The sequence below is a fragment of the Mycobacterium sp. NTMscope_Eco_3 genome, from assembly GCF_976985685.1.
Genome location: NZ_CDRJYZ010000001.1, coordinates 5,925,772 through 6,037,562 on the forward strand (window position 1 = coordinate 5,925,772; position 111,791 = coordinate 6,037,562).

Genomic DNA, 111,791 nt, shown 5'->3' on the forward strand with positions numbered 1-111,791 from the left:
TCCCTATCCCGCACCCTGGACCGACGCGACGAGGCGCTGCAAAGCCTACTGGCGCATGCGAAGTCGGTCACGGGCGTGTTGTCCCAGCGCGCCGAGCAGGTCAACAAGCTGGTCGATGACGGTAACGAGTTGTTCGCCGCCCTCGACGAACGCCGCCGGGCCCTGGGCCAGCTGATCTCGGGCATCCAGGATCTCTCGGCGCAGATTTCCGGCTTCGTCGCCGACAACCGCCGGGAATTCGGGCCCGCGCTGAACAAGCTCAACGATGTGCTGTCCAACCTCAATGAGCGCCGCGACTACATCACCGAGGCCCTCAAGCGGTTGCCCACCTACGCCACCGAGCTGGGCGAGGTCGTCGGGTCGGGCCCCGGCTTCAACGTGAACGTCTACGGTGTCATCCCGGCGCCGCTGCTCGCGACGATGTTCGACTTCTTCTATCAGCCCGGCAAGATGCCGGCCAGCCTCGCCGACTACCTGCGCGGGCTGATCCAGGAACGCTGGATCATCAGGCCGAAGTCACCATGATGCAGCGGATCCTCGGCAGCCGTGGGCTGCGCTACGCCACCATCATCGCGCTGGTCGCGGTGTTGGTGGGCGGCGTGTGTGTGCTGTCGTCGCAAGCGAATAACCGCAAGATCGTCGGCTACTTCGCCTCGGCGGTCGGTTTGTACCCCGGCGACCAGGTGCGCATCCTGGGTGTCCCGGTCGGCACCATCGACACGATCGAGCCGCGGCCGTCCGACGTCAAGATCACCATGTCGGTGTCCAAGGACGTCAAGGTCCCCAAGGACGCCAAGGCGATCATCATGTCGCCAAACCTGGTGGCGGCCAGGTTCATCCAGTTGACGCCGGCGTACACCGGCGGGCCGGAGATGGCCGACGGCGCCACCATCGGGCCGGGCCGCACCGCGGTCCCGGTGGAATGGGACGAGGTCAAGGAGTCGCTGACCCAGCTCGCCGTCCAACTCGGCCCGACCGCCGGATCGATGCAGGGCCCATTGGGCGCCGCGATCAACCAGGCCGCCGACACCTTCGACGGCAAGGGCCAGTCGTTCCACAGCGCCTTGCGCGAGCTCTCGCAAGCCGCTGGGCGGCTGGGGGATTCGCGCGGCGACATCTTCGGCACGGTGAAGAACCTGCAGGTGGTGGTCAACGCCCTCTCGTCCAGTAACGAACAGATCGTCCAATTCGCCGGCAACGTCGCGTCGGTGTCGCAGGTGCTCGCCGACAGTTCGCGCCATCTCGACAGCACGCTGGGCACCCTCAACACCGCGCTGTCGGACATCCGTGGGTTCCTCCACGAAAACAACTCGACCATCATCGACACGGTCAACAACCTCAACGATTTCGCGAAGACGTTGAGCGACCAGAGCGACAACATCGAGCAGGTGCTGCACGTGGCGGGCCCGGGTATCGCCAATTTCTACAACATCTACGACCCCGCGCAGGGCACGCTGAACGGCCTCTTGTCGATACCGGAATTCGCCAATCCCGTGCAGTTCATCTGCGGTGGATCCTTCGAGACCGCGGCCGGGCCGAGGGCGCCGGACTACTTCAAGCGCGCCGAGCTCTGTCGTGAGCGGCTGGGGCCGGTGCTGCGCCGGCTCACGGTGAACTACCCGCCGCTGATGTTCCACCCGCTCAACACGATCACGGCGTACAAGGGTCAGATCATCTACGACACCCCGCAAACCCAGGCCAAGGCGGCGACCCCGGTCCCGGAGCTGACCTGGGTCCCGGCCAAGGGCGCCCAGACGCCGGCCTCCCAGAACCCGGCGGATCTGCAGGCGCTGCTCGTCCCGACGGCCCCGCAGGCCGGCCCGGCACCCGGCCCCGCGCCGGCCGGTGCCGCACCCGCCCCCGGTCCCGCTCCCGGAAGCGCGTTCGGCCCGCGGCCGGGACCCGCTCCCGGTCAACCGGCGCCTAACGGGCCGGCGGCCGGCTTGGGCGGTGGCGGATGAACCGAATGTGGTTGCGCGCCAGCGGGTTGGCGGCGGGCAGCGTGCTGCTGGCCGGCTGCCAATTCAACGGCCTGAACTCGTTGGCGATGCCGGGCACCGCCGGCCATGGCAGTGGTGCCTACTCGGTGACCGTCGAGCTGCCCGATGTGGCGACGCTGCCGCAGAACTCACCGGTCATGGTGGACGACGTCACCGTCGGAAGTGTTGCCGGTATTGCCGCCGAACAGCGGTCCGACGGATCGTTTTATGCGGCAGTGAAATTGGCGCTGAACAAGAACGTCGTGCTGCCCGCCAACTCGACCGCGACGGTCGCCCAGACGTCGCTGCTCGGTTCGATGCACATCGACCTGGCTCGGCCGAAGGACAAGCCGGCCGTCGGCCGGCTGACCGACGGGTCCAAAATCACGGAGGCCAACACCGGTCGCTATCCCACCACCGAAGAGGTGCTCTCGGCGCTCGGCGTTGTGGTGAACAAGGGCAATGTCGGTGCGCTGGAAGAGATCACCGACGAGACCTACCGGGCCGTCGCGGGCCGGCAGGACCAGTTCGTGGACCTGGTGCCGAGGCTGGCGGAATTGACCTCGGGGCTCAACCGTCAGGTCAACGACATCATCGATGCGGTCGACGGATTGAACCGATTCTCGGGAGCATTGGCGCGCGACAAGGACAACCTGGGCCGGGCGCTGGACACGCTGCCCGAGGCGATTCGCGTGCTCAACAAGAACCGCGACCACATCGTGGAGGCCTTCGGCGCGCTGCACAAACTGGCCAACGTCACCTCGCACGTGCTGGCAAAGACCAAGGTGGACTTCGCCGCCGACATGAAGGACCTGTACTCGGCCGTGAAGGCCCTCAATGACAACCGGAGGAATTTCGTCACCTCGCTACAGCTGTTGCTGACGTTTCCGTTCCCCAACTTCGGGATCAAGCAGGCGGTGCGGGGTGACTACCTCAACGTGTTCACCACCTTCGACCTCACCCTGCGCCGCATTGGTGAAACGTTCTTCACCACCGCTTATTTCGACCCGAACATGGCTCACATGGACGAAATCCTCAATCCGCCGGACTTCTTGACCGGCGAATTGGCCAACCTGTCCGGTCAGGCCGCGGATCCGTTCAAGATTCCGCCCGGCACGGCTTCGGGACAGTAGGGGCGGGCGCAGATGCACGACAGACTGACCAAGATCCAGCTGGCGATCTTCGCCGTGATCACGGCGATCACCTTGACCGTGATGGCGATCTTCTACCTGCGGCTGCCCGCGACGTTCGGCATCGGAACCTACGGCGTGAGCGCTGATTTCGTTGCCGGCGGCGGCCTGTACAAGAACGCCAATGTCACCTACCGCGGAGTTGCCGTCGGCCGCGTCGAGTCGGTGGGCCTGAGCCCCAACGGCGTCATCGCCCAGATGCGGCTGAACAGCGAGACCGCCATCCCGTCGAACGTCACCGCCACCGTCAAGAGCGTGTCGGCGGTCGGCGAGCAGTACATCGACCTGGTGCCCCCGAGCGCAGCGGCATCGAGCAAGTTGACCAACGGATCTCGCATCGAGCGGCAGAACACCCGCATCGGCCAGGACGTCGCCAACCTGTTGAAGCGGGCGGAGACACTGGTCAACAGCCTGGGTGACACCCGGCTGCGTGAGCTGTTGCACGAGACGTTCATTGCGGCCAACGGCTCGGGCCCCGAGCTCGCGCGGCTCTTCGAGTCGGCCCGGCTGCTGGTGGACGAGGCCAACGCCAACTATCCGCAAGTCTCGCAGCTGATCGACCAGGCCGGCCCCTTCCTGCAGGCCCAGATCCGCGCCGGCGGGGACATCAAGTCGCTGTCGGACGGGTTGGCGCGGTTCACCTCCGAGGTCCGTCAGGCCGACCCGCAGCTGCGCGACACCCTGGCCACGGCCCCCGGGGCCACCGACGAGGCCAGCACCGCGTTCTCCGGCATCCGCCCCGCCTTCCCGGCCCTGGCCGCCAGCCTGGCCAACCTCGGACGGGTGGGCGTGATCTACAACAAGTCGATCGAACAGCTGCTGGTGGTCCTGCCGGCGTTGTTCGCGGCCATCACCACCGCCGCGGGCGGCGGGCCGCAGGACGAAGGCGCCAAGCTGGACTTCAAGCTCGACCTCAACGACCCGCCGCCGTGCGCCGTCGGCTTCCTGCCCCCGCCGTTGATGCGCACACCGGCCGATGAGACGGTGCGCGAACTTCCGAGGGACATGTACTGCAAGACCGCCCAGAACGATCCCAGCACCGTGCGCGGCGCCCGCAACTATCCCTGCCAGGAGTTTCCCGGAAAACGCGCCCCCACGATTCAGCTCTGCCGCGACCCGAAGGGCTACGTGCCGATCGGCCGCAACCCGTGGCGCGGCCCGCCAGTGCCCTACGACACCCCGATGACCAACGGGCTGAACGTGTTGCCGCCCAACCACTTCCCGTATATCCCACCGGACGCGGAACCCGATCCCGGGACACCGATCGTCGGGCCGCCGCCCCCGGGCGTGGTGCCCGGGCCGGGGCCGTTGCCCAACAAGCAGCCTGCCTTCGCCCCGCCGCCACCCAACGACAACGGGCCGCCGCCGCCGTTCACGTCGTGGCAGCCACCGGGGGTGCCGCCGGTGCCGCCGCAGCTTCCGTATCCGAAGTGGCTGCCCCCGCCGGCACCGCCGCTGGGGATCAACCCGCCGCCGTCGGCCCCCGGACCGGAGAAGCCGTGGGGCCCGCCGCCCGGGGGACAGCCACAGGCCAGCGGGCCGGCCTACGCCACCTATGACGAGAAGACCGGCGCGTTTGTCGATCCGGCAGGCGGCACTGGTATCTTCGCCGCCGGCGCCACCGGAACCTCCGGCGCCGAGAATTGGGTGGACCTCATGCTTGATCCAAGGCCGATGTAATGGACCGTGTAATGGACCCTGTCGTGGCAGACGAACAAACAACCAAGCCGCGAGCTCGTCGTCGAGCCTCGCGCGCGGCGGGTCCCGCCAAGAGTGAGTCGACCCGGGACGTCACGGTCCAGACCGAGGGCCCGGCCGCGCCGAAGCGGCCGGCGAAACCCAAGGCCCTCAAGTCCATCAAGCCGCCACCGCGGCGCCAGCCGCACCGCGCCCTGGTGGCGTGGATCTCATTCGCGGCGGCGCTGGTGGCGGTGGGGACGTTGGCCGGATGCGTGGCCCTCTTGATCGTCCAGCACCGCCACGCCACCGCGGCGCAGGCGCGCGACCAACGTTTCGTCGACACCGCGACGCAGACCGTGGTCAACATGTTCAGCTACAAGCAGGACAACATCGACGAGAGCGTCAACCGGTTCGTCAACGGGACCAGTGGCCCGCTGCGCGGCATGCTCAGCGCCAACAACAACGTCGAAAACCTCAAAGGCCTGTTCCGCTCCACCAACGCGACATCCGAAGCCGTCGTCAACGGCGCCGCGCTGGAAGGCATTGACACCGTTACCGATAACGCGTCGGTGTTGGTGTCGGTTCGCGTCACTGTCGCCGACATCGACGGGGTCAACAAGCCGTCCATGCCCTACCGGTTGCGTGTCATCGTGCACGAGGACGACTCCGGGCGGATGAGCGGCTACGACCTGAAGTATCCCGACGGGGGTAATTGATGCGATGGCGGCGTTGGCTGCTCATCGTCGCGGGTTGCCTTCTGGCCGTGGCGTTCGTCGGGTTGTCCGCGGTGGCCGGCTGGATGTACTGGGATCGGGTCGAGGTCCGCGGTGAGCAGGCGGCGCGCGCCGTGTTGCCCGGCTTGGCGGCCAAGGAAATACCCGAGGTCTTCGCCTACGACTACCAAACCGTCGAACGCAGCCTGTCGGCCGCCTACCCGCTGTTGACCCCCGACTATCGCGCGGAGTTCCAGAAGAGCGCCAACACGCAGATCATCCCGGAAGCCAAGAAGCGCGAAGTGGTGGTGCAGGCCAACGTCGTGGGCGTGGGAGTCATGTCCGCCCAACGCAATTCGGCGTCGGTGATGGTCTACATGAACCGGACGGTCACCGATAAGTCACGCCAGCCGTTGTATGACGGCAGCCGGTTGCGGGTCGACTTCAAGAAGATCGGCAAGCAATGGCTGATCGGCTACATCACGCCGATCTAGCTCAGTAGCACATCGCAATGCCGTTGCAGTACAACGGGTAACGCTCGATGGGGCTGGGCGGCGGCCCGGTCATCGCCAGCGAGAATGGTTGCTTTTTCATCTCCGGCTGCAGCCCGCACACCGCCCCGTGCAGCGTGGTGTGGGTGCCGCTCATCGTTTCGTCGCTGAACGCGAAGGTTTCGGTGGACGGCGCGGTGCCTCCGCCCGGGCAGGCCACGCCGTTGTCCTTTTGAACCTTGAAAGTCCACAGCATGCTGGACATGCGCGCCCGGCCGCTGAAGTTCTGCAGCTTGTCGGCGGCGCTGATCTGCTCGGACGTCGAACTCACGATGTTCAGCGCGCAGTTCATCGCAAATACGATCGGGTCGGAATAGTCGTTCATGTTCCGGGTCCCGGACGGCTGGTCGCAGAGTGCGGAGATCGTCCAGGTGACCCCGGAAACGCCCGCCTCGTTGTAGGCGTAGGTGCCGTCCGCGGGCGGCCCGAGCGCTTTGGCCGGTTCGCCGGATTGCAACGCGATTCCCGTTGCGACGGCCGTGAAGATCGCGGCACCCGCGGCCAGACCGTGACGGAGCTTCATGTGACTCTTTCTCCTTCGCGTGCGACGCTGCACCCGAGTATCACAGCGTTGGCGCGCCAACACCATGGGTTCTCGGCGCATCCGGGCTAATCGGCGCCATGGGGCCGCGCCTCGGCGAGCGCGTCGAGGAATGACCGCGCCCAGCGATCAACGTCATGGGCGAGCACCTGGCGGCGCAGGGACCGCATGCGCCGCCGTCCTTCCTCGACGGACTGGTCGAGTGCGGCCTCGATGGCGTCCTTGACCCCCTCGAGGTCGTGCGGGTTGACCAGGTACGCCTGCCGCAGTTCGGCGGCGGCGCCGGTGAATTCGGACAGCACGAGCGCACCGCCGAGATCACTGCGGCAGGCGACGTACTCCTTGGCGACCAGGTTCATCCCGTCGCGCAGCGGGGTGACCAGCATGACGTCGGCGGCCACGAAGAACGCGATGAGTTCGTCGCGGGGGACCGGCCGGTGCAGGTAGTGCACCATCGGATGCCCGACTTCGCCGTATTCACCGTTGATGTGGCCGACCTGGCGTTCGATGTCGTTGCGCAGCTGCTGGTAGCTGTCCACCCGCTCGCGGCTCGGTGTCGCCAGCTGGATCAGCACCGTGTCGTCGCGCTTGGCCCGCCCTTCGGCCAGCAGCTCCGAAAACGCCTTCAGCCGAACGTCGATGCCCTTGGTGTAGTCGAGCCGGTCGACGCCGAGCAGCACCTTGCGGGGGTTGCCGAGCTCGGCACGAATTTCCTTGGCGCGGCGCCTGATAGCGCGGTGCCGGGCCGTCTTGTCGAGTGCGCCGGAGTCGATGGAGATGGGAAAGGCGCCCACCCGGACGACGCGGGACTCGAGCTCGACCTCGCCGTACCGCGACCGCACCCCGACCGCCCCGCGCGAGGTGTTGGCTCCGGTCAGCCGCCGGGAGAGGAACAGGAAATTCTGCGCGCCGCCGGGCAGGTGGAATCCGACGAGGTCGGCGCCCAGCAGGCCCTCGACGATCTCGGTCCGCCACGGCATCTGCATGAACAGCTCCACCGGCGGGAAGGGGATGTGCAGGAAGAAGCCGATGGTCAGGTCGGGCCGCATCTCGCGCAGCATCGCCGGGACCAGTTGCAGCTGATAGTCCTGCACCCACACGGTCGCGCCGCGCGCGGCGGCACGCGAGGTCGCTTCGGCGAAGCGGCGGTTGACGACGACGTAGCGATCCCACCATTCGCGGTGGTAGAGCGGCTTGACGATGACGTCGTGATACAGCGGCCACAGCGTGGCGTTCGAGAAGCCCTCGTAGTACTCGGCGACGTCGTCCGCGCTCAGCTTGACCGGCCGCAGTTCCAGGTCCTCCTGGACGATCGGCTCGTCTTCGTGGTCGACGTCCTCGTCGACGACGCCGGGCCAGCCCACCCACGCGCCGCGCCGGCGCCGCAGTAGCGGCTCGAGGGCGGTGACCAGTCCCCCGGGGCTGCGTTTCCAGGCCGTGCTGCCGTCAGGAAGCACCTCCCGGTCTACCGGCAGCCGGTTGGCGACGACGACGAAGTCGGATTTCCCGAATTTGGCTGCCTTGGAGCTTCGCCCTCCCCCGGGAGCCATTTACGCGTCGAGTTTCGCCGGCCCAATACCCAGCATGGACAGAAAAACCCGGCATTCGTCGGCGTCGTTGGCGTACGCCGCGACGACCCGCCTGGCCTGGCTCGCAGTGCTGTCCGCCACCGGCTCGACGTCGCCGATTTCGCCAGGATCAGATTTCGTAGGCATGACTTAACTGTAGGCGACGCGCGCGATCGGCCGCAGCCCGTCTCACCAGCTAACGGGCGTCGGACGCATTTATGGCTGGTTTGCAGGGATTCGCCGCGCCGCTCGCGAAGACACGATCGGCCGGGGCGTGCCCCTGCCAGGGGTTCGCGGCGCGTCCCCCCAGCGCGGCCCCGGTTACACACTGGCCGTAATCTGTAAACAATTCGAGCTGACAACAAGCGAGGTGGGCCAATGACTCTCTCCGAGCAAGCCGGCGCGCAGGCGGGCAACGCCAGCGCCGAGGAGCTGGTGACCTACGAAACTCTCGACGAGGGCCGCATCGCGCGCATCTGGCTCAACCGGGCCGACGCCCACAACGCGCAGAACCGCGGCCTGCTGGTGCAGCTCGACGAGGCATTCCTGCGCGCGGAGGCCGACGACACCGTCCGGGTGATCATCCTGGCCGCCCGCGGCAAAAACTTCTCCGCCGGTCATGACCTCGGCTCGGAGCTGGCGCTGGCCGAGCGGGCGCCGGGTGCGGGGCAGCATCCGACGTTTCGGATCAATGGCGCCACCCGCGATCCGGTCGCGGAGAAGACCTACCTGCAGGAGTGGCATTACTTCTTCCAAAACACTTGCCGCTGGCGCGATCTGCGCAAGATCACGATCGCCCAGGTCCAGGGCAACGCGATCTCGGCGGGCCTGATGCTGATCTGGGCGTGTGACCTGATCGTCGCCGCCGACAACGCCAAGTTCAGCGATGTGGTCGGCGTGCGGATGGGCATGCCCGGGGTCGAATATTACGCCCACCCTTGGGAATTCGGCCCGCGCAAGGCCAAAGAGCTGCTGCTGACCGGTGATGCGCTGGACGCCGACGAGGCCTACCGGCTGGGCATGGTGTCCAAGGTGTTCCCGGTCGACGAATTAGCCGACAAGACACTGGAATTCGCGCGCCGCATCGCGGAGCGGCCCACGATGGCGGCCATGCTGATCAAGGATTCGGTCAACGCCGCCTCCGACGCGATGGGCTTCACCGAGGCGTTGCGGCACGCGTTCCACATCCACGAGTTGGGCCACGCGCACTGGGCGGCCCACAACGAGAACAGGTATCCGATCGGCCTGCCGCCCGACGTCGAGGACTGGCGCAACGCCAAGCCGACGAAGCTGGCGCGCCGCGATACCCCGTAGCGCCGCGCGCCAGAGCGCCTAACGAGACCGGGGGTAGCGATATTCCCCCCGAGGGGACATGCTTCTATAGCTAAAACTTGTTCCAGTTTGAAAGGGCCTCGCGTGCAGCTTGCTTTCCAAGACCGGACATACCTGATCACCGGCGGCGGTAGCGGGATCGGCAAGGGCGTGGCGGCCGGGCTGGTCGCGGCCGGCGCCTCGGTCATGATCGTCGGCCGCAATGCCGATCGACTCGCCGGGGCCGTCAAGGAGATCGAAACCCTGCCCGGCGGCGGCTCCATTCGTTACGAGCCCGCCGACGTCACCAACGAGGACGAGGTGGCCCGCGCGGTCGACGCGGCGACGGCCTGGCACGGGCGGCTGCACGGCGCGGTGCATTGCGCGGGTGGCTCGCTGACCGTGGGGCCGATCACCCACACCGACTCGGAGGCGTGGCGAAACACCGTCGACCTCAACGTCAACGGCACCATGTACGTGCTCAAGCATGTGGGGCGCGAGCTCGTGCGCGGCGGTGGCGGCTCGTTCATCGGGATCTCATCGATCGCGGCCAGCAACACCCACCGGTGGTTCGGGCCGTACGGGGTCACCAAGTCGGCGATCGACCACATGATGATGCTGGCCGCCGACGAACTCGGCCCGTCGTGGGTGCGGGTGAACAGCATCCGACCGGGCCTGATCCGCACCGATCTGGTCGACGCGAGCGTGATCCAGTCACCGGAGATCAGCGGCGACTACGCGCTGTGCACCCCGCTGCCGCGGGTCGGTGAGGTCGAAGACGTGGCCAACCTGGCGATGTTCCTGCTCAGCGACGCGGCCGCCTGGATCACCGGCCAGTGCATCAACGTCGACGGGGGACACATTCTGCGTCGCGGTCCGGATTACTCCTCGATGATGGTGCAGATGTACGGCGAGGACGCGCTGCGCGGGGTGGTGGCACCCTAATCGTCGCCGCGCCTAGCGAACGGGAGAAGTGATGAAGCGACTCGAGGGCAGGCGGATCCTGGTGACCGGCGCCGCGTCGGGCATCGGGCAGGCGACCGCGCTGCGCTTGCTCGACGAGGGCGCCGCGGTGGCGGCCGCCGACGTGGCAGCCGACGGCCTGGACACGACGAGGGCCCGCGCCCAGCAAGCCGGCACCGCCGACCGGCTCACCACCCTGCCGATGGACGTCGGCAGCGAGGAGTCGGTGATCGACGGCGTACGCCTGGCCGTCGGGCGGCTGGGCGGCCTTGATTCGCTGGTCAATGCCGCCGGCATATTGCGGGCCGCCCACACCCGCGAGACCAGCCTCGAACTGTGGAACCAGATCGTCGGCGTGAACCTGACCGGGACCTTTCTGGTGGTGCGTGAAGCGCTCGACACCCTGTTGGCGAACCCGCGCAGCGCGATCGTGAACTTCAGCTCCACGTCGGCCTCGTTCGCCCATCCCTACATGGCCGCCTACGCCGCGAGCAAGGGCGGCATCCAGGCCTTCACCCACTCGTTGGCGCTCGAATTCGCGCGCGAGGGCCTGCGTGCGGTGTGCGTGGCGCCCGGCAGCATAAAATCCGGGATCACCGACGCCACCGGCGGATACATTCCGAAAGACGCTGACTGGTCGCTGTTTTCGCGGCTGATGCCGGTCCTGCCGACCACGACGGAGTCCAGCGGCACCGGGATGGCCGGACCCGACGCGGTGGCCGGGGTGATCGCCATGCTGGTGTCCGACGACGGGGCCTGGATCACGGGCACCGAGATCCGCATGGACGGCGGCACGCATGCCTGATGGCGGCGACCCGCTGCGCCCGGCTTCGCCGCGCTTGCGATCGCCGCTGCGCTTGATGGCGGCGACCCGCTGCGCCCGGCTTCGCCGCGCTTGCGATCGCCGCACGCCTGATGGCGGCTAGTTGACGCAGGGCACGCCGCCGCCGTCGATCGGCTTTCCCTGATCGGGCGTCGGGTAGGTCGTGGTGGTGCCGTTGTAGTAGTAGGACTTGGCCTTGGTCGACGTGGTGGTGCTGGTGCTCGTGACGTCGTCCATCTGCGTCTCGTCCGGTGTGGGGATCGAGAAGTTGGTATCCACCGTCACCCGGATGTGGCCGGGTTGGACGCCGGGGCTGGGCTGTTTGGGCGCGTCGAGGCCCAGCAGGTTGGCCACGTTGCTCGCATCGGTCTGCGCGCCGGCGCCGTACTCGATCGAGCTGGTGGTCGGCTCGCCGGACTCGCGGTCGCGGACCTGGCCCGGGGTGTAGCCCTTCTTCTTCAGCGCGCGCGAGACCTCGGTGGCGAGCCCGCTCATGCTGCCCGAGTTGACCACGTCGACGACCGTGGACGGATTGGGCTTGACGGCCGTCGTGGTGGTCGCGGTCGACGGTGCGTCGGTGCCGATCGCCGCCGCCACCTCTGCCTTGATCGCGGTCGGGTCGACGATGTTGACGTCCTGGCCATCGATGTTGTCGTAGCGCACCACCGGCAGCGTCCGGAATTCCAGGTTGCCGCCGGCGAGCCCGCCGAGCCGTTGGATCATCTCGTCATTCCAGCCGGACGAGAGCACCACGTCCTTGCGCGCCACCGCCATCAGGTTCTTGAGCTTGTCGATGTTGGTGAACGTGCCGGCGGCCTGCAGCTCCTGCATGACCGACGAGATGAACGCCTGCTGGCGGTGGGTGCGGTCCAGGTCGCCGTTGTCCAGGCCGTGCCGCTGCCGGACGAACGACAGGGCCTCGGAAGCGTCCAGTCGCTGGCGGCCGGCCGGGAAGTCGGCGCCGGAATACGAGTCGTAGACGGCGTGGTTCAGGCACACCTCGACGCCGCCCAGCGTCTGCGCCAGATCGTAGAAACCGGCCAGGTTGACCTCGGCGAAATAGTCGATCGGGACGCCGGTCAGGCTGCGCACCGCGCGCAGGGTCGCCGCCCGGCCCGCTTCGCGGCCCTTGGTCTCGAGCTCTTTCTGACTGCTCGTCCCCTGGTTGGCCAGCTTTTGCGCGACGTACTGTTTGGTCAGCCCGTAGGCCTCTTTGATCTTGATGTGGTTGTATCCCGGGACCCCGGTGAAGGGCACCCAGTCGTCGCGCGGGATCGAGAAGGCGACCACTTTGTTGTCGGCGCTGACGTGCACGAGGATCAGCGTGTTGGTGTTGTAGCCGCCGTCGTCGGAATCGCCCGCGTGCAGATGCTTGAGGATCGAATACGGCAGGTCGTTGCCGTCCTGATCCTTCCGCGAGTCCAGGCCGATCAGCAGGATGTTCATGTTGTCGCCGCTGGACCGCGGGTCGTCGGGCTGCAGTGCGTTGGAAACGGTGATGCCACCCAGCGCGCCGTGCGCCACGTAATACCCGGCGCCGGTCAACCCGACCGCCGCCACGGAAACCAGTGCGCCCAAGGTGCGCGTCAGCCCTTTACGGAATCGAGAGGGTTGACGGACGGCTCGATGGCGGCGATGGGCGCCGCCCGAGCGGGCCATCACAAACCTCTGCCCACACCCAGCGCATCACCGGACCCCGCAACGGCGGTTAGCGGCGATGTCGCTTCGAGCATGGTGACAAGTATGCGTTAGCTTGCTGTGAAGGCCCCAATCGAGAGCGCCCGTCGACGGCCGTCGCGAGCGAGTTCGGCGGGCCCGGTCGGCGCGATTCGCGGCCACGATCGCCGCTCTACCAGGCTGTTTTGGTCGGGCGGTGCGGGGGAGTGGCCGCGCTGATCGCCGGCGGGCCTCGAGCGGGAGAGCGATCGAGCCGAACTCGTTACCGCACGGATACCTCGTAGCGGACCGGCATCGACCGGGACGGGCCAGCAAACCGTCGCCGTCAGCAGTACAGGTACTCGATGCGCCATCGGCCATCGACGTAGTCGGCGCGATACTGGCCGCCGAGCGCCGGGTTGGCATCGTGGATGAGGCCGGAGCCGCCCACCCCGGGCGTGAAGCCCGGGGGATCCCACGCGATGGACACCGGGTTGGGCGGCATGGTCGGTGTGCATCCGACTTGTTTCTTGACGTAGCCGTCGATGATCGCGCGCTCGGCGGCGGCCTGGTCACCGCCGTCGGGCGCGGGGGCGTTGGGGCACAGCGCATTTGCGCCACAGGGGTGTTGCCCCACGGCGGCGCGGGCCACGTGCGTCGGCGTACTCACGGTCAGCATCGCCGCCGCGAGCATTCCGGCGGCCGCCGTGGTCCCGGCAATTCTGCGGATGCGCATGTTGTCTCCCAGCCGTGCTAGCGGGCTTTGACCAGGTCCTCACCCGCGGAGTAAAAGAGCGTGATGTTGGTGCCGGTGACGATTTCGGCGAGATAGACACCCGCGGGTTCGACCTCGTAGTAGTAGTGGGCATTGCCCTTGGTATCCAGTGTCGACGCGCACGGGTAGCCCGGCGCCCCGCATCGCTGTTTGATCGGTATCGCGAAAACGGCGAGCAACACGACGACGGCGATTCCGATGCTCAGCGGGACTTTCTTCACTGCCGACCTCGTTTGCGCCAGATCTACCACCGTTGGAGTGTAAGCGGCCGATCCCGCCGCGGCACCTGCGACGCCGCGGGCCCTTCTTCCTAGGCCGACGGCGTTTGGGGGCCCGGGTGCCGCGGGTACGCGGATGTGAGCCGATCGAAGGGCTGAGCATGAGCGATACGGACCTCAGGCCGCTTTCGGCGGAGCGGCCAGGCAATTCAGAGCCGCGGGAGCCGGGGACACCGGACGAGAAACCGGAGCGGCTCACGCCGACCGAAACGCCCGAACGGCTCACGCCGACAGAACCGCCGGAGCGGTTGACGCCATCGGAACCGTCCGAGCGTCACGCCCCGGAATAACGAACGCGACCGAGCAGGATCGGAGGACGGATATGCGTGCCGAGGAAGGCGACGAATCGGTCAAGGACTACGCGAAAGAAGGCCGGGAAACCCTGGGCCGCATCAAGGCTTCCCAACACGCGGGCGGCCGCCTGGGTGACATCGCCCGACGGTTCGCCAGTCTCTGGCGGGGGCAGCGCGGCCAGCCGGGCGGCCAGCAGGGCACCGAGCGGCCGGCATAAAACTGATTGCGGCAGGGGCTAATTCGTGGCCGGAGCCGGATGTCGGTGAGCCCATGGGTGCGCCTCTTCGAGTTGGGCGGCCAACTGCAGGAGGCCGCCGTCGGCGCCCAACTTCCCCACGAATTGCACACCCAGCGGAAGGCCACCCTGTGTCCAATGCAGGGGGACGCTGATCGCGGGGCGCCCGGTGAGGTTCGCCAACTGCGTGTAGGGCACCCAGCCCAGGCTCTCCTGGATGAGTTCGTCGAGAATTCCGCTGAGCCCCATGAGTTTTCCCGCACGGAGCCTGCTGATCACTCGGGCCGCGCGCTGCAACACCGCCGACGTCGTGGTGGCGCCCACCTCCAGGGGAGGGGTGGCCAGGGTGGGGGTCAGGAAGTAGTCGTAGGCGCCGTGGAACTTGGCCAGAGACTGGATGTAGTCGTTCCTGTTTTCCAGTGCGGACATGACCGCGAGGACACCCCCGGATCGGCCGAGTTCACTGACGGCCAAACTATCGGCCTCAAAGTCGCTGTCGCGGGCGCCGGTTCGCCGCTTGATGTCGGCGACCTGGTGGTGGAGCTGCGCGAACCAGATGGTCAGAAAGTCACGGCCCAGCGCGGCATCATCGTACGGCGGGGCGACCTCCTCGACCTGATGGCCCAGTTCGCCCAGCAGCACGGCGGTCTTCTCGACCGCGGCGACGGCCTCCGGGCTCGGCCGCGGGTTGATGGCCGAGCGCGCCGAGTATCCGATTCTCAGCGCTTCCGGACGACGTTGGATGAGTTCGCTGAATGGCTTGTCGGGCAATGCAACCCGGTAGGCCCCATCGGGTTGCTGTCCGACGATCGCGTCGTAGAGCGCGGCACTGTCGCGCACAGTGCGCGACACCACCCCCTGGGTCGCCATCCCCAACAGCATCTCGCCGGTCTGCGGGCCGTAGGGCGCCAAGCCCCGGCTGGGCTTGAGGCCGACGAGTCCGTTGCAGGCGGCGGGGATTCGGATCGACCCGCCGCCGTCGTTGGCCCCGGCGGCCGCAACGATGCCGGCTGCCACCGCTGCCGCGGATCCGCCTGACGAGCCGCCGGGCGTGTGCTTCGTGTTCCACGGGTTGCGGGCGGGACCCCAGTAGTCGGGTTCCGTCACGCCCTTGGCCCCGAATTCGGGAGTATTGGTCATCCCGAAGATCACCAGGCCCGCGTCCAGAAACCGCTGCGTGACCAGCGCGTGCCGGTCGGCCACCTCGTTGGCCAGCGACCGTGACCCGCACGACGTGGGAAAGCCGCGGTACTCCTGGCCGAGGTCTTTGAGCAGGAATGGGACACCGGCGAACGGCCCGCTCAGGTTCGGGTCTGCGGCTTGGGCGTCGGCGACATGGTCGAGACGGCGGACGATGGCGTTCAACCGCGGGTTCACGGCGTCCGCTCGTTGCCGCGCCAACGCGAGGAGTTCGGCCGGAGTGACCTGCTTGCGCGCGACCAGCTCGGCCAGGGCGGTCGCGTCCAGCGACATGTACTCGTCGAGGTGCATGTCTTCTCCTTCGCTCCGGTCCGTCCCGTGCGGCACCGACCTGACCTCCCCTAAATTGACGCCGCTGCACGCTATCGACGTCAAGCGAATGCGGGCACCGGCTCGGGGCGCCTTAGTATCACCTGGTGCCCACGGCAGCTGAACCGTTTACGATCCGGGGTCCCGGCGGGGTCCAGATCGTCGCCGACCGCCTCGGGGATCCTCACGCCCGCGCCGTGGTGTTCTTGCACGGCGGCGGGCAGACCCGCCGTTCCTGGGGCAAGGCCGCTGCCGCGGTCGCCGCGCGCGGGTGGCAGGCCGTCACCGTCGACCTGCGCGGCCATGGCGAATCGGACTGGTCCGGTGACGGCGACTATCGCGTCGTCAGTTTCGCCGGCGACGTCCAAGAGGTGCTGCGCACGCTGCCGCCGCGACCCGTGCTGGTCGGTGCCTCGTTGGGCGGGTTCACGTCGATGCTGCTCGCGGGGGAGCTGTCCCCGGGCATCGCGAGTGCGGTCGTGTTGGTGGACATCGTCCCGAACATGGACCAGTCCGGGGCGAACCGGATACATGCGTTCATGGCCGAGCGGGTGGAATCGGGGTTCGGCTCACTCGACGAAGTCGCCGACGCGATCGCCGAGTACAACCCGCATCGGCCGCGACCAACCGATCTGGATGGCCTGACCACCAACCTGCGTCGCCGCGGCGACCGCTGGTATTGGCACTGGGATCCCCAGTTCATCAGCGGCACTGCGGCATTCCCACCGTTCGAGGTCACCGATGCCGATCGGATGCACGCGGCCGTGGAGGCGATCCTGCGCGGCGGGGTGCCGATGCTGCTCGTCCGCGGGCAGATGAGCGACCTCGTCAGCCAGGAGCGCGCCGACGAATTCCTGGCGCGTTTTCCCCAAGTCGAATTCACCGATGTCCGCGGTGCGGGACACATGGTCGCCGGCGACCGCAACGACATCTTCGCCGGCGCCGTGCTGGAATTCCTTGCGCGGCACGTCGACGCCGGATGAACCGCCCACACGGAACCCGCTGGCCGCCAGCGTATCTGAGACGGGTGGCGCTGCTACTATCTGCCGGGCACAAGCGGAGGGGGTCGGAGTGAGCATGCCGTGGTTGCGGAGGCTGGGACTCGTCGGGGCCCTCATGGTGGCTGGGACGGCGATGGCGAAAACCGCTGCGGCAGCGCCGCCCCCGGCCCTGCCATCGCCGCCCCCGGCGCCGGGCATGGGGGTCGATCATGAATCCGGCAGGTGCACAGCGGGATTCGCGGCACAGGGTGCCGACGGCAGCTACTACCTGATGACCAGCGGCCACTGCGACGCGCATGACGGTTCGGAGTGGACGTATGGCAACGATGCCCCGCTCGGCAGAATCTCGGCCAGCGAGCATGAGGGCGCCAAGCGGGACGCCGCGATCATCCGCCTCGAGCCGAGTGTCGGCATGCCGGTGGGCGACGTGGGTGGCAGATATCAGGTACGGGATGTGTTGAGCCGCACGCAGATTCAGCCCGGTATGCCGTTCTGCAAGATCGGCGCGGTGACGGGCGAGACGTGCGGCGCGATCAAGGGCATCGATGGTGACGTGGTCGAAGCCAGCGTGTTCAGCCTCGACGGCGACAGCGGCAGTCCCGGCTTCGTGATGAACCCGGACGGCACCGTGAGCGCGGTCGGTCTGTTGATGTCCTCGCCCGACGGAGACGACTACACGACCTACTTCATGCTGATCAATCCGCTGCTGGACAGGTGGGGCCTACGGGTTCTCCCGTGAGAAGCGTTTGCAGATCTCGGGTATCGGGTATGCGGGCGACCGGCCTCGAACTCCGAGAGCCAGCGGAACCAGCGGCACGAAGGGGACAGTAGTGAAGCGTGGGATCGTAGTCGGCGTTGCCGGTGTGGCCCTGGTGATCGCGGCCGGCGCCGGTTGTTCGAGCAACAAATCCGGTACGGGATCGTCCGGCTCGTCTACGCCGGCGGCAGCAGGTCCGCTAGTGATCGTCGACGGTCAGAACCAGAATGTCAGCGGGCAGGTCACGTGCACCGCTGCGGGTGACAACACCAACATCGGCGTCGGCGACCCGACCGCCGGGCTCGGCGCCGTAGTCAGCAACGGCAATCCGCCGCTGGTCCATTCGGTCGGCCTGGGCACCGTCAACGGTGTCGCGCTCGGGTTCTCCGACGCCGCCCCCAACCAGGGCGGCAGTGCGGGGGCCGCGGTCAACGGCAAGACGTGGGCGATCAAGGGCACCGCTACGGGTGTCGACATGAGCAATCCGCAGCAACCGCAGCAGGTAACCAAGTCATTCGAGTTGGACGTCACCTGCCCGTAGCGCAGGCCATCGACACCCTAGGGGGACGCAGCTATGTCTATGAAACGTGTCGTCAGCGCTGCCGCGGTGGCCGCCGGCCTGAGCATCTCGGCGGCGACTCTGAACGCCGGATCGGCCTACTCCGCGCCACTTGATCCGCCACCGCCCTGCCCGGGCTGCCACGGCGGCGGTGGCGGCGGTGGCGGCGGTGGCAACCCCGGCGGACCGGGTGGGCAGCCGGGCGGCGGCGGTGGTGGCCCCGGCGGTCAGCAGGGCGGGGGCAATACCCCGCCGCAGGGCGGCCAGAACAGTCCACCGCAGGGCGGGCAGAACAGCCCGCCGGCGCAAGGCGGCCAGAACGGTCCGCCGGCGCAGGGCGGGCAGAACGGTCCGCCGGCGCAGGGCGGGCAGAACAGTCCGCCGGCGCAGGGCGGGCAGAACAGTCCGCCCCCGCAGGGCGGACCGACGAACGCGCCGCCCCAGGGGGGCCAGAACACGCCGCAGCCGAATGAGCACGGCCAACCCCCGGCCCAGCCCGGGCAGAACGCGCCCCCCGGCCAGGACAACCAAAACCCGCCCCAGCCGGGGCAGAACACCCCGCCGAACGAGCCTGGTCAGAATCCGCCGCCGCAGGGTGGGCAGACTAATGCCCCGGCGAACACCCAGAACCCGCCGCCGAACGAGCGGCAGCGGTATGCGTCGCTCAACCCGCCGAGCACTCAGCCGCCGCACCCGCCGTACGTTCCGCCGCGCGGGGTGTATGCCAGCGGCAATGCGGAGATCGGCGGACCAGTGGGTCTCGACACGGGCTTCAGCGTCGTGGGCCACGGGGCGCCCCCGCCGCCGCGCCAGCACGGCTACGGCTGGAACGACGGCCCGGCCCCTGGCCACCCGCCGCCGCACTGGGAGGGCCCGCCGCCTCCGGGTGGCTGGAACGGTCCGCCGCCTCCGGGTGGCTGGAACCGGCCGTGGGCCGGCCCGCCGCGTGACGTGGCTGTGGCCCGGGCCGACTTCGGACCGTTCAACTACAACACCTTTACCGTCATCCCGGTCTTCAACTGGCAGTACGGCGGTTGGGGTTACTGGTTCTTCGGTGTCTGGGTGCCGCTGTACTGATCGCGCACTACTGCGGGTGGGTCGCCACGTAGTCCGCGGCCGGGATCGGTGAGGAGGCCTCGTAGCCGATGGGCAGCAAGACGTCGCCGGCCGTCGTGCGGCAATAGACGTCCCACCGGTAGTACGCCGCGAAGGTAGCGGGATCGGCCGCGATCAGCGCCGCGTACTGGTCGACCGCGCGCACGTATTCGCTCGCGTGGTTGTAGCCATAGATGGCGCGATTTCGATCGTTGGCAAAGCCGTTGGCGGCCAGGTAGCGGCCCGCCGCCAGGATGCTGTCGCGGGGCGAGTGGATGTCGCCGCCCTGGCCGTAACCCGCGAATGTCGACGGCAAGAACTGCATGGGGCCCTGCGCGCCGGCGGTGCTCGCGCCCACGATGCTGCCGAAACGCGACTCGATGAAGTTGATCGCGGCCAGGTAATTCCAGCCGACGCCCGACTCGGATTCCGCCTGGTGGTAGTCGTTGAGCAGTTCGTCGGCCGGGGCCGGCGGCTCGATGCGCCACGCCGGCAGGGTGTCTCGCACCGGGGTCAGCGCGATGAGTTGCCGGCGCGCGTCGACGTTGCGGTCGTAGACATCGGCCAGCTCCGCCGGGATGCGCGGGCGCGTCGTCGCATCCCATTCGGGATGGCGAGCGATGGCGCGGTACGCCGCCTGCTCGCGGTGCGCCGCCGCCGTCAGCGCCGGCTCCGGAGTCCCCGGGTCACGCAGCGCGCGCTCGTCGGCGACGAGGTCATCGGCCAGCTGCACGGGGTCCGACGCCAGGGGCGGCTGCGCGCCGCCGGGCGTCCCCGCGTCCGCGGGCACCACCCGTTTCGGCGGCGCCAGCGGTGCGGCCGGGGTCGCCGGGGTGGCGCGGGTCGCCTCCACCGAACGCGACGCAGAACAACCGGCGAGCGCCAACATGACCGCGGCCAGGACGAGCGGCGCGGCGCGTCGGTTACGGCCCACACTGATCACGTCCGTCCATCGCTTCGATCCGTACGGCTCCGGTTGGTTGGCTCACACCGAGTCTTGCGCATCGAAGCGCGTGACATCAATGCCGATGAAGCACAGGGACTTGTAACAACGTCGTTGCACTCTCAAACTGGTTGATATGCGCGACCGCGAGACGATCGACTCAGAATTGCGGCGCATCGCCCTTGGGCGCCGATCGATCCGCGAGCAGGGTGGTCAGCCGTCGTCCCAAGAGGTCGACGAACTGCTCGACGAGCTCCTGGCCCACAGCATGGGGACGCCTCTGGTGAACGCGCCTGATGCGGGCGAGACCCAGGGGGTCGCCGACGCCCCGCCACGGCGCAACACGACCCGCATCATGCTCCTGCGGCGTAGCGGTCTGCTGCGCCGGCTGGGCCTGGTGGCGGCGTTGCCGCTGTCGCTGGTGGCCATCGCCGCCGCGGTGATGGCCATATTCGCCGTCCGCCACCAGGATTCAGCGGCGCAACCGACGGAAACCCCGGCGCCGGCCGCGCCACCACCCAGTCACATAGCGCCACCCACAGCAGTCCCGCGGATTGGCGTCGCCGACACGGCGTTCATCGCCGCGTTGAAGCACGAGGGCGTGCCGATTCCCAGCCAGGATTACGTGATGGCCCAAGGGCACGCGGTCTGCGACTTCCTGGGGCACCAACACAACTTTTCCGACGCGGTCGCATTCGTGCAGCGGTCGTCGATCTGGGACGCCGACCAAAGTTCCCATGTCACCGCGGGGGCCATCGTCGCCTACTGCCCTCAGTCCCTACCTACTGCGCCGGACGACACGCAGCCGGCCTATCAGGATGCTCTCTCCGATCTGCAGGCCATCGAAGGACAACTGCGCGACATCCAGGGCGATCTGGATAACCTTCCGGGCCACCCGTGAGCCCGGTGGGCCGCGGGCCCGTCTCGTGTCTGAAACCCCTGTCCTGCAAGCAGTTACCGCTCAGCGGCGAGCAGCGAATGCGGCCGTGACACTGCTATTGCTGGTTCTCAAAGTCGCGTTGATCGCCTTCGTCGTAGGCGGCACCATGGCCCTGATCACCCGCGGGGTCAAGCGTTCACGGGCGAATAGATTGGATCCACGGTGGAAGGGACACAGTGGGCAACCCGGGTGCGAGGCGTCCGCTTTGGGCGCCATGCCCAACACACCGCTTCCCGAATGGGCCTACTGGGACGACGAGGATGACGACGACCACGGCAGGGCGCGTTGACGCGCACCTCCGCCGGCTCGAGTCGACGCGTAGCTCGTACGGCATCACGCCTGCCGTAGAATCGTCCTGGCTTGTCGGGCCAGCCCGGCCGCGTTAGCTCAGTTGGTAGAGCGTCGCTCTTGTAAAGCGGATGTCGAGAGTTCGAGTCTCTCACGCGGCTCCATCCCTGTCGGTACTGAGGGATAGCGTCGCCTTGTGTCAATGACCTGTCTCGGGTGCGGAGTCGATTTCGAAGGACGTCGCCGAAAGGTGTTCTGCGCCAACGCATGCCAACAGTCACACCGCCGACGCTTGCTCTTGGAGGCCTGGCTCGACACCGGAGTTTGCGGGCGCACGTCCTACCAGGGCCACTACGTCCGCGACTACCTCTATGAGCAGCAGGGCGGCTGTTGTGCGATCTGCGGTATCGAGGACAAGTGGAACGGCGTAAGGCTGGCGCTAATCGTCGACCACATCAATGGAGACGCAAGCAATAATCGTCGGGAGAATCTCCGGCTCATTTGCCCCAACTGTGACAGCCAGCTGCCGACGTACAAGGCGAGGAATCGCGGTAGCGGTCGCTACTACCGGCGACAGCGCTACGCCGACGGCCAGTCCTATTGACGCCCCGGCCGCCTGAGCATCCAACGAACGTCCTACCCGGCTCTACCCTGAGCTAAGCAGGCGGGGTAAAACCGGACCCAGCCTAATCGGTCACTGGTCGCTGTCGATCACGCGTGCTGAGCGCACCGCCCGCGACGAGGGGCGCCGGCGTCCCGGCAGCGGGATCCGGTCGGCGATGTTGCTCAGCGGATTGACCACCATGGTGAGCGCGATAACGGCGTCTTGCAGGGTGGCGATGGCGGGCTCGAGCGCCTCCATGCCGGGGGTGAGCCGCGCCAGGGTGTCGGCGACGTCGGCGAGCTGGTCGAGCGGTCCGTGCTTCGCCGTCAGCTTGTCGACCAGGCCGCCTTCGCTGAGCAGCCGGTCGGCCAGCCCGTCCTCGGCCAGCAGTCGTTCGATCAGACCCTCCTCGGCGACCAGCTGATCGGCCAGCCCACCGGGCTGCAGCGTGCGCTGCAAGGCGCCGCCCTCGGCGGTCAGGCGGTCGAGCAGACCGCCCTCCGCGGTCAGCATGTCGACCACCCCGCCCGGGCGCAGCAAGCGGTCGAGCGGACCGTCCGGGGCCACCGCCCGACCCAGCGGGGCATCGTCGTCGAGCAGCCTGGCCAGCCGGTTGGCGCGCACGAGCGCGTCGTCGATCCCCAGCATGGACGTCATCGCGTTCGTGCCGGCGGATCCGTTCTCGCCCAAGGCCCGCTTCGCCACGCCGACGGCCGCGCTTGCCACGCCCAGGCCCGCGTCCGCCGCGGCCAGCCCGACCCGCGCGGGAGCGGTCGCGGCCGACACGATGCTTTTGGCGAGGTTCATTCCTCGAGTCTATTCGCGACGCGGCCTGCGAAGAGCCGATCCGTCCCAAGGCAATGCGGTGATGTTTGGCAGACTACTTACAGACGGTTGACACTGAGCTTTCAGGAATCACACAATCTTTCCATAGGTAACTTCAAGTAAGGGACAGAAGCACCTGATGACATCGCCAACTCCCAGTGACACCAAACCCGAGGCCCGCGTCCTCGTGGTCGACGACGAGGCCAACATCGTCGAACTGCTTTCGGTGAGTTTGAAGTTCCAGGGATTCGAGGTCTATACGGCGACCAACGGCGCCCAGGCGCTGGACCGGGCGCGTGAAGCGCGTCCCGACGCCGTCATCCTCGACGTGATGATGCCCGGCATGGACGGATTCGGGGTGCTGCGACGGTTGCGCGCCGACGGCATCGACGCCCCCGCATTGTTCCTGACGGCGCGGGATTCCTTGCAGGACAAGATCGCCGGTCTGACGCTGGGCGGCGACGACTATGTGACGAAGCCGTTCAGCCTGGAGGAGGTCGTCGCGCGGTTGCGGGTCATCCTGCGGCGCGCCGGCAAGGGCGGGGCCGAACCACGCAGCGCCCGACTGACTTTCGCCGATATCGAACTCGACGAAGAAACGCACGAGGTGTGGAAGGCCGGTCAACCGGTGTCGCTGTCGCCGACGGAATTCACGCTGCTGCGTTACTTTGTGATCAACGCGGGCACGGTGTTGAGCAAACCGAAGATCCTCGACCACGTGTGGCGCTACGACTTCGGAGGTGATGTCAATGTCGTCGAGTCCTACGTGTCGTACCTGCGCCGCAAGATCGACACCGGCGAGAAGCGGCTGCTGCACACCCTGCGCGGGGTGGGCTATGTGTTACGGGAACCGCGCTGAGCACGTGCTCAGCCAACGGCGGTAGCGAAGAATTGGGAGATGGTCACTAAGCCTCGACGTGGATTGCCGCTCCGGGTAGGGCTCGTCGCCGCCACCCTGGTGCTGGTCGCCTGCGGTCTCGCCGTTTCCGGTGTCGCAGTGACGTCGATCCTGCGGCACAGCCTGGTCAGCCGCATCGACCAGACGCTGCTCGACGCGTCGCGCGGGTGGGCGCAGGCCCCGCGGCGGCAGTCGCCCCCGCCCTACGAGGGTCCCGACCCCGGCCGGCCCCCGTCCAAGTTCTACGTGCGCGGCGTCAGCACCGATGGCACTCCGTTCACCGCCATCAACGACCGCAACGCCGAGCCGGCCCTGCCGGCCAACAACGACGTCGGTCCCAATCCGACGACGCTGCCCTCGGTGAACGGGTCGAGCATCCACTGGCGGGCCGTATCCGTGCGCGGTCCGCACGGGCTGACGACCGTGGCGATCGACCTGTCCGACCTCCAGCACACGGTCAGCTCGCTGGTCTGGCTGCAGTTCGGCATCGGGGTGGCGGTGCTGGTCTTGGTCGGGATCGCCGGCTTCGCGGTGGTGCAGCGCAGCCTGCGGCCGCTGGCCGAAGTCGAACGGACGGCCGCGGCCATCGCCTCCGGCCAGTTGGATCGCCGTGTCCCAGAACGTGATCCACGAACCGAGGTGGGCCGGCTTTCACTTGCGCTCAACGGAATGCTCGCGCAGATTCAGCAAGCGCTCGCTTCCTCGGAATCCTCGGCCGAGAAGGCCCGCGGCTCCGAGGACCGGATGCGGCGCTTCATCACCGACGCCAGCCACGAGCTGCGGACCCCGCTGACCACCATCCGCGGTTTCGCGGAACTGTATCGCCAGGGCGCCACCCGCGACGTCGCCATGTTGTTGTCGCGGATCGAGAGCGAGGCATCCCGGATGGGCCTGCTGGTGGACGACTTGCTGTTGCTGGCCCGCCTCGACGTGCAACGGCCGCTCGAGCACAACCGGGTGGACCTACTGGCGCTGGCCAGCGATGCCGTGCATGATGCGCAGGCGATCGATCCCCGGCGATCCATCACGATGAAGGTCCTCGACGGTCCCGGCACGCCGGAGGTGCTCGGCGATGAACCACGAATCAGGCAGGTGCTGAGCAACCTGATCGCCAACGCCTTGCAGCACACCCCGGAGAGCGCCGACGTGACGGTGCGGGTCGGCACCGACGGCGATGACGCGGTCCTCGAAGTGGCGGACAAGGGCCCCGGCATGAGCGAGCAGGACGCGTCGCGGGTGTTCGAGCGGTTCTATCGCACGGACTCGTCGCGGGCGCGGGCCAGCGGCGGTACCGGTCTCGGTCTGTCCATCGTCGAGTCGCTGGTGCGGGCGCACGGCGGTGTCGTCAGCGTGACCACCGCTCCGGGCGAGGGCTGCTGCTTCCGGGTGACGTTGCCGCGCATCAGTGACGTCCATGCGCAGCACGCGGTTCACGTTAACTGAGCCAGGGCCGCCTTGATCTTGGCCTGGGCCTCGTCCAGTGATTCCGGTGAGGGGTTGCGGTCCACGTTGGCGAAGCCGAAGTCGCTGAGGCTGCGGGTGGGGAAGACGTGCACGTGCAGGTGGGGCACCTCCAAGCCGGCGATGATCAGGCCGGACCGTTCGGTTCTGAAGGCCTTGCACACGGCCTTGCCGATCAACTGACTCACGGTCATCACCCGGGCGAAGGCCGCGCCATCGACGTCCTGCCAATTGTCGATCTCCTCGCGCGGCACGACGAGGGTGTGCCCCTGGGTCATGGGCTCGATCGTCAGGAACGCGACGACGTCGTCGTCCTCATAGACAAAGCGGCCGGGCAGTTCACGGTTGATGATCTTGGTGAAGATCGACGCCATGGGCACTCACTCCTCCTTGCCGAACTGCATCATCTCGAGGTTCCAGTAGCCACGCATGTTGGTGATCAGCCCGGCGTCGTTGACCTTATAGGTGAACACCCCGCGCACCGAGCTGGTGAGGCCGCCCTCGAACTTGCTGTTGAGCACCAAGATGTGGGCGATCTCGTCGGGCGAACTCGACGGGAAGGTCTCCTCGCAGGTGATGGAGAGCTGATTGGCCGCGATGTTGGTGTCGAAGAACGCGCCGACCGCCTCCTTGCCGCGGACACCGGTGCCGTCGGGGTTGGTGACGGACTTGCCGATCGGGTCCTCGATGACGACGTCATCGGACATCAGCGCCAGCCAACCCGCCCGGTCGTGCGCCTGCACGCACCGCCACGAGGACTGCGACGCGGCCAGGGCCGGCGATGCCTGGGATTCTTGAGCTGCTGCGGCTTCGGTCATTTCTTCTCCTGTCACTGGTGTGCGCACACCGTTCGTTCGTGCGCCGATTGCGTTGGGGCGCAAGGAAGGAGCTCGACGGCGACTCGTCCGTCGCGGAGTTGAGCACGAGGTCGCGCACCGTCATGGCGCCGGTTCGTCCCGGCGCCATGACGGTGGCGGAAAGCCGGTCACTTAAAAGACGCGGCTGATGACGGGTGATTTACCGGTCGGCGTCGGTGTAGCGGATGACGCCGCGAATGTTCTTGCCGTCCAGCATGTCCTGGTAGCCGTCGTTGATCTGTTCGAGACGGTATTGGCGGGTGATCATGTCGTCCAGGTTCAGCTTGCCGGCCTTGTACATCGACAGCAGCTGCGGGATGTCGTACTGCGGGTTACCGCCACCGAAGATGGTGCCCTGCAGGTTCTTCTGCATCAGTGTCAGCATCGCCAGGTTGAGGTTGACGTTGGTGTCCAGCAGGCTGCCGATGGCGGTCAGCACGCAGGTCCCGCCCTTTTGGGTGATGTTGAGGTAGTTGTCGACGTCGGCGCCCTGCAGCTCACCGACGGTGACGACGACCTTGTGGGCCATCAGGCCGTAGGTGACCTCGGCCATGCCCGCCATCGCGGCCATGATGTCGGGGTAGACGTGGGTGGCGCCGAACTTCAGCGCCTGGTCGCGCTTCCACTCCACCGGGTCGATCGCGAAGATGTAGCGCGCGCCGGCGTTGACCGCGCCCTGCAGCGCCGCCATGCCGACCCCGCCGACGCCGACGATGGCGACGTCCTGGCCCGGCCGGATGTCCGCGGTGCGGACCGACGAACCGTAACCGGTGGTGACGCCGCAGCCGACCAGCGCGGCGACCTCGAAGGGGACCGACTCATCGATCTTCACCACCGAGCTGCGGTGTACGACCATGTAGGGGGAGAACGTTCCCAGCAGCGTCATGGGGAAGACGTTCTGGCCGCGCGCCTGGATGCGGAAGGTCCCGTCGGACACCGCGGCGCCGCCCAGCAGGCCGGCTCCCAGGTCGCACAGGTTGCGCATGCCCGCCTGACAGGTCGGACATTGCCCGCAGGACGGGATGAACGACAGCACCACGTGGTCACCGGGGGCGATGTCTTCCACACCCGGGCCGACCTCGGTGACGATGCCCGCGCCCTCGTGACCGCCCAGCACCGGGAAACCGGCCATCGGGATACCCCCGGTGACCAGGTGATGGTCGGAGTGGCACATGCCCGCCGCTTCCATCTGGATCTTGACCTCATGCGCTTGCGGGTCGCCGATCTCGATTTCCTCGATGGACCAGGGCTGGTTGAACTCCCAGATCAGTGCGCCTTTTGTCTTCACGATGGTCCTGACCCCATTTCGCCTTTGAATTGATCAGCGCTGACCGGCCCCTTCATGCCGGCCAGCTAGGTGACGGGTGCCACAGGCACCCTTGTCGCGTCAGCATAGCGCGTGCAACAAATCAAATGCTTGGTTGGCTCCCCGCCAGTGGTTCGGTCACCAGATGGGGACCGGTGCCTCGCCAAGCGGGTAGTAACCCGGCAGCTTTTCGCCGGCGAGGCTGCGCTCGATGCGCTTCTGCATGCCGTCGCTCAGGTCCCCGGACTCGATGAGCTTGCCGAACATGTACGCGACGTGGCCGAAGTCGAAGAAGTCCCGCTGCCACTCGATCAGCCGGTCGCTGTTGAGGCGGAACCAGCTGCCGCCGATGCCGTAGATCTCGTCCTGGGTGCCGTCGGCCTTGTTGACGATCTGTTTCCAGAAGCCGACGATCTCGCCCTGCTTCTCGTCGATGAGCACCTTCTGGTACTCGTACACCCAGTTCTCCAGGCCTTCCATCTCCAAACCCAAAGCGATGTCACGGATCTCGTCGACGCCCACGCACATCACGTCTTCCTTGGGGCCGATGTTCCAGCCGTAGGTGGCGTCTTTCGTGTAGAAGTCCGCCAATGGCCGCCAGTCACCGGCCTTTTCGCAGTCCTTGTTGGCCTGCAGCCAGCGGTCGACCCATGCCTCGAGATCTTCGCGCGAGTGTGACGCCATCTCAGTCTTCTTTCTCTCTGATGAACAGTGCTTGCGTTGGGCACATATCGACCGCGCGCTCGACTTCGTCGCGGGCGTCTTCGGGCGGTTCGGGGTCGATGATCTCGACCTTGCCCCGCTTGGGCACCCGGAAGTAGTCGGGCGCCTCGAGTTCGCACATGGCGTGGCCCTGACACAAATCCAGATCGGCTTCGATTCTGAATCCGCTCGGTGTTTCCCGGCCCATGGGCCTCACTCCTTACGCATTGCGCTTGCGGTAGCGGACCTTCGCCGGCCGGGCCAGCTGCACAACCATCTTCGAGTGGTCGTTGTGATAGCTGTCCGCTGGTTGCGCCATCTCGAAGTCGTACTCGCGCAGGAGAACCGAGAAGATCGCCTTGATCTGCATCTGGGCGAACGCGGCGCCGACGCAGCGGTGGCGTCCCGCGCCGAACGGAATCCAGGTCCACCGGTTGACGATGTCGGCCTGCTCGGGCTTGTTGTAGCGGTCGGGCTTGAACGCGTCGGGGTCGGGGAAGTCCTCGGCAATCCGGTTGGAGATCGCCGGGGACGCCGCGACGTAGTCGCCGTTGTGAATCGGGAAGCCCTCGACCTCGAATTCGCCCTTGGCGACCCGCATCAGGATGATCAGCGGCGGGTGCAGCCGCAGGGTCTCCTTGACCACGTTGTCCAGCTTCGGAATCGAGCGCAGCGCATGGAAACTCACCTCCTGGCCGTCGGCGTAGAGCTCCTCGAGCTCGGCCAGCACCTCGGCGTACACCTCGGGATGGCGGATCAACTCGATCAACGTCCACGCCGAGGTCCCGGAGCTGGTGTGGTGCCCGGCGAACATCAGCGAGATGAACATCCCGGTGACCTCGTCCGCGGAGAACCGCGGATTGCCGTCCTCGTCCCTGATCGACACCAGCACGTCGAGCATGTCGCGGTCGGCCTTGTCCTTGGGCGGATTGGCCAGCCGCTGGTCCATGATCTCCTGAACCAGCGCAACGAGTTTGACGCGGGCCTCGTCGCGGCGCCGGAAACTCTCGATCGGCAGGTACGGATCGACGTAGCACAGCGGATCGGTGCCGCGCTCCAGCTCGTGGTAGTACTCGGCGAACCGGTGGTCGAGCTGCTCGCGGAACTTCAGCCCGATCAGGCAGGCCGTCGAGGTGTAGATCGTCAGCTCGGCGAAGAAGTCGAGCAGCTCGATCTCGCCCTCGTCGCCCCAGTCGGCGATCATCTTCTTGACTTCGCCCTCGATGGTGCTGGCGTGACCCTTCATCTGCTCGCCGCGCAGCGCCGAGTTGTGCAACATCTCCTTGCGCCGCTCGGGGCTCGCGTCGAACACCACGCCCTTGCCGAAGATCGGCGTCATGAAGGGGTAGGCCTCGGCCTGATCCAGGTCTTCGTCGGCGGAGCGGAAGAAGAACTCGTTGGCGCCCGCGCCGGACAACAGGATGACGTGCTTTCCGGCCAGCTGGAACCAGCCGACGTCGCCGCACTCGTCACGGACGCGTTTCATCAAACCGATTGGGTCGGTGCGGAATTCCTCGAGGTGGCCGTGCTCTTCTTCACCGCCGGAAACCCGGGGCACGATCGCGGTGGTCGTCATTGTCCTGGCATCCCCTCTTCGCCGAGTGCGAGCTTCTGGCGTTCTTTGTTGTCGGTCAACGGGGCTTCGGGCTGAAGTTCCATGTTCGCGATGAAACCGCCCCGCGGCGTCTCCGCTACGAACGTGATCGCCCGCGCGAGATCGGCGGCCCGCAGGAAGTAGTCGTGGCGGGCCTGCCCCCACTTGGCCCAGTCTTCGAGTGCGGGGCCGATCTTTTCGGCGGGCAGGCTCCAGCCCATCGACGTCTTCGTCGGGCCGGGATGCACGATCGAGGCCCGCACGCCCGTGCCCTCGAGCTCCATCTGGAAGTTGGTGACCATCGCGACCAGAGCGGCCTTGGCCGCACCGTAGGCGCCCATGTGCGGGCGCTGGCGCAGGGCCACGTCGGAGCCGACGAAGATCAGGTCGCCCCGCTGCCGCTCCAGCATGCCGGGCAGCACCGCGGCGGCCAGCCGGTTGGCGCCGACGAGGTGGATCTGCAGCTGGGACTCGAATTCGTCGGTGGTGATCTCGGCGAGTTTGCCGAAGTACGTGTCGCCCGCCCCGGCCACCAGCACCTCGACATCACCGAGCGCCTCGACCGACTGTGCCACAAAGGATTTCACCGAATTCGGGTCGGTGACGTCCAGGTGGAACCCGACCGCCTCACCGCCCTCGGCGTTGATCTTGCCGACGATGTCGTCGAGCTTCTCCACCCGGCGTGCGCCCAGGGCGACCGGGAAGCCGTGCGCCGCGAGCTCGATGGCGGTGGCCTCCCCGATACCGGAGGAGGCACCGGCCACGATGGCGGGCCGGCGTTCGGGCAGGGGCTCAAAGCGGGGCATTCAGCGGACCTCCACGCGCATTGGTAGGTGGGCGAATCCGCGGACGTTGCTGGAGTGGACGCGGACGGCGTTGGCCTCGTCCACTTCATAGCCGCGGATTCGCTTGAACAACTCGGTGAGCGCCACCCGGGCTTCCATCCGCGCCAGATGCGCGCCCAGGCAGAAGTGTGCGCCACTACCGAAACTCAATAGCTTGGGCCCGATTTCGCGCCCGATCACATAATCGTCAGGGTTGTCGAAGACCCGCTCGTCACGATGGCCCGAACCGGGCAACAGCAGTAGAACGTCGCCGTCGGGAATGGTGGTGTCGTAGAGGGTGAGCTCGCCGGACACGGTGCGGGCCAGGATCTGGCTGGAGGTGTCGTAGCGCAACGTCTCCTCGACCCACAGCGGCACTCGAGACAGATCGTCGTAGACCGGGGTCAGCTGATCGGGGTTCTTATGACCCCAAAAGGCGGCGTTGGCAAGCAGTTTGGTGGTGGTCTCGTTTCCCGCGATCACCATGAGGAACATGAAGCCGAGCACCTCGTCGTCGGTGAGCCGGTCGCCGTCGATCTCGGCTTCCAGCAGCGCCGACGTCAGATCGTCCGTCAATTGCTCGCGCCGCTCGGCCACCATCTGTTGGTAGTAGACGATGAGGTTGAGGGAGGCCTCGACGGCCTCGGGCGGCACGTCGGTGACGCCCTCGTCGCGGTGCATCACCCCGTCGGCCCACGCCCGCACCTGATCCCGATCCGGCACGGGGACACCCATCAGTTCGGAGATGACGTCCATGGGCAGCTTGCCGGCGAACTCGTCGACATAGTCGACGGTGCCGTTCTTCGCCTTGGCCAGCATGGTGTCGAGGTGCTGCGTCGCGATCTCGGTGACCCGGGGTTCGAGCTCGCGAATCCGGCGCGGGGTGAAGCCCTTTGAGACCAGCGTGCGCAGACGCAGGTGGGCCGGATCGTCCATCGCGAGAAAGCTCATCGTCTTACTGGCGTGCGGGCCGCGCGACGCCGGATCCAGCGAGACGCCGTACTTGTTGGACAGCGTCGTGCTGTTGCGGAATCCCTGCAGCACATCCTGATGCCGCGACAGCGCCCAGAACTTCAGTTCCTCATTGCGATACAGCGGGGCGTCGTCGCGAAGACGCTTGTAGTACGGGTACGGATCCTCGTGGAAGTCGTAATCGTAGGGATCGAGGACGAGCTCGTGGTCGCCAACATGGACGGTCATCGCTTAGGTTCCTGCCTCTGTCTCTTGGCTTGTGTCTGCGGCGCCGGTCAGGATCAGCCGGACCACGTAGGCCAGCCGGTCGGCGATCTCGCGGTAGCTGAATTCGCCACTGCCGCCTTGGACCAGCGCACCGAAAAACGACATCTCCAACGCGGAAACGGTAGTGGGATCGGCGTTGGGGCCCATCGCGGATGTGATCCGGCGGTGGATCTCCACGCCGATGCGGTCGCGCGCGGCACGCACCGCGGGGTCCGCTCCGCCGCTGAGCAAGGCCGTCGTGCAGGCGGCGCTGACCTCGGGTTCGTCGGCGACCACCAGGGCCAGATGACGCAGCACCTGTTCCACCCTGGTGGGCATCGGGTCGTTCACGTCGGTGAAGTAGGGAACCTGCCGCACCAGGTCCAGGTAGACCTCGGCGATCAGGTGATTCTTCGAGGAGAAGTAGGTGTAGGCGGTGGCCGGTGCGACCTTGGCGCGGGCCGCTACCGCGCGCACGGTCAGATCGGCGTAGGACTTTTCACGCAACGTTTCGATGCCGGCGGCCAGCACTTTCCGGAAGGTCTCCTCTTGACGCCGATTGCGCGGCGTCTGACCGGTCTGGCGGTCGGCGTCGGAGGTGATCGCCAGGGCATCGCTGGACACATGTCCAAGCTAGTGGATGGTGTCGGCACGAAGCAAGTCCGATTCGTCAACATTGTGCTTAATCAGCCATTTTATGGCGATTCCGCGTGTCTACCGGGATCGGCTCTTGCACCGCCGCTGACCAGAAGACTATGGTTCGATCGGACGATATCGGACAACTGTCCACTAGATTGGCGTGCCGGTGCGGCCGCGCACAGACAGGAGCGGGACATGGCCTTGTTGGCCGACGGCGTGAGCGAACTCTTTATCGACGGCAAGATGTCGGCCGGCAGCGCCGGCACGTTTCCCACGGTCAATCCGGCGACCGAGGAAGTGCTCGGGGTCGCCGCCAACGCCGACGCCGCCGACATGGACCGCGCGATCGATGCCGCGCGGCGCGCCTTCGACGAGACGGACTGGTCGCGCGACACCGAGTTGCGGGTGCGTTGCGTGCGGCAACTGCGCGAGGCGATGCAGCAGCACCTCGAAGAATTGCGGGATCTGACCATCGCCGAAGTCGGGGCGCCGCGAATGCTCACCAGCATCGCTCAGCTCGAAGGCCCGGTCAACGACCTGGCGTTTGCCGCCGACACCGCCGAATCCTATGAATACCAACAGGATCTGGGCGAGGCGTCACCGATGGGCATCCCTACCAGGCGCACAATCGCGCGTGAGGCCGTAGGCGTCGTCGGCGCCATCACCCCGTGGAACTTTCCTCACCAGATCAACCTCGCCAAGATCGGGCCGGCCCTGGCCGCCGGAAACACCGTCGTCCTCAAGCCCGCACCCGACACCCCCTGGTGTGCCGCCGTGCTGGGGGAACTCATCGCCGCGCATACCGACTTTCCGCCCGGCGTCCTCAACATCGTCACCTCAGACGACCACGGCGTCGGAGCGTTGCTGTCGAAAGACCCGCGGGTGGACATGGTTTCGTTCACCGGGTCGACGGCGACCGGGCGTAGCGTGATGGCCGACGGCGCAGCGACCATCAAGAAGGTCTTCCTCGAGCTGGGCGGCAAGTCGGCGTTCATCGTCCTCGACGATGCCGACCTCGGCGGCGCGGTGGGCGTGGCGGCGTTCTCGGTGTGCATGCACGCGGGCCAAGGCTGCGCGATCACCACCCGGCTGGTGGTGCCGCGGGCGAAGTACGACGAGGCCGTCTCGATCGCGGCCGCGACGATGGGCGGTATCAAGGCCGGTGACCCCACCGACCCCGGAACCATCTGCGGCCCAGTGATTTCGGCGCGCCAGCGGGACCGCATACAGGGCTACCTCGACTCGGCGATCGCCGAGGGCGGGACGTTCGCCTGCGGAGGCGGGCGGCCGGCCGACCGCGAAGTCGGCTTCTTCATCGAGCCCACGGTGATCGCGGGACTGGGCAACGACGCCCGCTGCGCGCGCGAGGAGATCTTCGGGCCGGTCCTGACGGTGATTCCACACGACGGCGACGACGACGCGGTCCGCATTGCCAACGACTCACCGTACGGACTGTCGGGCACCGTGTTTGGCGCTGACCCGGACAGGGCCGCGCGGGTCGCCGCCCGGGTCCGCGCGGGCACGATCAACGTCAACGGTGGCGTGTGGTACTCGGCCGATGCGCCCTTCGGCGGTTACAAGCAGTCCGGAAACGGACGCGAGATGGGCCTTGCCGGTTTCGAGGAGTACCTGGAAACCAAAACTATTGCGACAGCGATTAACTAAAGGAGCTTGCAAGCATGCGATTCGAGAACAAGGTCGGCATCGTCACCGGGTCCGGGGGCGGCATCGGGCAGGCCTATGCCGAGGCGCTGGCCCGTGAGGGCGCCGCGGTGGTGGTCGCCGACATCAACGCCGAGGCGGCCGAGTCGGTCGCCAAGCAGATCGTGGCCGACGGCGGAACCGCGATCAGCATTCCGGTCGACGTGTCCGACCCGGCGTCGGCCAAGGCGATGGCCGACCGCACGCTGGCCGAATTCGGCGGCATCGACTACCTGGTCAACAACGCCGCGATCTTCGGGGGCATGAAGTTGGACTTCTTGCTCACCATCGACCCCGAGTACTACAAGAAGTTCATGAGCGTGAACCTCGACGGGGCGTTGTGGTGCACGCGCGCGGTGTACAAGAAGATGGCCAAGCGCGGCGGCGGGGCGATCGTCAACCAATCATCCACCGCCGCCTGGCTGTACTCGAACTACTACGGCCTGGCCAAGGTTGGCCTCAACGGCCTGACGCAGCAACTGTCCCGCGAGCTCGGCGGCCAGAAGATCCGGATCAACGCGATCGCGCCGGGCCCCATCGACACCGAGGCGAACCGGACCACCACCCCCCAAGAGATGGTCGCCGACATCGTCAAGGGTCTGCCGCTGTCGCGCATGGGGACACCCGCGGACCTGGTCGGCATGTGCCTGTTCCTGCTGTCCGACGAGGCGTCGTGGATCACCGGGCAGATTTTCAATGTCGACGGTGGACAGATAATCCGGTCATAGCCGCCGGCGACGATGCAGAGCGAAGCGATGAGGAGGAGTGGCGCATGACTGAAGCGCTCAAGCTCGGCTACATCGGGCTGGGCAATATGGGCGCTCCGATGGCCACAAAGATGACCGAATGGCCAGGCGGGGTAACGGTTTTCGACATTCGGACCGAGGCGATGACGCCGTTGGCCGAAAAGGGCGCCGGCCTGGCCGACAGCGTGGCCGACATTGCCGTCGCCGCCGACATCATCCACATCACCGTCCTCAACGACGCTCAGGTGCGCAAGGTGGTTGGCGAGTTGGCGGCGCACGCCAAGCCCGGGACAGTCATCGCGATCCACTCGACCATCAGTGACACCACTGCCGTCGAACTCGCGGCCGAACTCAAACCGCAAGACATCCACATCGTCGACGCGCCCGTGAGCGGCGGGGCCGCCGCGGCGGCCAAAGGCGAACTCGCCACGATGGTGGGCGCCGAGCGCGAGGTCTACGAGAAGATCAAGCCGGCGTTCAAACACTGGGCGGCGATGGTCATCCACGCGGGCGAGCCGGGTGCGGGGACGCGAATGAAGCTGGCCCGCAACATGTTGACGTTCACCTCCTATGCCGCGGCGTGCGAGGCCATGAAGCTCGCCGAGGCGGCCGGGCTGGATCTGCAGGCGTTGGGCCGGGTGGTGCGGCACACCGACGCGCTCACCGGTGGCCCGGGCGCGATCATGGTGCGTGAGGACATGAAAGACCTTGAGCCGGACAACTTCCTGTACCAACCGTTCTTGCACACCCGGGGGCTGGGGGAGAAGGATCTGAGCCTGGCGCTGGCTCTGGGCGAGTCGGTGTCGGTCGATCTGCCGCTCGCGCAGTTGGCCTACGAGCGGTTGGCCGCGGGCCTCGGGGTGCCACACACGGAGAAAGAGGCGTAATGGACGAGCTGCGCAGCAAGGGTCTCGCGAAGATGAACGAGGTCTACGGCTGGGAGATGCCCAACATCGAAGGCGACGCGTACTTCGACCTGACAGTCGATCACCTGTTCGGCAGCATCTGGACCCGTCCGGGATTGTCGATGCGCGACAAGCGCATCATGACACTGACGGCCGTGACCGCGATCGGCAATCGCGACCTGGCCGAGATCCAGATCAACGCCGCGCTCCTCAACGGTGAACTTTCCGAGACCGAACTGAAGGAGATGGCCGTCTTCCTCACCCATTACCTGGGCTTCCCCTTGGGTTCGGCCCTCAACGGCGCGGTGGACGCCGTCGTGGCCAAGCGCAAGAAGGCCGCGGCAAAGGGCGCCGGAGAAGACAAGAAGGCGAACGTCGAGGGTGCGCTGAAGATGCACTCGGGCAATAAGGGCGATTAAGCGTGGCGTGAAGCCTCTTGGGCGAGCTGCACTCTCGAGCTGATAGCCAGTTTGGAGTAGACGTGGCCGAGATGTGCTTGCACGGTGCGCGCCGAAAGAAAGAGGCGCGCGGCGATGTCTTTGTTCGAGAGCCCCTCGCTGACCAGCCTCACTACGTTGAGTTCGGCGGGTGTCAGTGAATCCCAGCCCGTTGCCGGCCGCTTACGTTCGCCGCGACCGCGCTGTGCATAAGCGATCGCTTCGTCGATTGACAGCGACTCACCCTCGGTCCATGCGTCATGGAATTCGCCCTCGCCCATGACCTCCCGCAGTGCCGCCACCGACGCGGCATAGTCGGCGTCATAGATCTTGAAGCGGACCTGGCCGGTGCGGCGGCGAGATTCGGTCGCAGCTCCGAAAAGACGGGCGGCATGTTGGTTGGCGCCGACCCGTACCGCGATTATCGCGAGACACTCGAGCACGTCGGGAACGATCCGTTGACCCTCGAGCCTCTTAGCGCGCGTGAGCGCGTCGTGGGCATCGCGTTCAGCCTGATGTGAATCCCCCTGCGCGATCCCAACGCGCGCGCGTGCGGCCAGCGCCTGCATTTGGTGCAGGCCCGGAGCCACCGACACGGCGGCATCGGCCCAACGGCGGGCCGCGGTCAGATCTCCCCGCGCCAGCGCAACCTCCGCGAGCGGGATTACGTTCACGATTGCCAGTTCGGGCTGGACGCTCAGCAGCCGCCAGGCGGTCTCGCTGGCGCTGGCTGCCGCTTCCACGTCGCCCGCGGCGAGATTCGCGACAGCCAACGCCGCATAGCCAAATCCTTGGTTGAACTCGCCGAGGTCCGCGGCAGCTTCCACGCGCGCTTGCGGCCGCGCACGCATCGCTCGTTTGGCCGGCGTAGGACCGCATATGCCCCAGGGAGACGAGGCTGGACATCTTCCACGTTTCGTCGTGTGCCGCGTCCGATTCGGCCACCAAATCACGGAATTCCGCAATCGCACCGGTGATATCGCCGCCCCACCATTGCGCCAAGGCCACGCACCAGCGGCACATCCGGGAGGTGTACCCGTCACCGACCGCATCGGCGATTGCGCGGCCCTCTTCACCGGCCGCACGAGCCGCTATGGCGTCACCCTTCCCGGTGACTGCTGCGAACGCCTGAAAAGCGAGAATCTGGCTCAGGCTCCAGTCGTCACCCAGCTCGCGAGCCAGTCCCAGCGCCTCATCGAGGTAAGTCTTGGCGGCCTCTGCGTCGTAGGCGGTGAGGAGGCCGCACGCGAGGAGCGCGCGAACCAGTAAGGCGGGGTCATTGAGTTCACGGGCGATGGTCAGCGCCTCTAGGGCCGTGTCCACGCGGTCGTGGATGTTCTGTGCGGCGTCGAGGGCGGCACTGTCCGCCAGGGCCCGCGCGCGAACCGTGACCGGTACTCCACTCAGGTGCGGCTTGCCGCCGGCCAGCGCTGCGTCGAACCAGGCACGTCCTTCACGCACGCGGCCGCGGGTTAACCACAACGGCTGCAACGCCGACGCGAGCTGTATTGCGGTTACGGTTTCGCCGTTTTCCCGGCACCAGGCGAACGCGGCGCGCAGGTTGTCTATCTCGGTTTCGGCTTGCTCCACGCGGTGCTGATGGCCCGACCAGCCGGGCTCGTCGAGCATGGCGGCCATTGCGGAGTAGTGGTCGCGGTGGCGCCCGCGGACGGCGTCGGCTTCGCCGGACTCGCTGAGCTTTTCGAGCGCGTACTGGCGGACCGTCTCCAGCATTCGGTATCGGGTTCCGAGGTCGCCGTCCTCTGCCGCTATGAGCGATTTGTCGATGAGCAGCGTGAGCTGGTCGAGAATCTGATAGCTCTCGACATCGCTGTCACCGCAAACCGCTTGTGCCGCATCGAGGTCGAACCCGCCGTGGAACACCCCCGCCCGGCGGAACAGGACCCGTTCCGGTTCGGTCAACAGCGCGTGCGACCAGTCGACCGACGCCCGCAGCGTCTGCTGGCGGCGAACGGCCGTGCGTGCGCCGCCGGTCAGCAGGCGGAAGCGGTTGTGCAGGCTGTCGAGGATCTGCGTCAGCGACAGCGCGCGAACTCGCGCGGCCGCCAGCTCGATCGCCAAGGGCATGCCGTCCAGGCGCTCGCAGATCTCCGCCACCGCGGCCGAGTTATGCTCAGACACAACGAAATCAGGACGTACCTGGCGCGCGCGATCAGTGAACAATGCGATCGCCTCGTCCGTCAGCGACAAGGACGGCACCCCCCAGGCGACTTCGCCCGGCACCCGGAGCGGTTCACGGCTCGTGGCGAGAATATTCACCGCCGGGCACGCCCCCAGCAACGCAACGGTCAGCGAGGAACATGCCTCGATCAGGTGCTCACAGTTGTCCAAGACGATGAGGATGTGTCGCCCGGCGATCACGTGGGTCAGGGTGTCGATCGTCGAACGCCCCACTTGGTCGGGCAGTCCCAGCGCCCGCGTCACGGCGACCGGTACGACGGCGCGGTCGGTGATCGCTGCCAGATCGACGTACCACACGCCGTCCGCGAAATCGCTATCCATCCGGTCCGCGATCTGCACCGCTAGGCGCGTCTTGCCCACACCGCCCGCGCCGGTCAGCGTCACCAATCGGTTGCCCGCGACGATTTCGCGCACGGTCTTGATTTCGGCGTCGCGGCCGACGAAGCTCGTGAGCTGCACCGGAAGATGCTGCTTTCCAGTGCTTTTCGATGCGCGCAGTGGTGGGAAGTCGTTGCGCACCTCCGGATGGCACAGCTGGGTCACCCGTTCTGGGCGGGGCAAGTCCCGCAACTGGTGGGTGCCCAGATCGAGCAGCCACGCGTCGGCGGGAAGACCGTCGGCCAGCAGGTCACTCGTCGTGGCCGACAGGACCGTCTGGCCCCCGTGGGCGAGGTCGCGCAGCCGTGCGGTGCGGTTGATGGTGGGCCCCACGTAGTTTGCTTCGTCGCGCAATTGCACTTCGCCAGTGTGCAAACCGATCCGCAGGCTGATCGGGGCAAGCGGCGCGAGCTGAAGCCGCAGCGCGAACGCTGCGGCGTCGCTGGCACGGGCGAACGCCACGACGAAGCTGTCGCCCTCGCCCTGCTCCACGGGGCGCACCCCGCCGTGCTGGGCCACCAGATCCGATAGCGTGCGGTCCAGGCGCGCCACCGCGGCACCCATTTCTTCGGGCTGGGTCTGCCATAGCCGCGTCGACCCCTCGACGTCGGCCAGCAGCAACGTCACCGTTCCAGTCGGGAGCTCGCTTACGCCCAAATCACTCCACTTCAGAGGTTCCAGCGGCGGCGTTTCCGCACGTCGATCGGTGGTCTCAGTCATGTTAGCCAGCATGCGGCAATCGCAGGCAGCAAACATCAGCGCAATGGCCTAGAACGCGGCTTCGGCGCCGTGCCCCGGATCTAGGCCGGTTGGCGAATGTTGTTCACCGCGATCCGCCCCATAGTGGGTCCACCGGACTCAAGGAGGTACCAATGGCAAGCCGAACTCTCATCGACGCCCACTTCACCACGGGTGTCCTGCACGGGCACTACGACAGTCGCTTCGAGGACCTCGTCGCCGGGCTGGCCGACGAGGTCAGCACCGGCGGCGAGCTCGGCGCGGCCATAGCCATCGACATCGACATCGACGGCGAACTGGTCGTCGACATCTGGGGCGGACACGCCGACAGGGCGAAAACCCGCGAATGGTCGCAAGACACCATCGTCAATGTCTTTTCGAGCACCAAGAACGTGACCGCGCTGGCCGCGCTGACACTCATCGACCGCGGGCTGCTCGACCCCTTCGCCCCGGTCGCGAAGTACTGGCCCGAGTTCGCCGCCAACGGCAAGGAGCAGGTCGAAGTGCGGCACGTCCTCAGCCACACCTCCGGAGTGTCCGGCTGGGAGATGCCGTTTCGCCTCGAGGACGTCTACGACTGGCAGAAATCCACGTCGCGACTGGCCGCCCAAGCCCCGTGGTGGCAACCCGGCACCGCGTCCGGCTATCACGCCGTGACCAGTGGCCACCTGATTGGCGAGATCGTGCGGCGGATCACCGGAAAGACACTGAAAAACTTCGTGCGTGACGAGATCGCCGAACCGTTGGGTTCCGACTTTCAGATTGGAGCGGTGCCCGAAGACGACGCCCGCATCGCGGAGCTGGTCCCGCCACCACCGCTGGATGTTCCACTCGACGCGGTGCCCCATGACCATCCGATGTACAAGACATTCGCCGCCGTGCCGCCCACTCCGGAATCCGCGCTGGCGGCCGAGACCACGGCGTGGCGCCGCGCGGACATCGGCTCGGCCAATGGTCACGGCAACGCTCGGTCGTTGGTCCGCGCCCTTTCGCCAATCTCGTTGGGTGGCAGCGTCAATGGAACGCGGCTACTGAACCCGGACACCATCGACCTGATCTTTCAAGAACATGCCAACGGGACCGACCTGGTCCTGGCCATGCCGGCGCGGTGGGGCCTGGGGTTCGCGCTGCCCCACCCCGAAGCGGTGCCGGACATGCCCGACGGGAAGGTCTGCTATTGGGGCGGCTGGGGCGGGTCGATGGTGGTCATGAATCCCGACCGCCGTGCCACCTTCGCCTATGTGATGAACAAGATGGGACAGGTCACCTCGGCGGGAACCGAGCGCACCCGCAAGTACACGCGACTCATCTACCAGGCCTTGTAGGAGTCGCTCCTGCGCCCGGCTAGTCTGACCTGTCGTGCGCGTCCTGGTGATTGGTTCCGGTGCCCGTGAGCATGCGTTGCTGCTGGCGCTTCGCAAAGACCCGCAGGTCACGGGGCTGGCGATCGCCCCCGGCAACGCCGGCACCGCCCGGTTGGCCGAGCAGCACGACGTCGATGTCACCGCGGCGGCGGATGTCGTCGCCCTGGCGCGCGAGGTCCGCGCCGACCTGGTGGTCATCGGTCCCGAGGTGCCGCTGGTCCTCGGGGTGGCCGACGCGCTGCGTTCCGCCGGCATCGGGGTGGCCGACGCGCTGCGTTCCGCCGGCATCGTCTGCTTCGGTCCCGGCAAGGACGCCGCCCGCATCGAAGGCTCCAAGGCGTTCGCGAAAGAGGTCATGGCCGCGGCCGGTGTGCGCACCGCGACCACTGAAATCGTCGACAGCCCCGCACTTTTGGACGCAGCGCTGGATCGCTTCGGTCCGCCTGTCGGGGATGCCGCCTGGGTGGTGAAGGACGACCGCCTGGCCGCCGGCAAGGGTGTCGTGGTGACCGCGGATCGCGGTGCGGCGCGAGCGCACGCCGCGGGACTGCTCGAGGCCGGCCACCCGGTGCTGCTGGAGTCGTACCTGGATGGCCCCGAGGTGTCACTGTTCTGCGTCGTCGACGGCGAGACCGTGGTGCCGCTGCTGCCGGCTCAGGACTTCAAGCGCGTCGGCGACGGCGACAACGGACCCAACACCGGCGGCATGGGCGCCTACGCGCCGGTCCCGTGGCTTCCCGACGAGGTCTATCGCGACATTGTCAGCAACATCGTCGAACCCGTTGCGGCCGAGATGGTTGCGCGTGACTGCCCGTTCAGCGGATTGCTGTACGCCGGGCTCGCGATCACCGCAAGCGGGCCGGCCGTGGTCGAATTCAACTGCCGCTTCGGCGATCCCGAGACGCAGGCGGTGCTGGCGCTGCTGGAATCACCGCTCGGGCAGCTCCTGTACGCGGCGGGCAGCGGCACGTTGGCGGAATTCGGCGAGCTGCGCTGGCACGACGGTGCCGCGGTGACGGTGGTGCTGGCGGCGGAGAACTATCCCGGCCGTCCTCGGGTGGGCGACGTCATCGTCGGCTCGGAGGCCGACGGTGTGCTGCACGCCGGAACCTCGCGGCGCGACGACGGCGAAATCGTCTCCTCGGGTGGTCGCGTGCTGTCGGTGGTGGGAACCGGCGCCGACCTCGCGGCCGCGCGGACCAAAGCGTATGACGTGCTTCGTTCGATTCGCCTGCCTGGCAGCCATTTCCGCAGCGACATCGCCCAATCGGCTGCCGAAGGCCAGATCCGCGTCTAGAAAGCGACTAGAACGCAGCCGCTTGCCCGTCGCGGCGCGGATCGCTGGCCGCAAGGTAGCCACCATCGAGTCGCCAGATCGCCTGGCAGCTGCCGAATTGGTTGTAGTCGTCGACGGCAACCAGGTCGTGTCCGCGCTGGCGCAACTCGTCGAGCGTTGCAGCCGGGAAACCTGTTTCGCAGCTGACCTGCATCCCCTCGACCCACCGGAACCGCGGACCGTCACACGCCGCCTGCGGATTCTGTCCGTGGTCGGCGATGCGGACCATCACCTGCACATGTCCCTGCGGCTGCATCATTCCGCCCATCACCCCGAAGCTCATGACCGGGGCCCCGTCCTTGGTCACGAAGGCCGGAATGATGGTGTGGAATGGGCGCTTGTTCGGGCCCACCACGTTCGGATGGCCTTGGCTCGCAGCGAAATTCGCCCCACGGTTTTGCAGCGAGATGCCGGTGCCAGGCACCACCACGCCGGAACCGAATCCCATGTAATTCGACTGGATCATCGACACCATCACCCCTGCGGCGTCGGCCGCGGTCAGATAGACGGTCCCGCCCGTCGGGGCGCCCGCGGACGCGGGCTTCGCCCGTGCCCGGTCGATCAGTGCGGCACGCTGCGCCAGGTACTCCTTGTCCAGCAGGCGTTCCGGCTTCAGCGGCATGTGCTCGATGTCGGCGACGTACGCCTGAGCGTCGGCGAACGCCAGCTTCACCGCCTCGATCTGCATGTGCACGCTGTCGGCGGAATCGGGCGGCAACGACGCCATGTCGAAGTGCTCCAGGATTCCCAGGGCGATCAGCGCGACGATCCCCTGACCGTTGGGCGGAATCTCGTGCACGGTGTAGCCGCGGTAGCCGCCGTCGACCGTGCCCACCCATTCCGAACGGTGAGCCGCGAGGTCACTGGCCCGCATGACACCGCCGTTGGCCGACGCGTGCGCCTCGAGTTTGGCGGCCAGTTCCCCGCGGTAAAACGCCTCGCCGTTGGTGGCGGCGATCGCCTCGAGCGTGGCCGCATGATCGGGCAGGCTGAACCGCTCACCGGGTTTCGGCGCCCGCCCGCCGGGCAGAAACGCCTCGCCGAAACCCGGCTGCCTCTCGAACAGCGGCACCTGGGCCGCCCACTGCTCGGCCACCGTGGGCGAAACCAGAAAGCCGTTGCGGCCGTAGGAGATCGCGGATTCGAAGAGCCGCTCAAACGGCAGCTTACCGAACTTGGCATGCAGTTCGGTCCATGCCGACACCGCGCCCGGCACGGTCACCGAATTCCAACCGAAGAGGGGAACGGGTTCTCCGCCAAAGTATTCCGGGGTCCACCCCGCCGGGGAGCGGCCCGATGCGTTCAGACCGTGCAATTGCTTGCCGTCCCACACGATGGCAAAGGCGTCCGAGCCGATGCCGTTGGAAACCGGCTCCACGATCGTCAGCGTGATGGCCGTGGCGATCGCCGCGTCGACCGCGCTGCCACCCTCGGCGAGCATCCGCAGGCCCGCTTGGGCGGCGAGCGGTTGCGATGTGCACACAACGTTTTCCGCCAGGATGGGCTTGCGGGGCCAGGCGTAGGGGAGGTTCCAGTCGAACGGTGCGCTCATCTCCGCGAGCGTAACGCCACGGCGATTTCCAACGCGATTCTTCGCCGTGGCGTTACGCTCGCGGCCGAAGATCACGCCGTCAGCAGCGGTGCCATCCAGGTCAGCTCGGCCGGCAACTGCGAGCTCCAGAATGCTCCGTCGTGCCCGCCCGGGGAGAAACCGCCCGCCGGCGGATGAGGCAGTTGCGCAATGAACTGCTTTGTCGCGCTGTAAAACGGGTCGCTGTCGCCGCAGTCGATCCGGATGGGGATCGACGCCAGCGCCGGCATCCCGAACACCGAGTTGGCGGCGAAGTCGTCCGGACCGTCGAAAGCTCCCGGTGCTGCCGCGCCCGACGACATCCACAGCGCGGGGCTCACCGCGCAGATCGCGGCGGTGCGTCCGGCCCCCAGCCGGCCGCCGAGCAGCAACGCGCCGTAGCCGCCCATCGACCAGCCCAAAAACGCCACTCGTGAGGTGTCCAGATTCTGGTTGCCCAGCATGGGGATGAGCTCGTCGAGCACCATCGCCCCGCTGTCTTCGCCGGAAGCTCGCTTGTGCCAATAGCTGCCGCCGCCGTCGACCGCGACCACCGCGAACGGCGGCAGTCCGGCGTCGACGGCCTGTGCCAGACCGTGTTCGACCCCGCCGGCCATCACGGTGGACGCGTCGCTGCCCTTGCCGTGCAGCGCGATCACGGGTCGCAGCGGCTTCGTCTGGCCCGGCGGACGTGCGATGGCCCAATTCGTGTTCACCCCGCCACGCGCGGCGGAGACGAAGGAACCGGTCACCATGGTGGGCGCGGCCGCCGCCGGGGGAGCCGGATCGCGAGGTGCGCTCGGTGGCGGCGCCAAAGGCACCTGGGTGCCCGCCGCGGATGTCGGCGCGGCGTGAGATGTCCGAGGCTGTAACAGAATGTCGAGCCCGTAAGCGCCGGCGGCGCCGAGGGCCGCGCCGGCGCCGAGGCCGAGCACGGCGCGGCGGCTCAAGTCGGGCATGCGGGCCATCATGCCATGTTCGATCGGCGGGCCGTTTGGCCGAAATGGCAATGCAGTACCACTTTGACTGGCACGATGGCTACTCGTGACTGCAGCGGTTACTCCGAAAGGAGAACGTCGACGGTACGCGCTCATCAGCGCCGCCGCCGAGCTGCTCGCCGAGGGCGGGTTCGAAGCGGTGCGCCACCGGGCGGTCGCCAGTCGGGCCGGATTGCCGTTGGCGTCCACCACCTATTACTTCTCCTCCCTCGACGATCTGATCGCCCGCGCGGTCGAGCACATCGCGATGATCGAGGTGGCACAGCTTCGGTCGCGGGTCACCGCGTTGTCCCGGCGGCGGCGCGGACCGGAGACCATTGCCGAGGTGCTGGCGGACCTGCTCGTCGGGGACGTGTCCGGCCCGGGACTCACCGAGCAGCTGATCTCGCGCTATGAGCGACACATCGCGTGCACCCGCCTGCCCGCGTTGCAAGAAACCATGCGACGCAGCTTGCGTCAGCGCGCGGAGGCCGTCGCGGAGGCCATCGAGCGTTCCGGCCGCTCGGTGCACATCGAACTGGTGTGCACGCTGATCTGCGCGGTCGACGGGTCGGTGGTGTCGGCCTTGGTGGAGGGCCGGGATCCGCGCGCGGCGGCGCAGGGGGCGGTGGTCGATCTCATCGAGGTGCTCGCCCCCATCGATCAGCGCCCCGTGCAGATCTGATCCGGCAGCGACGGCGTCACAATGCACCCGGTGTCGACGTCGCCGTAGATCGTCACAAGGCCCGGGCAGCGCTGCGCGTACAGCGCCACGTAGGCACAGACGACGGCATCGACCGGATCCTCGGCACGGCGCAGTTCGCTTTTGCGTTGCGCGCCCGCGACGGCCGCCCGCAGCGCGAGCCAGCCTTCGTGGCCGGCGACGCGCAGGGGTATCGGGGCCTGCGCGAGTCGTTCGAGCCCGTCCATCAGCAACAACAGCTCGGATTTGAGCCGGTCGACGCTACGGCCCGGCTTGGCCTTGTACTTCAGGGTCCGCTCCAACCGGAACAGCGCGACCGTCGCCGCATGCGGGTAGACCTCGATGGCCCGACGCGGCGCCGCCGAGCGTGGATCCGGATCGAGGCCCAGCGCCGCGGCCAGGCGCGCGCCGCGCGGGCCGTCGGCGAATTCGGGTTTCCCGGTGTTGCAGGGGTGGGTGCCGGCCTCGAACCTGCGGAAGTCGCGGTTGAGCGCGGTCTCGGCGGGACGCTGACCCGTGGGGTTGTTCACCACCAGCGGCGCGTCGAAGGCGACCAGGCAATCCCCCCGCACGTAGGGCTGCAACGCGGCCAGGATCTCGTCGTCGTCGCGGGCCGCGCCCACGCTCACCAGATCACCACCGGAGTCGACGACGGCGACACCGGTCGGGTTACGGCCCGCCCAGGCGAGGTCGACGCCGGCGAAGTACATCGTCAAAGTGTGCCGCGAGACTGTAGCTACCGACACCGTCACGCGGGAAACGCGTTGCCAGCTGCAGTCTCGCGGTGGCTAAGCTGACCGAGTGAGCATTCCGAACGTGCTGGCCGCACGGTACGCCAGTGCCGAGATGGTCGCGATCTGGTCGCCCGAGGCCAAGATCGTCGCGGAGCGGCGGCTGTGGCTCGCGGTGCTGCGCGCACAGGCGGAGTTGGGCGTCGCGGTGCCGCCCGAAGCGATCGCCGACTACGAGCGGGTGCTCGAGGACGTCGACCTGGCGTCGATCGCGGACCGGGAACGCGTCCTGCGCCATGACGTCAAAGCCCGCATCGAGGAATTCAACGCGCTGGCCGGTCACGAGCATGTGCACAAGGGCATGACCAGTCGCGATCTGACCGAGAACGTGGAGCAGCTGCAGATCCGGCGTTCGCTGGAGCTGGTCTTCGCGCACGGGGTGGCGGTCGCGGCGCGGCTCGCCGAGCGGGCCGTGGCCTATCGCGACCTGGTGATGGCCGGACGCAGCCACAATGTCGCCGCCCAGGCCACCACCCTCGGCAAGAGGTTCGCCTCGGCGGCGCAGGAGACGCTGATCGCGTTGACCAGGCTGCGCGAGCTGATCGACCGCTACCCGTTGCGCGGGATCAAGGGACCGATGGGCACGTCGCAGGACATGCTCGACCTGCTGGACGGCGACACCGCCAAGCTCGCCGAGCTCGAGCGGCGCATCGCCCAATTCTTGGGCTTTGCAACGGTTTTGACCAGTGTCGGGCAGGTGTATCCGAGATCGCTGGACCACGACGTGATTTCGGCGCTGGTGCAGCTGGGCGCGGGACCATCCTCGATGGCGCACACCATCCGGCTGATGGCCGGGCACGAGCTGGTCACCGAGGGATTCGCGCCGGGCCAGGTTGGTTCGTCGGCGATGCCGCACAAGATGAACACCCGCAGCTGCGAACGGGTCAACGGCCTGCAGGTGGTGCTGCGCGGCTACGCCTCGATGGCCGCCGAGCTGGCCGGCGCGCAGTGGAACGAGGGCGACGTGTTCTGCTCGGTGGTGCGGCGAGTGGCGTTGCCGGACAGCTTCTTTGCCATTGACGGGCAGATCGAGACCTTCTTGACGGTGCTCGACGAGTTCGGCGCCTATCCGGCGGTGATCGGTCGCGAGCTGGACCGCTACCTGCCGTTCCTGGCCACCACCAAGGTGTTGATCGCGGCGGTGCGCGCCGGCATGGGCCGCGAGGCCGCGCATCACGTGATCCGCGAACACGCGGTCGCGACGGCGCTGGCCATGCGGGAACGCGGGGCCGAGCCCGATCTGCTGGATCGGCTGGCGGCCGACGAGCGGCTGCCGCTGGACCGGGCGGCCCTGGACGCCGCGCTGGCGGACAAGCAGGCGTTCACGGGCGCCGCCGGTGACCAGGTCGACGAGGTGGCGGCGCTGGTGGACGCGCTGGTGAGCCGCTACCCGGACGCCGCCAAGTACGTCCCGGGTGCGATCCTGTGACCCTGGCCGGCGCACTTTCGGGGATCGATTTCACCGACCTCGACAACTTCGCCGACGGATTCCCGCACGACCTGTTCGCCATCCATCGGCGCGAGGCGCCGGTGTATTGGCACCCGCCGACCGACAACACCCCGGACAACGAGGGCTTCTGGTCGGTCGCCACCTACGCGGAAACGCTTGAGGTTCTCAAGGATCCGGTGACGTACTCGTCGGTCACCGGCGGCGAACGGCCCTACGGCGGCACCCTGTTACAGGACCTGGCGATCGCCGGGCAGGTGCTCAACATGATGGACGACCCGCGGCATTCGCAGATCCGGCGACTGGTCAGCTCCGGGCTGACGCCGCGGATGATCCGTTTGGTGGAAGACGATCTGCGAAGCAGGGCGCGTCGTCTGCTGGACGCGGTGGTGCCGGGTGAGCCGTTCGACTTCCTGGTCGACATCGCCGCCGAGCTGCCGATGCAGATGATCTGCATCCTGCTGGGAGTCCCTGAATCCGAACGGCATTGGTTGTTCGAGGCGATCGAGCCGCAGTTCGACTTCGGTGGTTCGCGCAAGGCTGCGCTTTCACAGCTATCGGTGGAAGAGGCCGGGTCGCGCATGTATGACTACGGTCAGCAATTGATCGCGTCCAAGCGTGAGAACCCGACCGATGACATGTTGTCGGTCGTGGCGAACGCGATGCTCGACGATTCGGAGGGGCGCGACGCGTCGGCCCTTTCCGACCTAGAGCTGTACCTGTTCTTCAGCCTGCTGTTCAGCGCCGGCGCGGAGACCACCCGCAATGCGGTCGCGGGCGGGCTGCTGGCGCTGGCCAACCATCCGTCGCAATTGCGTTCTCTGCGTCGGGATCTGGGCGCGCTGCCCACCGCGGTGGAGGAGATGGTGCGGTGGACCTCACCCTCGCCCTCGAAGCGGCGCACGACCACCCGCGACGTCACGCTGGGCGGCCAGCACATCGAGGCCGGCCAGAAAATCCAGATCTGGGAGGGCTCGGCGAATCGCGACGCCAGTGTGTTCGACAACGCCGACACGTTCGACATCACCCGGAAACCCAACCCGCATCTGGGATTCGGCCAGGGCGTGCACTATTGCCTGGGCGCCAACCTGGCCCGGCTGGAGCTGCGGGTGCTGTTCGAGGAGTTGCTCTCCCGGTTCGGTGCGGTGAAGGTGGTCCGGCCGGTCGAATGGGCCCGCAGCAACCGGCATACCGGCATCCGGCACCTCGTCGTGGAGCTACGCGAAGAACAGTGACGATCCGGTTCGCCGATATCGAGCCCTCACCCGATGTGTTCGCTGCGGTGATGGCGACGGGCATCTTGTCGATCGGTGCGAAAAATCATGGGTACCGGTTGATCAGCGACACGATGGGTGTCATCGCCACCCTGGGTCTGGTCTTGCTGGTCGCCCTCGTCGTCGCGAAGGGCTGCGCCACCGGACACGGGCTGCGCTGGGATCTGAGCGATCCCGACGTCACGCTGCGGATGATCACCTTCGTCGCCGCCTGTGCGGTGATCGACACGCGCCTGTCGTCGAATGTGTGGGTGGCGCGGGTCCTCGGTGCGGTCGGGCTGGCGTCCTGGCTGGTGCTGATCCTGCTCAGCGCGCGAAACATGTTGGCGCATCGCTGGTCCGAGCTGCGCGACCGTGCCCACGGCGCCTGGCAGCTGGGCAGCGTCGGAACATCGGGTCTGGCGATCGTGATCGCCCGGGCGGCCTATCACACCGGTCATCACTGGTGGCTCGCGGTGGCCGTGGCCGCCTGGCTTGCGGCGCTGTGCATATACGGACTGATGACCTGGCTGACCATGTGGCGCGTGGTCAACGAACGACAGGACCGCGACGGCTTCGAACCGGACACCTGGATCCTGATGGGTGGCATGGCGATTGCGACGCTGGCCGGCGACAACATCCACGCCGTGGCTCCCGCCTGGCTGGCCGGCCCGGTGCGCGCGGTCACCATCGTGACCTGGGTGACGGCCACCCTGTGGATACCGCCGCTGATCTACTTCGCCCTGCACCGCATCAGGCGGCATCCCAACATGCTGCGATTTGCCGGCGTGTGGTGGGCGTTCGTGTTTCCGTTGGGCATGTATTCGGCGGCCAGCTTCGCCATGGCGATGGAGATTGGTCAGCGCTGGCTGCTGACCGTTTCGCTGGTGTTCTTCTGGGATGCGTTGGCGGCCTGGCTCATTGTGGTTGCTGCGGGGCTGCTCCTCTTGTCGCGTGCGCTGCTGCTAAACCCCGCGGATCGCGATACCCGCCGAGCGTAGTTCGAGCGCGGCCAGCGCCCCGATGGTGACCGGGTCCTCACGACGCCACCCACCGACCGGATCGGCGCTGACGGCGACCAGCTTGCGGGGCGGGCGATTGGTCAGCGCGCGCAGCGCGAGCAATTGCGCCCCGGCCGGGGTTGCGGCCAATGCGGTCACCGTCAGCTTGCGCCGAAAGAAGCGAATCCGCAGAAACAGCCACGGGATCACCGCGACGAGGATCGGGAGCGCCACGACCGCCATCGCCAGCAGCACCGCGAGCCAGCTCGCCGCGGTGTCCAGATCGTGGCCCGCGCCGGCGATGTCCAGCGCGGCCTGGCTGGCGGAGTTGAGCGGCTTGCTGACCGTGTCGCCCACCACCGGGATGTGCTGGGCGCCGTGGCCGGCGGATGCGAGGTTGCCGGCGATGCCGTCCGCCCCGCTCTCGACCTGTCGGCCGGCGTCGGCGATGGTCGCGATGGCGTCGTAAACCGCCAGGCCGACGAGAAGCCACAGCGCTGTCCACACGACGACGGCGAAGTCGCTGAACAGCTGGGCGGCCAGCCGGCCGGGCCTGGTGGAGTAGGGCAGAAACCGCGGTGTCATAGCCCCGATCCCAGCACAAGCCGCGCCGTCAGGTGCCCGATAGGCTGACCGGATGCCTGCACTGTCCGACTACCAGCATCTGGCCAGCGGCAAGGTCCGTGAGCTGTATCGCGTCGACGACGAACACCTCCTGTTGGTCGCCACCGACCGCATCTCGGCGTACGACTTCGTCCTGGACAGCACCATCCCGGACAAGGGCCGCATCCTGACCGCGATGAGCGTCTTCTTCTTCGGTCTCGTCGACTCCCCCAATCACCTGGCCGGACCACCGGACGACCCACGCATCCCCGACGAGGTCCTGGGCCGGGCGCTGGTGGTGCGGCGTCTGGAGATGTTTCCGGTCGAATGCGTGGCGCGCGGTTACCTGACCGGCTCGGGGCTCCTGGACTACCAGGCGACCGGCAAGGTCTGCGGCATCACCTTGCCCCCGGGACTGGCCGAAGCCAGCCGGTTCGCCGAACCGCTGTTCACCCCCGCGACCAAAGCCGCGTTGGGGGACCACGACGAAAACGTCTCGTTCGCCCGCGTGATCGAGATGGTGGGCGGGGTGCGCGCCAACCAGCTGCGCGACCGCACGTTGCGGATCTACGTTCAGGCCGCCGACCATGCGCTGCGGAAAGGAATCATCATCGCGGACACCAAGTTCGAATTCGGCACCGACCGCGACGGAAACCTGTTGCTGGCCGACGAAATCTTCACCCCGGACTCGTCACGGTACTGGCCGGCCGACGAGTACCAGGTCGGCGTGGTCCAGAACAGTTTCGACAAACAGTTCGTCCGTAACTGGCTCACCAGCCCCGAGTCCGGCTGGGACCGCCACGGCACACAACCCCCGCCGCCGCTCCCGGGCGACATCATCGAAGCGACCCGCGCCCGCTATATCGAGGCCTACGAACGCATTTCCGGCTTGAGCTTCGGCGACTGGATCGGCCCGGCCGCATGACCGAGCCGCACCTCGCCGGGTCCGTACCACCCGTCGCCAAGCGGGTGGACAGCCGGCGCGAACACCACGGTGACGTCTTCATCGACCCCTATGAGTGGCTACGCGAAAAGACGAACCCCGATGTCATCGCCTACCTCGAGGCGGAGAACAGCTACGTCGACGAGATGACCGCCCACCTCGAACCGTTGCGGCAACAGATCTTCGACGAGATCAAGGCGCGCACCAAGGAAACCGACCTGTCGGTACCGACGCGGCAGGGCCAGTGGTGGTACTACGCCCGCACGTTCGAAGGCAAGCAGTACCGCGTCCAGTGCCGTTGTCCGGTACGTGATCCCGATGACTGGGACCCGCCGACCTTGGACGAGAACACCGACATTCCGGGCGAACAGATCTTGCTCGATTCGAACGTCGAGGCCGAGGGGCACGAGTTCTTCTCCCTGGGCGCCGCAACCGTCAGCCTCGACGGACACCTGCTGGCATACTCGGTCGACACGCTCGGCGATGAGCGCTATACGTTGCGGTTCAAGGATTTACGCACCGGCGAGCTTTATCCGGACGAGATCGCCGACATCGGGGCGGGCGCGACCTGGGCCGCCGACAACCGCACCGTGTACTACCTCACCCTGGACGCGGCCCATCGCCCCGACAAGGTATGGCGGTATCGGGTGGGCTCCGGTGAGGAATCGGAGCTGGTGTATCACGAAGCCGACGAAAAGTTCTGGCTCGGCGTGGGACTCACCCGAAGCGAGGCCTACGTCTTCATCGCCTCGGGCTCGTCGATCACCTCCGAATTCCGCTACGCCGACGCCGCCGATCCGCGCGCGCAGTTCACCGTCGTGCTGCCGCGCCGCGAAGGTGTCGAGTATTCGGTCGAGCATGCGGTCGTCGGCGGGCAGGACCGGTTCTTGATCCTGCACAACGACGGGGCGGTCAACTTCACGCTGACCGAGGCGCCGGTCGGCGATCCCACGCAGCAGCGCACGCTCATCCCCCACCGCGACGATGTCCGGCTCGACGGGGTGGACGCCTTCGCCGGCCACCTCGTGGTCAGCTATCGGCGTGAGGCGCTGCCCCGGCTTGCGCTGTGGCGCATCAACTCGGACGGGACATATGCAGAGCCTGAAGAGGTTTCGTTCGACTCCGAACTGATGTCGGCCGGTCCGGCCGGCAACCCGAATTGGGGCGCCCCCAAGCTGCGGATCCGGGCGGGGTCTCTCGTCATTCCGGCGCGGGTCTACGACATCGACTTCGTCACCGGCGAACGCACCCTACTGCGCGAGCAACCCGTGCTCGGGGATTATCGCTCGGAGGATTACGTCGAACGCCGCGATTGGGCGGTCGCCGAGGACGGCGCCCGGATCCCCGTTTCGGTCGTGCACCGCGCAGGAATCGAATTCCCGGCGCCTGCATTGGTTTACGGCTACGGTGCCTACGAGATCTGCACCGATCCGAGTTTTTCCATCGCCCGGTTGTCGCTCTTGGATCGAGGAATGGTGTTCGCGATCGCCCACGTCCGCGGCGGCGGCGAAATGGGCCGGCTGTGGTACGAGCACGGCAAGCTCTTGGAAAAGAAGAACACCTTCACCGACTTCGTCGCGGTGGCAAGGCATCTGGTGGATTCCGGAATCACCCGCCCGCGCCGGCTGGTGGCGTTGGGGGGCAGTGCGGGTGGCCTGTTGATGGGGGCGGTGGCCAACCTGGCGCCGGAACTCTTTGCCGGCATCCTCGCGCAGGTGCCCTTCGTCGACCCGCTGACCACCATCTTGGATTCCTCCTTGCCGCTGACCGTCACCGAGTGGGACGAATGGGGAAACCCGTTGGCGGACAAGGATGTTTATTCCTACATGAAGTCCTATTCCCCGTATGAAAATGTCGAGGCGAAGCCTTATCCGGCGATACTGGCGATGACGTCGCTGAACGACACGCGGGTCTACTACGTGGAACCCGCGAAATGGGTTGCCGCGCTGCGACACGTCAACGCGAATGGGAGCCCCGTCCTGCTGAAGACGCAAATGAACGCCGGGCATGGCGGCGTCAGCGGTCGCTACAAGGGGTGGGAGGAAGCCGCCTTCCAGTATGCGTGGCTGTTGGCCACCGCCGACGGCGACCGTTATGGCGGCCGGGACGGCTAGCTCGAGGATCAGCCGCGGGCCGGGCGCTAGTCGCCGACGGGCGGGGTTGCCAGCTTCCTGGGCAGGAAGGATGCCGGGATGGTGGTGAACGCCACCAACACGACCGCCAGCACGAACACCGTCGCATAGGCGTGCGCCAAGTGGTGCGACACGTGGCCGGCCAGATCGGGCGTAATCGTCTGGCGCGGGAGGGCCGACGGGTCAAGTCCCCGCTTCCCGGCGTCCGGGCGCGCCCCGAGCATCTCGTTGGCCGCCATCAGGGCCTCGTTGCGATTGAACTGATTGGTCAGGATCACCGCCATGAGGGCGGCCCCGATCGACCCGCCTACCTGCTGATTCACACTGATCAACGTCGTCCCCCGGGCCACCTGACGCGGGGTCAGCGACTGCATGAGCGCCGCGGAAAGCGGCGTGGTGGTCAAGCCGGCGCCCAGCCCCATGATCGCGAGCCCGGACACCAAGACCGGCGAGTACTCGGCCTGCGTGGCGACGCCGTAGGTGAAGACCCCCAGACCCGCTGCCATCAGGGGCAGGCCGATCAGCACGATGTTGCCGGGACCGTGCTTGTCCATGAAGGCCCCGCCGATCGGCATGGTCAATACGGCACCGATCCCGATCGGCAGCATGTGCAACCCGGACTGCATCGGCGTCTCGTGGCTGACGATCTGAAAGTAACTCGGGACCAGCAGGCCCACGCCGACCGAGGCGGCCCCGAACACCAGCATCGTCACGTTGACCTGCGTGACCACGGGGTTGCGGAACAGCCGCAGGTCGATGAGGGGGTGATCGGTGCGATACCAGGCGTGCACGATGAACGCGGCGATCAACGCCAGGCCGAGCAGCGCCGGCCCTAGCACATACGGGTCGGTGATCGTGTGCCGCCCCGGGATGGAGCACACCCCGCACAGGAAGATCGCCACGCCGGGTGACAGCAACAGCGCGCCGGTGATGTCGAGGGCCTCCGACGGGGCCGAGCGATCCTTCGCGAACATGATCGCCGCCAGCGCAAACGCGGTCAGTCCGATCGGCAGGTTGATCAGGAAGATCCACTTCCAGCCATAGGCGCCGATCAGCCATCCCCCCAGGATGGGCCCGCCGATCGGGCCGAGAAGGATCGGGATTCCCCCCACCGCCATGAGGCGGCCGACCCGTTTGGGTCCCGCCTCACGCGTCAAGATGACGAAGCTGAGCGGCAGCAGCATGCCGCCGCCAACCCCTTGCACCACGCGAAACAAGATGAGCAGCAATATGTTCGGAGCCACCGCGCACAGCAGCGAGCCCAGGGTGAAGATCAGGACCGACCCCATGAACAACCGTTTGGTGCCGAACCGATCCGCCGCCCATCCGGTGACCGGGATCACGGTCGCAAACGCGAGCATGTAGCCGGCGATGGTCCACGAGACGACGGCCTGACTCGACCCGAATTGATCGATGAAGGTGCGTTGCGCGACGGCGACGACGGTGCTGTCCAGGACGGCCATGATGCAGGCCAGGCCGCAGACTCCGGCGATCCGGAACAGTGCTGCGTCGAGCTTGTCCGGGTAGTCGTCAGAACGCAGCGATGGTCCCGCGGCGGTGGGCAACGGGACACTGAGAGCTGCAGAACGGGTGTTCTCCATGGCGCCGCTGAGCATATCTATACGGCTAGCCCTGCTGAGGCGTTTTCACTCGTATTCGCCGGTATTCCCATGCGTGTAATTCGTGCTGCACAGCAGCGGCGCGGACGGCCATTTAAAGCGAAAAATCGGCCCGGGGTCGACTAGCAGGCGTGATTGTCTTATTCGCCGGCAGTTTCGCTTGCCGGCTTTTTCGGCAGAAACGACGCCGGAATTACCGTGCAAACCACCAGTATGACGGCAATCACGAATACCGCGGTATACGCCTGGGAAAGATCGTGCACCACATTCCCCCAAAAATCTGGCGCAAGCGCCTGCCGGGGCATTGCGGATTGGTCGACCGGCACCCCGTCGACGGCCGCTCGCTGATCCAGGGCGGCAACCTTGTTTGCCGCGACGATGTATTGGCGCCGATTGAACTGATTCGTCAGGACCATCGACATCAGCGCGGTTCCCATCGAGCCGCCCACTTGATGGCTGACGCTCATCAAGGTCGTTCCCCGGGCGATTTGGTGCGGGGCCAGCGCCTGCACCGACGCGACGGACAACGGCATCATGGTGCAGCCCATACCCAGGCCGGTGACCGCCAGCGCCACCAGCAGCACGGGGAGATAGTGGGCCTGCCTGGCCACTCCGAACGCGAAAGCTCCCAGGCCGACCGTGATCAGCGCAATGCCGACCAGCACGATCTTGCCCGGCCCCTGTCTGTCCACCAGCGGTCCGGTCAGCCGCATGGTCAGCATGGCGCCGAGCCCCTGCGGGATCAAGTGCACGCCCGCCTGCATGGGCGATTGGTGCAGCACCTGCTGGAAGTAACTGGGAAGCAGCAGGCCGGCGCCGAAAAATGCGCCGGCGAAGACCAGCATCGTCACGTTGGCGTGGGTCAGCACCGGATTGCGGAAGAGCCGCAGATCTATCAGGGGATGATCGACGCGATGCCAGGCGTGCGCGACGAACCCCGCGATCAACGCCAGTCCGATCGTCGCCGGGATCACCACATGGCGGTCCGCGACGGTGCCGCGGCCCGGGATGGACGACACCGCGAACAGGAACATCGCCAGGCCGGGGGAGAGCAGCAGCACGCCGACGGCGTCGAAGGTTTCCGACCGGGCCGGATGATCCCGCGGGAACACGATCGCCGCGAGGACAATGGTGAGCAGCCCGATCGGCACATTGATCAGGAAGATCCACCGCCAGCTCGACGTGTCGATCAGCCAACCGCCCAGAATCGGGCCGCCGATCGGGGCGAGCAGCATCGGGATGCTCAAGATCGACATCAGGCGGCCGAGCCGCCCGGGGCCTGCCTCACGGGTCAAGATCATGAACCCCAACGGCAGCAGCATGCCGCCACCGACACCCTGCACCACGCGAAAGATGATGAGCTGCAAGATGTTTGCGGCAATCGCGCACAGCAGTGAGCCCAGCATGAATGCCAGCACCGAGCCCATGAACAGCCGCTTGGTGCCGAACCGGTCGGCGGCCCACCCGGTTATCGGGATCACGGTCGCCAAGGCGAGCGTGTAGCCCGTCATCGTCCAGGCCACGACCGCCTGAGAGGACGAGAACTGGTCGATGAACGTGCGCTGCGCGACGCTGACCACCGTCACGTCCAGGATCGCCATCACCGTGGCCAAGATGCACACACCGGAGATCCGCAACAGCGCGGCGTCCAACTTGTCGGGATACTCCCGTTCGTCGGCGCCAGGCTGCCCGGCGGGGGCATGGGGCAGCGGCGCTTTGGCCGCTGCGTAGGAGGCCTCGTCCATCGCGTTGCTTAGCATATCGAACAGTTCGTTTCCGCCGACGTTGCCGGCCCTTTGCTGGACCGCCCCGATACGCCGGTCGCCGAGGTAAGTCATCGCGCTCAGGTGAGCGCATATACGCCTGCTGTCTGCGTGTCCTTCACTATTCCGACACTTGCGGTCGGCAAACTGCTGGTGTGTCTGGAAAATTGATCGTCTCGGTCTCGGGGATTTGCGAACGCACCCTGCCCGACGTGGAGGCGTTCTGCGCGCAAATGGATGCCCGCACTGTTCCGGTGTCGCTACTCGTGGCTCCCCGCCTGTCCGGGGACTACCGGCTCGACAGCGACCCGAAAACCGTTGACTGGCTGACCGCCCGCCGCGCCGGTGGCGACGCGATCGTGCTGCACGGCTACGACGATGCCCTCATCAGGAAGCGTCGCGGTGAGTTCGCGATCTTGCGGGCGCATGAGGCCAATCTGCGATTGACGGCCGCCGACCGGATTCTCGAGCACCTCGGGCTGCGCACCCGATTGTTCGCGTCGCCCAGCTGCGTGGTCTCGCCGGGCGTCGTCAAAGCATTGCCGGCGAACGGATTTCGCATGCTGGCCGATCTGCACGGGATCACCGACCTGGTGCGGCACACCACCGTGCGCGCGCGGGTCCTCGGCATCGGCGAAGGCGTTCTCACCGAGCCGTGGTGGTGTCGCACGGTCGTGCTGTCGGCCGAGCGGATCGCCCGGCGCGACGGTGTGGTGCGGGTGGCCGTCGCCGCTCGTCACCTCCGCAAACCCGGGCCGCTGCAGGCGATGCTGGACGCGGTCGACCTGGCGTTGATGCACAACTGCACACCGACGGTGTACCGCTGGCGTCACGACAAGGCCTTGCTCGATGCCGCCTGACCGATCGACTGCCTGACCTGCTGTCCGGGGGGCACTACCCTGGACCGACATGAGCGATTCTTCGGTTGCGGGGTTCGGCGCTGATGCCATCGTCGTCGGGGCGGGGCTGTCCGGCCTGGTCGCCGCCTGCGAACTGGTGGATCGCGGCTTGCGGGTGCTGATCCTCGACCAGGAGAACAGCGCCAACCTGGGCGGGCAGGCGTTCTGGTCCTTCGGCGGCCTGTTCTTCGTCGACAGCCCCGAGCAGCGCCGGTTGGGAATCCGCGACAGCCACGAGCTTGCGCTGCAGGACTGGCTCGGTACGGCGGCGTTCGACCGCCCCGAGGACTACTGGCCGCGCCAATGGGCGCACGCCTACGTCGATTTCGCCGCCGGGGAGAAGCGCAGCTGGCTGCGTTCCCGGGGGCTCAAGCTTTTCCCGTTGGTGGGCTGGGCCGAGCGCGGCGGGTATGACGCGCAGGGACACGGCAATTCGGTTCCCCGCTTCCACATCACCTGGGGTACCGGGCCCGCGCTCGTCGAGATCTTCGCCCGTCAATTGCGGGATCGCTCCACGGTGCGCTTCGTCCACCGCCATCAGGTCGACGAGTTGATAGTCGAGGGTGACGCGGTGACGGGCGTCCGGGGGACGGTGCTGGAGCCCTCGGCCGCGCCGCGGGGAGTCGCTTCGTCTCGAAAAGCGGTCGGAGAGTTCGAGTTCCGCGCTTCCGCGGTGATCGTGACCAGTGGTGGCATCGGCGGCAACCACGAGCTGGTGCGCAAGAATTGGCCGAAGCGGATGGGCCGCGTGCCCGAGCAATTGCTCAGCGGCGTGCCGGCCCACGTCGACGGCAGGATGATCGGCATCACGCAGCGGGCCGGCGCACGGGTGATCAACCCGGACCGGATGTGGCACTACACCGAGGGCATCACCAATTACGACCCGATCTGGCCGCTGCACGGGATTCGCATCATTCCGGGCCCGTCGTCGCTGTGGCTGGACGCGAACGGCAAGCGGTTGCCGGTCCCGCTCTATCCCGGGTTCGATACCCTCGGCACACTCGAGTACATCACAAAATCCGGGTTCGATTACACCTGGTTCGTGTTGAACGCCAAGATCATTGAGAAGGAGTTCGCGCTTTCCGGTCAGGAGCAGAATCCGGATCTGACCGGACAGAGCGTGCGCGAGCTGCTACGGAACCGGGCGCGCTCCGGGCCGCCGGGACCGGTGCAGGCGTTCGTCGATCGGGGCGTGGACTTCGTCAGTGCCGATTCGTTGCGCGACCTGGTGACCGCGATGAACAAGCTGCCCGACGTGCAACCGCTGGACTACGCCACGGTGGAGGCCGAAGTCACCGCCCGCGACCGGGAGGTCGCCAACAGGTTCAGCAAGGATGGTCAGATCACCGCGATCCGCGCCGCCCGCGGCTATCTGGGCGACCGGCTGGGCCGGGTCGTGGCGCCGCACCGGTTGACCGATCCGAAGGCGGGACCGATGATCGCGGTCAAGCTGCACATCCTGACGAGAAAGACGTTGGGCGGCATCGAAACCGACCTTGCCGCACGGGTGTTGACGTCCGACGGCACGCCGCTCGCCGGGTTGTACGCCGCCGGCGAGGCAGCCGGGTTCGGCGGGGGCGGTGTGCACGGCTATCGCGCGTTGGAGGGCACGTTCTTGGGCGGATGCATCTTCTCGGGCCGCGCGGCCGGCCGCGGCGCCGCCGACGACATCACGTAACCGGCTGCTCGCGCTAGAAGGTGACGGCGTCCTCTTCGGGCAGCACCTGAAAGTCGGTGCTGGTCATCTCGGTGAGCCGGCCGTAGTAGATGCCACGCGCATCCGGGGCGATGATGCCCTGGTGAATGGGGACGGCGCGCGCGGGCGCCACCGCGCGCAGGTAGTCGACCGCTTCGGAAACCTTCATCCACGGGGCCGCCGCCGGGGTGGCTAAAACGTCCACCGGCTCGTCGGGCACGAACAGCGCGTCGCCGGGATGCATCAACCGGGCACGATGCTCGGCATCGCCCACGAGAAACGAAATGTTCTCGATCACAGGGATTTCCGGGTGGATGACGGCGTGCTTGCCGCCCACGGCCCGAACGGTCAGCTCGCCGATCTGCAGTTCGTCACCGACATGCACCTCGCGGCAGGGCGCGCCCAGTTGCGCCGCGGTCTGCGCGTCGGCGTACAGCGCCGCATCCGGGTTACCCTCGAGCAGTGCCGGCAACCGGTTTCCGTCGACGTGGTCGGGGTGCTGATGCGTGATCAAGATGGCGGTTAAGCCGGTGATTCCTTCGAAACCGTGGGCGAAAATACCGGGATCAAACAGCACGCGTGTCTGGTCGAACTCGGCAAGTAGGCACGAATGACCGAAATGCGTCAGTTGCATATCTACGATTGTGCCTTGATGGACAAGCTGCCGCTGCGCGTGATCCTGGCCATGATGCTGGTCGCCGGCAGCTTCGCGGTCGCCCTGGTCGTCGTCGTCCCAGCGCACGGCGAGCCCGAGACCTGCCCCGCCATGTGCGACCGGATCCCGAACACCGCGTGGATCGATCAGCGTGCCGTGCCCCTGGACGCGGTGTACCACTGGCCCGCGCTCGCCGGTCAGGCGGTACAGACGACCGGCTCGGCGCCCGGCCCCCGTTTTCGGTTCGAGGAGCTGTGCGCCACGCCGGCCACCGCCCGGGACCCCCGCGACTCGGCGGTCTCCGCCCGCTCGACGGTTCAACATCCGGACGGCCAGTGGCAGCTGCAGGCCCAAATCCTGCATTGGCGCGGTGATACGGCCCGCGGCGGCGAGATCGCGGCCGCGGCCTTCCGTGGCGCCGTCGCCGCGTTGCGGAGTTGCCAGCAGGGTGCGCCGCAGCAATCGCCGTCGCTGACCAGCGACGAAACCAACCGCGTGGCCGCCGTGATCAGCGGCCCGGTGGTGATGCACACCTACCTCTTCGCGCACCCGTCCAGCAGCACGATCAGCGAGGTCACGCTCTGGTCCTCGGCGCCGCCGCAGGCGCCCTGGCCGACGATGGCGGACGACCCGGTGCTGGGCGCCATGAGCGCGCCGCTGTGCGAGGCCTACATAGCCTCGTGCCCGTGACGGCGAGCTGCGGTTTCGCCGGTAGAGTTGGCGGCGAAACGCCAACTGAGGAGGAGCGCCGGTGGCCCGGGTGATCGTGAGCGTGATGCCCAAAGCGGAGATCCTGGACCCGCAGGGTCAGGCGATAGTCGGCGCGCTGGGCCGCCTCGGCCACCCGGGGATATCGGATGTCCGGCAGGGCAAGAGGTTTGAGCTCGAAGTGGACGACAGCGTGGACGACTCGGCGCTCGCCGAGATCGCGGAATCGCTGTTGGCGAACACCGTGATCGAGGACTGGACGATCAGCCGGGAGACGCCGTGAGCGCACGCATCGGGATCATCACGTTTCCCGGGACGCTCGACGACGTGGACGCCGCCCGCGCGGCGCGGCGCGTCGGTGCGGAGCCGGTCAACCTGTGGCACGCCGACGCCGACCTGAAAAGCGTCGACGCCGTGGTGGTGCCCGGCGGCTTCTCCTACGGCGACTACCTGCGGGCCGGTGCGATCGCCAGGTTCGCCCCGGTGATGACCGAGGTGGTGGACGCGGCGCGGCGCGGCATGCCGGTGTTGGGCATTTGCAACGGTTTTCAGGTGCTCTGCGAGGCAGGCCTACTGCCCGGAGCCCTGACCCGCAACGTGGGTTTGCACTTCATCTGCCGCGACGTGTGGCTGCGGGTGGCGTCGACGTCGACCGCGTGGACGTCGCGTTTCGAACCGGATGCCGATCTGCTGGTGCCGCTGAAGTCCGGCGAGGGCCGCTACGTGGCGCCCGCCGAGGTGCTCGAGGAGCTCGAGGGCGAGGGGCGGGTGGTGTTCCGGTACCACGAGAACGCCAACGGTTCGCTACATGACATCGCCGGCGTCAGCTCCGCCGACGGCCGTGTGGTGGGGCTGATGCCGCATCCCGAGCATGCCATCGAGGCGCTGACCGGGCCCTCCGACGACGGCCTGGGGCTGTTCTATTCGGTGCTGGACGGGGTGCTCGCCGGCTGATCGGAAACGCCTGCGGCGTCACGTAATTCGTCGAAGGCCGCGCTGATGGCGTCCGTCGCTTCGTGCGGGTCGTCGAACGTCTGGTCGTCGGTGAGCACGGCGACGCCGAGCAGGTCGACGTAACTCCACACGGTGATGTTGACCGGGGCCCCGGGCGACAGCACGCCCGTGGAATAGATCTCGCTGACGGCCGCGCCGCCGAAGTGGCCGCGCTCGCGCGGCCCGACCACGCTGGATACGGCGACGTTCATCAGCTTGTTGGGCATGTCGCGCAGACCCAGCCACCGAAATGCGGCGGGGGCCAACGCGGTCGGCAGGTAGGCCATCATTTTCCCGTACAGCTGCGGGCCCAGGATCTCGTGGTCTTCCTTGGCGATCCGGGTGGCCACCGAGATCAGCCGGGCCCGTTCGATCGGGTTGTCAACATGCACCGGCAGCGAAATCATCAGCCCGCTGATCTCGTTGCCGGTGATCCGGTCCGACTTGTCGGTGGCCGTCGGGACCGACGCGATGATCGGGCGGTCGGCCGCACCGTCGTAGGCCAGCAACAGCGTCCTCAATCCGCCCGCCGCCGTCGCCAGCACCAGATCGTTCATGGTGATGCCCAACGCTTTTGCCGTCGCCTTGACCTGCGGCAGCGATAACGACGTGCTGGCGAACCACCGCCGGGGCGAGACGACATGGTTGAGGAACGTCGGCGGCGCATCAAAGGCGTCGGCCAGGTCGGGGTGATCTCCGCGCTCTCGGGAGCGGCGCCGCACCCGCATCAACCCGACGGCCGCGTCCTTGAGCAGCCGTGGGAGTTGCGCGAGCTGCCGGACGTGGTCGCGCGCGGCCGCGCGCAGCAACTCGGCATCAGAAATCGTGACGCCGGCTTCGTCGTTGTCGCGCTCGTCGGTGGGCCCGTCCCGCAGATCCATCGCGCGCGCCAGCAGGTTGACCGACGCGACACCGTCCGCCAGCGCGTGGTGCACCTTGCCGATCAAGGCGAACCGGCCGTCGGCCAGACCCTCGGCGAAATGAAACTCCCACAGCGGCCGGCTGCGGTCCAGGGGAGTGGACGCCACCTCGCCGATGACCCGATCGAGCTCTCGCCGCCCGCCCGGTGCGGGCACCCGGACGCGACGGAGGTGATAGTCCAGGTCGACCTCGCAGTTTTCCTGCCACATCGGGTGATGGAGATGCCAGGGGATGTCAACGAGCTTGTAGCGCAACGGTTCCAGCAGGTGAAGGCGCCGGCGGACGTGGTGGCGGAACACGTCGAAACCGAACGCGCCGTCGAAGTCGGACGGGTCGATGATCGCGACCTTCAGCGTGTGCGTGTGCAGGTTGGGCGTCTCGCTGTAGAGCAGCATGGCGTCCATGCCGTTGAGTCTTTTCACACGCCACCTCGCCCTGCCGACGCGTCCAGGCCAACAACTATGCCGCAGGGCGCCGGTTGTTGGCGCGGATTGGCGGCACCATCAGCCCAGGATCGGAAACCGGCGCTGCCCGGCCAATCGCGCAAGCGCGGCCTCCATGACCGCGCGGACGTGGGCGTCGACCTCGTCGACGTCGGGATCGTCGCCGAAGCGCGCGGTGACGTCGATTGGCTCGAGCACCTCGGTGACGATCTTTGCCGGCAGCGGCAGGTTGGGCGGGAAGATCACGCTCAGCCCGAACGGGAACCCGACGCTGATCGGCAGGATGTCCATCCGGGCCTTGGTTAGCCCCAGCTTGCGGGCCAGCCAGTTGCCCCGGGTCAAGAAAAGCTGCGTCTCCTGGGCTCCGATCGACACGGTCGGCACGATCGGCACCCCGGCCTCGATCGCGGTGCGCACGTAGCCGGTGCGGCCGTTGAAGTCGATGGTGTTGGCGCTGAACGTCGGCCGGTACGAGTCGTAGTCGCCGCCGGGAAATACCAGCACCACCGCGCCGGAATGCAGGGCGGCGGCGGCGTTTTCGCGGCTGGCCTCGATCACCCCGAGGCGGCGCAGCCAGCCGTCCAGGGGCCCCATGAAGAGCCCGTAATGGCCCAGCGTGTAGACGGGGCGGTCGTAGCCGAACTTTTCGTAGAAGGCCGGGGAAAAGATCAACACGTCCGGCGTCAACATGCCGCCGGAGTGGTTCGAGACCACCAGCGCCCCACCGGACGACGGGATGTTGTCGATGTTTCGCACCTCGGCGCGGTAATAGCGTTTGACAGCCGGCCCGAGCGCATGCGCGACCTGTTCGGTGAAGGCCGGGTCCCACTTGGCGGTCTCGTGATTTTCCGCCGCGTCCGCGCCGCTGCCCGTCATGGCTCCCCGCTGTCGTGATTGTGCATTTGCTATTGGTTGCCGGTGTGACGCCGGTCTCAAACCTCAGCCCCTGAGCTGCATATGTTACTCTCCATTCGGGAGAATGCCATATTCGTTTGCTGGGGGCAAACGCACAGCGGGGGATCATGTCCGAGAAGGTTCTTGTCACCGGGGGTTTCGGGCTCGTCGGCTCACAGACGGTGCGCCGGCTGGTCGCCGACGGCCACCGGGTCGTCGCGACGGATCTGGGCACCGCCGCCCAGCGCAAAGCCGCGAGGGCGCTGCCCGCCGGTGTCGAGGCGCACTGGGCCGACCTGACCGACCCGGGCCACGTTGACCGCTTGCTCGCCGCGACTTCACCCACGGCGATCGTTCACCTGGCCGCGGTGATCCCGCCGGCGGTGTACCGCAGCCCCGCCCTCGGGCGGCGCGTCAACGTCGATGCGACCCTCACGCTGCTGCGCGCAGCGCAGGCCCGGCCGCATCCGGTTCGGTTCATTCAGGCGTCGAGCAACGCCGTGTACGGGGCGCGCAACCCGCACCGCGACGCCGAGCTGTTGCGCGCGGATTCCCCGATGAATCCGGCTGATCTCTACGGTGCGCACAAGGCCGAGGCGGAACAACACATCCGATCCTCGGACCTCGAGTGGGTGATCTTGCGGCTGGGCGGGGTGATCAGCGTCGAACCGGACGCCATGCCGTTCAGCGTCGATGCGCTGTTCTTCGAAAGTGCCCTGCCGACCGATGGTCGCATCCACACCGTCGATGTGCGCGATGTCGCTCGCGCGTTCGCCGCGGCGACCACTGCCGATGTCGCCGGTGAGACCCTGCTGATCGCCGGCGACGAGTCGCACCGGATTCGGCAGGGCGAGGTCGGTAAGGCGCTGGCCGCGGCCCGGGGTCTCGTCGATGTCTTGCCCGGGGGGCGCCCGGGTGATCCCGACAGCGACGAGAACTGGTTCGTCACCGACTGGATGGATACCGCTCGCGCCCAACAGGTCCTGCGATTCCAGCACCACTCGTGGCCGGACATGATCGACGAGATGCGCGCCATCGCGGGGTGGCGGCGCTACCCGATGCGGTTGATCTCGCCGCTGGCGCGGTGGTTTCTCAAAAGCCGTGCGGCGTACCGGGATACGCCCGGACGCTACGCCGATCCGTGGGGCGCCATCCGGGCCGAGCTGGGTGAGCCGCGCCCCGACGTCCCGGGCGGCACGAGCGGTTCCTAGACCGCCTGGGTGTCAGCCGGCGTGACGCAGCAGCGGGCGCTCCGCGGAGGGCACGTCGACGGCGGGGCTCAGCTCCTCGAAGAGCTCGGTGGCATCCGCGATCGTCAGGTCGACGAAGGACGCGAAATCGACGAAGGAGACTTCGCTTCGGATCCATTGCGACTTGCGGGCTACCACACCGATGCGCTGTGGATCGGTCGAGCCGTGCACGATGGCGGTGACGTGGCGTTGCTGGCGGTTCCACGTGTCGGCGAAGTACGTCAGCCACGGGCGGTCGGCGGCCGGAAAGTAGCACCCGGGAGTGACCCGGATGATCAGTACGTCGTCGTGCGCGGGCGAGATTTCGAAATGAACGTGCAGCCGTCGCGGTGCGCCGGTGACGAAAAAGTATTCGCCGTCGCGATGCCCGCGAAAGTATTGCCGCCCGCGGGTGCGCAAATAGCGTTCGACAAGGTTGGCGCACAGCTGCTCGTTGGTCATAGACGTATGGTGCCGCCGACGACTTTGCGGAGGCTTGGAGCCAAGCGATGTGGCACCGAAGAATCTGTTGAGAATTCGCTGAGTGAGCGTCTGCTATCTATTGAGGGCCGTCCAGCGGATACAGCGCGGGCAGATTGACCACGATCGCTTCCTGGGTGCTGCGCGCGATCACGACCTCGGCCGTGGTGTCGGGGTCGGGGTTTTCCTCCCGGTGCGGCAGATACGGCGGGATGAAGACATAGTCACCGGGTTCGGTGGCAATGCGGACCTCTTGGACGCCGTCATGAAAGACGAACTCCGGGTTGCCGCTTCGTACATAGATTGCGGTCTCCGAGTCGCCGTGGTGATGGTTGTCCGAGGCGGATTTCGGCGACGCGTGGGTCTCGCCCATCCAGAGCTTCTCCGCGCCGACCGACCCACCGGACAGCGCGGCGAAGCGCCGCAGCCCCTCCGACTGCGCGGTATCCGAGCTGATTTCCGACGCCTTGACGTGGCGCACCCTGTTGCGGGCGAGCGGCGTTGCGGTGTCGTCGAAATCGGGATGGAAGCCGTCGGAGGTGGCCATGGGTCAATTATGGCCCGATTCATCGCGATACGCCTCGAGCAGCCTCAGCCACAGCTCGCTGATGGTCGGGAAGCACGGCACGGCGTGCCACAAGCGGTCAACGGTTACCTGGCCGGCGACGGCGATGGTGGCCGAGTGCAACAGCTCGGTCACGCCCGGGCCCACCAACGTGACGCCGAGCAGGCGCCCGCTCTCTTGGTCGACGACCATCCGGGCGCGGCCGGTATAGCCGTCGGCGTAAAGCTTCGCCCCCATCACCACGTCCCCCATCTCGATATCGGCGACCCGGACTCGGTATCCGGCGTCCCCGGCTTGCTGAGCTGTCAGTCCGACCGCGGCGGCCTCGGGGTCGGTGAAGAAGGCTTGCGGCACCGCGTAGTGGTCGGCGGTGGTCGCGTGTGCGCCCCACGGGTTGGTGTCCAACGGATCTCCGGCTGCGCGTGCGCCGATGGCCGCACCAGCGATCCGGCCCTGATACTTGCCCTGATGCGTGAGCAGGGCACGGTGGTTGACGTCACCGGCGGCGTAGAGCCAGCCATCCTCGACGGTGCCGTGCACCAGGCAGGTGTCGTCCACCTCGAGCCAGCCGCCGGGTTCCAATCCCACTGTCTCCAAGCCGATGTCGTCGGTCAGCGGCGCTCGGCCGGTGGCGAACAACACCTCATTCACCGTCAGCTCGGTGCCATCGTCCAGTTCGAGGACCACGCTGGTGTCGTCCGGGCGCCGCAGCGCGCGGACCGACACGTCCACCCGCACGTCGACACCGGCATCAATGAGACCGCGACCGATCAACTCGCCCACGAAGGGTTCCATGCGCGGTAACAGCCCCGAGCCCCGGGCCACGAGGGTCACTTGGGAGCCCAATCCCTGCCAGGCCGTGGCCATTTCGACACCCACACCGCCTGCGCCCACGACGGCCAGCCGCTGTGGGACCTCGCTGCTGTCGGTGGCGCGCCGGTTAGTCCACGGCTTGGCCTCGGCCATTCCGGGCAGATCGGGCAGCGCGGGACGGCTTCCGGTGCACACGACCACGGCATGCCGCGCGGTGAGCGTGACACGCTCGTCGTCGCCGGTGGTGACGACGACTCGGCGGGGGCCCTGCAACCTTCCGTGACCGCGTACCAACGTCGCGCCGATTCCGCTCACCCAGTCGGCCTGACCGCTGTCATCCCAGTCGGTGACATACCGGTTGCGGCGGCCGAAGACACCCTCGGCGCTGATGGATCCGGTGACCGCTTCCCGAGCACCGTCGACGCGTCGCGCATCGGCGAGGGCAATGACGGGACGCAGCAACGCTTTACTGGGCACGCACGCCCAGTAGGAGCACTCGCCCCCGACGAGCTCGCGCTCGACCATGGCGACGCGCAGGCCCGCGGCGCGGGCGCGTTCGGCGGCGTTTTGCCCGACCGGGCCGGCACCGAGCACGATGACGTCGAAGTCACGTTCGCTAGCTGTGGCCACTGTCGGCGATCCCTTCGGTTTGGGTTAGGCGCTCGGCCAGCTCACGGAGGTCACCGGCGACGATGTTCGGCTGCGGCAGGCCGCTGACCGGTAACGGCGCGTTGCCGTGCCGGGTGATCAGCGCCCCGGTGAACCCGACGCTCTGCGCGCCGAGGGTGTCCCAGACGTGCGCGGCCACCATCATGCAATCGCCGGGAGTCACTTGGAGTTCCTCGCACACGTACCGATACACGGTGGGCGCCGGCTTGAAGGCGGCGCGGGCCTCGACGCTCAGCTGGCGTTCGAAAAAGTCGGCCAGTCCCGAGTTCTGCAGCGCCGTCGGGCCATCCGGATTTGGCGGGGAGTTCGTCAGAGTGACAAGCCGAAAACCGTTGTCACGCAGGGTGGCGAGCCCCTCGGCGGCATCGGGGTGTGCCGGCATGGTGAGCAGCCCCGTCTTGAGGTGATCGAGGTGGTCATCGGTGACGTCCACTCCGCGGACATCTCCCAACATGCGCAGCACCCCCTGAGCGAGCACGGGGAACGGCACGTACCTGTCGGCCAGTGTGATGGTCATCGAGTACTGAATGAGCTGACCGAACCAGTCGCGCAGCACGCGTTCGTCACCGAACAGCCCACCGAAAAACGGGGCGAGGGACTCGATATCGATCAGCGTCTCGTTGACGTCGAAAACCAGGACGGAGGGTGTCGGCATGCTAGGTCTCGACCTTTTTGGCGTTGGGCACATCCGGCCGCAAATACCCCGCCAGGCATAGGCAAATCAACACCATTCCGACAGCCGGCCACCACAATGCGACGACTGCCGCCGCCGCGAACACGCCGATCGTGATGAATGACCTCATACGCAATAGTCGGCGCACTCGCTCGGTGAGATCCTCATGGGCGGGTCGATCGACCACTTCCTGGCACAGCGCCAAGTAGGTGATGTTGACGAGCACGAACACCGAGGCATACAGAACCACCGGTGCGGCGGCCAGCCTGCTGTCGGCGATCCACTCGGTGGTGATCGGAATCAGCGATACCGAGAACAAGTGCGCGAAGTTCGACCACACCAATCGTGGCGTCGCCACTTGCGCATAGCCGAACAAGTGGTGGTGGTTCACCCAAACGATCGCGATGAACACGTAACTGACCACATAGCTCAGTCCGGTGGGCCATTCCGGTAACAAGGCGTTGAACGTGTAGGACTTCGGCGGCTTGAGCTCTAGGACGAGGATCGTGATGAGGACCGCGAACACTCCGTCGGAGAATGCGCCCACCCGGTCTGGACTCGTTTTCTGCGCGGCCACGACGCCTCCTCAACCCCGCTGATGGTTCCGCTCCTGCAATACCCAAGCATTGCCGTCGGGATCGCGGAAGTCGGCGAAGCTCGCGTAGTCACCGCGATCGGGATCGGCGCCCGGGAGGAACCCGCCGCTCCAGCCGCCGTGGGCGTCCTTGTGGCGGATCTCGCTGACGGTGACGCCGCGACCGGTCAACGCTGCGCGGCAGGCCTCGATGTCCGAGACCACAAGGTATAGGCCCCGCACCGATCCGGGCGGCGCGTCCGTCAACCCGACGCCGAATTGGATTGAGGCGCCCGATCCCTCGGGCGTCAGCTGGATGACCCGGAACCGGGGTGTGGGCGCGTAATCGACGTCGAGGGTGAAGCCCACCTGGTCGCGATAGAACCGCAGTGACCGATCGGGATCGGCGACGGGCAGGATGACGACTTCGAGCGACAACCTCATGACGTGCCCCGGGTCGGGTTCTTGCCTAACACCTCGTCGATGTCCAGGCCGCGGTCGACGCCATGAGGGATGACGGTTTGGCCGGGCTCCAGCCGGAGTTGTTTGCCGTCGAGGTGCACATCGATTTTGTCCGGTTCGAAGGACACCAGGTTGCGGACGCGTGACACTTCGGTCCACGCGTCGACGTAAGACCACGCCGCATGCTGGTGGCTGCCGATGTCGTAATACGAGCAGATACCTTTGTATGGGCAAAAGGTCTGGATATCAACGGGTTTGAGGGCGGACTCGTCGACGTCGTCGCGCTCCACGTACCACCTGGGTGCGAAGCCCGATTCATATAGAGCCACCGGTCGATGCGTCTCGGCGATCACGCGCTCACCATCGCGGACGACGAGATGCCGTGCCGTGGAACGGATGTCGATACGGTGATACGCGTCCGCCGCGTGCCCAACGATCCGTTCTTCTTCTTCATAGAAGGCATCCATGGCGCGCCAGGCGAACGCCACCCGGCCATCGAGCGTCGCCGCGTGGGCCGGCAGCCGGCTGTGCGCCCAGGCGCCGTGGCCGGCCTCGCGATCTGCTGCCCTGACGGTGAACCACTGCGTGTCGCCGAAGTCGCGGTGCTGCGTCACCCGATCCTCGGCGGTCAGCGCCCCAGCCTCGATATCGCCGAGTGGAAAGTAGGCCACCGGGTAACGGCCCGGCTCGTGCAACAGAAGCACGTCCTCGCTGTCGGCGATCCATCGGTCCGCGAAGAGCACCCGCATCCGGCGGCGCAACGGTTCGGCGAAGAGCAGCCGCGACGGCATCGGCTGTTCGGTGAGGAAGTGCCCGACCGACCCGGTCGCCAGCGGGCCTTGCTGCCATGCCAGTCCCATGTGGACACCTACCTTCCCAAATCCCTTGCTGTGGCGGTGGTTAACGATACGCATCACTCCATGACGACGACCATCTTGCCGCCGGCGTCCCCGGCCTCCATCACCCGATGCGCCTCATGAATCTGGTCGAAGGAAAAGACGCGAGACGGTTTCGCTTCCAATGTGCCGTCGGCGACCTGCCGGGCGATGTCCCCAAGCGGTACGTCGGACAGTGGAAAGCCTGGCGTGCCAAATACAAAGCTGCCGAAGAAGTTCCAGTTCACCCCCGATGCCATGCGCAGCAGCGGGTTGAAATCTCCGATGGGATCCAGTCCGCCCAGCCACCCGGCCAGGCAGGCCGTGCCGCCGCGGCGCAGCATGTCCAACGAGTCGAGGATGGTGCTGTTGCCGACGAGATCGAGGACGGCGTCGATCCGGCCACGCTCGGGGAGGTGGTCTGCCAGGTCGCGGCGCTCCAGCTCGATGCGGGAGGCGCCCAGTTGCTCGAGCATCTCGAAGCGCCCCTTGCTGCGCGCGGTTGCGATGACTCGTGCGCCGGCGGCGACCGCCATCTTGAGCGCGGCCTGGCCGAGGGACGACGTGGCGCCACGCAACACCAGGGTTTGTCCGGCTCTGAGGTCCAGATTGCGGAAGAGGCACGTCCAGGCCACCGCGTAGGTTTCGGGCAATGCCGCCAACGCCGCCCACGACAGCTCGGACTCGATGAGCGCGACGTTTGCTGCGCGGACGCGGGTGTATTGCGCGTAGCTGCCGTTGATGGTTCGGCCGAGACCACCCATGAGCGCGGCGACCTTGGCACCGATCGGGAACTCACCGCCCGGGCACGAGTCGACGACGCCGACGCATTCGATGCCGCTCACTTCCGCGGCCTCGGCCCATTCACCTCGACGCATGTGCATCTCGGCGTGGTTGATCCCGAAGCCCTTTACCGCGATGACGACTTCGCCGTCTTTCGGAAGCGGTTTGGGGATGTCGTCGTAAACCAGGCTGTCGAGTCCGCCGAACCCCTTCAAGATGATCGCCCGCATGGTTTCTCCGCCCGGGTGCTCACGCACGACCGCCGGTGCGGTGGGCAGTTGAGGTGAATCCGGGACGGACAAGGACTGCCCTCTTTCAAATCGTTGGCAGCGCCAGGACGTCGGGTAGCTGCCGCATGATAATGGGCTAACTGACCCAATATTATGTTCGAACGATACCTCCGTGTCCAGGGGAAGGTGGACCGTCAGGAGTCGCGCTGACCGCGAGACGGCCGGGTTCTGCCCCGGCGACGCGGAGGCGCAGCCCCGAACGAACGCACATAGTCGACGGCGGCATTGACGGCGGCCCGCAGCGGCTGCGGATCGCCCGTGGCATGCGTGAGCATTGCGCCGCCCTGATGCGCGGCGACCAGTGCTACCGCCAGGTGGCGTGGATCGGCTTCGGGGCGCAACTCGCCACGATCGCGGATCGCCTCGAGGCCGGTGCGGAACAGTTCGATCCATTGGTCGTATCCCGCGGCCAGGTCGTCGTGGATTTCGTCGTCGGCCTCGATCAGTTCGCCGGCCAGGGACCCGTAGACGCAGCCTCCGATGCGGTACACCGGATCGATGTCGGATACGCAGGCGTCAGCCCACGCCCGCAGCGCATCGAGGCTGTCGAGTGCGGCGAACTTCGGTTGAGTATGGAAGTCGCGCACGTTGTTTCGGCGCACGTCGACGACGTGCCGGGTCAGGTCACGCTTGTCGCGGAAGTAGTGCGACATCTGGGATCCGCCCACTTCGGCGGCGCGCCGCACCTGGTCGATGCTGGTGTTGGCGACGCCACGCTCGAACATCAAACGGGCGGCGGTGTCGATGATGCGCGCACGCGTCGCCAAACCCTTGCGGGTGAACGGTAAGGAGGGGTGTTCAGTCACCTTGATGCCTTCGGCACGGACGGGTCAGCCGGCTTTCCGCGCCGGGCGGCGATTCCGCGACCGCCGCGGGGGCCGCGGAACCCGTTCGGCGGTGTCGGTGGCGAACATGCGTAAGTAGTTCACCGCGAATCGGATCGCATCGGCGTGCGGCCATTCCTCTTGATAGGTGAAGGTCAAAATTCCGCCTCCTTGATGCGCAGTGATGATCACCAGCGCCAACTGTCGCGGGTCGGCATCCGCAACCAGCAGCCCGTCATCCTTCATACGCTGGATTGCCTTCTCCAACAGGTCGATCCACTGCCGGTACCCGGCGGCCAATGCTTCGCGCGTCGCGCCGTCCGACTTCGCGAGCTGGCCGGTGAGCGCGTGATAGGTGGGGGTGCCGACGTATCCGATCCGTCGCAGGTAGCGCATGTTCATGTCGATCCATTTTTCGAAGTCGTCGAACGAACTCAGACCTCGAAGCGCGGGTTGCCGGTGAAAGTCCAAGACCACGCCGATTTGTCGTCGGATCACCGCTCGAATCAGCGCGCGCTTGTCGGCGAAATAGTGGGCGAGCTGCGAGCCGCTGACCGAGGCGGCGCGCCGCACATTCTCCATGTTGGACGCCGAGAGGCCCTCGGTGACGATCAGCTGCGCGGCCGCTTGCACGATTCGGTCGCGGGTGGCACGCCCCTTGGCGGTCAACCGTTGTTCGTCACGAACATCGGGAAGGGCCATCGCGTCAGGCTAACCCGTGTGTGCCGCCATTTATGGGATCTCCAGCCCAGACGACGGGATCGTCATGGTTCTGTTGCGCGCACCCCGCGGCCGGTCGTCACGCCGTGAGCTGCTTGGCGAGGAAGTTCCGGATCAGGGGGGCGACGTCATCGAGCGCTGACTCCAACAGGAAGTGCCCGCCGTCGAGCAGATGGATTTCGGCGTCGGGCAGGTCGTCGGCGAACGCTTCGGCTCCGGCCGGCCCGAAAATTTCGTCGCCGCGACCCCAGACCGCCAGCAACGGCACCCGGCTGGCCCGGAAGTATTCGTGTAAGCGCGGATACAGGGGCGCGTTGGTGGCGTAATCACGAAACAGCTTGAGCTGCACCAAGTCGTTGCCGGGACGGGAGAGCAGCGCGTAGTCGTGATGCCACGACTCGGGATCGACCAGGGTCTCGTCGGCCACGCCGGTCACGTACTGCCACCTTGTGGCCTCGAGCGTGAGGAACTGGCGCACGGGCGCCTCGGTGTCCGCGGTGGGCTCGCGCTGGTAAGCCTGTACGACCTTCCAGAAGCTCTCGACGAATCCGGCGTCATAGGCGTTGCCGTTCTGGCTGATGATCGCGGTGATCGCGGACGGGTCGCGCAGCGCCAGCCGCCAGCCGATCGGCGCGCCGTAGTCCTGGACGTACATGGCATATCGCGCGATGCCGAGGGTTCGCAGCAGGTCCGCGGTGAGGTCGGTCAGCCGATCGAAGGTGTAGTCGAACTCCTCGACCGGCGGCGAATCGGAGAGCCCGAAGCCGAGATGGTCCGGTGCGATGACGTGGTAGCGGTCCGCGAGGGCCGGTATCAGATTGCGGAACATGTAGGAACTGGTGGGAAACCCGTGCAGCAGCACCACCGTGGGAGCGTCCGGGTCGCCGGCGTCCCGGTAGAAGAGCCGGTGGCCGTTCACCGTGGCGTATCGATGATGTACAGCCGGCATGACATTCCTCCTGAGCCAACGCGATTCGCACACGAGCGCCGCGACCGCGGTCCGCAGACATTCACGAACCGGCCCGACAATATTTTGGGTTGTGTGACCCATTATGCACCACTCCGCGGCCGCGCAACAGCCCGCGCAGCCGATGTGTTGCCGTGCGGGTCGGGCTGCCATATTCTGGGCCAACCATCCCAGTTGGGCGACTGGTGCCATGGCGAGCTGCTGCGAGGTGACACGGTGGGCAGGCTTGTTTCGGTGAACGTGGGCATGCCCAAGGACGTCCGATGGCGAGACAAAACGGTCTACACCGGCATTTGGAAGACCCCGGTGGAGGGACCGGTCATGGTGCGTCGGCTCAACGTCGACGGCGACGGTCAGGGTGACCTCGCCGGCCATGGCGGGGAACAACGGGCCGTGATGGTGTACCAGAGCGAGTCCTATGACTTCTGGAAGACGTTCCTGGGCCGCACCGACCTGCGGCCCGGACATTTCGGCGAAAACTTCACCGTCACCGGGCTGGCCGACAACGAGGTGTGCATCGGTGACCGCTATCGCATCGGCGACGCCGAATTCGAGGTCACTCAGCCGCGCGTCACGTGCTTTCGCGTCGGCCTTCGTCTCGACGAACCCGACATGCCCAATCTGCTTGTCTCCCAGCATCGCCCGGGCTTCTACTTCCGGGTCATCACCGAGGGTCGGGTGCGGGCCGGGGACGACATCGTGCGGAACCGCCGCGGTCGTCACCAGCTCAGCGTCGCCGAGGTCGACGCGTTGCTCTACCTGCCGGACCGCGACGTCGAACGGCTGCGCGAGGCCATCGATGTTCCGGCGCTGAGCCCGGGCTGGCAGCAGTCGTTTCACGACATGCTCACCACGCGCGATGGGGCCACCGCGGCATCCCCCATCCCGGTCGAACCCGGTTGGAAGGGGTTTCGGAACCTACGGGTCACCGAGATATGCCGGGAGAGTCCACAGGTGCTCTCGATTCGGCTGCAGGCCGCCGACGGGGAACCGCTGCCAAGGGCGCTCCCGGGTCAATACCTCACGGTGAAGATTCCCGGAGCCGGTGACCCGCCGCCACTGCGCAGCTACTCCCTGTCGGGCGATCCGTCGGCCGGGTACTACCGCATCAGCGTCAAGCGGGAGGGTCACGGGTTGGTGAGCGGCTGGCTGCACGCCCACATCCGACCGGGGATGGTGTTGGCCGCCGCCGCCCCGCGCGGCGACTTCTGCCTCACCGAGGACCTTCGTCCCGTAGTGCTCCTATCCGCTGGAATCGGCGCGACGCCGGTGCTGGCGATGTTGCACGCACTCGCGGCGGCCGGCAGCGGGCGTGACATCTGGTGGCTGCACACCGCTCGAAATCGCGAAACCCAGGCCTTTGCCGCTGAAGTCGCGACGCTGGTCGAGTCGTTACCCCACGCCCGGCAGCAGGTTTTTTACACCGCAACGCAGGGCCGTCTGAACCGGGATGTCATCGCGGCATTGGGGTTGCCGACCGATGGTGTCGTCTACCTGTGCGGGCCAACACAATTCATGACCGATATCCGCGAATACCTGGTCGGCCTCGGCTTCGACCCCGCTCTGATCCACAGCGAACTGTTTGGTGCGCTGCCCGCGATCAACCCCGGTGTCGTCGAAACGGGGACGCGCAAGCCGCCCCATCTGCCTGCCGGGCCGCCGGGCACGGGGCCGTCGATCACGTTCGCGCGCAGTGGGTTAACGGTCAACTGGTCACCCGACTACCGCAGCATCCTCGACCTCGCCGAGGCCTGCGATGTGCCGACCCGCTTCTCCTGCCGAAGCGGCGTTTGTCATATGTGCGTCACCGGGGTGATCGCCGGGACGACCACCTACCTTCAGCAGCCGCTGGAGCCGCCGGCCGGCGAGTCGGTGCTGATCTGCTCAGCGGCTCCCGAAACCGATGTGGTGCTGGACCTTTAGCGAAAACCCGGGCGGCGTTTGTTCCTACGAACTCAGCGGGACGGACGCTTCGGCGGTGTAGCACAGGAAGGTGAGCGTCTCCTGTAGATACAGCTGCACGGTGTCCGCATCATGGCTGGTGTACCCGATCGTCACGTCGGTGCCCAGCTGCAGGTCGAAATCACCGCCGCGCGTGGTCAGCACGAAGGCACCGTCGATGGCCGGGGCCCAGATGATGTCTCCGGGAACGAGCCGATCGATGTGTTCGAGGATCGGATATCCGTGTTGGGTTGTCTCGCTGACCTTCGTGTAGACGTCGGCGGACAGCAGCACCGAGTAGGGGCCGTCGACACCGGCCAGGCGGAGCTCGGAGATCGCCTGGGTGATCACGTCCGGGATTTCGCTGGGATCGGCCGGCAACGTGAGCGTCTTGTTGGAGCTGGCGGAACGGATGCCCTCGATCGACGCGGCGGCGTAGCCCTCGAAGATGGCACGGTCTTCGACGAACGCGAGCTTCTTTGCGGCCGCCTTGACAGGGTCCCAGTCGGAGTCGCTGGCGCCGCGCTCGACGTTGTCGATCTCGTAACGCGACAGGGTGAACGGAACACGAAGCCGCACAAGGGGTTTACTTTCCCGCAGGTGCGCCTGGACACCTTCGGTGGGTGACGCCACGTTGGCCAGCCGTCCGGTGCTGACCGCGGCGGCCACTGGACCGCCGGGCTCGCTGACGTCGACGACCCGACGTCCGGCGATGTGGCGTTTGAATGTCCGGGTTGCCTCCAATTCGATTTCTTGCCAGGCGGCGTCGGTGACCGGTGCCAGCTCGCGGTAGAGGTTGTTCATGAAGTGGTTCCTTTCAGGCTGCCGATCGAAAGTGAGCCGTCCTGTGCAACAGACGTTTCCGCCGCCGGCGTTGCGGGCAGCGGCGGGGGATCATCGAGGAAGTCGACGGTGGGGGAGAAGAACAATCCGCCGGTGATGGCGGTGGAGAAGTCGAGGATGCGGTCGGTGTTGCCGGGCGGGTCGCCGAGGAACATGTTGCGCAGCATCTGTTCGGTGACTTGCGGTGTGCGCGAATAGCCGATGAAGTACGTGCCGTACTCGCCCTTGCCGAGCTCGCCGAATGGCATGTTGTGCCGCACGATTTTCAGTTCGGTGCCTTCGTCGTCGGTGATGACGTTGAGGGCGATGTGGGAGTCGTCCGGCTTGACGTCGTCATCGAGTTCGATGTCCTCCAGCTTGGTGCGGCCGATCACTCGCTCCTGCTCGGTGACGGATATCGAATTCCACGAGGACATGTCGTGCACGTACTTCTGCACGTGTACATAGCATGAGCCGGCGAAGTCGGGGTCCTCGTCGCGGATTGCGATGGCGCTGACGGCAAGTGGGCCATCCGGATTCTCGGTACCGTCGACGAATCCGAGCAAGTCGCGGTTGTCGAAATACCGGAACCCGTGCACCTCGTCGACCACGGTGACCGCGCCGGCCATCGATTTCAGTATCCGGTCGGCCAGTTCGAAACAGACGTCCAAACTTTCGGCCCGGACGTGGAACAACAGATCGCCGGGTGTGGCGGGAGCGTTGTGGCGCGGGCCGTTCAGCTCGATGAACCGGTGCAGTTCGGCGGGACGCGGCCCGGAAAACAAGCGATCCCAGGCATCCGAGCCGATCGAGGCGATCGCCGACAACCGTTTCTGCGGCTCGCGGAAGCCGATCGCGCGCACCAGCCCGGAAACGTCCTGCAGCGCGTCGTGCACGGTCGCCTCTCCACCGTCGTCGATGGTCACCACGAGGAAGATCGCCGCGGGTGTCAGCGGCTCGAGGATGGGTTGCGGCTGGACGGGGGGCACTCTGGTGACCCTAGCGTGGCGACGGCGAGCGCCGGAAGCGGCGCGAGCGAGGAGCGCGCAATCGACGCGAGCGTGGCGACGGCGAGCGCCGGAAGCGGCGCGAGCGAGGAGCGCGCAATCGACCCTAGCGTGAAGGCTGCGGCCGCGGACAGCCATGATGTTCAACATGTCCGGCGGGCCTGCAAACCACGCGAAGTCCTCAGCGAGTGCGCAAGGACTCTGCGAGTTCATCGACGCGTCTCCGTCGCCTTTTCACGTCTGCGCCACGGTGGCCGCGCGGTTGATCGCCGCCGGATACACCGAATTGAGCGAGGCGGAACGCTGGCCGTCCGGGCCGGGGCGCTACTTCACGGTGCGGGCGGGCTCGCTGGTCGCCTGGAATTCGGAGGGGGCCGACGGGCCGTTCCGGATCGTGGGCGCGCACACCGACAGCCCCAATCTCAGGGTCAAACAGCACCCCGACCGGGTGGTCGCCGGCTGGCGGGTGGTGGCGCTGGAACCCTATGGGGGCGTGTGGCTCAACTCCTGGCTGGACCGCGATCTGGGGATCAGCGGGCGCCTGTCGGTGCGGGCGAAGGATCAAAGCACCGGGATCGCGCACCGGCTGGTCCGGATCGACGAGCCGATCCTTCGGGTGCCGCAGCTGGCCATCCATCTGGCCGAGGACCGCAAGTCGCTGACACTGGACCCGCAGCGACACCTCAACGCGGTGTGGGGTGTCGGCGAGACGGCGCGGTCCTTCGTCGATTACGTCGCCGAACGCGCGGACGTGGCGCCCACCGACGTGCTGGCCGCCGACCTGATGACGCACGACCTGACTCCCTCGACGGTGATCGGCGCCTCCGACAACGGAACTGCCGACCTGCTGAGCGCGCCCAGGCTGGACAACCAGGCCAGCTGCTATGCGGGGCTGGAAGCGCTGTTGGCATCAGAACGTGGCGCGCAGTACCAGCCGGTGTTGGTGCTCTTCGATCACGAGGAAGTCGGCTCGTCCTCGGACCACGGCGCGCAATCAAACTTGTTGGGCACCGTCCTGGAGCGAATTGTGCTGGCCGCGGGCGGCACCCGAGAGGACTACCTGCGCCGGCTGCCGGCGTCGCTGCTGGCCTCCGCGGACATGGCGCACGCCACCCACCCCAATTACCCGGAACGGCACGAGCCCGGCCATCCGATCGCGGTCAACGCGGGGCCGGTGCTCAAGGTGCACCCCAATCTGCGCTACGCCACCGACGGACGCACCGCCGCGGTCTTCGCGCTGGCCTGTCAGCAGGCCGGGGTGGCGTTGCAGCGCTACGAGCACCGGGCCGACCTGCCGTGCGGATCGACGATCGGACCGTTGACCTCCGCGCGCACGGGCATCCCCACCGTCGACGTCGGCGCCGCGCAGCTTGCGATGCACTCCGCACGCGAGCTGATGGGCGCCCACGACGTGGCCGCCTACTCGGCCGCGATGCACGCCTTCCTGTCGCCGGCCTGACGCTCAATCGGTCTTCGTCTTACCCACGCCCTGCAGGATCGCGTCGAGCAGGCCGTCAAAAATCCGAGGACTTTGCGCGTCGAAATCGCCGCCGCCCCCGTGGGTTAACGCGCGAAACAGCATGGTGCCGATCAGCGCCTGGGCGATCGCGTCGAGGTCGGCGGCGGCGCTCAGTTCCTCGTCCCGGACGGCCCGTCGCAGCCGTGTCATCAACCCGGCCAGCTGAGGCGCGCTGAGCTGCTGGTAAAGATCGTCGCCGTCGGCCGGGCGGGCGGCCGCCGCGGCGATGAGCGCCCGCACCAGCGCGGCGTTCGGCGGATCCGCCAGAAAATCGGCATGCTCGCGCAGCCACGCCAGCAGGTCGGCGCGCAGGTCTCCAGTCTCGGCGACGGGAAACGACCCGGATCCGCCGTAAGCCTCCAGGACGGCCTCGGCGACCAGCGGGGCTTTCGATGGCCAGCGCCGGTAGAGGGTCTTCTTCCCCACGCCGGCGCGCGTCGCGACGCTTTCCATCGACAACTCGGCGTAGCCGCCGGTCGTCAGGAGTTGGCGCGTGGCATCGAGGATCGCGTGATGCAGCCGGGTGTCACGGGGCCGGCCGCCCCGCTCGTCGGACACGGAGCCGAGCCTAGGCGTGCCCGGCCGCGCCGGAACCGGCGGCGAACCGATTCGGTACTGGCGTGCGGACGCGCGTTCGGGTTACCTTCACGGGGATAAGTCTAGGAAACGATACGTGTCGTTTCTATGGCTGCGAGTCCGTGACGAAGGAGTCCAATCATGAATGCCCCGTCGTTGTCGGTCCCCACGACCTGGGATGACATCTCGCCGCAGTGGATGTCCGCGGCGCTGGCCGCCCATCATCCCGGCGCCGAGGTGGACACCGTCACCGTGGAGGTCCGCGACGACGGCACCAACCGGCGCGCCCGCCTGGGAGTGACCTACCGCAGCGGCAGCGGGCCGGCGTCGGTGTTTGTTAAGGCCGCCGACCCCGACCACAAAGAACTGATCCGCATGACCAGCGGCATGTTCCACGAGCCGCGGTTGTTCACCTGCGGGGTCGACCTGCCCCTCGAGCACCCCCGCGTCTACACCGCGCTGATCGACGAGGCCGCCTACGACTTCGTGATGGTCATGGAAGACCTCACCGCGCGCGGCGCCGATCCCCGCGACGCCACCAGGCCGATGACCGTCGAGCAGGTCGCCACCGGCGTGCGCGGCCTGGCCCGGATGCACGGGCGGTATTGGGGCGAGCGGGTGCTGACCGAGCCGGCGTTGGGTTGGCTTGAGCCGTTCCTGCCCTGGGACGGCATGGAAATGGCACCGCTGCCGGCCGCGCTGGAGCGCCTCGGCGCGGACGCACCCGAGCAGGTGACCTCACTGACCATCGACACGCTGATCGAATCGATCTGGAAGCCCTACATCAGGACGCTGACCGCGTCGCCGCAGACCTTGCTGCATGGCGATCCGCACATCGGCAACACCTACCTGCTGCCCAGCGACGAGGTGGGGTTCCTCGACTGGCAGGTGGCCCGCCGCGGCAACTGGTCACTCGACCTGGGCTACTTCCTGCAGGGCGCGCTGACCGTCGAGGATCGCCGTCGCAGCGAGCGCGATCTCCTCGAGGAATACCGCGGCGCCCTCGGCCTGCCGAAAGCCGAGATGCCGAGCCCCGACGAGGTCTGGTTGCGGTACCGGGCCTCGGTGGCGCACGGGCTGACCCTGTGGCTGTGCACCGCCAGCGCCGGGGAGCTCTGGCAGCGCCCCGACATCGCGCTGGCGCTGGCGCAACGGTATTCGTTCGCCTACGCCGACCTGGATACGGCCGCCGCGCTGGCCGAGATCGCCGGCTGAGGTAGCGCGGCGGTCGGCATCCGACACCCCGGGCGCCGCCACCCTAGACTGTGTCCCGTGACTGTCTCCGGGACGAGTGCGCGCACCCACGCGATCGACACCGTCGAGCACGCCGCCACCACTCCCGACGAGCCGCAGCCGTTCGGTGAGCTGGGTCTCAAAGACGACGAATACCAGCGCATCCGCGAGATCCTCGGCCGCCGCCCCACCGACACCGAGCTGGCGATGTACTCGGTGATGTGGAGCGAGCACTGCTCCTACAAGTCGTCCAAGGTGCACCTGCGGTACTTCGGCGAGACCACCACCGACGAGATGCGCGCCGGCATGTTGGCCGGCATCGGCGAGAACGCCGGCGTCGTCGACATCGGCGACGGCTGGGCGGTCACCTTCAAGGTGGAATCGCACAACCATCCCTCCTACGTCGAGCCCTACCAGGGCGCGGCCACCGGTGTCGGCGGCATCGTCCGCGACATCATGGCGATGGGGGCGCGGCCCGTTGCGGTGATGGACCAGCTGCGGTTCGGCGCCGCCGACGCGCCGGACACCCGCCGGGTGGTCGACGGCGTGGTCCGCGGCATCGGCGGCTACGGCAACTCGTTGGGCCTGCCGAACATCGGCGGTGAGACCGTCTTCGATGCGTGCTACGCCGGTAACCCGTTGGTGAACGCCATGTGTGTCGGTGTGTTGCGGCAGGAGGACCTGCATCTGGCGTTCGCCTCGGGCGCCGGCAACAAGATCATCCTGTTCGGAGCCCGCACCGGGCTGGACGGCATCGGCGGGGTGTCGGTGCTGGCGTCGGACACCTTTGACAGCGAGAACTCGCGCAAGAAGCTTCCCTCGGTTCAGGTCGGCGACCCGTTCATGGAGAAGGTGCTCATCGAGTGCTGCCTGGAGCTATACGCCGGGCACCTGGTGGTCGGCATCCAGGATTTGGGTGGTGCCGGATTGTCTTGTGCCACTTCGGAATTGGCGTCGGCCGGCGACGGTGGCATGGCAATCCAGCTCGAGACGGTGCCGCTGCGCACCACCCAGATGACCCCCGCGGAGATCCTCTGCAGCGAGTCCCAGGAGCGGATGTGCGCGGTGGTCACCCCGGAGAACGTCGACGCCTTCATGGCGGTGTGCCGCAAGTGGGACGTGCTGGCCACCGTGATCGGGGAAGTCACCGACGGTGACCGGCTGCGGATCACCTGGCACGGCCAGACCGTCGTCGACGTGCCGCCGCGCACCGTCGCCCACGAGGGCCCGGTCTACCAGCGTCCGATCGCTCGCCCCGACACGCAGGACGCTCTGAACGCGGACACCTCGACGCGGCTGCCGCGGCCCGCCACCGGCGCCGAACTGCGCGCGACGTTGCTTGCCCTGCTGGGCAGCCCGCACCTGTGCAGCCGCGCGTTCATCACCGAGCAGTACGACCGCTACGTGCGGGGCAACACCGTGCTGGCCGAGCACGCCGACGGCGGCGTGCTGCGCGTCGACGAGGCCACCGGCCGCGGCATCGCCCTGTCGACCGACGCGTCCGGCCGCTACACCAAGCTCGATCCCTACGCCGGCGCCCAACTCGCCCTGGCCGAGGCCTACCGCAACGTCGCCGTCACGGGCGCCACCCCGGTCGCGGTGACCAACTGCCTGAACTTCGGCTCGCCCGAAGACCCGGGCGTGATGTGGCAGTTCTCCCAGGCGGTGCGGGGCCTAGCCGAAGGCTGTGCGGCCCTGGGGATTCCGGTGACCGGTGGCAACGTGAGCTTCTACAACCAGACCGGGTCGACGGCGATCCTGCCCACCCCGGTGGTCGGGGTGCTCGGCGTCATCGACGACGTCGGCCGCCGCATCCCCACGGGCCTGGGCACCGAGCCCGGCGAAACCCTGATCCTGCTGGGCGATACGCGCGACGAGTTCGACGGATCGGTGTGGGCGCAGGTGACCGCCGACCATCTGGGCGGGCTACCGCCCAAGGTCGACCTGGACCGCGAGAAGCTGCTGGCCGAGGTGTTGCGCTCGGCGTCGCGGGACGGCCTGGTATCCGCGGCGCACGACCTGTCCGAAGGCGGCCTCGCGCAAGCCGTCGTCGAGGCCGCCCTGGCCGGTGAAACCGGTTGTCGCCTCGTGCTTCCCGAGGATGCCGACCCGTTCGTGACGTTGTTCTCCGAGTCGGCCGGCCGCGTGCTGGTGGCGGTGCCGCGCACCGAGGAGAGCCGGTTCCGTTCGATGTGCGAGGCGCGGGGATTGCCTGCGGTGCGCATCGGCGTCGTCGACCAGGCCTCCGACGAGGTGGAGGTCCAGGGACTGTTCACGGTTTCCCTGGCCGAACTACGCGAGACCTCCGAGGCGGTGCTGCCGCGGCTGTTCGGATGAGCGACCGCAGCGAATTCTGATGCCCGCCAGGCGTTTTCGTCCGGCTCACGCGGTATCTCTGGCCGCCGGACTGGTCGGTTGGAGCTTTGCCGGCCCGCGGCTGCCGGCCTTGTGGAGGGTGGCGCTACAGGCGAGCGTGGGCGGCGCGCTGGTGTTGGTGACCCGGGCGCCGCTGGGCCTGGGGCCGCCCCGGCTGTGGGCCGGGCTGCGGCTGGGTTCGGCGGCCGCGTTGTCGGCGGCGAGCACGGTCGCCGCGACGGCCCTGTTGCCGCCGGTGCGCCAATCGATGGCCGTCCGCGAACCGCCCGCGTCCGTGCCGGACTGGCTGCTGGTGCGGATACCCGTGGGCACCGTCTGGTCCGAGGAGTCCGCCTATCGCGGTGCGCTGGCCACGGTCGGCACCGCGGCGTTCGGGAAACGCGGCGGAAGGTTGTTGCAAGCCACCGCATTTGGCCTCTCGCACATCCCCGACGCGCGTGCGATCGGTGAGCCCGTGGCGGCCACCGTGCTGGTCACCGGAATCGGCGGATGGCTGTTCGGTTGGCTGGCTGACCGTACCGGCAGCCTCGCCGCACCCATGCTGGCGCACCTGGCCATCAACGAGACCGGCGCCATCGCCGTGCTGGCCGCGAGGCGCCTAGGCGACGGGTATCCCGGGTTTTGAGATCCTGGGGTATGGCGCCGCGCGAAAAGGCCGATCCGGCCAAGGCTCGGCAAGCCGTGTTGGCCGTCGCGCAATGGTTGGGTGACGAAACCACTCCGGCGCCGAGCCGCGACGAATTGGCGGCGGCCGTGCGGCTCACCGCCCGCACCCTGGCCGCGGTGGCGCCGGGACGAACCGTGGAGCTGCGGATCCCGCCGTTCGTCGCGGTGCAATGCGTCGCCGGACCCACGCACACCCGCGGCACACCGCCCAATGTGGTGGAGACCGACCCGCGGACCTGGCTGCTGCTGGCCACCGGCAAGCTGTCGTTCGCCGAAGCGAAGGGCACCGGTGCGCTGCGTCTTTCCGGCTCCCGAGCCGGTGAGATTGACCACTGCCTGCCCTTGTTCGATGTGGGCTGAATGCAACCCTGAACTGCAGCTTTAGAGTCTGGTGCGGGCAATTCGTCGCTCAACACGCCTGGCGGATTCGGCGGCGCGGCGCCGGTGCCCGTAGACTCCCTAGCGTCACCAACCGTTCCCCGGGGAGCTGCCGAATCGTGACCGCCCATGAGTCCGAAGAGGACTTCAACGCACCCCGTGAAGAATGCGGCGTATTCGGGGTCTGGGCCCCGGGCGAGGACGTCGCCAAACTCACCTATTACGGCCTGTACGCGCTACAGCATCGCGGGCAGGAAGCCGCCGGTATCGCCGTCGCCGACGGATCCCAGGTACTGGTCTTCAAGGACCTGGGTTTGGTCAGCCAGGTGTTCGACGAGCAGACGCTGGGGGCCATGCCGGGCCACGTCGCCATCGGGCACTGCCGGTACTCGACCACGGGTGACACGACCTGGGAAAACGCGCAGCCGGTGTTCCGCAACACCGCGGCCGGCACCGGGGTTGCCTTGGGGCACAACGGAAATCTGGTCAACACCGCCGAGCTTGCCGCCCGCGCCCGCGACGAGGGGCTGATCGCCAAGCGCGCCCCGGCGCCGGCGACCACGGACTCCGACATCTTGGGCGCGCTGCTGGCCCACGGCGCGGCGGACGCCACCCTGGAGCAGGCGGCGCTGGAGCTGCTGCCGACCGTGCGCGGCGCGTTCTGTTTGACCTTCATGGACGAGAACACGCTGTATGCGTGCCGCGATCCGCATGGGGTGCGGCCGCTTTCCCTCGGACGGTTGGACCGCGGATGGGTGGTGGCCTCCGAAACAGCCGCGCTCGACATCGTCGGCGCCTCGTTCGTGCGCGACATCGAGCCGGGCGAATTGCTGGCGATCGACGCCGACGGGGTGCGTTCCACGCGGTTCGCCAACCCCACCCCCAAGGGCTGCGTCTTCGAGTACGTCTACCTGGCCCGTCCCGACAGCACGATCGCCGGCCGGTCCGTCCACGCGACCAGGGTGGAAATCGGCCGCCGGTTGGCTCGTGAACGCCCCGTGGAAGCCGACCTGGTGATCGGCGTGCCCGAGTCCGGCACCCCCGCCGCCGTCGGCTACGCGCAGGAGTCGGGCATTCCCTACGGCCAGGGGCTGATGAAGAACGCCTACGTCGGGCGCACCTTCATCCAGCCGTCCCAGACCATCCGCCAGCTCGGCATCCGGCTGAAGCTCAACCCGCTTCGCGAGGTGATCCGCGGCAAGCGGCTCATCGTCGTCGACGACTCGATCGTGCGCGGCAACACCCAGCGCGCCCTGTTGCGGATGCTGCGCGAGGCCGGTGCCGTCGAGGTGCACGTGCGTATCGCGTCGCCGCCGGTCAAGTGGCCCTGCTTCTACGGGATCGACTTCCCGTCGCCGGCCGAACTGATCGCCAACGCGGTCGAAGACAAAAAGGAGATGCTCGAGGCGGTGCGGCACGCCATTGGGGCGGACTCGCTGGGCTACATCTCGCTGCGCGGCCTGGTCGCGGCCTCCGAGCAGCCGGCCTCGCGGTTGTGCACCGCCTGCTTCGACGGCCAGTACCCGATCGAGCTGCCCGAGGAGACCGCGTTGGGCAAGAACGTCATCGAGCACATGCTCGCCAACGCCGCCCGCGGCGGCGGGCTCAACGATCTCGCGGCCGACGAAGTACCGGTCGTCCACTGACTCGGTGGCGCTCCTTCGCCGACGTTTGATACCGGCGGTCGGCGCCGCCCGGTAGCCTTTATCGCGATGACGGATCCCGGAAAGAGCCCCGCGCGCCACTCAGGCAGTCAGGGCATCACCTACGCGTCGGCCGGGGTGGACATTGAAGCCGGCGATCGCGCCGTCGAACTGTTCAAGCCGCTAGCGACAAAGGCCACGCGACCCGAGGTACGGGGCGGCTTGGGCGGATTCGCCGGCCTGTTCGCGTTACGCGGCGACTACCGCGAGCCGCTGCTCGCGGCCTCCACCGATGGCGTCGGAACCAAGATTGCGGTCGCCCAGGCGATGGACAAGCACGACACCGTCGGGCTGGACCTGGTCGCGATGGTGGTCGACGACCTCGTGGTGTGCGGCGCCGAGCCGCTGTTCCTGCAGGACTACATCGCCGTCGGCCGCACGGTGCCGGAACGCTTGAGCGCCATCGTCAGTGGCATCGCCGAAGGCTGCGTGCGGGCCGGCTGCGCGCTGCTCGGCGGCGAGACGGCCGAACACCCCGGCCTGATGGAACCGGACCACTACGACATTTCGGCCACCGGCATCGGTGTCGTCGAGGCCGACGACGTGCTGGGGCCCGATCGGGTCAAACCCGGCGACGTCATCATCGCGATGGGATCGTCGGGCTTGCACTCCAACGGATATTCGTTGGCCCGCACGGTGCTACTCGAGATCGACCGGATGAACCTGGAAGGCTACGTCGAGGAGTTCGGCCGCACCCTGGGCGAAGAGCTGCTCGAACCCACCCGCATCTACGCCAAGGACTGCCTCGCGCTGGCCGCCGAAACCCACGTCCGCACCTTCTGTCACGTCACCGGCGGCGGACTCGCCGGAAACCTGGCACGCGTCATCCCGCACGGGCTGGTCGCCGAAATGGACCGCGGCACCTGGACGCCCGCGCCGGTGTTCGCCATGATCGCCCAGCGCGGCCGGGTGACCCGGGAAGAGATGGAGAAGACGTTCAACATGGGCGTCGGGATGATCGCCGTCGTGGCCCCGGAAGACACCGACCGCGCCCTGGCCATCCTGACGGCACGGCACCTGGATTGCTGGGTGCTGGGCACCGTCGGCAAAGGTGGAAAGGCGGGTCCGCGGGCCAAGCTCGTCGGTCAGCACCCGAGATTCTGAGGACCCCGGACTTCGGCGAAACTGATGCGGCGCCGGTGCTCGAGGCATCGGCGCCGGGGCGTTGGTTCTAGCGCCGCCAGCTGTCCTGGTCGTCCCAGGATTCGTCGGCGCCGTCGGTGTCCAGTTCGGTGGCCTCGTCTGAGCCCGTTCCGGACAGCTCTTGCTGAAGCCGCTGGAAGTCGGTCTGCGGAGAACTGTATTTGAGTTCTCGAGCAACCTTGGTCTGCTTTGCCTTAGCCCGGCCGCGGCCCATGGGGGAACCCCCTCGCGCAATAACGGAGCGGCCTAACGAGTAGGCGGCTCCGATCTCCTGGTGTCGTATTGTCCTGCCGACAGTTTACCGTGCCGCGCCAGTGGGCGTCGGCGCCCCCTGCTCGCTGTGGCGGACGTTACCGTTCATTATCCCGCACCGCCCCGCAACCGTTCAACGGCCAGTCGCCCGGCGCCGATCTGCTCGGCAGAAGGCAGGGAATCGACGTCGATCACGGCGGCCACCGCGGCGTCGGGACCGGTCGCCAATTCCGTCTCGGCGGGCAGCCCGCGCTTGAGCAGCGCCAGCGCTACCGGCCCGAGATCGACGTGGTCGACCACGGTGCCGAGGCGGCCGACGGCGCGCCCACCGGCCAGGACCGGCTCGCCCGTCGACGGTCGGTCCACCGAGCCGTCCAGGTGCAGCAACACCAGCATCCGGGGCGGTCTGCCCAGGTTGTGCACCCGCGCGACGGTCTCCTGGCCGCGGTAACAGCCTTTGTCCAGGTGGACGGCGCCTTCGCCGGGGCCACCGATCCAGCCCACCTCGTGCGGAATCGTGCGTTCGTCGGTGTCGACACCCAGCCGCGGCCGCACCGCCGCGACACGGTGGGCCTCATAGGCCCACACCCCGCCGGGCCGGACTCCGGCCTGCGCCAACCGGTTTCGCCAGTCGCCGGCCTCGGCGCGCGGAACAACCAGGTCCAGTTCAACCGGGCCGGCCGGCGTGCCGGGAATCCGTCGCAGGAAGCCACCGCCCACGGGAACCGCGGACCACGCGACGGGCAGCGCGTCCACTCCGAGCGCGTCGAGGACCGTCTGGTCGGCCAGCCGCGGGCCGAGCAATGAGAGCACGGCCAAATCGGCGCCGCCCGGGGTGACCTCGGACCAGAACACCATCTTGCGCAGGTAGCCGAGGAGCGGCTCGGCGCGCCACGGTTCGGTGTCGAGGTAGGTGGTGCCCCCCAGCTCGGTCTGGATCCAGTGGTCCTCGACGCGGCCCTGGCCGTCGAGGCTCAGATTCTGCGTGCTGGTGCCCTCGGGCAGGCTGCTGACGTGTTGCGTCGAAATGCTGTGCAACCACGTCTGGCGGTCGTTGCCGGTCAGAGTGAGCACACCGCGGTGCGCGCGGTCCACCACGATCGCGTCGGTTTCTGCGGCGCGCTGTTCGCCCAGCGGGTCGCCGTAATGCCAGACGGCGCGGGCGTCGGGTCCGGAATCGGGTGCGGGGACGGGGCGGTTCACACGTCAACTCTACGGCCGCAAGACCCGCCCAACGAGTGTGCCGCTCGCCGCACGTTCGTCGACGAGCGTGCGGCCGGCTTCACATTCGGCGAGGGACCGGCGAGCCGATAGGCTTCTCCACCATGGCTGGCCAGACGGGTGTGATCGTCACGCTGGACGGCGAAATCCATTCGCCGGAGGCGCCGCTGCTGTACGCCGACGACCTGGCGGCCGTGCGCGGCGACGGCGTCTTCGAAACGCTGCTGTTGCGCGACGGCAGAGCCTGTCTGATCGAGTCGCATCTGCAGCGGCTGTCCCAGTCGGCCGCGCTGACCGATCTGCCTGAGCCGGATCTGCCCCGGTGGCGCAGTGCGATCGAGGTGGCCACCCGGCAGTGGTGCGCGGGCACCGCGGACGAGGGCGCGATGCGGCTGATCTACAGCCGCGGCCGGGAAGGTGGTTCGGCGCCGACGGCCTACGTGATGGTCAACGGCGTTCCCGACCGCGTCACGGCGGTCCGACGCGACGGACTGGCGGCCATCACCCTCGATCGCGGCCTACCCGCCACCGGCGTCGACGCGATGCCGTGGCTGCTGGCCGGCGCCAAGACCCTGTCCTACGCGGTCAACATGGCCGCCCTGCGCCATGCCGCCCGCCGGGGCGCCGGTGACGTCATCTTCGTCAGCACCGACGGCTACATCCTGGAGGGCCCTCGATCGACTGTGGTGATCGCCACCGACTCCGAAGCGCCGGACGGCAATCCGTGCTTGCTGACGCCCCCGCCGTGGTATCCGATTCTGCGCGGTACCACCCAGCAGGCCCTGTTCGAGGTTGCCAGGGCCAAGGGGTACGACTGCTATTATCGGGCGCTTCGTGTCGCGGATCTGCTTGACGCCCAAGGTGTTTGGCTGATCTCGAGCATGACCTTGGCCGCCCGGGTGCATACCCTCGACGGCCGCCCACTGCCGCGGTCGCCGATGGCGGGGGACTTCGCCGAACTGGTCGACGCCGCCATCGTCAGCGATCGCTGAGCGCTGAATTCTGTTGTCGCCTCTGCCATTCGCGGGTACGGTCGGCCGTACACAAGGAAGGAGGTGGTCCGAGAAATTGATAGCTTCATGGACATGTGAGGTGGCTGCGCGCTAGCTGCATCGGCTCGGAAGAGCTGGCGACACACATGCGCTGGCGAATTCCCCGCAGTCACCCGGCCCCCGAGCTTCCGGTTTTTGTCCGACCTGGAACATGGCTCGGGGGCCGCCCCATGTCGGCGGCCGCTCCCGGCCCTGCTAGCCGGCGAACCGCGACAGGCGCGCCGACAGGTGCGGCACCAGGCCGCCGTCGGCGTCGACCCGTTCCTCGACATAGGCCAGGTCGCCGCCTTCGACGATGCCGTAGAGCCGTTTGGCGCCGCCGACCAGCACGCCGGACCTGCTGCGGGCCAGCGCATCGGTCACCAGCTCCCACGACGATTGGGTGCGCGGACGCCCGTAGAACAATTCGACGTAGCCCGCCGAATGCGCCAACAGCAGCTCGATCGCGTGGGATTCGCTGGGGTCGTCGGGATCGCTGACAAAGCGCCAGAAACCGGTCTCGCGTAAGTCGCGCTCCTGGTAATCGCCCGTCTCGCTCAGTCGCCAGGACCGGGCTTCCCAGTTCAGATAGTCCCCGCCGTCGTGCGAGACCACGATCTGCTGCCCAAACCGGTAGTCACCGTCGTGCCCGCGGCCTTCGCCTTCGCCGCGCCACACTCCGACCAGCGGCAGCAACGCGAGCAGCGCGTCATGGAGATTGGCGCCCTCGCGCAGGTTGGCGGTGTCGGCGGGCACGGGTAGATCGTCGAAGGACGGGATGTTGCGGCCGGCGGTCACCTTGGCGCGCTCGGCGGCGGCAGCCACCGCCCGGTCGCCGGAGCCGGCAGAACTCGACGGATCGTCGCCGGAGGTCATGTGCGCCGCTCCTCCCCATCGCTGCGCTCTGGATCGTCGCCGGCGGAGTTCATCTGCGCCGCTCCTCCCCATCGCTGCGCTCTGGATCGTCGCCGGCGCGGCTCACGACTCGTCAGTGATGAGCCGGTAGAGGGTGTACAGGGCGAACCATGAAATCACCACGACCGCCACAACCAGCATGATCTCGAAGAACAGCACCACGGGGGCAAGTCTATTCGCCTCGTCGCGTCCCGGTCGCGGGCAGCTGGTCGATCAGGCGATCTTGACGTCGACCTCGTGGATGCCCGCACCCGACGGCGTCACCACGGCGTTCCCGTTGCCGGCCGCCGACAGTGCGCGCAGCGTCCAGGATCCGGGTGCGGCGAAGAACCGGAAGTCACCGGTGGCCGAGGCCACCACCTCGGCGGTGAACTCGTCCGACGAGTCCAGCAAGCGGACGAACGCGCCACCCACTGCCTGGCCATCGCCGTCCACCACACGGCCGGTGATCACGGTTTCCTTTTCCAGGTCGACGCTGGCGGGCAACGTCAGTCCTTGCTTCGGTGCAGAGCACATATCAGCTTCCCAACTCGATCGGGGCCCCCACCAGGGAGCCGTATTCCGTCCAACTGCCGTCGTAGTTCTTGACATTCCTGTGCCCGAGCAATTCGTAGAGAACGAACCAGGTGTGCGACGACCGCTCGCCGATACGGCAGTAGGCGATCGTTTCTTTGTTGCCGTCCAGGCCGGCCGCGGCGTACAGCGCGGCCAGCTCCTCGTCGGACTTGAAGGTGCCGTCCTCGTTGGCGGCCTTGCTCCACGGCACGTTGATGGCGCCGGGGATGTGGCCGGGCCGCTGGCTTTGTTCCTGCGGCAGATGCGCGGGGGCCAGGATCTTGCCGGAGAACTCGTCGGGGGAGCGCACGTCGACGAGGTTCTTGACGTTGATGGCCGCGATGACGTCGTCGCGGAACGCGCGGATGCTGTTGTCCGGTGCGGCCGCCGTGTACGACGTCGCCGGCCTGCTGACGGTGTCGCTGGACAGTGCGCGGCCGTCGAGCTCCCACTTCTTGCGGCCGCCGTCGAGCAACTTGACCTTCTCGTGGCCGTACAGCTTGAAATACCAGTACGCGTAAGCGGCGAACCAGTTGTTGTTGCCGCCGTAGAGGATCACGGTGTCGTCATTGGAGATGCCCCGCTCGCTGAGCAGTTTCGAGAACTGCTGAGCGTCGACGAAGTCGCGTTTGACCGGGTCCTGCAAATCGGAGCGCCAGTCCAGCTTGATCGCGCCGGGAATGTGGCCGGCGTCGTAAGCGCTGGTGTCCTCGTCGACTTCGACGAAGACGACGCCTGAGGCGTCGAGATTGCTCTCAGCCCAGTCGGTCGAGACCAGGACGTCGGAGCGTGCCATGGAATGGGTCCTTTCAATCACTTTTGGTTACAGCAGGTCAGGTGCGACGCGCGATGCTCCGGAAGCGGACCACCAGCGGGTAGAGCTGGCAGCCCAGGCAGATGCCGAATGCGGCGTTGAGAAACGCGGCCGCCAGGGCGGCCCCCGTGGCGATGACGCCGAACAGGACGGCGCCGGCGGCGAAGCCGGCGGTCCCCAGCACGGCGAAGATCAGGCCGACGAGCTGGGCGAACTGTAGCGGCGCGGTGGGTTCGCGATCCTGCACCGGGCCCAGCCGGGGCGCGACGACGGCGGCGAATATCCGGCCGTAGGGATGCTTGCGCGGCCCGCCGGCAGCGCCGATGGCGAAGATGACGGCCTGGACGGCCAGGATTGCCGCCGCCGCCGGTGGACTGGCCGCCGACACGACCAGCACCAGCAGCAAGACACCGGTCGTCACCCAGGCGGCGAAGCGTGGCCCACGCACGTCGACGAGGTCGGGCTGCGTGGCGGTGTTGCTGCTCGGCAAGGTGTTACTCCTCGAATACCTCTGTTGCTCATGGAAACGACGATGGGAGACGCGCCACGGTCGGGATCCGGGGCCGCTCCGAGTGCTACGCGACAGCGCGGCTACTCAGCAGCAACAGCAACAACAACAGCCCGCGGTGCGGCACAGTTCAACTGCGCGACGCTTGGTGAGCATGGGCTCGAGGCGGGCTAACACGTCGGTCAGCTTACCCAATGACACCGCGGTCAAGCCAACAGCGGTTTCAGGACGGACCGCAGGTCGGCGGCGCTCGGCACTCCGGAGGTCCGGTACCGCTGCCGCCCGTCGATGTCGAAGATCAACGTGGTGGGCAGGGACAGCACCGAATAACGGCGCGCGGTCTCCGGATTGGCGTCCAGATCGACCTCGACGTGGGACACCCCGCCCAGGTCGTCGCAGACCTCGACCACGACCCGGCGCACCCGGTCGCACGGCCCACACCACGGGGCACTGAAATGCACGACGGTCGGTCCGCTGCGCGAAAGTCTCAGCGCTGCGATGTCGCCGGCGGTGTCGTGATCCGGCCCGGGATCGATTTCCCGGATGCCGCCGGAGCGGCGGGTCAACAGCCAGCCGACGAGGGTCGCGGCGGCGAGCGCGGCGACGGTGACCACGATGACCGTCGTCACGGGCGCCACTCCTCGTCGCGCCCGGCGGCGCCGTCAGCGTGCGTCATGACCGTTTGAACCCATCGAGGGACACCGTTAATCCGTAGGTGATGCCCTCGATGATGACGTCGGAGCCCCGCGCCCCCTCGGTGGTGGGCGCGACACCGAAGGGAAGCCGCTGGTCGGGAAGCCGGCCACCGAAGGCGTGCAGCACCGCGTCCTGCTTGTCGGCGGGGACGGTCTGGTCGGCGGTGTCCGGTCCGGTGAGCACGCCTTTGGGGGTGAAGACCAGCGTCGCCGGGTCATCGGGGGCGATGGAAAGGTCGACCGAGACGCTGACCCGGCGATCGAAGCCGGACGATTTGGGTGTGCCGGTGAACACCAGCCCGTGGCTGTCGGAGATGCCCGACGCGGTGACGCCGCCGGTGGAGGTATTGGTTTCCTTGGGCGGGGCCTCGACCATCAGGTCGCTGATGCCCAGGTATCGGCCCAGGTGGGTCGAGTCGATGATGATGCGGCTTTCCAGCTTGTCCACCGCCAGCTTGGCTTCGGGACTGATCAGCCACGACGCATGCGTGAGATCGACCGAATACATCGTGGCCTCGAGGGTGGCCTTGCCGGTCATCGCGTGTTCGACGGCGTTGGCCTTGATCTCCACCTGGCTGTAGTTGCCGCGCACGGCCTGCGGAATGAAGGGAAACGCCACGATGGCCACGAAGGGGTCGCTGCCCAGCTGGGCCGCCTTGCGCACGCTGGCCGACAGCCGGTATTCAGCATAAATGCTGGTGCCGTAGTCGACCCCGATCGCACCGAGGGTGACCACGGCCACCAGGATCGCGGTCGCGGTCGCAGCAATCAGCACCTTGCGCACCCGCATATTGTGGCGTAACCCCGGCGGCGGCGGATCGCCCGTGGCGGGGCTCACACTGGCTCGTCTGCCACGCGAAAACACCAGGTATCACGTTATCGTTAGATGACCTGGTAACTAACGCGTGATGGCGTTGTGAATTTGGGAGATGCCGTTCCCCCGAGCTGGAGGGACTAGTTGGAGCTTTTACTGCTGACCTCGGAGCTGCATCCCGATCCGGTCCTGCCCTCGTTGTCGCTGCTTCCGCATGCCGTGCGGACGGCGCCGCCTGAACCGGCCTCGCTGCTCGAGGCCGGGACGGCGGACGCCGTGATCGTGGATGCGCGCACCGATTTGTCGTCCGCGCGCGGCCTGTGCCGCCTGCTGAGCACCGCCGGCCGATCGGTTCCCGTGTTGGCCGTGGTGAGCGAGGGCGGCCTGGTGGCCATCAGCGCCGACTGGGGCCTGGACGAGATCCTGCTGCCCACCACCGGACCGGCCGAGATCGACGCGAGACTGCGGCTGGTGGTCGGCCGCCGGGGCGGGCTTGCGGACCAGGAAAGCGCCGGCAAGGTGAGCCTGGGCGAGTTGGTGATCGACGAAGGCACCTACACCGCCCGGCTGCGCGGGCGCCCGCTCGATCTCACCTACAAAGAATTCGAGCTGCTCAAATACCTGGCCCAGCACGCCGGGCGGGTGTTCACACGGGCGCAGCTACTGCACGAGGTGTGGGGATACGACTTCTTCGGCGGCACCCGCACGGTCGATGTGCACGTGCGCCGGCTGCGGGCCAAACTGGGCCCCGAGCACGAGGCGTTGATCGGCACCGTCCGCAACGTGGGTTACAAGGCGGTCCGCCCGGCGCGCGGCCGCGCCCCGGCGGCCGACCCCTCCGATCCCGACGGCGCGGACGGCGCCGAATCCGGTTCGGAATCCGACTCCGAGGACGTCCAAGATCCGTTGGTCGATCCGTTGCGCACTCAGTGACCCCGCCTGACTGGCGCCGGACGCTGACCGACGACGAACAGCGAGGCGTGCGCGAACTCATCAGTGCGGCAACGGAATTCGACGGGGTGGCGCCCGTCGGCGAGCAGGTACTGCGCGAACTCGGACACGACCGCACCGAGCATCTGCTGAGCACCTCGGACGACGGTGTGATCATCGGCTACCTCAATCTCAGCCCGCCCCGCGACGGGGAGACCGGGATGGCGGAACTCGTCGTGCACCCACGTTCCCGTCGTCGCGGCATCGGGGCCGCGCTGGCTCGCGCGGCGTTGACCAAAACCGGTGCGGGCAACCGATTCTGGGCGCACGGCACGCTCGAGCCGGCCCGCGCGACCGCGTCCGCGCTGGGCCTGACGCCGGTGCGGGAACTGATGCAGATGCGACGCTCGCTGCGCGATCTCCCCGACACCGCGCCCTCGGTGCCCGGGGTGCGGATCCGCACCTATGCGGGCACGGCCGACGACGCCGAGCTACTGCGCGTCAACAACGCCGCGTTCGCCTACCACCCCGAGCAGGGCGGCTGGACCGAAGCCGAGCTGGCGGAGCGGCGCGACGAACCGTGGTTCGACCCAACGGGTTTGTTTCTCGCGGTCGATGACTCCGAGGGCGATCAGGGCGGCAGGCTGCTGGGATTTCACTGGACGAAGGTGCACCTCGATCGGCCCGGGTTGGGCGAGGTGTACGTCGTGGGTGTCGATCCGTCGGCGCAAGGCCGCGGACTGGGACAGGCGTTGACCGCCGTCGGCATCGAATGGCTGGCCCGCCGCCTGGCCGAGGCCACCGATCCCACCGTGATGCTCTACGTCGAGTCGGACAACGTCGCCGCCGTGCGCACCTACCAGCGCTTGGGTTTCACCACCTACAGCGTCGACACCGCATACGCGGTCGTCCCCGCGGCCAACTGACCGCGGGTACGAGCGGCATCCACCCGCATCGTTAACCTGGTCCTTGCTACCGAGACGTTGCCGTGCGCCGGCCGGCGCATAGTTTCGCCGCGACTTGGCAACCTGAGAGGGATGGCCAGCGGCGCCCACATGCGTCTTGAACGTCGTCATGAAAGCGAGATCGGTGAAGCTCGACAGGCAGGCCAGGGCGCTGGCCGCGGTGCTGTTGGCGACGGCACTCGGCGCCATGGCGCTGTCCGCTTGCGGCAGCGATGAGAACCGCCGCGGCGCAGCGGCGCCCAGCATCACCGGCGGCGCCGGTAGCGCGGGGTGCGGCGGTAAGAACAAGCTGACGGCGGAAGGCTCGACCGCTCAAGCGAACGCGATCACGGTCTTCAACCAGGTGTGGGGTCAGTACTGCCCGGGCAAGGGTCTGGCCTACAACCCGACCGGGTCGGGCGCCGGCCGCGAGCAGTTCATCGCCGGGCACGTGGATTTCGCGGGAGCCGATTCTCCGTTGGTCGCCGAGCAGATCGGCCCCGCCGCCAGTCGGTGCGGCGGGAACCCGGCGTGGGACCTGCCCCTGGTGTTCGGTCCGATCGCGCTCGCCTACAACCTGCCGGGGAATCCGGCCCTGGTGGTCAGCAGTGATGCGGTGGCCAAGATTTTCACCGGCAAGATCACCACGTGGAACGACCCCATCTTGGCCGGCCTCAACCCGGGTGTGGCGCTGCCCGACACCAGGATCACGCCGATCTACCGGTCGGACTCGTCGGGAACCACCGACAACGTGCAGAAATATCTGACCGCCGCAGCACCGCAGAGCTGGGCCAAGGGGGTCGGCACGGAATTCCAGGGCGGCGTCGGCGAGGGTGCGACGAAGTCGTCCGGCGTCATTCAGGCGGTGCGGACCATTCCGGGCGCCATCGGATACGTCCAGAAGGGGTTCGCCGACCAGGCCGGCATGTCCTACGCCAAAATCGCCACCCGCGGCGGGATTGTCCCGCTCACCAACGACACGGCCGAAAACGCCATCAAGGCGGCCCAATTCCTCGGCGAGGGAAACGACCTGTTGCTCGATCTCAACGCCATGTACGGCTCGCAGGAGCCGGGCGTCTACCCGCTGGTGCTCGTCACCTACGAGATCGTGTGTTCCAAGGGCTACGACGCCGATACCGCCGGGGCGATCAAATCGTTCCTCTCCGTGGCCGCCATCAGCGGCCAGGCCGAACTGTCCTCGGCCGGCTACATTCCGCTGCCCGATAAGGTCAAGGAACGACTGGTCGCCGCGATCGATGCGCTGCAGTGACCAGGTGAATCGGGTTCCAAGGGGCGACAGCAGAACTGTGGCGGGATTGCGGTGACGGGGTTTTCAGGGCCAAACCCAATCGACGCAGGCTCGGGCGCCGTGCTTGCCGCGTCGTTTCCCGAGTCGTCGACGGCACCCACCAGCCCCTGGGGCGAGGGGCGACCGCATGTGGGAGACCGGGTATTCCGGTGGCTCGCGCAGGCCTCGGGTGTGCTGATCGTCGTCGTGATCGCCGCGATCGCCGTGTTCCTGCTCGGGCGCGCGGCCCCGGCGTTGCAGCGCAATCGCGAGAACTTCTTCAGCTACGGCGGTAGCTGGGTCACCACCGACACGTCGGCGATGCACTTCGGGATCGCCAGCCTGCTGCCGGTCACCGTATTCGTGTCACTGTTCGCGTTGACCTTGGCCATGCCGGTCGCGCTGGGCGTCGCCCTTTTCATCACCCAGTACGCGCCCCGGCGTATCGCGACGCCGCTGGCCTACGCGGTCGATCTGCTGGCCGCGGTTCCCTCGATCATCTACGGTGCGTGGGGTCTGTACGTGTTGGCGCCGCAGCTGCGGCCCGTCGCCACCTGGCTCAACCGCTCCCTGGGCTGGTGCTTCCTGTTCGCCGACGGCAACGCGTCGGCCGCCGGCGGCGGCACCATCTTCACCGGCGGCATTGTCCTGGCGGTGATGATTCTGCCGATCGTCACCGCCGTCACCCGCGAAGTGTTCATCCAGACACCGCAGGACCAGATCGAGGCGGTGCTCGCGCTCGGCGCCACCCGGTGGGAAGTGGTCAAGACCGTCACGCTGCCGTTCGGGCGGTCGGGCTACATCAGCGGCGGGATGCTGGGGCTGGGCCGCGCGCTGGGCGAGACGGTCGCGCTGCTGATCATCCTGCGGGGCACCCAGTCGGCGTTCGGTTGGTCGCTGTTCGACGGCGGCTCGACCTTCGCCACCACGATCGCGGGCGCCGCGGCGGAATTCGACGACCGATTCAAGTCGGGCGCGTACATCGCCGCGGGCCTGACGCTCTTCGTGCTCACCTTCCTGGTCGACGCCCTCGCCCGGGGCGCCGTCGCCGGGGCCGGCCGAAAGGCCGCCCGATGACGTCGATGTTGGACCGCCCGCTCAAGTCGCGGACGTTCTCCCCGCTTTCCCGGCGCCGTCGTACCGCGAATCGTGTTGCGACCGTGTTGGTTTCACTGGCGTTGCTGGTGGCTGTGGCGCCGCTGGTGATGGTGCTGTGGTCGGTGACCGTCAAGGGATTCAAGGCGATCACCTCAACCGTGTGGTGGTCGCACTCGCAAGCCGGGATGACGGCCTTCGTGACCGGCGGCGGCGCTTACCACGCGCTGGTCGGCACCGTGCTGCAGGGATTGGTGTGCGCGGTCATTTCCATCCCGATCGGTCTCATGGTCGCGATCTATCTGGTCGAATACGGCGGCGGCACCGCGTTGGGCCGGTTGGCCTCGTTCATGGTGGACATCCTGAGCGGGGTGCCCTCGATCGTGGCGGCACTGTTCATCTATGCGTTGTATGTGGCCACGCTGGGCCTGCCCCGTTCCGAGTTCGCGGTCTCGCTGGCGTTGGTGTTGCTGATGCTTCCGGTGATCGTGCGCGCGACCGAGGAAATGCTGCGGATCGTTCCGGTGGACCTGCGCGAGGCCAGTTATGCGCTGGGCATCACCAAGTGGAAGACCATCGTCCGGGTGGTCATTCCCACCGGGCTGTCCGGCATCGTCACCGGGATCTTGCTGGCGATGGCCCGGGTGATGGGGGAGACGGCGCCGCTGTTGATCCTCGTCGGTTATGCCCAGTCGATGAACTTCAATATCTTCAGCGACTTCATGGGGACGCTGCCAGGCATGATGTACAACCAGACGTCGGCCGGCGCGGGCCTCAACCCCATCCCCACGGATCGGTTGTGGGGGGCCGCGTTAACCCTCATCCTGGTGATCGCCGCGATCAATATCGTGGCTCGAGTGATAGCGAAATTCCTTGGCGCCAGAAAGTCATAGGCAGGAGCAGTAGTGGCCAAACGGTTGGACCTCAAGGGCGTCAACATCTATTACGGGTCGTTTCACGCCGTCGCCGAGGTGACGCTGACGGTTTTGCCTCGCAGCGTCACCGCGTTCATCGGTCCGTCGGGTTGCGGCAAGACGACGGTGTTGCGCACCCTCAACCGCATGCATGAGGTGGTGCCCGGCGGTCGCGTCGAGGGCAGCGTGCTCCTCGATGACGAGGACATCTACGGCGCCGGTGTCGACCCGGTCGGTGTGCGCCGGGCCATCGGGATGGTGTTCCAGCGTCCGAACCCGTTCCCCGCCATGTCAATTCGCGACAACGTGGTAGCCGGCCTGAAGCTGCAAGGGGTGCGCAACCGCAAGGTTCTGGATGAGACGGCCGAATATTCGCTGCGCGGGGCGAACCTGTGGGACGAGGTCAAGGATCGGTTGGACCGGCCGGGCGGTGGTCTGTCCGGCGGGCAGCAGCAGCGGCTCTGCATCGCCAGGGCCATCGCCGTGCAGCCCGATGTGCTCCTGATGGACGAGCCCTGCTCGGCGCTGGACCCGATCTCGACGATGGCCATCGAAGAGCTGATCAGCGAGCTGAAGCAGGCTTACACCATCGTCATCGTCACCCACAACATGCAGCAGGCGGCCCGGGTCAGCGACTACACCGCGTTTTTCAACCTGGAAGCCGTCGGAAAGCCGGGGCGGCTGATCGAGGTCGACGACACCGAGAAGATCTTTTCCAACCCGAATCAGAAGGCGACCGAGGACTACATCTCCGGCCGCTTCGGCTAGCCCGACGACGAAGCAGCTCGCGTAGCGAGGTGTGAGGAGTTGGGCGATCGAACCTAGCCCGACGACGAAGCAGCTCGCGTAGCGAGGTGTGAGGAGTTGGGCGATCGAACCTAGCCCGACGACGAAGCAGCTCGCGTAGCGAGGTGTGAGGAGTTGGGCGATCGAACCAGCCCGATGACGAAGCAGCTCGCGTCTACTGCGAGGGCGGTTTCGCTTCTTCCTCGGGCAGTCTGCCGGTGGCCTGGAAAATGACGCGCCTGGCCACCTCGACAGCGTGGTCGGCAAAACGCTCGTAGAAGCGGCCCAGCAACGTCACGTCGACGGCCGCGGCCACGCCGTGCTTCCATTCCCGGTCCATGAGCACCGAGAACAGGTGCCGGTGCAGGTCGTCCATCGCGTCGTCTTCCTCGCGGATCCGGGCCGCCTTTTCCGGGTCGCGCGACAACACCACCTCTTGGGCGCTGTTCCCCAATTCGACTGCGATGCTGCCCATTTCGGCGAAGTAGCCGTTGACCTCTTCGGGCAGCGCGTGCTGGGGATGCCGCCGCCGGGCGATCTTGGCGACGTGCAGCGCCAGCGCACCCATGCGGTCGATGTCCGCGACCATCTGAATGGCGCTCACGATGGACCTCAGATCGCCGGCGACCGGCGCCTGCAGCGCCAGCAGCACGAAAGCGCTTTCCTCGGCGCGCGCACTCATCGCGGCGATCGCTTCGTGGTCGGAGATCACTTGTTCGGCCAGCACCAAGTCGGCCTGCAGCAGGGCTTGGGTGGCCCGCTCCATGGCGATTCCTGCCAAGCCGCACATCTCGCCGAGCCGCTCGGTTAACTCCGAGAGCTGCTCGTGGTAGGCGGTTCGCATGTCGTCAAGGATACGTTCCCCGCGTCCGAGACAGGCCGCGGAGCGCCGTCAAAAACGCTTATTCGCAGGTGGTGTCGGCCGCGTTGGTGACGGTCAGGTCCTCGGGGAGCTTGGCCGGCGCGTTGCTCGAGCCGCGTTCGATCTGCAAACTCATCGGCGAGCCGCTCGGTGAGGGAGCGGTGACCGACTTGAAGTCCGGGCCCAGTACCACCTGCACGACCTGCCCGTAGCCGGAAACCCGCTGGACCTTGGCATTGGCGAACGAGGACGCCACGGTGGCCGCGGCCTCTTCGTTGCCGGGCGAGAACAGAACCGTCGTCGCGGTCACCGAACTCGGATAATCGTCGGGCGTCATCACGTTGAAGCCGTCCCGCTTGAGCTGGGTGGTTGCGGTTGCCGCCAGACCGGTCTGCGTGGTGGCGTTGGAAACTCGTACCGTCACACCGCTTGGCGAGGTCGTGGTGACCTGCTCGTGTTGAGCCTCCGGCGTCGGGGACGGCTTCCTGGTGGTCGGGGCTTTCGACGCTCCCGTCGTCGTGCCCGAACCAGGTGAGGCGCTCAAATTCTTTGCGTTCTGGTCGTTTTCCTCTGGCAGCGGATCGTCGTTGATGATGGCGTCGAACAGCGCCCGCATATCGGACATGCGCGGCGGCTCGTCGCCGTTCTGGTCGGTGACGCCGGTCGGCACCGTCACGAACGTGACGTGGCCGGCCGCCATCCCCTGCAGCGACTGACCGAGTTGCACCAGGTCCTTGGACTTCACGTTGTCGACGACGGTGTCGCTGATGAACATGTTGACGACGTTGTTGAGCTTGTTGAGGTCGAGCAATGTGTCCGCCGAGATCAACGACCTCAGCAGCGACGACAGGAACAACTGCTGGCGTTTGATGCGGCCGTAGTCCCCGTTGATCTCCGTGGTGACCTGGCGGGCCCGCACGTAATTCAGTGCGGTGGAACCGTCGAGAACCTGGCGGCCGCCGTGTTCGAGCACGGTGCCCAGCTCGTAGTCGTGCAGCGGGGTGCTCGAGCACACCTCGACGCCGCCGAGGGCGTCGACCATCTTCGCGAACCCGGAGAAGTCGACGGCGATGAAGCGGTTGATGCTCAATCCGGACAGCTTCTGGATTTCCTTCACCAGACACTTCGGGCCGCCGAACGCGAACGCCGAGTTCAGTTTGGTCTCGGTGTAGACCATCTTCGGTCCCCACGTCTGCGTCTTCTCGTCGTAGAGCGGGCCGTACTTGCCGGTGGTGGGGTTCCAGGCCTCGCATTGCATCGGGGTGATCGCCAGGTCGCGCGGGAAGGACACCGCCACCACGCGTTTGCGGTTGGCCGGGATGTTGACCAGCATCACGGTGTCCGAGCGGGCGCCGTCGGCGTCGTCGGTGTCGCCGGCGCCCATGTTGGCGTTGTCGCCGGCGCGCGAGTCAAGGCCGACGATCAAGAAGTCTTCGTCGCCGTACTGCCCGTTTGCGTCGCGGATGTCGTCCGAGTGCGGGTCGAGCGCGTTGATGGTGTTGAGCCTGGCGTTCTTCGACGTGCTCCACTGCCATGCCCCGCCGGTCATCACCAGGGCCAGCACGGCGGCCAGCGCCGCTATCGAGCGTCCGGCCAGCAGCATCGGGCGGCGGCGTTTGGGCTCCTCGGCGGCGGTATCGACCGCGTCGGAAGGCGGCTCGCCGGGGTCGTCGTCGTTCGGGTAGTCGGCGTCCATGAGCTCGCGAAGCTCGGAGACCGCGTCGAACGAATAGGCGAGGTCGTCGATGACCTGTGTCTTCTGCATCTCGAGCGGCGGTTCGGGCTCGAAGACTTCGGACTCGGGCTCGAAAAATTCGGGCTCGGGCTCGGGCTCGGGGGCGGCGCGTCGGTGAACGGGCCGGTCGGGCGCGCCGATCTTGGCGATCAGATCGGCGACGCTGACCCCGCCCCCGGCGTGGCTTCCCGTGTGCTCGGTGTCGTCTTCCTGCGGCGCGGCAGGCGCGGCAGGCGCGACGGCGGCCTCTGGCTGCCATCGGTGGAGGTTGTCGTCGGGCGGTGGTTCGAAGAATCGTTCCCAGGGGGCAGCGCCCAAGCTCGGCGACGGGCCGGCTGGGATCGGTTGGGCGTGAGCCTCGCCCGGTGCGTGCCGACCGTTACGAGTGGCGTCGCGCTCGCCGTCACTCATGTCCTACCGGCCTCCGAAGCTCTGATGCAGACGTCATCGTGTCCGTGCGTCGTGGCAGCGCAGCGCCGCTTTTGGGGCGCAGCGGGGCGTGCCAACCGTTTTTCGTCGCGCCCGGTGCGGCGGCAGGAAACTCATCCGCCATCCAAGCGCACGCAACAAAGCCCACATCGTACTGAGTTATCGGTCCGGAAGCGATCTCGAGCCGGTGGACTCAGCCGCCCGAATGCATGACGTCGGCACCGGCCGGCACGGTGCAGTCGTCGGGGTCGTCCAGCCAGCCTTCCGGGAGCACGACCCTCGCCGGTGAACCCTGCCGGCCCCGGGGGCCGCTCGCCTCGTCCGGGAAGGGCACGCTGCCGTCCAACCGGTCGAGCAGGCCGTCCAGCTCGTCGAGCGTCTTGACCATCGCCAGCGCCCGGCGCAGCTCGGAGCCGGCCGGAAACCCGTGCAGGTACCAGGCGATGTGCTTGCGGATGTCGCGCATGCCCTTGTCCTCGCCGAAGTGCGCGGCCAGCAGCTGCCCGTGCCGGCGGACGATGTCGGCGACCTCGCCCAGCGTGGGCGGGGTGGGCGGCGGGCTGCCGGTGAACGCGGCCGACAGCTCGGCGAAAAGCCACGGCCGGCCCAGGCAGCCGCGGCCGATGACCACGCCGTCGCATCCGGTGGCGGCCATCATCGTCAGCGCGTCGCTGGCGTCGTAGATGTCACCGTTGCCGAGCACCGGGATCGTGCGCACATGCTGCTTGAGGCGGGCGATCTCGTCCCAATCGGCGGTGCCGGAGTAGCGTTGCGCCGCCGTACGGGCGTGCAGCGCGACCGCGGCGGCGCCCTCGGCTTCGGCGATGAGTCCGGCATCGAGGTGCGTGTGGTGCTCGTCGTCGATGCCGATGCGGAACTTCACGGTCACCGGTATCGGGGTGCCCTCGGTGGCGCGCACGGCCGCGGCGATGATCTGGCCGAACAGCCGCCGCTTGTAGGGCAGCGCCGAGCCGCCCCCGCGCTTGGTGACCTTGGGCACCGGGCAGCCGAAATTCATGTCGATGTGATCGGCCAGGCCTTCGTCGGCGATCATCTTGGCGGCCGCGTAGGTGGTCGCGGGGTCGACGGTGTAGAGCTGCAGCGAGCGGGGCGACTCGTCGGGGGCGAACGTGGTCATGTGCATGGTGACCGGGTGTCGCTCGACGAGCGCGCGGGCGGTCACCATCTCGCAGACATAGAGTCCGCTGACGGTGCCGACCTTGGACTGCTCCAGCTCACGGCACAGCGTCCGGAATGCGACGTTGGTAACGCCCGCCATCGGTGCCAGTACCACCGGGCTGGCGAGCGCGATGGAACCGATGCGCACCGCTTGGTTACCGCCGGCTCATGGTCAGCGTGCCCGCGGTCTGATGCAGCTCGGCTGCCGTGGTCCTCTTGCCGGTGCGGGCTTCACGGTCGAGCTGGCGCTGCTTGGAGACCTCGAACTTGTCGCAGGTTTGCTCGAGCTCCTTGATCAGCACACCCAGATCGTCGCGCAAGGCGGCGGCCTCACCGGTGAAGTCCTCGCGCTCGAAGATGCGCCATTTCCTCAACACCGGCATGACGACCTCGTCGAGGTGGATGCGTGGGTCGTACACGCCGCCGACGGCGATCATCACGGCCTTGCGCCGGAACTCGGGCACCTGGTAGCCGGGCATCTGGAAGTTGCGCAGCACCTTGTGCAGCGACTTCATCGCCTGATTGGGCGCGATCTCGAACCCGGCCTCGGTGACGTCGCGGTAGAAGATCATGTGCAGGTTCTCGTCGGCAGAGATCTTGGCCAGCAACTGGTCGGCGATCGTGTCGTTGCACGCCTTACCGGTGTTGCGGTGCGAGATCCGGGTCGCCAACTCCTGGAAGGTCACGTAGGTTACCGAATCGAACAGGCTCTCGGCGAACAGGTCTTCCCGAACCTGGTGGTTCTGGCCGGGGCTGAAGCCGCGGTTGACCACCTCGATGCGCAGCTTCTCCAACTCGATCGGATCGACCGCGCGCGTGACCACCAGGTAGTCGCGCAGCGCGATGCCGTGCCGGTTCTCCTCTGCGGTCCACCGGTTGACCCACTGGCCCCAGGGGCCGTCCATGCTGAAGTTCATCGCGATCTCGCGGTGGTACGACGGCAGGTTGTCTTCGGTCATCAGGTTCTGGACCATCGCCACCTGGGCGACGTCAGTGAGCTTGGATTGCCCCGGCTCCCAGTCCTGCCCACCGAGCGCGTAGTAGTTCTTGCCGTCCGACCACGGGATGTAGTCGTGCGGGTTCCAGTTCTTGTGCATGCTCTCGTGCCGGTTCAGGTACTTCTCGACGGCCGGCTGGAGTTCGTGCAACAGCTGTAGGTTTGTCAGCTCGGCTGACATAGGGCCTCCAGTTATCTGTGTCGATGGGTAGCAGTCAATATATCTGTGTACTTCGGTAGCAGCAAGTTCCTCATCAGGCGTGGCTGATAACGGTTTGACATCGCGATCAGCCCCCGGTTTTACGGCTTTCCGATGCGGCCCAATTGAAAACCCGTTACTGCGAATTGCCGAGCTCTTCGGCGGGGACGTATGGGGCCGCCGTGATGTAGAGCATGTTGATGCAGTAGTCGATGAACTGTTTGCGGGTCGCCCCGAGCTGGCCGTGCAGGTAGGCGGTGAACAGGCTCGACAGGCCGCCGACCAGGCTGGTGGCGATCATCTTCTGCAGCACGGCATCGCCGATCCGGGACAGCTTGCGCTGCAGCAAGTCGATGAAGTTGGGCATCCACTCCGCGCCCGACCGGGTCAGCACCGGCTCCACCGCGGGCGCCAGCAACAGCACCCGTCCGCGGACGGGGTCGTCCACCATCAGTTCGACGAAGCGTTCGACGGCCTCTCGCGGGGTCGTCGCCGACGTCAGGGTGTTCATCGCGCGCGTGCAGACGTCGTCGTAGACCGCGCGGACGAATTCGTCACGGTCGGCGAAGCTTTCGTAGAAGTAGCGCTCGGTCAGCGCCGCCTTGCGGCACACCGCGCGCACGGTCAGCGCCGGTCCCCCGGAACCGCCGAGCAGCTGCACGCCGGCGCTGATCAGGTTGTCACGACGAAGCGCGAGGCGACTCTCCAAGGGGACGCCGGTCCAGCGCCCCCGTCGTTGACCCGTCTGCACATCGCTCCTAAGCTGAAAATGACAACGGCCGTAGTCAAAAATTTAGATACCTACAGGAATCCAATAGTGACTCAAGATACGTCCGCATCGCACCCCCTGACCAGCGACGCGACCGGCGCCCCTGAGCAGTCGAGTCCGGCCGGGCCGACCGACGGGTCCAGCGGCGCCGCGGCGGGCTGCCCGGTATCGCCCCTGGGCTACGAGGCGCCGCCGGCACCGCTGGGGCCCGATTCCCTGACCTGGCGGTATTTTGGGGACTGGCGGGGCATGCTGCAGGGCCCGTGGGCCGGATCGATGCAGAACATGCACCCCCAACTGGGCGCGGCGGTCCTCGACCACTCCACCTTCTTCCGCGAGCGGTGGCCGCGTCTGCTGCGTTCGTTGTATCCCATCGGGGGAGTGGTCTTCGACGGTGACCGCGCACCGGTCACCGGCGCCGAGGTGCGTGATTACCACACCGACATCAAGGGGGTCGACGACCAGGGCCGCCGCTACCACGCGTTGAACCCCGACGTCTTCTACTGGGCGCACTCCACCTTCTTCATGGGCACCATTCACGTGGCCGAACGGTTCTGTGGCGGGATCACCGAGGCGCAGAAGCGTCAACTGTTCGACGAGCATGTCGAGTGGTACCGCATGTACGGCATGAGCATGCGGCCCGTGCCGAAGTCGTGGGAGGAGTTCCAGGCCTACTGGGACCACATGTGTCGCAACGTGCTGGAGAGCAACGAGGCCGCCCGTGCCGTGCTCGATCTGAGCGTGTTGCCCAAACCGCCTTTCGCGCAATGGATTCCGGATCCCTTGTGGGCCATGCAGCGCAAACTGATGGCCCCGTTTTTCGTGTGGCTGACGGTCGGCCTGTACGACCCTCCGGTGCGGGAGCTGATGGGCTACCAATGGTCGCGCCGCGACGAGTGGCTGCACCGGCGTTTTGGCGACCTGGTTCGTTTCGTATTCGCCTTGGTGCCAAGCAGATTCCGTAAGCACCCGCGAGCCCGCGCCGGTTTGGACCGCGCCAGCGGGCGAATCCCGCTCGATACCCCGCTGGTGCAAACTCCGGCGCGCAACCTGCCGCCCGTCGAGGAGCGCGGGGATCCCAAGCACTACTGCCCGATGGTGTCTTAGCCGTACGACGATGCAGCCCGCGGAGCGGGGTGTGAAGGAGTACGGCAATTGTGCCCTGAGCTCGGTGAGTCGCCGTCCGCCCTAGGCGTGGGCGTGACCGTGAACCTCCTCGAGTCCCGCCTGGTGCACGTGCCGATGATTGTGTTGCGTCCCGTCGGCGTGCGCGTGGGAGTGCTCGTGCTCCACGTGGTCATGCTCGTGGGACGTGTGCGCGTGGGCGTGCGTCACGTCGCCGTGCTGGTGCTCGTGCGCGTGGGGCGCGTCGTGGGTGTGCTCTTCGCTCATCGGTGATGCCTCCTTGTGTGAAATGCCTTGTGCTTCCGGCTCGCTCAGCGGCTGGCGCTGCGGTGTCGGTTCGGTGTGGGCGACGATCCGGTTACCGCCTTGAGGCTGTTGTCACCGCGGTGGTGACCGGGAACCCCGGGGCCGGCGTGCTCGGCGTTGAAAACGGCGTCGATGACCAGCTGGCGGACGTGGTCGTTCTCCAGGCTGTAGAAGATCGTGGTGCCTTCCCGGCGGGTGCGGACCAGACGTGCCATCCGCAACTTCGCGAGGTGCTGGGAAACCGACGGCGCCGGCTTGCCCACGTGCTCGGCGAGTTCGTTGACCGACATCTCGTGGTCGGTCAACGACCAGAGCACCTGCACGCGGGTGGCATCGGCGAGCATCCGGAAGACTTCGACCACCAGGCCTGCCTGGTCGTCGGGGAGGCGCCCTTTGCTATTACCTGCATGCATACGCAGATACTAGCGAAAGGCGGCGGGGCTGCCAAGCGGCTCAGGCCGGCGGGACGAACGTCGTCTGGCGCCGGCCGCCATTGCGCTCGTTCCAGAGCCGGTAGACCTCTATCGCGCCCTGGCGGGGGTCGTAGCGCATCGGCAGGCGCCGCCGGTCCCAGTCCTTGGCGAATTCGTCATAGAACGTGGACAGCTCGAAGTACTTGCGGTCATCGGCGTAGTACTGCTCGTAGCTGTCGCGGGTGGTCAGGAACACGACCTCCCGGGGCGAGCAGTAATACAGTGAGCCCAGGCACATCGGGCACGGGTGGGCCAGCACGTAGATCGTGGTATCGACAAGGTGCTCGGTGCCCAGCTTCACGCAGGCCTCGCGGATGGCGAGGATCTCGGCGTGGGCGGTGGGGTCGTTCGTCTGGGCCACCCGGTTGGCGCTCTCGGCGAGCACCTCGCCGCCCCGGACGATCACCGTTGCGAACGGCCGACCGCCTTCGGCCACGTTGCGGCGAGCCAGTTCGATCGTTCGTTGAGCGAAGTCGGTCACGGGTCCTCCGGAGTGGGACGGCAGCAGATAAGTCGGAGAGTAGCCCCGTCGGCCGCCACACCGAGTCCGTGATGTTAACTAGATTATCTATCTTTTTCCGACCCGACTGAAGGGGCATCATGGCGCGCACCGATCGTGATCGTTGGGACCTGGCGACAAGCGTCGGGGCGACGGCGACCATGGTGGCCGCCCAGCGGGCGCTGTCCTCCGACGCGAAGTTGATCGACGATCCGTATGCCGCCCCGCTGGTGCGGGCGGTCGGGATCGACGTCTACGTCCGGCTGGTGAACGGGGAAATCGCGGCCGAGGGGGACACCGAGTTCGATCCCCAGCGGATGGCGCAGGGAATGGCCTGCCGAACCCGGTTTTATGACCAGTTTTTTCTGGACGCGACCCGCAGCGGCATCGGCCAGGCCGTGATCCTGGCGTCGGGCCTGGATTCCCGCGCCTACCGCCTGCCCTGGCCGGCCGGGACCGTCGTTTACGAGGTCGACATGCCAGAGGTCATCGAGTTCAAGACCCTGACCCTGGGCGATCTGGGAGCCGAGCCGACCGCCGAGCGGCGCACCGTCGCCATCGATCTGCGCGACGATTGGGCCTCGGCCCTGCAGGCCGCGGGATTCGATCCGCAGGCCCCCTCGGCGTGGAGCGCCGAAGGCTTGGTGGTCTACCTGCCGGACGAAGCTCAGGACGCGCTGTTCGACAACATCACCGCGCTCAGCGCGCCCGGCAGCCGCCTCGCTTTCGAATTCGTGCCCGACACTGCGGTTTTCGCCGACCCGCGGTGGCGCGCCCACCACGACCGGATGAGCGAACTCGGTTTCGAGATCGACTTCAACGACCTCGTCTATCACGGCCGGCGCAGCCATATCGTCGACCACCTGAACCGGCGCGGCTGGCAGACCTCCTCGGCAACGGTCGCGGAGCTGCACGCGGCGAACGGATTCGCCTACGCCGACGACGACGTCGCCGCGGCCTTCGCCGATGTGACGTACTGCAGTGCTGCGCTCGGGCGATGAGCGGTCATCGGTCGCGCGCGGCGAGCGCCATGCGCGATGTGGTGCCCCCACTAGGACTCGAACCTAGGACCTGCGGATTAAAAGTCCGTAGCTCTACCAACTGAGCTATAGGGGCCGCGGAGATTCAGGATACTTGGACCGAAAACCCGGCTCGTTTGAGGATTGGGCACACCGTGACCTAAGCTGACGTGGCTCCCAACGAAACCACGTTGCGAGTACCCCGGAGTGATTCGGTTCTGGCCCCCATCGTCTAGTGGCCTAGGACGCCGCCCTTTCACGGCGGTAGCACGGGTTCGAATCCCGTTGGGGGTACGCGACGCGGTGACGCGGAGCAGCAGCAAGGCCCTGTGGCGCAGTTGGTTAGCGCGCCGCCCTGTCACGGCGGAGGTCGCGGGTTCGAGTCCCGTCAGGGTCGCCAGCACGGCGAGGCACTCGCTGCCTTCCGGCCAGGTAGCTCAGTCGGTACGAGCGTCCGCCTGAAAAGCGGAAGGTCGGCGGTTCGATCCCGCCCCTGGCCACCAAGTATCTGTGCATTTCAGCGCCCCTTTTCGCTCTGTCTACGAACTCGTCATCACCGATTCGGACTCGGCGATGGGGCCAATATGGGGCCAAAAACGAGGTGCCGTCGCTGCCAACTCTGTATCGGATCCGTCCCCCTCGACTCTCCGCTGTCTTCGAGCGGAGCCCTACGCGACATGCGCGTGGCCAGTGGCGATTGCACTAGCACCTGCGAGGCACAATTGCGTCGTGCCCGTTCGCTGGTCAGTCGTGGCTGCCGACGACTGGGCTGTCGCTGGCCTCGAGAGCCAGGGCCAGCATCCGCACGACTGGCTCAAACATCCGTCGAGAGAGCGTACCTGGCTGTTCAAACCCGCACGGCCAGAGCGCGATCGTTCCCTCGGGGAAGACACTGTGGAGAAGCTCGGAAGCGAGATGGCTCGGCTGGTCGGAGTGCCGGCGGCCACGGTCGAACTAGCCACTCGGGGCGGGGTGCGTGGCGCATTGGTTGAAGACGTGCGATTGCCAGAGTGGGAATTGCAGGCAGGGCAGGCGCTAATGCCAGAGGTGGTTATCGATTACGACCCGACTGATCCTGAAGCGCGCGGATACAATGTCGGCTCTATCAGGCAGGCACTCACACGGTTTGGATCACCGCCAGGCTCATCGATGCCTACGTCGTTTCGGGCTTTCGATGCGTTCGCAGGATATCTCCTGTTTGACGCGTTGATCGCGCATGGAGATCGCCACGACCGCAACTGGGCCGTCCTTGTGCCGCCGCCGGACGTATCCGAGCCCTCTTTCGACCACGCAGCTAGCCTCGGCTTTACGTTGAGCGACGAACTGCGCGCCGAGCACTTACGCGACGGAACAGTGATGAAATGGGCAGAACGTGGGCACGCGAGCCGATTTGAGCATCGCAAGGGCACGCGTTGGCAGACACTCGTGGACCTGGCAGGCGACGCCATCAGACTCTGTGGACCGAGCACCCGCGAGTACTGGCGTGAACGGATACTGTCGCTTGAACGGCGGACCGTTGAGGACCTATTTGCTTCTGCCCCAGGGATGACGGAGACTGCGCACCGTTTCACGGTCGAACTCGTCAAGATTAATCGAGAGAGGTTGCTCGATGTCCTCGCCTGAATTGCTGTTATCGCGGACGTCAATGGCCACGCGACGCTTCGCTGTCGCATGGCGGAACCGGCGGCGACGCTTAAATTACGCCGGTGGCCGTACTAGACCACGGTGCCAAAGGCTATCGATTCCAGTACCTA

General features: G+C 67.2%; 112 protein-coding genes, 5 tRNA genes and 2 pseudogenes (1 of these 119 running past the window's edge). 59 read left to right on the forward strand and 60 right to left on the reverse strand.

Going from position 1 to position 111,791, the window contains the following annotated elements:
• The 6 genes in view from AC0KTM_RS27800 to AC0KTM_RS27825 are tightly spaced (at most 12 nt apart) and all read left to right on the forward strand, a layout consistent with a single transcriptional unit that may run on beyond the window.
• Nucleotides 1-525: the 3' end of a virulence factor Mce family protein gene (locus AC0KTM_RS27800; RefSeq protein WP_225326303.1), read on the forward strand. It extends 540 nt beyond the left edge of the window; the window shows 525 of its 1,065 coding nt (coding positions 541-1,065); its start codon lies off the left edge, out of view; the stop codon is at nt 523-525.
• A complete protein-coding gene (locus tag AC0KTM_RS27805) occupies nt 522-1,961 on the forward strand; it encodes a virulence factor Mce family protein (protein WP_472417275.1) in 1,440 nt (479 codons plus the stop codon). The genes AC0KTM_RS27800 and AC0KTM_RS27805 overlap by 4 nt, the downstream gene beginning before the upstream one ends.
• Nucleotides 1,958-3,112 carry an MCE family protein gene (locus tag AC0KTM_RS27810; protein ID WP_225327903.1) on the forward strand — a complete coding sequence of 385 codons (1,155 nt, stop codon included), beginning with the start codon at nt 1,958-1,960 and terminating at the stop codon, nt 3,110-3,112. The genes AC0KTM_RS27805 and AC0KTM_RS27810 overlap by 4 nt, the downstream gene beginning before the upstream one ends.
• Nucleotides 3,113-3,124: 12 nt before the next feature.
• Nucleotides 3,125-4,849, forward strand: a complete 1,725-nt coding sequence (locus AC0KTM_RS27815; RefSeq protein ID WP_472417277.1) for a virulence factor Mce family protein — start codon at nt 3,125-3,127, stop codon at nt 4,847-4,849.
• Nucleotides 4,850-4,860: 11 nt separating this feature from the next.
• A complete protein-coding gene (locus AC0KTM_RS27820) occupies nt 4,861-5,565 on the forward strand; it encodes a mammalian cell entry protein (RefSeq protein ID WP_225327901.1) in 705 nt (234 codons plus the stop codon).
• Nucleotides 5,565-6,056 carry a mammalian cell entry protein gene (locus AC0KTM_RS27825; protein WP_238955708.1) on the forward strand — a complete coding sequence of 164 codons (492 nt, stop codon included), beginning with the start codon at nt 5,565-5,567 and terminating at the stop codon, nt 6,054-6,056. Before AC0KTM_RS27820 ends, AC0KTM_RS27825 begins: the two co-directional genes overlap by 1 nt.
• Nucleotide 6,057: 1 nt before the next feature.
• On the opposite strand, the gene AC0KTM_RS27830 is transcribed toward AC0KTM_RS27825, so the two are convergent.
• The 3 genes from AC0KTM_RS27830 to AC0KTM_RS27840 form a co-directional block, all read right to left on the reverse strand.
• Entirely contained in the window at nt 6,058-6,636 is a 579-nt protein-coding gene (locus AC0KTM_RS27830) for a hypothetical protein (RefSeq protein ID WP_225327899.1), read from the reverse strand.
• Nucleotides 6,637-6,722: 86 nt separating this feature from the next.
• Nucleotides 6,723-8,204: an alpha,alpha-trehalose-phosphate synthase (UDP-forming) gene (locus AC0KTM_RS27835; protein ID WP_472417279.1), complete on the reverse strand. Its 1,482-nt coding sequence runs from the start codon at nt 8,202-8,204 to the stop codon at nt 6,723-6,725.
• Nucleotides 8,205-8,369 (reverse strand): hypothetical protein, encoded by a 165-nt coding sequence (locus tag AC0KTM_RS27840; protein ID WP_008263763.1) that lies wholly within the window; start codon nt 8,367-8,369, stop codon nt 8,205-8,207. It abuts the gene before it with no gap.
• 231 nt (nt 8,370-8,600) lie between these two features.
• On the opposite strand from AC0KTM_RS27840, the gene AC0KTM_RS27845 reads away from it, so the two are divergent.
• From AC0KTM_RS27845 to AC0KTM_RS27855, 3 genes are all read left to right on the forward strand, one after another.
• Complete coding sequence (locus AC0KTM_RS27845; protein ID WP_225327897.1) at nt 8,601-9,536, forward strand: enoyl-CoA hydratase; 936 nt, start codon at nt 8,601-8,603, stop codon at nt 9,534-9,536.
• Between the two features lie 102 nt (nt 9,537-9,638).
• On the forward strand, nt 9,639-10,478 hold the full coding sequence (locus AC0KTM_RS27850; protein ID WP_238955709.1) for an SDR family oxidoreductase: 840 nt from the start codon (nt 9,639-9,641) through the stop codon (nt 10,476-10,478).
• Between the two features lie 31 nt (nt 10,479-10,509).
• A complete protein-coding gene (locus AC0KTM_RS27855; protein WP_238955710.1) occupies nt 10,510-11,301 on the forward strand; it encodes an SDR family NAD(P)-dependent oxidoreductase in 792 nt (263 codons plus the stop codon).
• A gap of 117 nt (nt 11,302-11,418) precedes the next feature.
• Here the strand turns inward: AC0KTM_RS27855 and AC0KTM_RS27860 are convergent, their stop codons facing one another.
• From AC0KTM_RS27860 to AC0KTM_RS27870, 3 genes are all read right to left on the reverse strand, one after another.
• Complete coding sequence (locus AC0KTM_RS27860) at nt 11,419-12,978, reverse strand: LCP family protein (protein ID WP_225327894.1); 1,560 nt, start codon at nt 12,976-12,978, stop codon at nt 11,419-11,421.
• A 343-nt stretch (nt 12,979-13,321) separates the two neighbouring features.
• Nucleotides 13,322-13,711 carry an integrase gene (locus AC0KTM_RS27865; protein WP_238955711.1) on the reverse strand — a complete coding sequence of 130 codons (390 nt, stop codon included), beginning with the start codon at nt 13,709-13,711 and terminating at the stop codon, nt 13,322-13,324.
• Nucleotides 13,712-13,728: 17 nt separating this feature from the next.
• Nucleotides 13,729-13,971, reverse strand: a complete 243-nt coding sequence (locus tag AC0KTM_RS27870; protein WP_225327892.1) for a hypothetical protein — start codon at nt 13,969-13,971, stop codon at nt 13,729-13,731.
• A 379-nt stretch (nt 13,972-14,350) separates the two neighbouring features.
• Between AC0KTM_RS27870 and AC0KTM_RS27875 the strand changes: the two genes are divergently transcribed.
• On the forward strand, nt 14,351-14,539 hold the full coding sequence (locus AC0KTM_RS27875; RefSeq protein WP_238955712.1) for a hypothetical protein: 189 nt from the start codon (nt 14,351-14,353) through the stop codon (nt 14,537-14,539).
• Between the two features lie 18 nt (nt 14,540-14,557).
• Here the strand turns inward: AC0KTM_RS27875 and AC0KTM_RS27880 are convergent, their stop codons facing one another.
• The gene (locus tag AC0KTM_RS27880; protein WP_472417281.1) at nt 14,558-16,048 is read right to left on the reverse strand and encodes an amidase; all 1,491 of its coding nucleotides are present in this window, start codon (nt 16,046-16,048) and stop codon (nt 14,558-14,560) included.
• A gap of 125 nt (nt 16,049-16,173) precedes the next feature.
• Between AC0KTM_RS27880 and AC0KTM_RS27885 the strand changes: the two genes are divergently transcribed.
• The 4 genes from AC0KTM_RS27885 (at nt 16,174) to AC0KTM_RS27900 (ending at nt 19,460) form a co-directional block, all read left to right on the forward strand.
• Nucleotides 16,174-17,049: an alpha/beta fold hydrolase gene (locus AC0KTM_RS27885; RefSeq protein ID WP_472417283.1), complete on the forward strand. Its 876-nt coding sequence runs from the start codon at nt 16,174-16,176 to the stop codon at nt 17,047-17,049.
• An 88-nt stretch (nt 17,050-17,137) separates the two neighbouring features.
• Nucleotides 17,138-17,806 carry a S1 family peptidase gene (locus AC0KTM_RS27890; protein WP_225327888.1) on the forward strand — a complete coding sequence of 223 codons (669 nt, stop codon included), beginning with the start codon at nt 17,138-17,140 and terminating at the stop codon, nt 17,804-17,806.
• Between the two features lie 91 nt (nt 17,807-17,897).
• Nucleotides 17,898-18,365, forward strand: coding sequence for a lipoprotein LpqH (locus tag AC0KTM_RS27895; protein WP_472417285.1), 468 nt, complete (start codon nt 17,898-17,900; stop codon nt 18,363-18,365).
• A gap of 39 nt (nt 18,366-18,404) precedes the next feature.
• Nucleotides 18,405-19,460, forward strand: coding sequence for an MAP_0585 family protein (locus tag AC0KTM_RS27900; RefSeq protein WP_472417585.1), 1,056 nt, complete (start codon nt 18,405-18,407; stop codon nt 19,458-19,460).
• A gap of 7 nt (nt 19,461-19,467) precedes the next feature.
• Here the strand turns inward: AC0KTM_RS27900 and AC0KTM_RS27905 are convergent, their stop codons facing one another.
• A complete protein-coding gene (locus tag AC0KTM_RS27905; RefSeq protein ID WP_472417587.1) occupies nt 19,468-20,367 on the reverse strand; it encodes a lytic transglycosylase domain-containing protein in 900 nt (299 codons plus the stop codon).
• A 190-nt stretch (nt 20,368-20,557) separates the two neighbouring features.
• Here AC0KTM_RS27905 and AC0KTM_RS27910 point away from each other — a divergent pair, with 190 nt between their 5' ends.
• The 4 genes from AC0KTM_RS27910 (at nt 20,558) to AC0KTM_RS27925 (ending at nt 22,253) form a co-directional block, all read left to right on the forward strand.
• Nucleotides 20,558-21,322 carry a DUF732 domain-containing protein gene (locus tag AC0KTM_RS27910; RefSeq protein WP_472417287.1) on the forward strand — a complete coding sequence of 255 codons (765 nt, stop codon included), beginning with the start codon at nt 20,558-20,560 and terminating at the stop codon, nt 21,320-21,322.
• A gap of 85 nt (nt 21,323-21,407) precedes the next feature.
• On the forward strand, nt 21,408-21,650 hold the full coding sequence (locus tag AC0KTM_RS27915; protein WP_472417289.1) for a hypothetical protein: 243 nt from the start codon (nt 21,408-21,410) through the stop codon (nt 21,648-21,650).
• A gap of 87 nt (nt 21,651-21,737) precedes the next feature.
• A tRNA-Thr gene (locus AC0KTM_RS27920) sits at nt 21,738-21,813 on the forward strand.
• Between the two features lie 38 nt (nt 21,814-21,851).
• Nucleotides 21,852-22,253, forward strand: coding sequence for an HNH endonuclease (locus tag AC0KTM_RS27925; RefSeq protein ID WP_472417291.1), 402 nt, complete (start codon nt 21,852-21,854; stop codon nt 22,251-22,253).
• 90 nt (nt 22,254-22,343) lie between these two features.
• On the opposite strand, the gene AC0KTM_RS27930 is transcribed toward AC0KTM_RS27925, so the two are convergent.
• Nucleotides 22,344-23,060, reverse strand: coding sequence for a hypothetical protein (locus tag AC0KTM_RS27930; RefSeq protein ID WP_238955718.1), 717 nt, complete (start codon nt 23,058-23,060; stop codon nt 22,344-22,346).
• A gap of 157 nt (nt 23,061-23,217) precedes the next feature.
• On the opposite strand from AC0KTM_RS27930, the gene phoP reads away from it, so the two are divergent.
• On the forward strand, nt 23,218-23,937 hold the full coding sequence (gene phoP, locus AC0KTM_RS27935) for a two-component system response regulator PhoP (protein ID WP_008263800.1): 720 nt from the start codon (nt 23,218-23,220) through the stop codon (nt 23,935-23,937).
• A gap of 39 nt (nt 23,938-23,976) precedes the next feature.
• Nucleotides 23,977-25,419: a sensor histidine kinase gene (locus AC0KTM_RS27940; RefSeq protein ID WP_238955719.1), complete on the forward strand. Its 1,443-nt coding sequence runs from the start codon at nt 23,977-23,979 to the stop codon at nt 25,417-25,419.
• Here the strand turns inward: AC0KTM_RS27940 and AC0KTM_RS27945 are convergent.
• The 9 genes from AC0KTM_RS27945 to AC0KTM_RS27985 all read right to left on the reverse strand — a co-directional run bounded on the left by AC0KTM_RS27945 (nt 25,407) and on the right by AC0KTM_RS27985 (nt 32,562).
• Nucleotides 25,407-25,811, reverse strand: coding sequence for an HIT family protein (locus tag AC0KTM_RS27945; RefSeq protein ID WP_238957267.1), 405 nt, complete (start codon nt 25,809-25,811; stop codon nt 25,407-25,409). The two genes, AC0KTM_RS27940 and AC0KTM_RS27945, sit on opposite strands and share 13 nt — an antisense overlap.
• A 6-nt stretch (nt 25,812-25,817) precedes the next feature.
• Nucleotides 25,818-26,255: a ketosteroid isomerase family protein gene (locus AC0KTM_RS27950; RefSeq protein WP_009951973.1), complete on the reverse strand. Its 438-nt coding sequence runs from the start codon at nt 26,253-26,255 to the stop codon at nt 25,818-25,820.
• A gap of 199 nt (nt 26,256-26,454) precedes the next feature.
• The gene (locus AC0KTM_RS27955; RefSeq protein ID WP_225327883.1) at nt 26,455-27,582 is read right to left on the reverse strand and encodes an NDMA-dependent alcohol dehydrogenase; all 1,128 of its coding nucleotides are present in this window, start codon (nt 27,580-27,582) and stop codon (nt 26,455-26,457) included.
• A 156-nt stretch (nt 27,583-27,738) separates the two neighbouring features.
• Nucleotides 27,739-28,284 carry a nuclear transport factor 2 family protein gene (locus AC0KTM_RS27960; RefSeq protein WP_225327882.1) on the reverse strand — a complete coding sequence of 182 codons (546 nt, stop codon included), beginning with the start codon at nt 28,282-28,284 and terminating at the stop codon, nt 27,739-27,741.
• A gap of 1 nt (nt 28,285) precedes the next feature.
• Nucleotides 28,286-28,510, reverse strand: a complete 225-nt coding sequence (locus AC0KTM_RS27965; protein ID WP_225327881.1) for a ferredoxin — start codon at nt 28,508-28,510, stop codon at nt 28,286-28,288.
• 12 nt (nt 28,511-28,522) lie between these two features.
• A complete protein-coding gene (locus AC0KTM_RS27970) occupies nt 28,523-29,878 on the reverse strand; it encodes a cytochrome P450 (RefSeq protein WP_238955720.1) in 1,356 nt (451 codons plus the stop codon).
• Nucleotides 29,875-30,702, reverse strand: coding sequence for an SDR family oxidoreductase (locus AC0KTM_RS27975; protein ID WP_225327879.1), 828 nt, complete (start codon nt 30,700-30,702; stop codon nt 29,875-29,877). Before AC0KTM_RS27975 ends, AC0KTM_RS27970 begins: the two co-directional genes overlap by 4 nt.
• Nucleotides 30,703-31,920: a cytochrome P450 gene (locus tag AC0KTM_RS27980; protein ID WP_225327878.1), complete on the reverse strand. Its 1,218-nt coding sequence runs from the start codon at nt 31,918-31,920 to the stop codon at nt 30,703-30,705. It lies immediately after the preceding gene.
• 3 nt (nt 31,921-31,923) lie between these two features.
• Nucleotides 31,924-32,562: a TetR/AcrR family transcriptional regulator gene (locus AC0KTM_RS27985; RefSeq protein ID WP_225327877.1), complete on the reverse strand. Its 639-nt coding sequence runs from the start codon at nt 32,560-32,562 to the stop codon at nt 31,924-31,926.
• 210 nt (nt 32,563-32,772) lie between these two features.
• On the opposite strand from AC0KTM_RS27985, the gene AC0KTM_RS27990 reads away from it, so the two are divergent.
• From AC0KTM_RS27990 to AC0KTM_RS28005, 4 genes are read left to right on the forward strand one after another with little or no spacing between them, the layout of a single operon-like run.
• Nucleotides 32,773-34,242, forward strand: a complete 1,470-nt coding sequence (locus tag AC0KTM_RS27990) for an aldehyde dehydrogenase (protein ID WP_238955721.1) — start codon at nt 32,773-32,775, stop codon at nt 34,240-34,242.
• A 14-nt stretch (nt 34,243-34,256) separates the two neighbouring features.
• Entirely contained in the window at nt 34,257-35,006 is a 750-nt protein-coding gene (locus tag AC0KTM_RS27995; RefSeq protein ID WP_225327875.1) for an SDR family oxidoreductase, read from the forward strand.
• A 44-nt stretch (nt 35,007-35,050) separates the two neighbouring features.
• Nucleotides 35,051-35,911: an NAD(P)-dependent oxidoreductase gene (locus AC0KTM_RS28000; RefSeq protein ID WP_238955722.1), complete on the forward strand. Its 861-nt coding sequence runs from the start codon at nt 35,051-35,053 to the stop codon at nt 35,909-35,911.
• Nucleotides 35,911-36,348, forward strand: coding sequence for a carboxymuconolactone decarboxylase family protein (locus AC0KTM_RS28005; protein ID WP_067166340.1), 438 nt, complete (start codon nt 35,911-35,913; stop codon nt 36,346-36,348). Before AC0KTM_RS28000 ends, AC0KTM_RS28005 begins: the two co-directional genes overlap by 1 nt.
• Here the strand turns inward: AC0KTM_RS28005 and AC0KTM_RS28010 are convergent.
• Nucleotides 36,345-39,678 (reverse strand): annotated as a pseudogene (locus AC0KTM_RS28010) (helix-turn-helix transcriptional regulator). The gene AC0KTM_RS28005 and the pseudogene AC0KTM_RS28010 overlap by 4 nt on opposite strands.
• Before the next feature lie 140 nt (nt 39,679-39,818).
• On the opposite strand from AC0KTM_RS28010, the gene AC0KTM_RS28015 reads away from it, so the two are divergent.
• Both AC0KTM_RS28015 and purD read left to right on the forward strand, forming a co-directional pair.
• A complete protein-coding gene (locus tag AC0KTM_RS28015; RefSeq protein WP_472417293.1) occupies nt 39,819-41,009 on the forward strand; it encodes a serine hydrolase domain-containing protein in 1,191 nt (396 codons plus the stop codon).
• A gap of 34 nt (nt 41,010-41,043) precedes the next feature.
• The gene (gene purD / locus AC0KTM_RS28020) at nt 41,044-42,345 is read left to right on the forward strand and encodes a phosphoribosylamine--glycine ligase (protein WP_472417295.1); all 1,302 of its coding nucleotides are present in this window, start codon (nt 41,044-41,046) and stop codon (nt 42,343-42,345) included.
• A 7-nt stretch (nt 42,346-42,352) separates the two neighbouring features.
• On the opposite strand, the gene AC0KTM_RS28025 is transcribed toward purD, so the two are convergent.
• Both AC0KTM_RS28025 and AC0KTM_RS28030 read right to left on the reverse strand, forming a co-directional pair.
• A complete protein-coding gene (locus AC0KTM_RS28025; protein WP_225327869.1) occupies nt 42,353-43,936 on the reverse strand; it encodes a gamma-glutamyltransferase family protein in 1,584 nt (527 codons plus the stop codon).
• A 71-nt stretch (nt 43,937-44,007) separates the two neighbouring features.
• Nucleotides 44,008-44,925, reverse strand: coding sequence for an alpha/beta hydrolase-fold protein (locus AC0KTM_RS28030; protein WP_225327868.1), 918 nt, complete (start codon nt 44,923-44,925; stop codon nt 44,008-44,010).
• Between the two features lie 73 nt (nt 44,926-44,998).
• Between AC0KTM_RS28030 and AC0KTM_RS28035 the strand changes: the two genes are divergently transcribed.
• On the forward strand, nt 44,999-45,616 hold the full coding sequence (locus tag AC0KTM_RS28035) for a TetR/AcrR family transcriptional regulator (RefSeq protein WP_425326345.1): 618 nt from the start codon (nt 44,999-45,001) through the stop codon (nt 45,614-45,616).
• Here AC0KTM_RS28035 and AC0KTM_RS28040 read toward each other — a convergent pair.
• Nucleotides 45,595-46,344 (reverse strand): DUF429 domain-containing protein, encoded by a 750-nt coding sequence (locus AC0KTM_RS28040; RefSeq protein WP_472417298.1) that lies wholly within the window; start codon nt 46,342-46,344, stop codon nt 45,595-45,597. The genes AC0KTM_RS28035 and AC0KTM_RS28040 overlap by 22 nt on opposite strands.
• 91 nt (nt 46,345-46,435) lie before the next feature.
• Between AC0KTM_RS28040 and purB the strand changes: the two genes are divergently transcribed.
• Genes purB through AC0KTM_RS28055 form a run of 3 tightly spaced genes read left to right on the forward strand, consistent with a single transcriptional unit; the run spans nt 46,436 to nt 50,126 of the window.
• Nucleotides 46,436-47,854, forward strand: a complete 1,419-nt coding sequence (gene purB / locus AC0KTM_RS28045) for an adenylosuccinate lyase (RefSeq protein WP_225327866.1) — start codon at nt 46,436-46,438, stop codon at nt 47,852-47,854.
• The gene (locus tag AC0KTM_RS28050) at nt 47,851-49,107 is read left to right on the forward strand and encodes a cytochrome P450 (RefSeq protein WP_472417300.1); all 1,257 of its coding nucleotides are present in this window, start codon (nt 47,851-47,853) and stop codon (nt 49,105-49,107) included. Before purB ends, AC0KTM_RS28050 begins: the two co-directional genes overlap by 4 nt.
• Nucleotides 49,104-50,126: a tellurite resistance/C4-dicarboxylate transporter family protein gene (locus AC0KTM_RS28055; protein ID WP_472417302.1), complete on the forward strand. Its 1,023-nt coding sequence runs from the start codon at nt 49,104-49,106 to the stop codon at nt 50,124-50,126. Before AC0KTM_RS28050 ends, AC0KTM_RS28055 begins: the two co-directional genes overlap by 4 nt.
• On the opposite strand, the gene AC0KTM_RS28060 is transcribed toward AC0KTM_RS28055, so the two are convergent.
• Nucleotides 50,091-50,711 (reverse strand): hypothetical protein, encoded by a 621-nt coding sequence (locus AC0KTM_RS28060; RefSeq protein ID WP_225327863.1) that lies wholly within the window; start codon nt 50,709-50,711, stop codon nt 50,091-50,093. The genes AC0KTM_RS28055 and AC0KTM_RS28060 overlap by 36 nt on opposite strands.
• Nucleotides 50,712-50,763: 52 nt before the next feature.
• On the opposite strand from AC0KTM_RS28060, the gene AC0KTM_RS28065 reads away from it, so the two are divergent.
• Both AC0KTM_RS28065 and AC0KTM_RS28070 read left to right on the forward strand, forming a co-directional pair.
• Nucleotides 50,764-51,654: a phosphoribosylaminoimidazolesuccinocarboxamide synthase gene (locus AC0KTM_RS28065; RefSeq protein WP_225327862.1), complete on the forward strand. Its 891-nt coding sequence runs from the start codon at nt 50,764-50,766 to the stop codon at nt 51,652-51,654.
• The gene (locus AC0KTM_RS28070) at nt 51,651-53,786 is read left to right on the forward strand and encodes a S9 family peptidase (protein WP_238955728.1); all 2,136 of its coding nucleotides are present in this window, start codon (nt 51,651-51,653) and stop codon (nt 53,784-53,786) included. Before AC0KTM_RS28065 ends, AC0KTM_RS28070 begins: the two co-directional genes overlap by 4 nt.
• A gap of 26 nt (nt 53,787-53,812) precedes the next feature.
• On the opposite strand, the gene AC0KTM_RS28075 is transcribed toward AC0KTM_RS28070, so the two are convergent.
• Both AC0KTM_RS28075 and AC0KTM_RS28080 read right to left on the reverse strand, forming a co-directional pair.
• Nucleotides 53,813-55,420 (reverse strand): DHA2 family efflux MFS transporter permease subunit, encoded by a 1,608-nt coding sequence (locus tag AC0KTM_RS28075; RefSeq protein WP_225327860.1) that lies wholly within the window; start codon nt 55,418-55,420, stop codon nt 53,813-53,815.
• A 143-nt stretch (nt 55,421-55,563) separates the two neighbouring features.
• Nucleotides 55,564-57,183, reverse strand: a complete 1,620-nt coding sequence (locus AC0KTM_RS28080; protein WP_472417589.1) for a DHA2 family efflux MFS transporter permease subunit — start codon at nt 57,181-57,183, stop codon at nt 55,564-55,566.
• 158 nt (nt 57,184-57,341) lie between these two features.
• Here AC0KTM_RS28080 and AC0KTM_RS28085 point away from each other — a divergent pair, with 158 nt between their 5' ends.
• Both AC0KTM_RS28085 and AC0KTM_RS28090 read left to right on the forward strand, forming a co-directional pair.
• Nucleotides 57,342-58,046, forward strand: a complete 705-nt coding sequence (locus AC0KTM_RS28085) for a DUF2334 domain-containing protein (RefSeq protein ID WP_238955729.1) — start codon at nt 57,342-57,344, stop codon at nt 58,044-58,046.
• A 49-nt stretch (nt 58,047-58,095) separates the two neighbouring features.
• Nucleotides 58,096-59,763, forward strand: a complete 1,668-nt coding sequence (locus tag AC0KTM_RS28090) for an FAD-binding dehydrogenase (protein ID WP_238955730.1) — start codon at nt 58,096-58,098, stop codon at nt 59,761-59,763.
• Between the two features lie 13 nt (nt 59,764-59,776).
• Here AC0KTM_RS28090 and AC0KTM_RS28095 read toward each other — a convergent pair whose 3' ends face one another.
• Nucleotides 59,777-60,415 carry an MBL fold metallo-hydrolase gene (locus AC0KTM_RS28095; RefSeq protein WP_238955731.1) on the reverse strand — a complete coding sequence of 213 codons (639 nt, stop codon included), beginning with the start codon at nt 60,413-60,415 and terminating at the stop codon, nt 59,777-59,779.
• Here AC0KTM_RS28095 and AC0KTM_RS28100 point away from each other — a divergent pair.
• The 3 genes from AC0KTM_RS28100 (at nt 60,392) to purQ (ending at nt 62,098) form a co-directional block, all read left to right on the forward strand.
• The gene (locus AC0KTM_RS28100) at nt 60,392-61,126 is read left to right on the forward strand and encodes an ATPase (RefSeq protein ID WP_225327856.1); all 735 of its coding nucleotides are present in this window, start codon (nt 60,392-60,394) and stop codon (nt 61,124-61,126) included. The two genes, AC0KTM_RS28095 and AC0KTM_RS28100, sit on opposite strands and share 24 nt — an antisense overlap.
• A 61-nt stretch (nt 61,127-61,187) precedes the next feature.
• Nucleotides 61,188-61,427, forward strand: coding sequence for a phosphoribosylformylglycinamidine synthase subunit PurS (gene purS / locus AC0KTM_RS28105; RefSeq protein WP_067174746.1), 240 nt, complete (start codon nt 61,188-61,190; stop codon nt 61,425-61,427).
• The gene (gene purQ / locus AC0KTM_RS28110) at nt 61,424-62,098 is read left to right on the forward strand and encodes a phosphoribosylformylglycinamidine synthase subunit PurQ (RefSeq protein WP_225327854.1); all 675 of its coding nucleotides are present in this window, start codon (nt 61,424-61,426) and stop codon (nt 62,096-62,098) included. The genes purS and purQ overlap by 4 nt, the downstream gene beginning before the upstream one ends.
• Here the strand turns inward: purQ and AC0KTM_RS28115 are convergent.
• Together AC0KTM_RS28115 and AC0KTM_RS28120 are read right to left on the reverse strand one after the other, a co-directional pair.
• Nucleotides 62,065-63,480 (reverse strand): WS/DGAT/MGAT family O-acyltransferase, encoded by a 1,416-nt coding sequence (locus tag AC0KTM_RS28115; protein WP_238955732.1) that lies wholly within the window; start codon nt 63,478-63,480, stop codon nt 62,065-62,067. The genes purQ and AC0KTM_RS28115 overlap by 34 nt on opposite strands.
• 81 nt (nt 63,481-63,561) lie before the next feature.
• The gene (locus tag AC0KTM_RS28120) at nt 63,562-64,377 is read right to left on the reverse strand and encodes a lysophospholipid acyltransferase family protein (protein ID WP_238955733.1); all 816 of its coding nucleotides are present in this window, start codon (nt 64,375-64,377) and stop codon (nt 63,562-63,564) included.
• 146 nt (nt 64,378-64,523) lie between these two features.
• Between AC0KTM_RS28120 and AC0KTM_RS28125 the strand changes: the two genes are divergently transcribed.
• A complete protein-coding gene (locus AC0KTM_RS28125; RefSeq protein WP_472417304.1) occupies nt 64,524-65,606 on the forward strand; it encodes an NAD-dependent epimerase/dehydratase family protein in 1,083 nt (360 codons plus the stop codon).
• 12 nt (nt 65,607-65,618) lie between these two features.
• On the opposite strand, the gene AC0KTM_RS28130 is transcribed toward AC0KTM_RS28125, so the two are convergent.
• The 11 genes from AC0KTM_RS28130 to AC0KTM_RS28180 form a co-directional block, all read right to left on the reverse strand.
• Nucleotides 65,619-66,086, reverse strand: a complete 468-nt coding sequence (locus AC0KTM_RS28130) for a YbjN domain-containing protein (RefSeq protein WP_225327851.1) — start codon at nt 66,084-66,086, stop codon at nt 65,619-65,621.
• A 97-nt stretch (nt 66,087-66,183) separates the two neighbouring features.
• Nucleotides 66,184-66,651 (reverse strand): cupin domain-containing protein, encoded by a 468-nt coding sequence (locus AC0KTM_RS28135; RefSeq protein ID WP_225327850.1) that lies wholly within the window; start codon nt 66,649-66,651, stop codon nt 66,184-66,186.
• A gap of 3 nt (nt 66,652-66,654) precedes the next feature.
• Nucleotides 66,655-68,112 (reverse strand): dihydrolipoyl dehydrogenase family protein, encoded by a 1,458-nt coding sequence (locus AC0KTM_RS28140; protein ID WP_472417306.1) that lies wholly within the window; start codon nt 68,110-68,112, stop codon nt 66,655-66,657.
• Nucleotides 68,099-68,806: a haloacid dehalogenase type II gene (locus AC0KTM_RS28145; protein ID WP_472417308.1), complete on the reverse strand. Its 708-nt coding sequence runs from the start codon at nt 68,804-68,806 to the stop codon at nt 68,099-68,101. Before AC0KTM_RS28145 ends, AC0KTM_RS28140 begins: the two co-directional genes overlap by 14 nt.
• Nucleotide 68,807: 1 nt before the next feature.
• Nucleotides 68,808-69,371, reverse strand: coding sequence for a TMEM175 family protein (locus tag AC0KTM_RS28150; protein WP_472417590.1), 564 nt, complete (start codon nt 69,369-69,371; stop codon nt 68,808-68,810).
• A 39-nt stretch (nt 69,372-69,410) separates the two neighbouring features.
• Nucleotides 69,411-69,842 carry a VOC family protein gene (locus tag AC0KTM_RS28155; RefSeq protein WP_472417309.1) on the reverse strand — a complete coding sequence of 144 codons (432 nt, stop codon included), beginning with the start codon at nt 69,840-69,842 and terminating at the stop codon, nt 69,411-69,413.
• A complete protein-coding gene (locus AC0KTM_RS28160) occupies nt 69,839-70,720 on the reverse strand; it encodes a DUF427 domain-containing protein (protein WP_472417311.1) in 882 nt (293 codons plus the stop codon). Before AC0KTM_RS28160 ends, AC0KTM_RS28155 begins: the two co-directional genes overlap by 4 nt.
• 53 nt (nt 70,721-70,773) lie before the next feature.
• Nucleotides 70,774-71,820: a zinc-binding dehydrogenase gene (locus AC0KTM_RS28165; protein WP_472417313.1), complete on the reverse strand. Its 1,047-nt coding sequence runs from the start codon at nt 71,818-71,820 to the stop codon at nt 70,774-70,776.
• A 122-nt stretch (nt 71,821-71,942) separates the two neighbouring features.
• Entirely contained in the window at nt 71,943-72,614 is a 672-nt protein-coding gene (locus tag AC0KTM_RS28170) for a TetR/AcrR family transcriptional regulator (RefSeq protein ID WP_472417315.1), read from the reverse strand.
• Between the two features lie 24 nt (nt 72,615-72,638).
• Nucleotides 72,639-73,334: a TetR/AcrR family transcriptional regulator gene (locus tag AC0KTM_RS28175; RefSeq protein WP_472417317.1), complete on the reverse strand. Its 696-nt coding sequence runs from the start codon at nt 73,332-73,334 to the stop codon at nt 72,639-72,641.
• A 97-nt stretch (nt 73,335-73,431) separates the two neighbouring features.
• Complete coding sequence (locus AC0KTM_RS28180) at nt 73,432-74,301, reverse strand: alpha/beta fold hydrolase (RefSeq protein ID WP_472417319.1); 870 nt, start codon at nt 74,299-74,301, stop codon at nt 73,432-73,434.
• 234 nt (nt 74,302-74,535) lie between these two features.
• Here AC0KTM_RS28180 and AC0KTM_RS28185 point away from each other — a divergent pair, with 234 nt between their 5' ends.
• Nucleotides 74,536-76,242 carry an MOSC domain-containing protein gene (locus AC0KTM_RS28185; RefSeq protein ID WP_472417321.1) on the forward strand — a complete coding sequence of 569 codons (1,707 nt, stop codon included), beginning with the start codon at nt 74,536-74,538 and terminating at the stop codon, nt 76,240-76,242.
• A 24-nt stretch (nt 76,243-76,266) separates the two neighbouring features.
• Here the strand turns inward: AC0KTM_RS28185 and AC0KTM_RS28190 are convergent, their stop codons facing one another.
• Both AC0KTM_RS28190 and AC0KTM_RS28195 read right to left on the reverse strand, forming a co-directional pair.
• On the reverse strand, nt 76,267-77,064 hold the full coding sequence (locus AC0KTM_RS28190) for a family 1 encapsulin nanocompartment shell protein (RefSeq protein WP_225327848.1): 798 nt from the start codon (nt 77,062-77,064) through the stop codon (nt 76,267-76,269).
• Nucleotides 77,061-78,071, reverse strand: coding sequence for a Dyp-type peroxidase (locus AC0KTM_RS28195; protein WP_472417323.1), 1,011 nt, complete (start codon nt 78,069-78,071; stop codon nt 77,061-77,063). Before AC0KTM_RS28195 ends, AC0KTM_RS28190 begins: the two co-directional genes overlap by 4 nt.
• 157 nt (nt 78,072-78,228) lie before the next feature.
• On the opposite strand from AC0KTM_RS28195, the gene AC0KTM_RS28200 reads away from it, so the two are divergent.
• Nucleotides 78,229-79,548, forward strand: a complete 1,320-nt coding sequence (locus tag AC0KTM_RS28200) for a M18 family aminopeptidase (protein ID WP_472417591.1) — start codon at nt 78,229-78,231, stop codon at nt 79,546-79,548.
• 3 nt (nt 79,549-79,551) lie between these two features.
• Here AC0KTM_RS28200 and AC0KTM_RS28205 read toward each other — a convergent pair whose 3' ends face one another.
• Nucleotides 79,552-80,166, reverse strand: coding sequence for a TetR/AcrR family transcriptional regulator (locus AC0KTM_RS28205; RefSeq protein ID WP_238955734.1), 615 nt, complete (start codon nt 80,164-80,166; stop codon nt 79,552-79,554).
• A 159-nt stretch (nt 80,167-80,325) separates the two neighbouring features.
• Here AC0KTM_RS28205 and AC0KTM_RS28210 point away from each other — a divergent pair, with 159 nt between their 5' ends.
• From AC0KTM_RS28210 to purM, 6 genes are all read left to right on the forward strand, one after another.
• Nucleotides 80,326-81,399 (forward strand): phosphotransferase, encoded by a 1,074-nt coding sequence (locus AC0KTM_RS28210; protein WP_472417325.1) that lies wholly within the window; start codon nt 80,326-80,328, stop codon nt 81,397-81,399.
• Nucleotides 81,400-81,456: 57 nt separating this feature from the next.
• Complete coding sequence (gene purL, locus AC0KTM_RS28215) at nt 81,457-83,754, forward strand: phosphoribosylformylglycinamidine synthase subunit PurL (protein WP_472417327.1); 2,298 nt, start codon at nt 81,457-81,459, stop codon at nt 83,752-83,754.
• A gap of 19 nt (nt 83,755-83,773) precedes the next feature.
• A complete protein-coding gene (locus AC0KTM_RS28220) occupies nt 83,774-84,418 on the forward strand; it encodes an Rv0804 family intramembrane glutamic endopeptidase (RefSeq protein WP_472417328.1) in 645 nt (214 codons plus the stop codon).
• A gap of 11 nt (nt 84,419-84,429) precedes the next feature.
• The gene (locus tag AC0KTM_RS28225) at nt 84,430-84,819 is read left to right on the forward strand and encodes a sterol carrier family protein (RefSeq protein WP_238955738.1); all 390 of its coding nucleotides are present in this window, start codon (nt 84,430-84,432) and stop codon (nt 84,817-84,819) included.
• Between the two features lie 137 nt (nt 84,820-84,956).
• Nucleotides 84,957-86,483, forward strand: coding sequence for an amidophosphoribosyltransferase (gene purF / locus AC0KTM_RS28230; protein ID WP_225327841.1), 1,527 nt, complete (start codon nt 84,957-84,959; stop codon nt 86,481-86,483).
• 66 nt (nt 86,484-86,549) lie between these two features.
• A complete protein-coding gene (purM, locus tag AC0KTM_RS28235) occupies nt 86,550-87,644 on the forward strand; it encodes a phosphoribosylformylglycinamidine cyclo-ligase (protein ID WP_225327840.1) in 1,095 nt (364 codons plus the stop codon).
• Nucleotides 87,645-87,711: 67 nt separating this feature from the next.
• Here purM and AC0KTM_RS28240 read toward each other — a convergent pair whose 3' ends face one another.
• The gene (locus AC0KTM_RS28240) at nt 87,712-87,897 is read right to left on the reverse strand and encodes a DUF3073 domain-containing protein (RefSeq protein ID WP_225327839.1); all 186 of its coding nucleotides are present in this window, start codon (nt 87,895-87,897) and stop codon (nt 87,712-87,714) included.
• Between the two features lie 146 nt (nt 87,898-88,043).
• On the reverse strand, nt 88,044-89,138 hold the full coding sequence (gene ygfZ / locus AC0KTM_RS28245) for a CAF17-like 4Fe-4S cluster assembly/insertion protein YgfZ (RefSeq protein WP_472417330.1): 1,095 nt from the start codon (nt 89,136-89,138) through the stop codon (nt 88,044-88,046).
• 140 nt (nt 89,139-89,278) lie between these two features.
• Between ygfZ and AC0KTM_RS28250 the strand changes: the two genes are divergently transcribed.
• Nucleotides 89,279-90,148: an aminodeoxychorismate lyase gene (locus tag AC0KTM_RS28250; RefSeq protein ID WP_472417592.1), complete on the forward strand. Its 870-nt coding sequence runs from the start codon at nt 89,279-89,281 to the stop codon at nt 90,146-90,148.
• 255 nt (nt 90,149-90,403) lie between these two features.
• Here AC0KTM_RS28250 and AC0KTM_RS28255 read toward each other — a convergent pair whose 3' ends face one another.
• The 7 genes from AC0KTM_RS28255 to lmeA form a co-directional block, all read right to left on the reverse strand.
• Nucleotides 90,404-91,063: a heme-binding beta-barrel domain-containing protein gene (locus AC0KTM_RS28255; RefSeq protein ID WP_238955740.1), complete on the reverse strand. Its 660-nt coding sequence runs from the start codon at nt 91,061-91,063 to the stop codon at nt 90,404-90,406.
• 252 nt (nt 91,064-91,315) lie between these two features.
• Nucleotides 91,316-91,618 carry a DUF1416 domain-containing protein gene (locus AC0KTM_RS28260; RefSeq protein WP_008263909.1) on the reverse strand — a complete coding sequence of 101 codons (303 nt, stop codon included), beginning with the start codon at nt 91,616-91,618 and terminating at the stop codon, nt 91,316-91,318.
• A 1-nt stretch (nt 91,619) separates the two neighbouring features.
• Nucleotides 91,620-92,453, reverse strand: coding sequence for a sulfurtransferase (locus AC0KTM_RS28265; protein WP_225327836.1), 834 nt, complete (start codon nt 92,451-92,453; stop codon nt 91,620-91,622).
• Between the two features lie 37 nt (nt 92,454-92,490).
• The gene (locus tag AC0KTM_RS28270) at nt 92,491-92,961 is read right to left on the reverse strand and encodes a DUF4395 domain-containing protein (RefSeq protein ID WP_225327835.1); all 471 of its coding nucleotides are present in this window, start codon (nt 92,959-92,961) and stop codon (nt 92,491-92,493) included.
• 105 nt (nt 92,962-93,066) lie between these two features.
• Nucleotides 93,067-93,180, reverse strand: a complete 114-nt coding sequence (locus AC0KTM_RS28275; protein WP_374109668.1) for an Ms5788A family Cys-rich leader peptide — start codon at nt 93,178-93,180, stop codon at nt 93,067-93,069.
• 5 nt (nt 93,181-93,185) lie between these two features.
• Nucleotides 93,186-93,608 (reverse strand): thioredoxin family protein, encoded by a 423-nt coding sequence (locus AC0KTM_RS28280; RefSeq protein ID WP_225327834.1) that lies wholly within the window; start codon nt 93,606-93,608, stop codon nt 93,186-93,188.
• A gap of 43 nt (nt 93,609-93,651) precedes the next feature.
• The gene (gene lmeA, locus AC0KTM_RS28285) at nt 93,652-94,464 is read right to left on the reverse strand and encodes a mannan chain length control protein LmeA (RefSeq protein WP_225327904.1); all 813 of its coding nucleotides are present in this window, start codon (nt 94,462-94,464) and stop codon (nt 93,652-93,654) included.
• A 168-nt stretch (nt 94,465-94,632) separates the two neighbouring features.
• Here lmeA and AC0KTM_RS28290 point away from each other — a divergent pair, with 168 nt between their 5' ends.
• The 6 genes from AC0KTM_RS28290 to pstB all read left to right on the forward strand — a co-directional run bounded on the left by AC0KTM_RS28290 (nt 94,633) and on the right by pstB (nt 100,427).
• Nucleotides 94,633-95,421, forward strand: a complete 789-nt coding sequence (locus AC0KTM_RS28290) for a winged helix-turn-helix transcriptional regulator (protein WP_225327833.1) — start codon at nt 94,633-94,635, stop codon at nt 95,419-95,421.
• Nucleotides 95,418-96,344, forward strand: a complete 927-nt coding sequence (gene mshD / locus AC0KTM_RS28295; protein ID WP_238955742.1) for a mycothiol synthase — start codon at nt 95,418-95,420, stop codon at nt 96,342-96,344. The genes AC0KTM_RS28290 and mshD overlap by 4 nt, the downstream gene beginning before the upstream one ends.
• A gap of 163 nt (nt 96,345-96,507) precedes the next feature.
• Nucleotides 96,508-97,632 carry a phosphate ABC transporter substrate-binding protein PstS gene (gene pstS / locus AC0KTM_RS28300; protein ID WP_425326346.1) on the forward strand — a complete coding sequence of 375 codons (1,125 nt, stop codon included), beginning with the start codon at nt 96,508-96,510 and terminating at the stop codon, nt 97,630-97,632.
• A gap of 51 nt (nt 97,633-97,683) precedes the next feature.
• Nucleotides 97,684-98,727, forward strand: coding sequence for a phosphate ABC transporter permease subunit PstC (gene pstC, locus AC0KTM_RS28305; protein ID WP_238955744.1), 1,044 nt, complete (start codon nt 97,684-97,686; stop codon nt 98,725-98,727).
• Nucleotides 98,724-99,638, forward strand: a complete 915-nt coding sequence (gene pstA, locus AC0KTM_RS28310; RefSeq protein ID WP_238955745.1) for a phosphate ABC transporter permease PstA — start codon at nt 98,724-98,726, stop codon at nt 99,636-99,638. The genes pstC and pstA overlap by 4 nt, the downstream gene beginning before the upstream one ends.
• 12 nt (nt 99,639-99,650) lie before the next feature.
• Nucleotides 99,651-100,427, forward strand: coding sequence for a phosphate ABC transporter ATP-binding protein PstB (gene pstB / locus AC0KTM_RS28315; RefSeq protein ID WP_225327828.1), 777 nt, complete (start codon nt 99,651-99,653; stop codon nt 100,425-100,427).
• A gap of 193 nt (nt 100,428-100,620) precedes the next feature.
• Here pstB and phoU read toward each other — a convergent pair whose 3' ends face one another.
• From phoU to AC0KTM_RS28340, 5 genes and pseudogenes are all read right to left on the reverse strand, one after another.
• Entirely contained in the window at nt 100,621-101,289 is a 669-nt protein-coding gene (phoU, locus tag AC0KTM_RS28320; RefSeq protein WP_225327827.1) for a phosphate signaling complex protein PhoU, read from the reverse strand.
• A 58-nt stretch (nt 101,290-101,347) separates the two neighbouring features.
• On the reverse strand, nt 101,348-103,453 hold the full coding sequence (locus tag AC0KTM_RS28325) for an LCP family protein (RefSeq protein WP_238955746.1): 2,106 nt from the start codon (nt 103,451-103,453) through the stop codon (nt 101,348-101,350).
• A gap of 211 nt (nt 103,454-103,664) precedes the next feature.
• Nucleotides 103,665-104,798: a tRNA dihydrouridine synthase DusB gene (gene dusB, locus AC0KTM_RS28330; RefSeq protein ID WP_472417332.1), complete on the reverse strand. Its 1,134-nt coding sequence runs from the start codon at nt 104,796-104,798 to the stop codon at nt 103,665-103,667.
• 7 nt (nt 104,799-104,805) lie between these two features.
• The gene (locus tag AC0KTM_RS28335; protein WP_225327824.1) at nt 104,806-105,828 is read right to left on the reverse strand and encodes an acyl-ACP desaturase; all 1,023 of its coding nucleotides are present in this window, start codon (nt 105,826-105,828) and stop codon (nt 104,806-104,808) included.
• Nucleotides 105,829-105,957: 129 nt separating this feature from the next.
• A pseudogene (locus AC0KTM_RS28340) lies at nt 105,958-106,597 on the reverse strand (TetR/AcrR family transcriptional regulator); the annotation flags it as partial.
• 66 nt (nt 106,598-106,663) lie between these two features.
• Here AC0KTM_RS28340 and AC0KTM_RS28345 point away from each other — a divergent pair.
• On the forward strand, nt 106,664-107,722 hold the full coding sequence (locus AC0KTM_RS28345; RefSeq protein WP_472417334.1) for an oxygenase MpaB family protein: 1,059 nt from the start codon (nt 106,664-106,666) through the stop codon (nt 107,720-107,722).
• An 81-nt stretch (nt 107,723-107,803) separates the two neighbouring features.
• Here AC0KTM_RS28345 and AC0KTM_RS28350 read toward each other — a convergent pair whose 3' ends face one another.
• Genes AC0KTM_RS28350 through AC0KTM_RS28360 form a run of 3 tightly spaced genes read right to left on the reverse strand, consistent with a single transcriptional unit; the run spans nt 107,804 to nt 109,000 of the window.
• Nucleotides 107,804-108,007 carry a zinc transporter Slc39a7 gene (locus AC0KTM_RS28350; protein ID WP_238955748.1) on the reverse strand — a complete coding sequence of 68 codons (204 nt, stop codon included), beginning with the start codon at nt 108,005-108,007 and terminating at the stop codon, nt 107,804-107,806.
• Between the two features lie 44 nt (nt 108,008-108,051).
• Nucleotides 108,052-108,459 (reverse strand): ArsR/SmtB family transcription factor, encoded by a 408-nt coding sequence (locus AC0KTM_RS28355; protein WP_238955749.1) that lies wholly within the window; start codon nt 108,457-108,459, stop codon nt 108,052-108,054.
• Nucleotides 108,460-108,499: 40 nt separating this feature from the next.
• Nucleotides 108,500-109,000 carry a nucleoside deaminase gene (locus AC0KTM_RS28360; protein WP_238955750.1) on the reverse strand — a complete coding sequence of 167 codons (501 nt, stop codon included), beginning with the start codon at nt 108,998-109,000 and terminating at the stop codon, nt 108,500-108,502.
• Between the two features lie 119 nt (nt 109,001-109,119).
• Between AC0KTM_RS28360 and AC0KTM_RS28365 the strand changes: the two genes are divergently transcribed.
• Nucleotides 109,120-110,019 (forward strand): class I SAM-dependent methyltransferase, encoded by a 900-nt coding sequence (locus AC0KTM_RS28365; protein WP_238955751.1) that lies wholly within the window; start codon nt 109,120-109,122, stop codon nt 110,017-110,019.
• Between the two features lie 39 nt (nt 110,020-110,058).
• Here AC0KTM_RS28365 and AC0KTM_RS28370 read toward each other — a convergent pair.
• A tRNA-Lys gene (locus AC0KTM_RS28370) sits at nt 110,059-110,134 on the reverse strand.
• A gap of 124 nt (nt 110,135-110,258) precedes the next feature.
• Here AC0KTM_RS28370 and AC0KTM_RS28375 point away from each other — a divergent pair.
• From AC0KTM_RS28375 to AC0KTM_RS28390, 4 genes are all read left to right on the forward strand, one after another.
• Nucleotides 110,259-110,331 (forward strand) — tRNA-Glu (locus AC0KTM_RS28375).
• 29 nt (nt 110,332-110,360) lie between these two features.
• Nucleotides 110,361-110,437: transfer RNA gene (locus AC0KTM_RS28380), tRNA-Asp, on the forward strand.
• Nucleotides 110,438-110,463: 26 nt separating this feature from the next.
• A tRNA-Phe gene (locus tag AC0KTM_RS28385) sits at nt 110,464-110,540 on the forward strand.
• Between the two features lie 247 nt (nt 110,541-110,787).
• The gene (locus tag AC0KTM_RS28390) at nt 110,788-111,660 is read left to right on the forward strand and encodes a HipA domain-containing protein (RefSeq protein WP_224113137.1); all 873 of its coding nucleotides are present in this window, start codon (nt 110,788-110,790) and stop codon (nt 111,658-111,660) included.
• The last annotated feature ends 131 nt before the right edge of the window (nt 111,661-111,791 follow it).

Bases quoted from the DNA above. Each gene is read 5' to 3' on its own strand.
- AC0KTM_RS28005 (WP_067166340.1), top strand. From the start codon at position 35,911: ATGGACGAGCTGCGCAGCAAGGGTCTCGCGAAGATGAACGAGGTCTAC.
- AC0KTM_RS28095 (WP_238955731.1), bottom strand. From the start codon at position 60,415: ATGCAACTGACGCATTTCGGTCATTCGTGCCTACTTGCCGAGTTCGAC.
- AC0KTM_RS28175 (WP_472417317.1), bottom strand. From the start codon at position 73,334: ATGGCCCTTCCCGATGTTCGTGACGAACAACGGTTGACCGCCAAGGGG.
- AC0KTM_RS27875 (WP_238955712.1), top strand. From the start codon at position 14,351: ATGCGTGCCGAGGAAGGCGACGAATCGGTCAAGGACTACGCGAAAGAA.
- AC0KTM_RS28065 (WP_225327862.1), top strand. From the start codon at position 50,764: ATGCCTGCACTGTCCGACTACCAGCATCTGGCCAGCGGCAAGGTCCGT.
- phoP (WP_008263800.1), top strand. From the start codon at position 23,218: ATGACATCGCCAACTCCCAGTGACACCAAACCCGAGGCCCGCGTCCTC.
- AC0KTM_RS27810 (WP_225327903.1), top strand. From the start codon at position 1,958: ATGAACCGAATGTGGTTGCGCGCCAGCGGGTTGGCGGCGGGCAGCGTG.
- AC0KTM_RS28190 (WP_225327848.1), bottom strand. From the start codon at position 77,064: ATGAACAACCTCTACCGCGAGCTGGCACCGGTCACCGACGCCGCCTGG.
- AC0KTM_RS28355 (WP_238955749.1), bottom strand. From the start codon at position 108,459: ATGCATGCAGGTAATAGCAAAGGGCGCCTCCCCGACGACCAGGCAGGC.
- AC0KTM_RS28040 (WP_472417298.1), bottom strand. From the start codon at position 46,344: ATGTACTTCGCCGGCGTCGACCTCGCCTGGGCGGGCCGTAACCCGACC.
- AC0KTM_RS28145 (WP_472417308.1), bottom strand. From the start codon at position 68,806: ATGCCGACACCCTCCGTCCTGGTTTTCGACGTCAACGAGACGCTGATC.
- AC0KTM_RS28335 (WP_225327824.1), bottom strand. From the start codon at position 105,828: ATGTCAGCCGAGCTGACAAACCTACAGCTGTTGCACGAACTCCAGCCG.
- AC0KTM_RS28225 (WP_238955738.1), top strand. From the start codon at position 84,430: ATGGCGCCGCGCGAAAAGGCCGATCCGGCCAAGGCTCGGCAAGCCGTG.
- AC0KTM_RS28180 (WP_472417319.1), bottom strand. From the start codon at position 74,301: ATGCCGGCTGTACATCATCGATACGCCACGGTGAACGGCCACCGGCTC.
- AC0KTM_RS27835 (WP_472417279.1), bottom strand. From the start codon at position 8,204: ATGGCTCCCGGGGGAGGGCGAAGCTCCAAGGCAGCCAAATTCGGGAAA.
- AC0KTM_RS28090 (WP_238955730.1), top strand. From the start codon at position 58,096: ATGAGCGATTCTTCGGTTGCGGGGTTCGGCGCTGATGCCATCGTCGTC.
- AC0KTM_RS27925 (WP_472417291.1), top strand. From the start codon at position 21,852: ATGACCTGTCTCGGGTGCGGAGTCGATTTCGAAGGACGTCGCCGAAAG.
- AC0KTM_RS27860 (WP_225327894.1), bottom strand. From the start codon at position 12,978: ATGGCCCGCTCGGGCGGCGCCCATCGCCGCCATCGAGCCGTCCGTCAA.
- AC0KTM_RS27905 (WP_472417587.1), bottom strand. From the start codon at position 20,367: ATGTTGGCGCTCGCCGGTTGTTCTGCGTCGCGTTCGGTGGAGGCGACC.
- AC0KTM_RS27840 (WP_008263763.1), bottom strand. From the start codon at position 8,369: ATGCCTACGAAATCTGATCCTGGCGAAATCGGCGACGTCGAGCCGGTG.
- AC0KTM_RS28240 (WP_225327839.1), bottom strand. From the start codon at position 87,897: ATGGGCCGCGGCCGGGCTAAGGCAAAGCAGACCAAGGTTGCTCGAGAA.
- AC0KTM_RS27820 (WP_225327901.1), top strand. From the start codon at position 4,861: ATGGACCCTGTCGTGGCAGACGAACAAACAACCAAGCCGCGAGCTCGT.
- AC0KTM_RS28260 (WP_008263909.1), bottom strand. From the start codon at position 91,618: ATGTGCTCTGCACCGAAGCAAGGACTGACGTTGCCCGCCAGCGTCGAC.
- AC0KTM_RS28000 (WP_238955722.1), top strand. From the start codon at position 35,051: ATGACTGAAGCGCTCAAGCTCGGCTACATCGGGCTGGGCAATATGGGC.
- AC0KTM_RS27930 (WP_238955718.1), bottom strand. From the start codon at position 23,060: ATGAACCTCGCCAAAAGCATCGTGTCGGCCGCGACCGCTCCCGCGCGG.
- AC0KTM_RS28255 (WP_238955740.1), bottom strand. From the start codon at position 91,063: ATGACCTCCGGCGACGATCCGTCGAGTTCTGCCGGCTCCGGCGACCGG.
- AC0KTM_RS27855 (WP_238955710.1), top strand. From the start codon at position 10,510: ATGAAGCGACTCGAGGGCAGGCGGATCCTGGTGACCGGCGCCGCGTCG.
- AC0KTM_RS28070 (WP_238955728.1), top strand. From the start codon at position 51,651: ATGACCGAGCCGCACCTCGCCGGGTCCGTACCACCCGTCGCCAAGCGG.
- AC0KTM_RS27845 (WP_225327897.1), top strand. From the start codon at position 8,601: ATGACTCTCTCCGAGCAAGCCGGCGCGCAGGCGGGCAACGCCAGCGCC.
- AC0KTM_RS27980 (WP_225327878.1), bottom strand. From the start codon at position 31,920: ATGACCGTCCATGTTGGCGACCACGAGCTCGTCCTCGATCCCTACGAT.
- AC0KTM_RS28210 (WP_472417325.1), top strand. From the start codon at position 80,326: ATGAATGCCCCGTCGTTGTCGGTCCCCACGACCTGGGATGACATCTCG.
- AC0KTM_RS27805 (WP_472417275.1), top strand. From the start codon at position 522: ATGATGCAGCGGATCCTCGGCAGCCGTGGGCTGCGCTACGCCACCATC.
- AC0KTM_RS27900 (WP_472417585.1), top strand. From the start codon at position 18,405: ATGAAACGTGTCGTCAGCGCTGCCGCGGTGGCCGCCGGCCTGAGCATC.
- AC0KTM_RS27995 (WP_225327875.1), top strand. From the start codon at position 34,257: ATGCGATTCGAGAACAAGGTCGGCATCGTCACCGGGTCCGGGGGCGGC.
- AC0KTM_RS27940 (WP_238955719.1), top strand. From the start codon at position 23,977: ATGGTCACTAAGCCTCGACGTGGATTGCCGCTCCGGGTAGGGCTCGTC.
- pstA (WP_238955745.1), top strand. From the start codon at position 98,724: ATGACGTCGATGTTGGACCGCCCGCTCAAGTCGCGGACGTTCTCCCCG.
- AC0KTM_RS27960 (WP_225327882.1), bottom strand. From the start codon at position 28,284: ATGGCGTCACACTCGCGCGAAGATCTCGAGGCATGGGTCGACCGCTGG.
- AC0KTM_RS28030 (WP_225327868.1), bottom strand. From the start codon at position 44,925: ATGATGGCCCGCATGCCCGACTTGAGCCGCCGCGCCGTGCTCGGCCTC.
- phoU (WP_225327827.1), bottom strand. From the start codon at position 101,289: ATGCGAACCGCCTACCACGAGCAGCTCTCGGAGTTAACCGAGCGGCTC.
- AC0KTM_RS28265 (WP_225327836.1), bottom strand. From the start codon at position 92,453: ATGGCACGCTCCGACGTCCTGGTCTCGACCGACTGGGCTGAGAGCAAT.
- purM (WP_225327840.1), top strand. From the start codon at position 86,550: ATGACGGATCCCGGAAAGAGCCCCGCGCGCCACTCAGGCAGTCAGGGC.
- AC0KTM_RS28220 (WP_472417328.1), top strand. From the start codon at position 83,774: ATGCCCGCCAGGCGTTTTCGTCCGGCTCACGCGGTATCTCTGGCCGCC.
- AC0KTM_RS27830 (WP_225327899.1), bottom strand. From the start codon at position 6,636: ATGAAGCTCCGTCACGGTCTGGCCGCGGGTGCCGCGATCTTCACGGCC.
- AC0KTM_RS28135 (WP_225327850.1), bottom strand. From the start codon at position 66,651: ATGGCCACCTCCGACGGCTTCCATCCCGATTTCGACGACACCGCAACG.
- AC0KTM_RS28075 (WP_225327860.1), bottom strand. From the start codon at position 55,420: ATGCTCAGCGGCGCCATGGAGAACACCCGTTCTGCAGCTCTCAGTGTC.
- AC0KTM_RS28365 (WP_238955751.1), top strand. From the start codon at position 109,120: ATGGCGCGCACCGATCGTGATCGTTGGGACCTGGCGACAAGCGTCGGG.
- lmeA (WP_225327904.1), bottom strand. From the start codon at position 94,464: ATGCGGGTGCGCAAGGTGCTGATTGCTGCGACCGCGACCGCGATCCTG.
- AC0KTM_RS28130 (WP_225327851.1), bottom strand. From the start codon at position 66,086: ATGACCAACGAGCAGCTGTGCGCCAACCTTGTCGAACGCTATTTGCGC.
- AC0KTM_RS27815 (WP_472417277.1), top strand. From the start codon at position 3,125: ATGCACGACAGACTGACCAAGATCCAGCTGGCGATCTTCGCCGTGATC.
- AC0KTM_RS28160 (WP_472417311.1), bottom strand. From the start codon at position 70,720: ATGGGACTGGCATGGCAGCAAGGCCCGCTGGCGACCGGGTCGGTCGGG.
- AC0KTM_RS28080 (WP_472417589.1), bottom strand. From the start codon at position 57,183: ATGCTAAGCAACGCGATGGACGAGGCCTCCTACGCAGCGGCCAAAGCG.
- AC0KTM_RS28350 (WP_238955748.1), bottom strand. From the start codon at position 108,007: ATGAGCGAAGAGCACACCCACGACGCGCCCCACGCGCACGAGCACCAG.
- AC0KTM_RS27975 (WP_225327879.1), bottom strand. From the start codon at position 30,702: ATGCCCCGCTTTGAGCCCCTGCCCGAACGCCGGCCCGCCATCGTGGCC.
- AC0KTM_RS28125 (WP_472417304.1), top strand. From the start codon at position 64,524: ATGTCCGAGAAGGTTCTTGTCACCGGGGGTTTCGGGCTCGTCGGCTCA.
- AC0KTM_RS27950 (WP_009951973.1), bottom strand. From the start codon at position 26,255: ATGACCGAAGCCGCAGCAGCTCAAGAATCCCAGGCATCGCCGGCCCTG.
- AC0KTM_RS28015 (WP_472417293.1), top strand. From the start codon at position 39,819: ATGGCAAGCCGAACTCTCATCGACGCCCACTTCACCACGGGTGTCCTG.
- AC0KTM_RS27990 (WP_238955721.1), top strand. From the start codon at position 32,773: ATGGCCTTGTTGGCCGACGGCGTGAGCGAACTCTTTATCGACGGCAAG.
- AC0KTM_RS28060 (WP_225327863.1), bottom strand. From the start codon at position 50,711: ATGACACCGCGGTTTCTGCCCTACTCCACCAGGCCCGGCCGGCTGGCC.
- AC0KTM_RS28155 (WP_472417309.1), bottom strand. From the start codon at position 69,842: ATGAGGTTGTCGCTCGAAGTCGTCATCCTGCCCGTCGCCGATCCCGAT.
- AC0KTM_RS27880 (WP_472417281.1), bottom strand. From the start codon at position 16,048: ATGCACCTCGACGAGTACATGTCGCTGGACGCGACCGCCCTGGCCGAG.
- AC0KTM_RS28200 (WP_472417591.1), top strand. From the start codon at position 78,229: ATGTTCAACATGTCCGGCGGGCCTGCAAACCACGCGAAGTCCTCAGCG.
- AC0KTM_RS27910 (WP_472417287.1), top strand. From the start codon at position 20,558: ATGCGCGACCGCGAGACGATCGACTCAGAATTGCGGCGCATCGCCCTT.
- AC0KTM_RS27865 (WP_238955711.1), bottom strand. From the start codon at position 13,711: ATGCGCATCCGCAGAATTGCCGGGACCACGGCGGCCGCCGGAATGCTC.
- AC0KTM_RS28120 (WP_238955733.1), bottom strand. From the start codon at position 64,377: ATGACGGGCAGCGGCGCGGACGCGGCGGAAAATCACGAGACCGCCAAG.
- AC0KTM_RS28025 (WP_225327869.1), bottom strand. From the start codon at position 43,936: ATGAGCGCACCGTTCGACTGGAACCTCCCCTACGCCTGGCCCCGCAAG.
- AC0KTM_RS27970 (WP_238955720.1), bottom strand. From the start codon at position 29,878: ATGACGACCACCGCGATCGTGCCCCGGGTTTCCGGCGGTGAAGAAGAG.
- AC0KTM_RS27825 (WP_238955708.1), top strand. From the start codon at position 5,565: ATGCGATGGCGGCGTTGGCTGCTCATCGTCGCGGGTTGCCTTCTGGCC.
- AC0KTM_RS28325 (WP_238955746.1), bottom strand. From the start codon at position 103,453: ATGAGTGACGGCGAGCGCGACGCCACTCGTAACGGTCGGCACGCACCG.
- AC0KTM_RS28100 (WP_225327856.1), top strand. From the start codon at position 60,392: ATGACCGAAATGCGTCAGTTGCATATCTACGATTGTGCCTTGATGGAC.
- AC0KTM_RS27945 (WP_238957267.1), bottom strand. From the start codon at position 25,811: ATGGCGTCGATCTTCACCAAGATCATCAACCGTGAACTGCCCGGCCGC.
- AC0KTM_RS27965 (WP_225327881.1), bottom strand. From the start codon at position 28,510: ATGGGCCGGGAAACACCGAGCGGATTCAGAATCGAAGCCGATCTGGAT.